Below are 114,356 nucleotides of genomic sequence, written 5' to 3'. Positions count from 1 at the left end.
ACCGGCTGGGGACCGAACCGTCCGCGTGGGGCACGGACAAGAGCGCCGAGCCGCCGTCCGTCAACGCGGCGGCCGGAGCCGACCGGCGCCGGCGCCTCGACGCGTCGCTGCGCACCGCCTCGGACGCGGTACCGACGAGCGACGCCGCGCAGACCGCGCATCTCGCGGTGGACGTCCTGGCCCAGTCGCCGGGCGATGTGCGGGTGTCCGTCGCGGCGAAGGCTCCGGCCGGGTGGGCCGTGAAGGCGCCCTCGTCCGTCACGCTCAAGTCCCGCCGGATGCCGGTGCAGACGACGGTCCCGCTCGCGGTGACAGTTCCGGCGGGCACCGCGGTCGGCTCGTACCCGGTCCGGGTGACGGCCGCGGCCGAGGGCATCCCGGCGGTCGTCCGTACGGCCACGGTGGAGGTGAAGGCCGCGGCGAGGTGCGCGGGCGGCAGCGGGACGGACGAATGCGCCGTGGACCTGGCGGGTGCCCTTAACCATGACGGCACAGCCACGAAGGACCGGTCCGGCGAAGGCGACTTCGACGGCATGGGCTGGAGTTACGACGCCGATCTGCTGCCGAAGGCCGGGGCCGTCACCTGGAACGGCGTCACGTACGACGTGCCCGACCCGGCGGGGACGGCGTCGAACTTCATCGAGGCCCGCGGCCAGGCGCTGCTTCTTCCCGCGGCCGCCCGCTCCTCCCTGCACCTGGTAGCCGCCTCCCACAACGGGCCGGTCACCACCACGCTGACCGTCCGCTACACGGACGGCAGCAGCGGGGACGTACCGGTCACGATCGGCGACTGGGCCGGTTCGACACCGTCCGGCAGCACAGTGGTCCTCGACATGCCGCACCGCATCAAGGACGGGCAGGGCATCGACGGTCCCTCGGTGCGGCTGTTCGGTGACACGGCGCAGCTCGACGCGGCGAAGACAGTGCGTTCCTTGACGCTGCCGGCCGACCCGCGAGTTGAGGTGTACGCGATCACGCTGAGGTGATGAACTCCTCCTAGTCGTCGGGGCCCGGCACCTCACGAGGCTCCAGGGGACGGGTGGCCGGGCCGTGCAGGACCGATCCGTCCGTGCCGAAGCGGGAACCGTGGCAGGGGCATTCCCAGGCCCGCTCGGCATCGTTGAACTGCACCAGGCAGCCGAGGTGCGTACAGCGTGCGGAGAGCGCAGTGGCGTATCCCGCCTCGTCGCGGTAGACGGCGCACCGCCGTCCCTCCAGCCGCACGACGGCTCCGCTGCCGGGCGGGATGTCGGTCACCGAGTCGACATGGCTGGTGTGCAGCCGGTCACCGACGAAGTGTTTGGCGACAGCGGTCTGGAACCGGGCGAGCTGGACTGTCTCACGCACCGGGGGCAGCCTTCGCGGGTCGTACAGGTCGGTCCACGCCGGCCGGCCGCCGCCCGCGATGTGGGCCGTGAGCAACCGGCCCGCCATCACGCCGTTGCTCATACCCCAGCCGCCGAAGCCCGTGGCCACAAAGACGTGTTGGGTCCCCGGATGGGCATGTCCGACGTACGGCAGATGGTCGCTCGAGTCGTTGTCCTGCGCCGCCCACCGATAGGCCATGTCCGCGTCGGAGAAGCCGGGCAGCCGCTGCCGCGCCCAGGCGTCGAGGCGCGCGAACCGTTCCTTCACCTCGCCCGCTCCCGGTTCGAACGACTCCCCGGTGACGATCAGCAGCCGCCGCGTTGCGTCGTAGGGCGCACTCCGCACGGACCGCACCGTGTCCTCCGGGCTGAAGTACATGCCGGTGGGGGCTGCTTCGGCCGGCACCGGTGCCGCGACCACCAGTTCGCGCCGGGGCTTGAGCCGGGTGAAGAGCATGGTGCGGTCGAAGACCGGATAGTGCGTCGCGATGACCGCGTCGCGCGCCTCCACCGACGCCCCGTTCTCGGTGGTCAAGCGGCAGCGGCTGCCGTCGTGGAGCTTGGTGACGCGGGTGCGCTCATGGATGCGGCCTCCCGCGTCCGTGATCCTCTCGGCCAGGGCCAGCAGGAACTTCCGCGGGTGGAACTGGAGTTGCCCCTCGACGCGCACCGCGGCCGCCACCGGGAAGGGCAGTTCCGTCTCGGTCACGTACGACGCGGCGAGCCCTGCCCGCCCGGCGGCCTCCGCCTCGGCCTTGATCTCGTCCGCTCGCCGCGGATCCTCCACATACGTGTGGGCGGGGGCGCGCTCCAGGTCGGCGTCGATGCCGAGGTCGGAGCAGAGGGCGGCTGTCCGGTCGACCGCGTCCTGCTGGGAGAGCGCGTACAGCGCGGCGTCGTCGGCGCCGTGCTTCGCCTCCAGCCGCGCATAGCCCAGCCCGTGCAGGGCGGTGAGCTTGGCCGTTGTGTAGCCGGTCACGCCTGCGGCGATCCGGTCGGCCTCCAGAACGACGACGTCCAGGCCTGCCCGGACCAGGTCCCAGGCGGTGCAGAGGCCGGCGATGCCCGCTCCGATGACGGCCACGTCCGCGGTCGCGTCCACGCCGAGGGGCGGATAGCCCGTGCCTGGTGTCGTGGTCATCCAGTACGACTCGTCAACAGTCGTGCGCTGTTCAGCCATGTCTCCTCGCCCTCCGGGGGGTCTGTCGTCAGGTGTCACCGCGAAGGCGGGGCAGGACGCCGGTGCGGTAGAAGTCGGGGTGGTGGTCCGAGATCGCGAGCACATCGAGCCCGGCCTGCTCGGCCCACCTCGCCTGTGACAACAGCTCGGCCGACGCGAACCCCTCGCTGGACAGGAAGTGTCCGTACGCGGTGGTCATCACGACCGCACTCCCCGCCCCCTGTCGTCGTACGGCCGGTGCAGCAGCGCCCCCAGGCCGCCGGCCGGGACGTCGTCGTGTCCCCGCGACGGCACCCGGAGTGCCTCCGCGCCGGTCACCGCCGCACAGCGCAGCAGCGCGTCGTCCGCGCGCGCCGACGAGGGGTGCGGTTCGCCCAGGTACTGCAGGTCCGCACGGCCTACCGCCAGTTGCTCGGGCTCTTTGCCCACCCAGACTTCGTGGTGCGCGTCCGAGCCCTCGGGCCGGATGAACAGCTCGGCGATCCGGTGCTCGCGTGCCGCGTCGACCAGAGCCGGTATGCCCTCGGCCGTGGCGGCGGGGGCGGCCCGGAAGCGATCCAGCTCCTCTTCGGTGCGCCGGTTCAGATGGTCCTGGCGGGACCGCTCCACATCCTCGTCGAGCAGCCGGGCGGGTGAGCCCTCGGCACGGCCGCCGTGGTCCGTTTCGACGACGCGTGGGCGCAGTGCGACGGGCAGGCGATTGTGGACGGCGCGCCGCTCGCGCAATCCGCCCGCCAGAACGACCAGGTCGGCACCGCAGTCCTCCTGGTTCGCTGCGATCGCCGCCGCGATCTCGTCCGCGTTGGGATCCCAGGTGTCCCAGGAACGCCAGGTGCGCTCCAGGCTGCGCTGGTGCCGGCCCGCGGACCAGTGGGAGATCGTGGTGCGGTGGATGGGCCACCGCTTGCCCTGGGCCTGCCCGACGGCCCGGCTGCCCAGTGGGCTGCGCAGCTCCAGGTCCGCGCCCGTGCGATCGATGTACGCGACGAGGCAGACCGGTTCCTGCACGGCGAGGTCCAGCAGCGGGGCGACGCGCGGAAGCGCCGACCATGAGACGTCCGAGGCGGCCGGCGGCCGATGGGCCAGTGGTGGATCGAGGACGACCTCGCCGCCCGTGGCGAAGACCGCCCGGCCGGACTCTCCCGGGTCGTGCGGCCACGCGGTGAGCGCCTCGTACACCGCGCGGCTGGTGGCCTCGTCGGCCCCTTGTACGGCCAGTTCCCGGCATGCCTCTGTCACCTGGAACTCACGGCGGGAAGGAGTGGACTCGTCGGTCCAGGCGGTGTCGAGGTGAACGCTGGCCCAGGGACCGGGACGCTCATAGAGAGGCGCGAGAAATGCGAGTTGCATGGATTCCTCCCGGAGTGGCCGGGTACTGCGTCCCTGCGGGTACCCGGAAGGTCATGAGTCACACAGCGCCTCCGCCGGAACGGAGAGAGGACAGCCCCATGTCAGCGACTGAAAACCCGGGTCAGGGAATCGACCCGACCCGTCTCGACGATCATGATTTGCTGCGCGAGCTCGAAACCATCCACCGGAGTCGGCACGACACGTTGCTGCACGGTTCGCCTGCCGCGCTCAGTGCCCACAACATCCGGATGGCCCAGTTGGAGGGTGAATATCTGCGCCGTCATCCGCAGCGTCCGGTGTCGCCGGGCAGGACGCGGGCGGGTGCCCGCGCGCGGGAGGAGGAGGAGTGAAGGGTGGCGGCCCGCCCGCCGTATCCCGTCCGACCCCGCCGTATCCCGTCCGACACAGATGGCCGGTCGCCGAGCCGTCAGCTCTTCGCGAACTCCGCGGTGAACGCCGCGTTGAACGCCTTGAGGTCGGCCGGCTTCCGGCTGGTGATCAGAACGTTCGGACCGGCATCGCAGATCCTCACCTGCTCGTCGACCCACTCGCCTCCGGCGTTGCGGATGTCGGTGCGCAGGCTGGGCCACGAGGTCAGCGTCCGGCCCCGCACCACATCCGCTTCGACGAGCGTCCAGGGAGCATGGCAGATCGCCGCCACCGGCTTGCCCGCCTCGAAAAACTCTCGTACGAACGCCACCGCCCGCTCGTCCATACGCAGCGCGTCGGGGTTGGCCACGCCGCCGGGCAGCACGAGGCCGCCGTACTCGTCCACGGTGGTGTCGGCGACCGTCAGGTCGACCGGGAAGGTGTCCGCCTTGTCGAGGTGCTTGAAGGCCTGCACCCGGCCGGACCCGGTCGAGATCAGCCGGGGCGTGTCTCCGGTGTCGGTGACCGCCTCCCACGGATCGGTGAGTTCGATCTGCTCCACGCCTTCGGGTGCCGTCAGAAATGCGACCAACATGCGATCACCCCTCATTGTTCGGGTTTGCGAGGCTGATCTCGGCGAGCGCCGAGTCCGGGTTCTCGGAGACAGCCAGATCTCCGATGCTGACCACGCCGACCGGTCGGCCGTCCTCCACCACAGGCAGCCGGCGCACCGCACGGCTGCGCATCAGTCTGGCCGCGGCCGCGATCCCGTCGTCGGGACTGACGCACACCGGGTCGCGCGTGCACACCGAGCCGACGCTGACGGTCAGCGGGTCGTTGCCGTCCGCGATCACCCGCACAGCGATGTCGCGGTCGGTGATCACTCCGACCAGCCGGTCTCCGTCGGCGACCAGTACGTCTCCGATGTCCTGGGCGCGCATCAGCCGGGCCGCTTCGACCAACGAAGCGTCGGGCCGTACCGCCACCACTCCGAACGTCATGACTTCCCTCACGAACTGTGCCATGGCTGCTCGCCCGCTCTCCCTGGCTTTCCGGCCCTTCGGTCGGAGACTGTGAGACCCCGCCTGAAGTACCCCGGGCAGGCTGTCCCATGCCTCCGGAAACAACAGAAGATCTCAAGGCTCCCGGTTTGAAAGCTCCGGGGCCGGGGACTCGATGAACCGGCCGAGCGGCCATGGGATGAAGCACAGAGCCTCGGGCGCGGACGGCGGTCCGCGCCCGAGGCGTTTGTGCGTGCGCACGAGGCTCGGTTCGTCGGGCCGTCCGTTTCCCCCGACGGCTGCGGGGCACCCGCCAGCTCCGTACGGAGCACGACACGAAGCACGACAGCACGACAGAAGGAGAAGAGCGGCATGACTGTTATGAAGAGCACCCTTCCCGAACCTGCACGTCAGGTCACCGGGGACGCGCTTCAGGGCACGCTCGTCGACCTGCTCGGGCTCTCGCTGATGGCCAAGCAGGCGCACTGGAACATCGTGGGACCGCGTTTCCGCAGCATCCACCTCCAGCTCGACGAAGTGGTCGCCACGGCACGCTCCTACGCGGACACCGTCGCGGAGCGCGCGTCGGCACTGGGCATCTCCCCGGACGGGCGCGTCGGGACGGTCGCAGAGACCGGTTCGGTGTCCGAGACCAAGGAGGGCTGGCTGCAGGACACCGAAGTGGTGTCTCTGCTGGTCGAGGCGTTGGGCGAAGCGGTCGTACGGCTGCGCCAGCGGATCGCCGCGACGGAGGAGTCCGACCTGGTGACCCAGGACCTGCTCATCCAGATCACGGCCTCGCTGGAGAAGCAGCGCTGGATGTTCCAGGCGGAGAACTCGCCGCTCTGACGAGCGTCAGCAGCCGCCGTCCGGAGGCTGCGAAGTCGCTCAGCCCCTTGAGGAAGGCGATCAGGTCCTTGGTGAAGGCCTGCTCGTAAGCAACGACGCCATTGAGGCGGAGGTGCTCGATCAGCTTGGGCCAGGTCGTCGGCTTAGGTGTCCATGTCGTTGCCCTGCCAGGGCTGACCGGAGCGGCCGTGTCCACGCCGGTCGTGGGCGATGGCGCGGAAGCCGTTCTCCGCGACGAGGCGCAGCTGGTTGTCCCAGGCATCGGCGTTCAGCGGCCGGCCGCTCTGTTCGCCCGCGTGCGCGACACTTGCGCCTCAGTGGTCGTCCCAGTGCCCTTCGTGGTCAGCGTGCCGGTGACCGTCGTGCACATAGTCGACGTGGTCCCCATGGGGCACCGCCACGTGTCCGCATCCCTCGCCGTGCTGGTGCGCGTGGTCGCCGTGAGTGGTGTGCCCGCCGGCCTCGCACTCGTCCACATGGTCGTCGTGGACCCGGTGGAGGTGCCCGTCGTGGGAGTAGTCCACGTGGTCCCCATGCGGGATCGCGACATGGCCGCAGCCCGCATTGTGCTGGTGCACGTGGTTGGGATGGGGGGCGTGTGCAGTAGTCATGAGATTCCCCGGTTGCCTTTCTGAGCCCAGCAGCGGACGTACGTTTTGCGCCATTGGCTCAATTCTCCTTGCCGGCGAGACGTGCCGCAGCGGCTAACACGCCAGGGATCACCCGGTCGTATGTTCGCGTCTCAGCGTGCCCGGTTCAGCTCGAAGTCCTGATTATCGTGATGCTCTGTCACGGACAACCGGAGCAGACATGCACAATACGGAAGAACTGACGGACCGACCGCAGAGCGAACAGACCGTTGCCCCGATCCGGCACTACGCGTATCACCGCCGTGGCCCCTCTGCCGTCGTCGCCTGCGCACTCTGCCTGCTTCTCCTCGTCGCGCTCGGCCTACTGTCCGGCGCCGACGAGTGGCTGACGCACCCCGGCTTCCGGGCGTGGCAGACGATCTGCGTGGCCATCGCCGTGCAGGCTCTGCCGTTCCTCTTGCTGGGCACGCTGATCTCCGGCGCCGTCAACGCGTTCGTACCGGCCCATGCGTTCAGCCGGATGCTGCCGCGCAACCCTGCGCTCGCGGTGCCGGTGGCGAGTGCGGCCGGTGTCGTGCTGCCGGGCTGCGAATGCGCGTCGGTGCCGGTCGCGGGGAGCCTGATCCGGCGCGGCGTCACACCGGCGGCCGCCTTCGCGTTCCTCCTCTCCGCGCCCGCCGTGAATCCGATCGTGCTGGCGTCCACGGCCGTGGCGTTCCCCGGCAGTCCGGAGATGGTCGCCGCCCGGCTGATCGCCTCGTTGGCCACGTCCGCCGCCATGGGCTGGCTGTGGCTGAAACTCGGGCGCTCGGACTGGCTGCGGATGCCGCCCCGGCATACCGGCCATCAGGCCGGGAACAGCCGGTTGGAGGAGTTCCGGCTGGGCTTCCAGCATGACTTCCTGCACGCCGGCGGGTTCCTGGTGCTCGGTGCCATGGCGGCTGCGACATTCAACGTCACCGTGCCGCGCTCGGTACTGGAGACCTTCTCCGGGTCGGCCTGGCTGTCCGTGCTCTTCCTCGCCGGGCTGGCCGTCGTCCTGGCCGTCTGCTCGGAGGCGGACGCTTTCGTGGCCGCCTCACTGACCGGCTTCTCCCCCACCGCCCGGCTGGCGTTCATGGTGGTGGGCCCCATGGTCGACCTCAAGTTGATCGCTCTGCAGGCGGGGACCTTCGGCCGGGCCTTCGCCGTACGGTTCTCAACGGCCACGGCCGTGACGGCAGTCGTGTGCAGCGCGCTCACCGGGTGGTGGCTACTGTGAAGCGGACCGTCCAGGCGGCGCTGCTCCTGCTCACGGGGGCAGGGGTGCTGCGCGTCTCCCTGTTCAGCGACATCTGTCTGCGCTACGTCAAGGAAGGTCTCCAGCCCTTTCTCATCGTCTCCGGCATCGCCCTGGTCGGTCTCGGCATTGTCGGCGCGGTACGCGACGGACTCCCGTTCCCCGAGAGGCGCCGCTCGGGCGACGCGCACCACAGCGAAGCCACGCACGTACAGGACGGGCGGGGACATGACGGGCACGGACACGATCACAGCCACGGTCCGCGCATCGCCTGGCTGTTACTCCTGCCCACGCTCGCCCTGCTGTTCTTCGCACCGCCGGCACTGGGCTCGTACACCGCCGCGCGCGACAACGCCAAAGTCGTCGAGGACTATTCACGTTTCGAACCCCTGCCGTCGCGCGATCCGGCGCCGCTCTCGCTGACGGAGTTCATCGCCCGGGCGCAGCAGGACCAGAGGCAGAGCCTCGAGGGGCGCAGCGTACTTCTTTCAGGCTTCGTCACACCCGGCACCAACGGCACATGGGATCTGACCCGGCTGCTGGTGGCCTGTTGCGCCGCGGACTCCCAGTCCCTGACGGTCACCATGCACGGCGTGAAGGCGCCTCCTGCCGACACCTGGGTGAAGGTCACCGGCACCTGGCACCCGGACGGCACGCTGGGCACACCCTCCGCGGGCCTCGCCCTCGACGTGACCTCTCTTCAGCGGACCCCACAGCCTCCCAACCCTTACCTGGACCGGGCTCCGCTCACCGACTCCGCTCAGTCACAGGCCGGTTGAGTGAACGGCAACGTCGAGCCCCACCGACCGCTCCCCCTGTTCGTGCTTCAGGCCGGGGCCGCCGGGGGCACGATGCCGCGAGCGATGCCCAGGTCCACGAGGTCCTGCGGGCGCAGGCGAAGCTGGTCGGCCGTCGCACGAGTCGCCTCGGGCCCGCGTTTGAGGATCGCGGCGGCCAGCTCCGGAGCGATGACGGAGAAGTAACTGTCCGGCGTGACCCAGGTGTTGTGGGGTGCCGCGAGCGCGAGTGCGCCGCCGGAGCCGCCCTCGCCGATCAGCAGGCTGGTGACCGGCACGCGGGCGGTGGCCACGGCGCCGAACAGGTCCGCTATGGCGGCGCCCGCTCCCGCGCGTTCCGCGTCGGCGTCATTGGCGGCGCCTGGTGTATCGATCAGGGTGAGCACCGGGACGGACAACCGGTCGGCGAGGCGGATCAACCGGGCCGCGGTGCGGTAGCCGGCCGGGAGTGTGGGGGTGCCGCACTGGGCGGCGTAGGCGATGGTCCGGCCCTCGCGCAGGCCGAAGCCGCAGAGCATCCCGCGGTCGGCGCCTCCGCAGCGGTCGCCGTTGATCGACTCGCGGGTCTCGAAGTACGCGTCGAGATAGGCGGCGGCATGGGGGCGGCCGGGGGAACGGGCCTGGAACACCGCGTCCCAGCCGGTGGCGGGGAGTCCGGCACGGCCCAGGGCCCGGGGCGGCGGCGCGGGCCGGAGGAAGTGGCCGGACTCGGCCGCGTCGGCCGCGGCCGACGGCCGCCCGGCGGCATCCGCGGCGGCGGGCAGCGGCGTCGAGGAGCCGCCCGCCAGCAGCCTCAGCCATCGTTCCAGCGTCCTGGGCAGCTCCTCCTGCCGCACCACCGCGTCGACATGGCCCGCCGCCCATTGCGCCTCGGTCGTGTAGGCGTATGGATCCGCGTCCGGCGGGCGTACGCGCGAGCCGGCGAAGCCGATCTGGGCGCCGGGCAGCGCAAGGATCACGTCCGCGCCCGCGCCCAGCGTGGCCCAGCCGCCGCCCGTGGTCGGGTCGCGCACCACGGCGACCTGCGCCAGCCCCGCCGCGCGGGTCAGTGCGGACTGCCGTGCCACGCGCTGGAGTTGGGTCAGGGCGCGCATCCCCTCCTGCATCCGGCTGCCGCCGGTGGCGATCAGCGAGACGACGGGCAGCCGTCGCTCTCGCGCATGCGTGTGCGCCGCCTCCAGCCGGTCGCCGGTCCGCTCGCCCAGCGATCCGCCCAGGAAGCCGAACTCGAAGGAGATCAGCACCGCTTCGGTGGCCCCGACCGGGCCGCTGCCGCAGACGACGGACTCGTGTTCGCCTGTGCGTTTCGCGGCGCGGGCACGCTGCTCGTCGTATCGCTGCCAGGCGATGGGGCCGTCGGGGGCGGACATGCCCTCGGGAACGGGAAGTTCGGTGAAGGCGGACGTCACCCGGGCTATGGCATCGCGGGCCGTGAGGGGGTCAGCCATGGAGGGCCCGCTTCATGACCTTACCCATGTCGTTGCGCGGCAGGGCGTCGAGAAAACGCACGTCGCGTGGGCGTTTGTGCGGGGCGAGCTGCGCTGCGACATGCGCGGACAACTCCTCGGGCGCGGGTGGCCCGGACGGGTCGGCCGGCACGATCCAGGCGACGATCCGCTCGCCCAGGTCCGCGTCCGGCTCCCCCGTCACCGCCGCCTCCCGTACGCCGGGGTGGTCGAGCAGCGCGTTCTCGATCTCGCCCGCGCCGATCTTGTAGCCGCCGCTCTTGATGAGGTCGGTGGCCTTTCGGCCGACGATCCGGACATACCCGTCGGCGTCGAGGCTCGCCATGTCCCCCGTACGGAACCAGCCCCCGTCGAAGGCCGCCGCGGTCGCGTCGGGCCGGTTCAGATACTCCGTGAAGAGGTTCGGTCCGCGCACCTGGATCTCGCCGATGCCGTCGCTCTCGTCGACCAGCCGCAGCTCAACTCCCTTGAGGGGCAGGCCGACCGTGCCGGGACGCGGCTCGCCGCCGGCCCGGACGGACTGCCGGGGGTCCGGGGGTGTCCACCGGGTCGAGCACAGCATGAGTGTCTCGGTCATGCCGTAACGCTCGATGACCGTGCGGCCGGTAGCCGCCGCGATCCGCTCGTGGTCGTGCACGGGCAGCGCGGCCGAGCCGGAGACCAGCAGCCGGGCTCCGGCCAGGGCCTTCGCGAGCCGCGGATCGCCGGGAAGCGCCTCGGCGATCCGGTGATACATCGTCGGCACGCCGAACAGCATCGTCGCGCCCGACTCCAGCTCGCGTGCCACGCCTTCCGTGCTGAACCGTCCCAGATGCCGCACCGAGCCGCCGCGGCGCAGCGGGCCGAGGATGCCGAGGATCAGTCCATGGACGTGGAAGAGCGGAAGGCCGTGGACGAGGACGTCGTCGGAGGTCCACTGCCAGGCGTCCTCGAGGGCGTCCAGGGTGGAGATGATCGCGCGGCGCGGCAGCACGGCACCCTTGGGCGGGCCCGTGGTGCCCGAGGTGTAGACGATGAGGGCGGGGGCATCGGCGGACGGCTCCGGCGGCAGCGATGCGCGCGCCGCGGTGGTCTCGATGTCCGTACGCGGCAAGGCGCTCAGAGCCGGGGGCAGTTCGGCCCCCGGCTCCGCCAGTACGAGTGACGGCGCACTGTCCCCGACGATGTGCGCCAGCTCGCGCTCGCCGGTCTTCGGGTTGAGCGGTACGGCGGGCACACCCGCAAGCAGCGCGGCCACCACGCCCACCGCCGTCTCCAGGGTGGGCGTCGCCCAGACCGCGACCCTGCGCGCATCGGTGATCCGGGCGGACAGCGAGCCTGCCGCCGCGGCCAGTTCGGCGTGGGTCAGAGACCGGTCGCCGAACCTGAGGGCGGGCAGCGGTGACCGGGCGGCGAGGGCGGGGAAGAAGAGGGACACGCGTCGTACTCCTTGCTGTCGGCGAGTCTGACCGGTCGTCCGAGGCCCGGCATCACGATGATCCCTCCGTACCCCGTCCGCTGGGTGAAAACCGGCTACGACGCCCGGTCGCCGGGTGCGTACCCGACCACGACCAGCGCCGGTCGTCCGACGTGCCCCCAGCCGTCGAACCAGGCGGGCAGCGGCGGCATGGCGAACCCGGCGTCGTCGGCGAGGAGTTTCCGCAGTGCCGGTACATGGGCCCGCTCCCAGCCCGTCCATCTTCCGGGCGCGCCGCAAGGCCGCTACGAAGGCGAGCTCCACGCTGTCCCGCCGCAAGTAGCGCAACTCCGGGTCTCCTCCAAGGCCGCCGGGTCACCTTGGCGGACCGCGGCCGGCAGTTCCGGCTCCGGGAGCACGTCCACGTCATCCATCGCGAGCACATCACGGTGGGGCGCGGCGTCCGCACCCCACCGCCTCTCAACCTGTGATCCGGAACGAGTCGATGTGATCAGTGCCTTCCGTGCGTGCGCGTCAGCGCATCGGGGAGATGCCCGCGTCACCGCGAGCGCCTGCGCGGGCCCGGACGCGACGGGGTGCGCCGACGTCCATGGCGGCCATGGCCAGGCCGAGCAGCAGAGCCACGGCGCCGACGATGATGTTGTTGACGATGGTCCGAGTCGTGTCGACGTTACCGACGACGACCCACGGAGAGATGATCGTCCATGCTCCGATGGCTATCGCGCACCAGGCCATGGCGTGTGTCCGCTCGTATGCCGAGCCGAACCCGCCCATGCACAGCACATAGGCGGCGCCGGTGATCAGGTTGCACACGGCCAGCGTGGTGAGGCCGTTGAAGCCGACTATCCACGGCGATGCTGCCAGGTACAGGCCGGTCAGCAGGGCCAGTGTCTCGATCGCCTGGGCACGGGGGGTGGTGGTCGCCCGTTCGAACCGGGAGCGCATCTCGGCCAGATCGGGGTGTTGCTCGATGCTCGGATGGGTGGTCATTGCGGGCCGCCTCCATTCAGAAGCCTTTATCTGCCCTTTAACTCTGATATAACGCTTCCTCCGGCACCCCAGTCAACCGGTGCGCACAAGCACATTTGGCCGGTGCTTCTCCGGCCGCTCCGCGGGTGCCCGGACCTGGCGGGAAGAGCACCATGGGGGCATGGACGGACGCATCGGTGACATCAGTGCACCAGGGCGCGTCGCGGCACGAGACGAGGGCATCGGCCTGGACGAACTGGCCCTCGCGGCCCGCAATCACGGGCTGCCGCTGGAGGCCATGCGCTATGACCTCACCCCTGCCGGACTGCACTACGTCCTGGTCCACTACGACATCCCCGCGGCCGACGCCGACGGGTGGGAACTGACCGTCAGCGGCCGGGTGCGCACTCCGCTGACGCTGGACATGGCGACGCTGCGGTCCTTCCCGGCGGCGACCCAGCGCGTGACGATGGAGTGCGCGGGCAACGGCCGGGCCCTGCTCTCGCCGCGCCCGGTGAGCCAGCCCTGGCTGGTCGAGGCGGTCGGCACGGCCGAGTGGACCGGGGTGCCGCTGCGCGCCCTGCTCGCCGAGGCCGGGGCGGGTGCGGATGCCGTCGAGGCGGTATTCAGCGGAGCCGACCACGGCGTCGAGCGCGGTGTCGAGCAGGACTACCGGCGCAGTCTGCCGTTGCCTCTGGCCATGAGCGACGATCCGGAGGTGCTGGTGGCCTACTCGATGAATGGAGGTCCCCTGCCGCCGCAGCACGGCAGTCCGCTGCGGCTGATCGTCCCCGGCTGGTACGGCATGGCGCACGTGAAGTGGCTGCGCGACATCGCCCTCACCGACACCCCGTTCACCGGCTTCCAGCAGAGGGTGGCTTACCGCTACCGGCAGCAGGCCGACGATCCCGGCGAGCCTGTCACCCGGATCGCGCCGCGAGCCCTGATGATCCCGCCCGGGTTCCCCGACTTCATGTCCCGGGCCCGCGTCGTACGCCCCGGTGAGGTGCCGCTGGAGGGCCGGGCCTGGTCCGGGCACGCCATGGTGACGAGGGTGGAGGTGAGCACCGACGGCGGCGGTTCCTGGAGCGAGGCCGAACTCGCCCCGCCGGACGGGCACCGTTGGGCCTGGCGGCGCTGGCAGTCCTCGTGGACCGCCGCGCCGGGCAGCCATGTGCTCAGCGTCCGCGCCACCGACGCCGATGGCCGTACTCAGCCCCTCACCCAGCCGTGGAACCGCGGCGGCTTCGCCAACAACCTGGTCCAGCGGATCTCCGTACTGTGTCTGGAGAACGACTAGCTCTTCACGACGGCGGCAGCGCCTGCTCGGCCCAGATCGTCTTGCCCTCGGTGGTGTGCCGCGAGCCCCACCGCATGGTCATCTGCGCGATGAGGAAGAGACCCCGGCCGCCTTCGTCGTCGCTGCCGGCGTGACGCAGATGGGGTGAGGTGGATCCTGTGTCGGAGACTTCGCAGATGAGCGTCTGGTCGCGGATGATCCGCAGCTGAATCGGGCCGGCGGCGTACCGCACGGCATTGGTGACGAGCTCGCTCACCACCAGCTCGGTGGTGAACACGAGTTCGTCGTCGAGGCCCCACTCTCCGACCTGCTCGGCGACCGCGGCTCGGGCCCGGCCGACCTCCTCCGGGTCGGGCGCCAGCTCCCACTCGGCCACCTGGTGACGGTCCAGCGTGCGCGTGCGTACGAGCAGCAGCGCGGCGTCGTCGTCCACGGAACCGGGCAGAAGCCTCTCAACAGCGCTGTCGCACAGTTCCTCCAGCGGGCGGCGGTGGTCGGTGAGGACGGCGCGGAGCCGGTCGAATTCGGTGTCGAAGTCCCGGCCGCGGCCGCGGACCAGGCCGTCGGTGAACAGGGCGACGAGGCTGCCTTCGGGCAGTTTCAGTTCCGCGCTCTCGAAGGGCAGGCCTCCGAGGCCGAGGGGCGGGCCCGCGGGCAGGTCGGGGAAGGTGACCGAGCCTGTTGCCGGGTCGACGACGGCAGGGAGGATATGGCCGGCGCGCCCCATTCTGCAGAGTCCGGACACCGGGTCGTAAACGGCGTAGAGGCACGTCACCCCGAGCCCGTCGTGGTCGGTCGCGCTGTCGCTGTCGATGAGGGCGGCGGCCTGCTCGTCGGCGGTCTGCCCGATCAGGTCGTCCAGGCGCGCGAGGAGCTCCTCGGGCGCGAGGTCGAGGCGGGCGAGCACACGTACGCTCGTGCGCAGCCGGCCCATGGTGGCCGCGGCGCGCAGACCGTGGCCGACCACATCGCCCACGACCAGACCGACCCGCGCGCCGGGCAGGGCGATGACATCGAACCAGTCGCCGCCGACGCCGGCCTTGCTGTCCGCGGGCAGATAGCGGTACGCCATTTCGAGGGCGGTGAGCTGCGGCAGCGTCTGCGGAAGCAGGCTGCGCTGAAGCATGAGGGCGGCGGCGTGCTCACGGGTGAAGCGGCGGGCGTTGTCGATGCATACGGCGGTCCGGGCGACCAGCTCGTCGGCGACCGCCAGCTCACCGGTGTCGAACGGGTCGGGGTGGCTGTCCCGCGCAAAGGTGACCACTCCCAGCGTGGCGCCCTCGGCACGCAGGGGCACGACCAGCAGCGAGCTCGGCGGCGGTCGCCCGGCACCTGCCTGTGTGAGCACCCGGCGTTCCACTACGGACCGTCCCGAGGCGAGGCTGCGGGCCTGGGGCGAGTCCGGCGGGAAGTCGATCCGCCGGGCGGTCCCGGCTTCGTTCGGGCCCGCCCGCTCCTCTCCCGGCGCCTCCTCTCCCGGCGCTCCCCACACCCGGACCACGCTTTTCGGCTCACTGCCCGACGTGGGCTGATCGCCGCCAAGGACTTCCTCCAGGAGGTCGACCGTGACCGCGTCGGCGAACTGCGGGACGGTGACAGCGGAGAGCTCCTGCGCCGTGCGGCCCATGTCCAGGGTGGTCCCCACCTGTCCGCCCGCCCGGACCAGCAGGTCCAGTCGCTGCTGCGCGAGATAGCGGGCGGTGATGTCCACCGTCTCCTCGCACACGCCCAGCGAGGAGGACCCGGCGTCCTGCAGCCGGTAGTAGGAGCACGACCAGACGTGGTCGTGGTCCGGGTCCACGGGCGGGCGGCCCCGGTAGTGGAGTTCGATGACGGGCTCGCCGGTGGTGAGCACCCGCCGCATGATCTCCTCCAGCGTCGCCGGATACCGCGGGGACAGGACCTCGCCGTGGGTCACCATGTCGTCCGGGCCCATGCCTTCGTACTGCGAGTTGCCCATCTCCTGGAGCAGGGCGAAGTTGGTCCACACCACCCGCAGCCGCGTGTCGTAGATGGCCAGGCCCACCGGTGACTGCGTGGCCAGGCCGCGGAGCATCGCCTGCAGGGCCTCCCACTGTTCGGTCTCGTCCGCGTCGGCCAGGCTGAGCAGCCGGGCGGGCCCGGCTCCCGTGTAGGCCAGCGGAAGCACCGCGGTGGCCACGCGGAGGGTACGGCCGTCCCGGTGCCGCATGGGCAGCACCTGCCGGCGGGAGAACGGGGCGCCCGGAAGGTCCGCGGCCGTGCTATGCCCGGCCGCGGGGTGCACCACCAGGGCGCCGATCGGGTGCCCGAGCACTTCATGCGGCGGGTAGCCCAGCAGTTCCTCGGCCGTGGGGCTCCAGCCGACGACGGTGCCGTGGGCGTCCAGCACGGCCGTGGCCGCTCTCGTGACGTCGAGGGGGCCGCGGAAGCCGCGATCCTCGGCTGCGTTCAGTGTGCTCATGGCACCCGCCTCGCTCCGGCCCGGGGCCCGTGTGCTCCTGAGGCCTCGGCCCAGCGGGCGGCGAGCAGCAGTGCGATGTCGTCGGGCCGGTCGGTGGCGTGCCGGGCCTCGCGGATGAGGCGGTCCGCCGTCTCGGCGAGAGGGGACGGGCCGGCTTCGGCGAGTGTGCTGCACAGCTGGTCGATGCCGAGGTCGATGTCGCTTCCCGGCTGCTCGACCAGTCCGTCGGTGTACAGCGCCAGAACCTCGCCCCGCGCGAGCCGCAGTTCGGCGACGGGGTACGCCGCGCCGGCGTCGACGCCGAGCACGACGCCGCCAGGGAGGTCCAGGACCTCGGTGCGGCCGTCGACGTGTCGCAGCAGGGGCTGTGGGTGCCCGGCCCGCACGGCGTGGGCCAAGCCGGATGCCGGGTCCAGGACGATGTAGCAGCAGCTGGCGAACTGGCCGGGATCGAGGTCGATGAGCAGCCGGTTGGTGCCGGTCATCACCTCCTGCGGATCATGCCCGCTGAGGGCGAAGGCGCGTACGGCACTGCGCAGTTGGCCCATGGTGGCGGCGGCGGCGACGCCGTGTCCCTGTACGTCTCCGATGGCCAGGGCCAGCCCCCGGCCGGTCTCGACGACGTCGTACCAGTCGCCTCCGACGTCCATGCCCTGGGTGCCGGGGAGGTACCGCCCGACGGTGTCCACGTGTTCGACCACGGGCAGCCGGTGCGGCAGCAGGGCGTCCTGCAGGCCGCGGGCGAGGGCGGCCTCGGTGTCGTAGCGCTGGGCTCGCTGGAGGGCCTGCGCGATGAGTCCGGCCAGCGCGGTGAGGACGGTGCGCTCTTCGGGGCTGAAGCCGCGCGGCTGGTCGAAGCCCAGGATGCAGGAGCCGACGGGGCGTCCGGATGCGATCAGCGGCAGGAAGGCCCTGGCGCCGACGTTGGCGTCCATGGGGATGCCGGGGTAGGCGGCGGCCAGGCTTTCCATGGACTCGAAGAAGATGGGGCGGCCGGAGGTGAGGGTCTCAACGCCGGGCAGCCGGGCGTCGAGCCCGACGCCGTCGAAGCGGTCGAGGAAGCCCTGCGGGAAACCGGTCTCCCAGGCGAGATAGAGATGTCGCTCGTTCAGGAGGTAGATCGCCAGCTGCCGGCCGCCGAACGCGGGCAGCAGTTCCTCCGTGACCACGGCGGACACCTGGCGGGCGGTGACGGCCTCGGTCAGCGCGATGGCCAGGGCGACCGGGCGGTACAGCGCGGAGGCGCGGTCGGCCGCGGAGCCGAGTCCCACGCCCGGCAGGACGGCGGACTCCGGCGTGGGCACGGGCTGTTCCTCCTCGGCGACAGTGAGGGTCACTCCGTCGTGGCCGGGGTAGAGCGCGACCGACATCCACTGCTTGGACGCGCTCTGGGCCATGAAGTGGACGGGCTCGTGGGAGATCAGTGCGGCTCGGAAGTGGTCCTCGTGGCCGGGGTGCCCGAACCACGGCAGCGCCTCCCACAGGACGCGCCCGGCCAGCGCGGACCGGGCGTGGCCGAGCAGGGTCTCCGCGCTTTGGTTGATGTGGACGATCCGGCCGAGACGGTCGAGCGAGAAGATGCATTTCGGGAGCCGGTCGGTGGCTTCGGCGGCGATCGGCCCGATGCCGAGGTCCACGAGGAAGCCGTTCAGATGGCTGCCGGGGCCGTCGGACTGCGGGAGCGCGCGGCCCGAGATCTCCAGCAGGTGCGGTCGGCCGTCGGGGCCTCGCAGCCGCATCCTGCGCGCCACCGGCCGACCCGACTCCACCGCCTGCCGGGCGATCGCCCACAGTCCGTACACGTCCTCCGGTGCCAGCCGCTCCGCAAGCACCTCAATGGTGCCGGGGAAGCCCGCGGGGTCGGTGCCCAGGATCGCGCACAGTTCCGCGTCGGCGGATACGGAGCCACTGTCGAGGTCCCAGTCGAAGTGACCGATGCGCACAGGCGGCGTGCTGCCCGCGGGCAGCTGGACAGAGACCGGTTCACCGTCCCACTCGATGAGCGGTCCGTCGGCGCCCAGCTCCGCGAGGATGCCGCCGAGCCGCCTTGCGGCGACTTTCAGCCGACGGCGGTCACTCTGGCTGACCGGTCTTCCGGGAGTGGCCCGGCGCAGCACGACGAGCACCCCGTACTTCTCGCGGTCGCCGACGACCGGCTCGTACAGGGAGCCGAAGGGGTACGGCATGCCCGCCATCAGCTGCGGGAAGCGGCGCATGGCTTCCTCTGCGTCGGCGAGATGGATGGCCTGGCCCGATCGGTGGGCCTCTGCCACCGGGAACGGACGGTTCACATGCATGCGCCACCAGGGACGGAAGAGCCGGGCGGGCAACCCGGCGAGCACGGCGAGGCGGAGCAGCCCCTGCGTCCGGGAGCGCAGATAGATGGCACCTGCGTACCCGCCGACCGATTCGATCGCGCTGACGGCGGCCTGTGCGAGCACCAGGGCCAGTTCGTCCGGAACTCGGCCGGTGGTGTTCGGTGTTCCGGGCGTCGGACCGCGCTCGCTCGGCGGTGCGTTCCCGGCCGCCCCGTACCAGTTCACACAGCCAGCATGCTCCCCCGCGGCCGTGCCGCGCATCTCTATGACCCGCCCGCACTGTCGGCCAGCGGTCCACCGAATGGGACATTTCGCCCGCCTGCCGAGTAAAATTGCATACAGGAAGTTTTCTCTTCAAATTTCCTGCGAGCGAGCCTGGAGGTAACAGTGGATGTCCTCGTGCTCATCGGCCGCATTCTCTTCTGCGTCCTGTTCCTCAACTCGGCGGTCGGCCACCTCACCAAGACGAAGGCCATGGCCGGTTACGCCGCCTCCCGTGGCGTTCCCGCCCCCGTGGCGGCGACCGCGGGCAGCGGAGTCCTTCTCCTCGCCGGCGGGCTGATGGTGCTGTTCGGGGTCTGGGCCGACCTGGGCGCGCTGCTGCTGGCGGTCTTCCTGGTCCCGACGGCGCTCCAGATGCACCCCTTCTGGAAGGAGACCGACGAACAGGCCAGGACGGTGGAGATGATCACCTTCTTCAAGGACCTGTCGCTGGCCGGTGCGGCGCTGATGCTGCTGGCCTTCTTCTCGTACGCGGGCCACGATCTGGGGCTCACTCTCACGGGTCCGCTCTTCCACATCAGCTGACGCACCCCTCTACGCAGGGGGTTTGAGCGGGTCGTGCCCGACCGACATCAGGCGGTGGCGCAGGCCCGGATCGCTGCCCCGCGGATCGCTGCCCCCCGGATCGTCGTCCCGCTGGGCGCCGACCGCGTCCACCACCTCGTACATCACGCTGATGTCGTCATTGGTGAGGTCGGCGCGGCGCTTGTGCAGAATGCCGAGCACATGCTGCCCGGTTGGACTGCCGTCGTGTTCCGGCAGCGGCTGTGCGCTCTCGTCCGCTTCGTACGCGGTCAGCCAGGCGCTCAGCTCCTGCGAGGTCATGTTGACCACACGGTGGAACTCCGCCCAGAGCGCGTCGAGTTCAAGGATGTCGATGTCGGCCACAGGTCCTCCCGGGGTGTGCGCGGCCTCATGGGACGGCGGTCTTTTCGGACAGCTGTCTTGTCGGACGGCGGTCTTCAGCTCGGACAGCGGTCTTCAGCGGCGGTCTCAGACCGTGGAGGAGAGGCCACGCAGCGTCTCGAGCACCTCTTGGTCGGAGACCTGGCCGAAGTCCGCATACCACTGCCCCACCGACTGGAAATTGTGCGGCTGGTGCAGGCACATGAGGTCGTCGGCCTCTTCCTTCAGTTCCACGGCGCTGCGCGAGGCGCAGACCGGTACGGCAAGGACCAGCCGTCCGGGGTTCTGGCGGCGCAGATGGCGCAGCGCGGCACGCGCGGTGATGCCGGTGGCGAGGCCGTCGTCGACCAGGATGACGGTTCGGCCCTGCACCTGGGGTTCGGGCCGCCCGCCGCGGTAGAGGTCGTCGCGACGGTGCAGTTCGAGTCGTTCCATGGCCACCTCCGCCGCGAACTCCGACTCGTCCAGGCCCAGGACTTCCAGCGCGAGGCGGTCGAAGACGGGCGGGTCCTCGCCGACGATCGCCCCGATGCCGACTTCAGGTGCGCCCGGGGCACCGATCTTGCGGACCACGAGGACGTCCATGGATACGCGCAGGGCCCGGGCGACCTCCGCGGCGACGGGCACACCGCCACGAGGCAGAGCGAGCACGATTGCTTCGGTGAGGTCACCGTCCGCCGCCCATTCCAGGAGCCTGACGCCGAGCTCCTGGCCGGCGTGCCGTCGATCGTCGAATCGCATGGCGTCCCTCCCTAGCGGCCGGCGTCCGACGAGCGTGCACCCGGTTCCGCCATCCTGCGGTGCGCAACCGCCTTCAGGCTGTCGGGGAGAACCCTGTTGGCGAGCCCCTGGACCTTGGTCCTGGCGGAGCCCGCGACGAGCTTCTTCCTCCCGGCCATGAGCGCCTCGAAACCCTGCCGCGCCACCAGCTCGGGATCGTCCTTCGGCTGCCGGCCGACCTTTGTGTCCTCCATGCCGGCCCGGTGGAAGAACTCCGTCTCCGTCGGGCCCGGCATGAGGGAAGTGATCGTCACACCCGTGTCCTTGAGTTCGTTCTGCAAGGCCTGCGCGAACGACTGGATGAAGGACTTCGAGGCGTTGTACACAGCCTGGAAGGAGCCGGGCACGGTCGAGGCGATGGAGGAGGTGAACAGCAGCCTGCCCTCGCCACGGGCGACCATGTCCGGCAGCAGACGCTTCGCCAGCTGCACGGTCGAGGTGATGTTGAGGTCGATGATGCGGATTTCGTCCGCGAGGTCGGTCTCGACGAACGCGCCGCCCTGGCCGACACCCGCGTTGAGCGCCGCGGCCGCGACCGGCCGGCCCGTGGCCGCGACGACCCGGTACAGCTCCTCGACGCCGCCCTGCGCGGCCAGATCGGCCTGGACCACCTGGACCCCCACGCCGACTCCGCTCGCCCGGACCTCGTCCGCCGCGAGGTACAGTTCGCCGTCCTCCGCGGCCAGTACGAGGTCGAATCCGTGCTCCGCGAACTGCTTGGCCAGTTCGAATCCGATGCCGCTCGATGCACCTGTGACGACGGCCAGTGGCTTGGTCTCGTTCATGCACCTCGGGTACCCGTCACGGCATACGCAAACGTTCTCCGGCCGGCTCGCCGCCCGAGGGGGTCACTCGCCGCCCGCGGGGGTCAGGTGTGTTCCAGCGGGCGGTCAGCGGCGCCTTATGGCTTCAGCAGCGTCTTGATCATGCCGTCCCGCTTCTCCTGGAACATCTCGTATGCCCTCGGTCCGTCCTCGAGCGGCATCCTGTGCGTCGCGAAGCCCTCCACGCCGAGCACGTCCTCGTCGTCGAGCAGCGGCAGGATGTCGCCCGCCCAGCGCTTGACGTTGGCCTGGCCCATCCGGAGCTGGATCTGCTTGTCGAACAGGGTCAGCAGCGGCAGCGGATCGGCCGCGCCGCCGTACACGCCGGACAGCGAAATCGTGCCGCCGCGCCGTACGACGTCGATCGCCGTGTAGAGCGCGCTCAGGCGGTCCACGCCGGCGTGTTCCATCACCCGTCCGGCGACGGCGTCCGGCAGCAGGCCGGTGATCCACTGGGCGGCCTTCACGACGGGCGCGCCATGCGCCTCCATTCCGACGGCGTCGATCACGGCGTCGGTCCCCCGCCCGTCGGTCAGATCGCGGATGGCGTCGCCGAGCCCCTTTCCATACCTGTGCAGGTCCATCGTCGTGATCCCGTGGTGTGCGGCCCTGGCGAGGCGGGTCGGCACCAGGTCGACGCCCACGACCAGGCGGGCGCCGCGGTGCAGGGCGACGCGGGCGGCCATCTCACCGATCGGTCCGAGCCCCAGGACGGTGACCGACCCGCCGGGCGGGATGTCGGCGTACTCGACCGCCTGCCACGCGGTGGGCAACACGTCGGACAGGTATACGAACCGCTCGTCGGGAGGCCCGTCCGGCACCTTGATCGGAAGGCTGTCGCCGAAGGGAACCCTCATGTACTCGGCCTGCCCTCCGGGCACCTGGCCGTACAGCTTGCTGTAGCCGAACAGCGCGGCCCCGGTGCCCCGCTCGCGGACCTGCGTGGTCTCGCACTGCGACTGCAGGCCCTGCTCACACATGAAGCAGTGCCCGCACGAAATGTTGAAGGGGATGACGACCCGGTCGCCGGCGGCCAGGGAGGTCACTTCCGGACCTGTCTCCTCGACTATGCCCATGGGTTCGTGCCCGAGGATGTCTCCGGGGTCCAGATACGGGCCCATCACCTCGTACAGATGCAGGTCCGATCCGCAGATTCCGGTGGATGTGACCCGCACAATGATGTCTCCCGGATCCTTGATGTGAGGGTCGGGCACGGTGTCCACCCGCACGTCCCGCTTTCCCTGCCATGTCAGCGCGCGCATGCCGTCCTCCTGTCACGGTGATGGTTCCGGCGCACTCCGGGTCCCCCGAGGGCGTCTCGCTACACACCGGTCGTCGTTTCATCCCTGCGCATCCGGACACCCGAACCCTCAGAGCAATGAATCTCCGAGCAATGAGTCAAGGTCTCAATCAAGGTGACGGAGTACGTCATGAGCCCGAACACAGGATTGCGAGTGGTGGTCACCGGGGCCACCGGCAACGTCGGCACGAGCGTGGTGAGGAGCCTGGCCGATCATCCGCAGATCGGCTCCGTCCTGGGGATCGCCCGCAGGATCCCCGAGCTGAGTGTCCCGAAGACCGAGTGGGCCGCCGTGGACCTCGCCCGACTGGAGGACACTCATCTGCTCTGGCAGCACTTCGCCGGCGCGGACGCGGTCGTCCATCTCGCCTGGCGGTTCCAGCCGACCCACGACCCGGTGGTGACCTGGGAGACGAACGTCCTCGGCTCGCTGGAGGTGTTCAACGCGGTCGCGTCCGCCGGTGTGCCGGCGCTGATCCACGCCTCGTCGGTCGGGGCTTACTCACCGGGGCCGAAGGAGGGCCGCGGCGTCGACGAGTCCTGGCCCACCCATGGCTGGCCGGACGCCGCGTACTGCCGCGAAAAGGCCTATCTCGAACGGGTTCTGGACACCTACGAGCGGGATCATCCCGAGGTCCGCGTCGTGCGGATGCGGCCCTGCTTCCTGTTCAAGGAAGGCGCCGCGAGCGAACAGCGCCGCATCTTCGCCGGCCGCTTCCTGCCCGGACCGCTGTTGCGACCCGAACTGCTGCCGTACGTACCGGACTTGAAGGGCCTGCGCTTCCAGGCGCTGCACACCGACGACGCCGCGGAGGCCTACCGTCAGGCTGTGCTGCGCGATGTGCGCGGAGCGTTCAATCTGGCCGCCGGACCGGTGGTCGACGCGCGGTCGCTGGGCGAACTCCTCGACGCGCGCGTGGTGCCCGTACCGCGGCAGGCAGTACGGGCGATGCTGGCCGCCGCATGGGGGCTGCATATGGCCCCGGCGTCACCGCACCTGTTCGACGCGGTGCTGCGGCTGCCGCTCCTGGACCCCTCGCGTGCGCGTGACGAGCTGGGCTGGACGCCGTCACACACCTCGCTCGAGGCAATCGCGGAATTCCTGCGTGGAGTTCGCCAGGGCAGTGGCGAACCCACGGCTCCGCTCGCGGGCCACAGGGCGCATTGAGTCGGACCGCGGCACGCGCTCCAGTTTTAGTTCAATATTTAATTACACGGAGACCCCCGCAAGGGAAACCGCCGACCCCCTCGGACGCGTAGACGTGCGGGGTCACGACGGCCATCGCAGGATGGTCCTGTCCAGGGCGTACTGACGCAGGCGGGGCCACCGGCTCCTGACGAGGGAGAACCGCGATGTCCCCATACCCGCCGATCGCAGACCACGGGATGATCGGGGACCTGCAGACCGTCGCCCTGGTGGCGGCCGACGGAGCGGTCGACTGGTTCTGCGCCCCGCGATTCGACTCCCCCAGTATCTTCGCCGCCCTCCTCGACCAGGAGCGTGGCGGCAGCTTCAGGATCACCGCCGACCATTCGGACGCCCGCGTCACCCAGCTCTACCTGCCCGACACCGCGGTCCTCGTCACCCGCTTCCTCACCGCCGAGGGGGTGGGCGAGGTCGTGGACTTCATGCCTCTGGACGCCCCCGAAATCGCGACGGACCGCCACCGGATGTTCCGGGTGATGCGCGTCGTACGCGGCAGCGTGCGCTTCACCCTGGAGTGCAGCCCTCGCTTCGACTACGGCCGCGCCAAGCACACGCTCACGCTGGCCGAGGCGGGCCACAGTGCCGTATTCACCGGCCCCGGCATCGACCTGCACCTGCAGAGCAGCGCACCGCTGTGGACCGACGACGACAATGACGTCCAGGCCTCCGTCACGCTCCAGGCCGGAGAGACCGCCGCGGCCGTGCTGACCACCTGCGCGACCGGCGCGGAGCCACCCGAGCCGCTCACCCGCGCAGCCGCGGAGGGCGCCTGGGGGGCGACCGTACAGTTCTGGCACCGGTGGCTGCGTACCTCCCGATACCGCGGCCGCTGGCGGCAGACCGTGAACCGCTCGGGCATCACGCTCAAGCTGCTCACCTACGCCCCCACGGGCGCCCCGATCGCCGCCGCCACCGCCGGACTGCCCGAGCAGATCGGCGGCGAGCGCAACTGGGACTACCGCTACACCTGGATCCGGGACGCCTCGCTGTCCCTGGGCGCGCTGATCGACCTGGGTTTCACCGAGGAGGCGAACGCCTTCCGTCAATGGCTCGGCGGGCGGCTGGCCGCGGGCGGGACCGTCTCCGGCGAGCCGCTGCAGATCATGTACCGGGTGGACGGCGACCCGAAACTCGAAGAGGAGGTCCTCGACCACCTGGAGGGCTACCGCAAATCCTTCCCCGTACGCATCGGGAACGGCGCCGCGGATCAGCTCCAGCTCGACATCTACGGCGAGGCGGCGTTCGCCATGATGGAGTCCGGCGGCATCGCAGAGAGCGGCGGCTTCGAGGGCTGGCAGGCGATCGCCCGGGTCCTGGACTGGCTGTCCGGCAACTGGGACCGGCCCGACGAGGGCATCTGGGAGACCCGCGGCGGCCGCAAGGACTTCACCTACAGTCGGCTGATGTCCTGGGTGGCCTTCGACCGCGGCATCCGTCTGGCCCGGCAGTACGCGCGCCCCGCCGACCTGCAGCGCTGGACCGCCACCCGCGACGAGATCTTCCTCCAGGTGATGGAGCGCGGCTGGAGCGAGAAGCGCCGGGCATTCGTCCAGCACTACGGCGGCGACGTCCTGGACGCCTCGCTGCTGCTCATGCCCCTCGTCGGGTTCGTCGCGCCGAAGGACCCTCGCTGGCTCGCCACTCTCGACGCCATGGACCGCGAGCTGGTCTCCGACAGCCTCGTCTACCGCTACGACCCGTCCGCGTCCCCCGACGGACTGCGCGGTTCCGAGGGCACGTTCACCTTGTGCACCTTCCACTACGTACAGGCGCTCGCCCTGGCGGGCCGGGTCGACGAGGCACGCTACGCCTTCGAGAAAATGCTCACCTACGCCAACCATGTGGGCCTCTTCGCCGAGGAGATCGGCCCGACGGGCGAGCAACTGGGCAACTTCCCGCAGGCGTTCACCCACCTGTCGCTCATCACGGCGGCGATGGCGCTGGACGACGCACTCGACAAGGCCGAAGCCCGGGAGCTGTAGCCCACTCGTGAGCTATGTTTCACGAGTGGGACGAGAAGGAGGCACACCGGTGCCATCAGGGCAGCAGGCACGTGCACAGGCGGCTGCGATCACGCCGGGACAGCAGGCTCCGGACGCCGAGGCGGCCCCCACGGACAGGGTCCTCGCACTGTTCGGCGGCCACCGGCTGTCCCCCGCGCAGCGGCGCATCGCCCAGTACCTGGTGGACCATCTCACCGAAGCGGCGTTCCTGTCGATCACGGAGCTCGCGGAGCGCGTGGGGGTGAGCCAGCCGTCGGTGACCCGCTTCGCCTCGTCCTTGGGTTTCAGCGGTTTCCCGGCCCTTCGCGAGGCGCTGCAGCCCATCGCGCTCAGCGCGGTCGCCGGTCACCCGGACACCCGCGAAGAGATCCGCCGCAACGAGCTGCAGGCCGCTGTCGACGCCGAGATCGAGAATCTGGAGAGCCTGCGGCGCCTGCTCGCCGACCCCAACCAGATCCTCGACGTCGGCCGCGAACTGGCCCGGTCGGCGCCGCTGACCATTCTGGGCCTGCGGATCTCGGTGTCCCTGGCGGAGTACTTCGCCTACGCGGCGAGGCGGATCCACCCCGATGTTCGTCTGGTGACCCGCGGCGGCAGCGTGGCCTACGACGCGCTGCTCCAGTCGCGGGAGGCGGGCGGCACTTGGATGCTCGCCTTCGCGATGCCGAGGCACGCGAACGAGACCTTGGCGGCGATGCGGGCCGCCCGCAGGACGGGGCTGCGCGTCGCGCTGATCACCGACCTGACACTCGGGCCGCTGGTGGACGAAGCCGATGTGGCGCTCACCGCGGGCACCGGATCCCGGCTCGTCTTCGACTCGTATGCGGCGCCGGGGGTGCTGTCCGCAGCCGTCCTGCAGGCGATGGCCGACGCGGATCCGGGGCGTACGCAGGTCCGGCTCGAGGGGTACGAGCAGGCTGCGGAACAGCACGACTTCTTCCTCGAGGACTGACGCGAACCGACGCGAACGGCGCGCATCGGGCGGGCCTCGGCAACACAGCCTGTGCATGAAATTTTTCATACTCTTGCTTACTCGACGGTATATATATTTACTGCACCTGGTGACCGCCCGGTCTGCCTCCGAGGTCGCGAGCCGGCCTCAGCCCTTCCCGAAGGAAATTCCGCAGGCCACATGACCGAACACCCAAGGGACGACGCTCCCTCCTCACGTCGCCCCCTGGTGTTCCACCCGGGCGATCCGCTTCCCGCGGACACCCGTGGCGGCCCCGGTCAACCCCTGGGCCGGGGCCGCCAGAAAGCTCCACTGTCATAGCCCGCACGCATCGCATCCGGAAGGGACGACGATGTCCTCCCAGATCTACACACCTCTCAGCCCGGACTGGCCTTGTCAGGTCAAGGCTCCCGGCAGTCACGACTGGGAGCGCACGGCGGCGCGCTGGCTGCGAGACCTCCTGCCGGCCCGTTACGCCGGCTACTCGACGCTCACCCGCCACCACGTCCTCCTCGCCCGCCATGCGCAGCTCCAGCTTCAGCACGAGGTCAGGGCCGTGCGGGCCGCGCTGCAGACCAGCAGGGCGGAGCTGCCCACCCTCGGGCTGTCCGACACGACCATCGAGAACACCATCAGGCTGTACGCCATCGAGCTGGAGCAGCTCAACCGGCTGGCCCGTGGCGTCCGGCTCATCACCGAAGCCCTCCTGGCGGGCACGGATGCTCAGCGCAGGCGGTCACACGCCTAGCGTCACCGTTTTCTGCGGATGAGGATGACCGTCAGGGCGGCGAGTGCGGCCGCCACAAGAAACACCGCCGCGCGCTTGGCGACCGGGACGCCCGCCATGCGCAGAAGGTCGATCGGCTCGGCCTCGTACCAGCCGGTGCGGCCGGACACGCCAGGCTCGGCACTGCCGGCCCCGGCCCGGCCGGGGCCGGTGGCTGCGCCCGTCGCGGCGCCGTCGCCGACGGGCGCGCTCGCCGACGGTTCCCCGCTCGCCAGCTGCCGCGACACGCAGTCGGCGAACTGGCCCACGAGCTTGTCGCCCACATCGGCCATGACTCCGCGGCCGAACTGGGCGGGCCGTCCGGTGATCGTCAGATCGGTGACGACCGTGACCGCCGTACCACCGTCGCCCTCGGCCCCGGCCTCGGCCAGGGTTCCGGTGACGGTGGCTCGCGCGGTGCCCTGCCCGCGAACTTCCTTGCCATGCGCGGTCAGGACGATCCGGTGTGCCGCCTCGTCCCTCTCCTCGAAGGTGGCGGTGCCGAAGTAGGTCACGGTGATCGGTCCCACCTTCACCTTCACCCTGCCCATGATGTGCTCGCCGTCGAAGCCCTCCACGGTGGCGCCCGGCATGCAGGGGGCGATCCGCTCGATGTCGAGCAGCACCCGCCACGCCTCGTCGACCGGGACAGGGACGGTGAACTGGTGTCGCAGCTCCATGGTCTTCTCCTCACACCGGCTTCAGACGGGCACGGTGGATCGCTCCGGCTGTTCGTGCCAGCGGGCTGCCGCTGCCGCCCCACCGCAACGCGACGATCTCCGCCGCGATCGATACCGCCACCTCCTCGGGAGTACGGGCGCCGAGGTCGAGGCCGATGGGCGAGCGCAACCGCTCCAGCTCGGCCGCGTCGACTCCGTTCGCCCGCAGGCGCGCCAGACGGTCCTCGTGCGTTCGGCGGCTGCCCATCACACCGATGTACGCGGCCGGGGAACGCAGGGCCACTTCGAGCAGCGGGACGTCGAACTTCGGGTCGTGGGTGAGCACGCAGATCACGGTCCTGTCGTCGACTTCGGTGCCCCCCAGATACCGGTGCGGCCAGTCGACCACCACCTCGACCCCGTCCGGGAAGCGCCGGGCGTCGGCGAAGACCGGGCGTGCGTCGCACACGGTGACCCGGTAGCCGAGGAACGCGCCGATCCGGGCCACCGCGGCGGCGAAGTCGATCGCGCCGAACACAAGCATCCGCGGCGGTGGGGCGAAGGACTGGAGGAACACGGTGACGTCGTCCTCGCGCCGTTCGCCGTGCGGGCCGTAGTGGCGCCGGCCTGTCGCCCCTTGCGCCAGCTCGCCGCGCGCGTCGTCGGTGACCGCGGCGTCGAGGCCTGCCGATCCCAGCGAGCCGGACACCGCGTCCGGCCAGACGGCGAGCACGGCGCCGCGCGGCGCGGGCCCGTCGATCACGGTCGCCACCACGACCGGGCGGTGCTCGGCGACCGACGCGGCGACCTCGCCGAACGAGCCGTCGACCGCCGCGGAGACGGAGCGTACGAGGACTGTGATCTCGCCGCCGCAGGTGAGCCCGACGGCGAACGCGTCGTCGTCGCTGTAGCCGAAAGTCTGCAGCTGCGCCCGGCCGGTCTCGACGACCTCCTTGGCGAGGTCGAACACCGCGCCCTCCACGCAGCCCCCGGAGACGCTGCCGACGACCTGGTCCTCCGGGCCCACAGCCATCGCCGCCCCCGGGCCGCGCGGCGCACTGCGGCTGACCGCGACGACGGTGGCGAGCCCGAACGGGCTTCCGGAGGCGTACCAGCGATTCAGCGCCGGGAGGATCTCACGCATCGGCCGCACCTCTCACCACTGCCGCCAGGCGCTCCAGCGCGCCCAGGCTGTGCCCTTCTACGAACGCGTCCACGTGGGGCAGCGCCGCGGCCATTCCGGCCGCCAGCGGCTCGTATCCCGGGCGCGCTTTGCGCGGATTGGCCCATACCACTCGGTGGGCCAGTCGGTGCAGCCGCCGCATCTGGGCCGCGAGCAGCGCCGGGTCCGATCGCTCCCACCCGTCGGACAGCACGACGACCACCGCTCCCCGGGCGGTCCCCCGCTGCCCCCACCGGTCGAGGAAGCCGCGGAGCGTCTCGCCGAGCCGGGTGCCTCCGCTCCAGTCGGGCACCGCCGACGCGACAGCGGCCAGTGCCGCGTCCGGATCGCGGTGCGCCATTTCGCGGGTCACGCAGGTCAGCCGGGTGCCGATGGTGAACACCTCGGTGCGCGTGCGGGCAGAGGTACCGGACGGCGAGCCGTGCGCCGCCGCATGCGCGAAGCGCAGCAGGGCGTCCGCGTACGGGTCCATCGAGCCGCTCACGTCCAGCAGCAGCACGACGCGGCGCGGCTTGGTGGCGGGGGCGCGGTGGCGCAGCCGCGCCGGCTCCCCGCCGCCGCGCAGCAACTCCCTTACGGTGCGCCGCGGATCGACGCCGCCGCGCCGGGCGGGTCGCAGCCGGGGAGTACGGCGCGGTTCGCCGCTGAGCGAGAACGCCGCGAGCAGCCGGCGCAGATGCGCGCGCTCGGCCGCGGACAACTCGGCCATGTCGCGGTGGCGCAGGACTTCCGCGGAGCTCGCGAGGGCGGCCGCGGGCGGCGCCCCGGCCTGTTCTTCCCCTGCTTCGAGAGGCGGGCGGGCCTCGGCGGCCGGCATGCGGAGCACCGCCCCCGGGGCCGGGACCCGGCGCACCCGGTCGGAGGGCCGCTGCTCCTGCGCGAAGTACGCCGCGAACACGCGCTCGTACCGCTCCAAGTCGTCCTGGCTGCCGCACAGGGTGAGCCGGCCCGTCCAGTAGACGTCCGAGCGGCGCCCGGCGTCGAGGAGGTCGAGCGCGCGCAGGAAGGTCTGCACGCGGTCGGGGCCCGTGGAGAGGCCGGCCTCGCGCAGTGCCCGGGCGAATCCCACGAGGACCGCCGTCGCGTCCACCGCCGGCGCCGCGGGCATGACGTCACGCTCCCCGCGCGGCGAGCACCGCGGTCAGGTCGAGGGACCGGGCCCGTTCCGCGTCCTCTCGGTACTTGAGCACCGAGCCGAGTGTCGCGACGGCCAGCTCCGCGTCGAGTTCTGTCGCGCCGAGCGCGTCGAGGGCCTCGGCCCAGTCGATGGTCTCGGCCACCCCGGGCGGCTTGAGCAGGTCCTGCGTGCGCAGTGTCTGCACGACGGCGGTCACCTGCGCGGCGAGCCGCTCGGTCACCTGGGGCTGGCGCCTGCGGACGATCGCGAGTTCGCGTTCGAAGCCCGGGTGGTCGAACCAGTGGTACAGGCAGCGCCGCTTCAGCGCGTCGTGGACCTCGCGCGTGCGGTTGGAGGTGAGTACGACGACGGGCGGCGACTGGGCCCGCAGGGTGCCCAGTTCGGGAACGGTGACGGTGTACTCGGAGAGCAGCTCGAGCAGAAAGGCCTCGAACTCGTCGTCGGCCCGGTCGACTTCGTCGACGAGCAGCACCGACGGCTGGGTCTCCAGCGCCTGCAGCAGCGGCCGCGCCATGAGGAACCGTCTGCTGTACAGCTCGCTCTCCAGCCGGTCCGCGTCGGTGATCCCGGCCGCTTCGGCAGCGCGCAGGTGCAGCAGCTGGCGCGGGAAGTCCCAGTCGTACAGGGCCTGGGAGGCGTCGATGCCCTCGTAGCACTGGAGGCGGATCAGGGGTGCGTCGAGAACCTGCGCGAGAGCGGAGGCGAGCGCCGTCTTGCCCACACCCGCATCGCCCTCGCAGAAGATCGGCCGGTGCAGTTTCAGGGCCAGGAAGCAGGCGATGGCGAGACCGTCGTCGACGAGATAGCCGGTCTTCTCCAGTCTCGCTCGCAACTCGTCCGGCCCGTCCGTCACACCTGTCACTCCATCCCGGCCGCGGCCAGTACCGCTCGCCGGGTGAGCACCCGGGCGAGGTGTTCGCGGTACTCGCGCGACGCCGACAGGTCGGACGCCGGACGGGTGCCTTCCGCCGCCGCTTCTGCGGCGCGTGCCACAGCTGCCGGGTCGGCGTCGGCCCCGGCGAGCGCCTCTTCGGTGGCGCTCGCCCGCAGGGGGGTCGCGCCCATGTTGGTCAGGCCGATACGGGACTCGGCGAGGCGGCCGTCGTCGCGCCGCACCAGCGCCGCCACGCCGACGACCGCCCAGGCCTGGGCGGACAGGTTGAACTTCTCGTAGTGGAATCCCCAGTTCTCCGTCTTCGGTACGCGGACCTCGACCAGCAGTTCGTCCGGCCGCAGCGCGCTCTGGAGGTAGTCGGTGAAGAACTCGGCGGCCGGGATGGTGCGCCGGCCCTGCGGCCCCGCGGCCACCAGCTCGCCGTCGAGGGCGAGCAGCACCGCCGGCAGATCACCGGCCGGGTCGGCGTGCGAGAGAGAGCCGCCGAGCGTGCCGCGGTGCCGTACTGCGGGGTCGGCGACCGTCTTCGCCGCCGCGGCCAGCAGCCCCGCGTGGCGGCGCACCAGCGGGTCGTGGATGACGTCGTGGTGGGTCGTCATGGCCCCGATCACGAGCGAACCGGAGGCGTCCTCGCGCACCCCGCGCAGTTCGGGGATCCGGCCGACGTCGACCAGCAGTTCGGGGAAGGCGAGCCGCAGACGCAGGATGGGGATCAGGCTCTGACCGCCGGCCAGGACCTTCGCCTCGTCGCCGCCGTCTGCCAGTGCGCGTACCGCGTCGTCGACCGTATGCGGCCGCGCGTAGTCGAATGCAGCGGGAATCATGCCGTCGCCTCCTCGGCCCTGGCCTGTCTGACGGCCTGCCAGATCCGTTCCGGCGTGCACGGCATCGCCACGTCGCTCACGCCGAGCGGCCGCAGTGCGTCCATGACCGCGTTGACCACGGCCGGGGTCGACGCGATGGTCCCGGCCTCGCCGACGCCTTTGACACCCAGGGCGTTGGACGTCGCCGGGGTCTCTGTGCGGTCGGTGACGAAGCTGGGCAGGTCGGGTGCGGAGGGCACCAGGTAGTCCGCCATGGTGCCGGAGACCAGGTTGCCCTCGGCGTCGTACACCGCCTCCTCGAAGAGCGCCTGGGCGATGCCCTGCGCGAGGCCGCCGTGGATCTGGCCCTGGACGATCATCGGGTTGATCACCTTGCCGACGTCGTCGACGCAGACGTAACTGCGAATGCGGGCCCGGCCCGTCTCGGTGTCGACCTCGATGGCGCACAGGTGGGTGCCGTGCGGATACGAGAAGTTGTCCGGGTCGACCAGGTGCTCGGCGTTGATCGTCGGTTCCATGCCGTCGGGCAGGGTGTGCGACGAGAACGTCTCGAAGGCAACCTCCTGAATGGTCTTCGTCGCCTCGGGCGAACCCTTCACCGAGAAGGTGCCGGCGGAGAATTCCAGGTCGGCCTCGTTCGCCTCCAGCAGGTGCGCGGCGACCTTGCGGGCCTTGGCGACCACCTTCTGCGCGGCGTGGTGGACGGCCACCCCGCCGACCACGAGCGAGCGGGAGCCGTAGGTGTCCATGCCCTGCGGAGCCGCCTTGGTGTCGCCGTGCACCACCTCGACGTCGTCGAACGGCACACCGAGCGCGTCGGCCGCGATCTGGCTCCAGCAGGTGGCGTGCCCCTGCCCGTGCGGGCTGGTGCCGGTGACCACTTCGACCTTGCCGGTGGGCAGCATACGGATGGAGGCCGCCTCCCAGCCGCCGGCCACATAGCGCAGGTCGCGCAGAATCCGGCTCGGCGCCAGGCCGCACATCTCGGTGTAGGTGGAGATGCCGATGCCGAGCCGGACCGGGTCGTTCCGCTCGTTCCGCACGCGCTGTTCGGCCCGCAGATCGTGGTAGCCGAAGAGGGCGAGCGCCCGGTCGGTGGCGGCCTCGTAGTTGCCGCTGTCGTAGGTGAGACCGGCGATCGAGGTGTAGGGGAACTCCTCGTGGCCGATCCAGTTGCGCCGGCGCAGCTCCATCGGGTCGAGGCCGAGCTCCGCGGCGAGCTCGTCCATGGTCCGCTCGATCGCGAACGTCGCCTCCGGACGGCCCGCGCCACGGTAGGCGTCGGTGGGGGTCTTGGTGGTGAAGACGCCGGTGCAGTTGAACGTGTACGCGTTCATCTTGTAGATCCCCGGGTACATGAACGCGCCCAGGAGCGGGGTGCCGGGCGTGATCAGCATCAGATACGCGCCCATGTCGACGAGCAGGTCGACCCGCATGCCGAGCACCTTGCCGTCCCGGGTCGCCGCGAGCTCGATGTCCTGCAGCTGGCCGCGGCCGTGGTGAGTGGCCTGATAGCCCTCCGACCGGGACTCGGTCCACTTGACCGGCCGGCCGAGACGCCTGGCCAGCACGAGGGCGAGTGCTTCCTCGCCGTACACCTGGAGCTTGGAGCCGAAGCCGCCGCCGACGTCCGGGGCGACCACCCGCAGCTGGTGCTCGGGGATTCCGGTCGCAATCGACAGCGTCACCCGTGCGATGTGCGGGACCTGCGTCGATGAGTACAGGGTGTATTCGTGGGACGCTGTGGGCGGCGTGGCGACCACGGCCCTCGGCTCCATCGCGTTCGGGATGAGGCGCTGCTGGGTGTAGCGGCGGTGAACCACGACGTCGGCCCGGGCCTTCTCCGCTTCGTAGTCGCCCGTGGCGAGGGGCCAGGTGTAGCAGCGGTTGGTGCCCTTGTCGCCGTGCACCAGCGGGGCGCCCTCGGCCAGCGCGTCCTCCAGGTCGAGCACGGGCGGCAGTGGCGTGTAGTCGACGTCGACGGCCTCCAGCGCGTCGGCCGCGGCGTACCGGTCACGGGCGATCACGACGGCCACCGGGTCGCCGGCGTACCGGACCTCGTCGACCGCCACCGCCGGATGGTCGGGCATCACGATGTCCTCGGTCACCGGCCACACGCAGGGCATGGAGCCCATCTCGCCGGCCAGGTCGCGGCCGCTGAAGGCGGCGATCACCCCCGGCCGCTCCAGCGCCGGCGTCACGTCGACGTGGCCGATCGTGGCGTGTGCCATGGGGCTGCGCAGGATCGCCATGTGCAGCAGACCCGGGAGGGCGATGTTGTCCGTCCAGGTGGTCCGGCCGGTGACGAGCCGGGCGTCTTCCTTGCGCGTGCGGGAACTGCCGACCTCGCGTTCGGCGAGCCGCTCGGTCATGTCGTCGCCTCCTGCCCGGCCGTGGCCGGGGCCTTGAGCGGCTCCGGCGCGGTCTGTGTCACGGCTCCGGGCGAGGGGGCGCGACGGCGCTGCTCCTCGGCGGCGGCCGCGAGGACGGCGCGCACGATGTTCTCGTAGCCGGTGCACCGGCAGAGGTTGCCTTCGAGGCCGTGGCGGATCTCCTCGGGCGTGGGGTCGGGGTTCTCCTTGAGCAGGTCCCGGGCGGCCATGATCATGCCCGGCGTGCAGTAGCCGCACTGAAGGGCGTGCTGCTGATGGAACGCCGTCTGCAGCGGATGCCACTCGGTGTCGGAGGCCAGGCCCTGGATGGTCGTCACCTCGCCCCCGTCGGCCTGGACGGCCAGCACCGTGCAGCTCTTGACGCTCTCACCGTCCAGATCGACGGTGCAGGTCCCGCAGTTGGACGTATCGCATCCGACAGGGGTGCCGGTGAGGCCGAGCCGGTCGCGCAGATAGTGGACGAGCAGCAGGCGGGGTTCCACCTCGTCCTCGTACGCCGTTCCGTCCACCTTGAGCGAGATGCGGGTCATATGCCCTCCCAGATGCACAGATGCACGAAAGAGATCAATCCGGCGTTCTGTACCGATATGTGCAACTGTAAGTGGCGGCCCTGGGACGCGCTAGCGTTCGGTCGGGCCGGGGCGCGGATGCCTCCAGGCCCATCTGGATGGAGGCTGGAGGCATGTCGGGACGCCCGCCGATCGTCGTGCACCGGATCTCCGCCTCCGGTGGCCGCCGGGTCACGGTCCGGGACCAGATCATGGGCCTCGCCCACTCCGACGCGCATCTGCTGGAGTTTCTCCGCCAGGCCGGACTGCCGAACGCCGCGGACCTTCTCGACGACCCCACCTGGATCGAGTGGGTCGGCGACCGGCCGCACGAGTACGACCCGCTGGAGATCATGCCGTGACGACCGCTGTTCCGCTTCAGCGGCGGCGCAGGGACTGCGCGAGCTTCACGCCCGCCTCGTCGGCGAGCTTCATCAGCCCACGTCACGTCACGTCCGTCATGGGATCTCGATCACGACCTTGCCCCGGATGTGCTTCCCGGCGAAGTCGGCGACGGCCTGTACGGCGTCGTCCGAGGAGTGAGGAGTAGCGTGCGCCGATCTCGACCCGCAGGCGTCCGTCCGCCGCCCGGGCGGCCAGGTCGTCCAGATCGCCGGGCTCGGCCTGGAACGTGCCGATGTAGACCGGGGAGACGTCGCCACCAAGGTCGTCGGGCCCGTAGAGCGGCGACGTCAGCCGGCCGCCCGGCCGGGCCGCCCGCGCCGTGTTCGTGAGCGAGTCGCCCGAGTTGACCAGGTCGACGACGACATCGACGCCGCCGGGCGCCAGGCGCAGGGCCTCCTCCACCACGTCGGCGGACTTGTAGTCGACGGTGTCCGCGGCGCCGAGGCCGCGCAGGTACTGCTCGTCATCCGCGGTCGCCGTGGCGATCACCCGGGCCCCGAGCGCGTGGGCCAGTTGCACGGCGTACAGCCCGATCCCACCGGTGGCCCCGATCACGAGCACGCTCTCGCCCGCCGCGAGCCGGACGGCGCGCAGCAGACAGACGGCGGTCAGCCCCGATTCGGGAATGCCCGCCGCGTGCGCGCTGTCCAGGCCCAGAGGCCGCCGGGCCAGCAGGGGGCCGGGCGATGCCACCGTGTACTGGGCAACGGCGCCCGCTTGCCCGACGAAGGCGAGTACCGGATCACCCGGCGCGTAGCCGGAAACGCCCTCCCCCCACCTCGGCCACGGTGCCCGCGGCGTCCATACCGATCACCAGCGGGTGGTCGGCCGGGAACATGTCCTTCACCGCGCCGGTGATCAACGCCAGGTCGAGCGGGTTGAGCGCCGCCGCCTCGACCTTGATCAGCACCTGGCCCGGTTGCGGGGCGGGAGTGGGGTGGTCGGTGACCTTGATCTGGTTCAGCGGCACGTAATCGGTGGCGACGAGGGCTTTCACGGACGGCTCCCGGACATGACGTGGGGAGGGCTCGAGGGCGCGGGGCGTGAGCCCACGCCTCTCTTCTACGCGGTCGGACCCGCCCAAGCGAGGAGCCCGACCGTACGAGCCGCCGAACGGGGACCGCGGATCACGGGACCCATGAGCGGCAGCTGCCACCGCGCCACCGCCGACTGAGCCGGGCGTGTCAGGCGGTGGTCGTGCTGAGGACGTGGTCGCGGGAGCCGCGTACCTCGGTGCGCAGCGTGTCGAGGTCCACCCCGAGCACCTGGCCGTGCCACTTGCGGGGTTCGCCGTTGATGAAGACGGCGCCGATGTTGCGGGCGTCGGCGCCCAGGACGACGGTGCCCACCGCGTCGCTGAGCGGCATGTTGTTCAGGTCCTCGGCCTGAATGACGAGGAGGTCGGCCTTCTTGCCGGGGGTGAGCGAACCGGTCACGGACTCGAGACCGTTGGTCCGGGCGCCCTGGAGTGTGGCGAAGTCCAGGACGTCGTGGGTGGTGATGCGCGACGGCTGCTGGTCGGTGCCGTAGGCGGCGTTGACCGCGCGCATCCGCTGGATCGCGTGCAGCGCGCGCATCTGCGTGAACATGTCGCTGGCCAGGGCGACTTCGACGTCGATGCTGAGACCCGGCCTGATGCCGACGGCGAGGGCCTCGTCAACGGCGGGGACGGCGGTTTCGAGGCCGATCTGTGCGTCGGAGGTCGGGGCGAGCGCCACGGTGGCTCCGGCGTCGCCCATCGCCTTCCACGCTTCGTCCGTGAGGCCGGTGCAGTGGATCAGGGTGACGTCCGGTCCCAGAATGCCGTCCTTTGCCCAGCGCAGCACCGCCCCGGACGAGGGAATGCCGAAGACCGCGTCCACGCTCACTGAGATGCCCAAGTCCTGGGCGACTCGGGCGAGTTCCGGGCCGTAGGCGAGGTCGGGTCCGGCGATCTCCTCGGTGGCCAAGGTCGCCATCCGCAGGGTGAGGAGCTGGTCGTCGCTGCGGAAGTACTGCTCCTTCAGTCGTGTGAGGTCGGCGGGCCACTGCTCGTCCCACTCGCCGAAGTGCGGCCGCATGGAGGCGTGGACACCGCGGATTCCGGTGTCGGCGAGAGCTTCGACGGCGGCGTCGGAGTGGGCGCGGGTGCGGGAGTTGTGGGAGAAGTCGAGCATCGTGGTGATGCCGCTGTCGATGGCGGTCAGCGCGGCGAGTTTCGTGCCCACGTACATGTCGTGGGGCCGGTAGGCCTTGGCGTAGCCGGCGAGCGTGGCCATCACATAGCCGCCCAGGTCGTCCACGTCGGGCATGATCCTGCGGAGCTGGGCCTCCCAGGCGTGCCGGTGGGTGTCCACGAAGCCCGGCGTGAGGATCGTGCCGGTGGCGTCGATGACGACGGCGTCGCTGGTACTCAGGTCGGGGCCGACCGCGGTGATCGTGTCGCCCTCGATGAGGAGGTCGCCGCGGTCCAGGACCCCCAGAGCCGGGTCCATGGTGACGATGGTGGCTCCGGTGAGCAGCACCCGGCGGCTCCGGCCCGCGGCGTGGCGCCGGAGTTGGTCCAGCACGGCGGGGCTGGTGGTGTCGTTGCGGTTCATGAGGTGTCCTTCTGTGCTCTTGGGCTCTTGGGCTCTTGTCGGACCACTGGGCGTGCGGGCTACTCGCCCTCGCGGTAGAGCACCAAGTGCTCGTGGTACAGAACTCCGTCTCGCACATCGCCGGTGGCGGTGAAGCCGGTGTCGTCGACGTAGTCGATATGGCTGCCGGTGACCGTGTAGCGGCCGGTGTAGGCGCTGCGCCGGTTTCCTCGGGCCTCGTCATAGCGGCCGTCCGGCAGCAGTTCCTGGCGTATGTGGCCGTCGGCCGTGACCCACATGCCGATGTAGGGGTGGGTGTCGATGCTGTTCATGTCTCTAGGGTCGGGTCAGCGGCCGGGGGCAACCAGGCCGCTGTTCCCCCGGGTGAGCCGTTCCTGGGTGTCGCCCACCCAGGCCCCCAGGCTCTCGGCCTACGGTGCTTCGTGGCCTACGGCAGCCGGTTCCTGACGCATCGAGCGCAGCACGGCGAAAGCCGCCGCCGTCCGGCTTGCGGGTTCCGCCTGGTAGACGACCAGCTGCTGGTGGGGGGCGCCGTTGACGGTGAAGGCGGAGAACGTGATCTCGAGGTCCCCGACCTGCGGGTGCTTGAGGTTCTTGACCTCCGCGGTCTTGCTCTTCACGTCGTGCCGGGACCACAGCTCGGCGAACTCGCTGCTCCGCGACGAGAGGGTCTCAACGACCTTGCTGATCCTCGGGGATTCGGGGTCGTGCCCGAACGCCGCCCGGATCTCGGCGACGCACGATTGCGCGGCGCGCTCCCAGTCCTGGTAGAAACCGCGGCCGGCCGGGTCGAGGAACACCATGCGGGCGAGGTTGTCGAATCGCTGGAAGCAGTCGTGCAGTGCCATGGCGGTGGCGTTTGCGGCCAGGACGTCCAGCGCGGGACCGACCACGAAGGCCGGGGTGTGGGGCCAGCTGTCCATGAGCTGGAGCAGTTGCGGGCTGACCTGGCCGTTGTCCGAGGGAGCGGTGCGACGTAGCGGGGTGCGGGCCAGTCTGCGCAGGTGGCCGGTGGCTTCGCCGTCCAGTTTCAGGGCCTGGGCGACGGCGTCGAGTACCTGCGGGGAGGGGCTGTTCTCCCGTCCCTGTTCGAGACGCATGTAGTAGTCGGCGCTCACTCCGGCCAGCATTGCGACCTCTTCGCGGCGCAGCCCAGGAGTACGGCGCCGCCCGGAGTCGGGCAGGCCCACGTCCTGCGGTTTCAGCGCCTCGCGCCGTGCTCTGAGGAACTCGCCCAGGGGCGTGCCGCCACTCATGTCACCAGGCTAGACGACGGGGCGGACCAGGTCGCCAGGAGCCGCAGAGCGGTCTGGGCGGGCGAGCCCGGCTCGGTGGTGTAGACGAACAGCGTGTGTTCGCCACGGCCGGGCAGTGCGAGCGCCTGATAGCTCACGGTGAGGTCGCCGACGGCGGGGTGGTGGTACGCCTTGGTGCCGTCCGTACGCTCGTGCACGCGGCGGTCCGCCCAGTGGCGGCGGAAGTGGTCGCTGCGCAGGGCGAGCTCCCCCACCAGGTCGCCCAGGCGCGGGTCGTCGGGGTGGCGGCCCGCGTCCATGCGCAGCATGGCCACAGTGTCCGCGGCGACGGCCTCCCAGTCCGCGTAGAGCCTGCGCGCGGCGGGATCGAGGAAGAGGAACCGCGCCTGGTTGCGATCGCGGGCCGGCATGGCTTCGAAGTCGGCGATCAGGGCTCTGGCGAGCGGGTTGGAGGCCACGACGTCGGTACGGCGGCCCAGGACGAATGCCGGGCAGCAGGCACGGTCGAGGCTGTCCAGCAGTTGGCGGGTGGCCTGGCTGACGCGTCCCGCCGGGGCGGGGCGGACTCGCCTGCGCTGTGACGGGCGGCGCCGGGCAAGGTCGAAGAGGTGGGCGCGTTCGGTGTCGTCCAGGCGCAGGGCCACGGCGAGGGCGTCGAGAGTCTCCGGGGACGCGGATCTACTGCGCCCCTGCTCGAGGCGGGCGTAGTAGTCGACGCTGACGCCTGCCAGTTGGGCCAGCTCCTCGCGGCGCAGGCCCGGCACCCGGCGCCGTGCGGTTTCGGGCATCCCCGCGTCCGCGGGAGTGATCCGGCCGCGCCGCGTACGGAGAAAGTCTCCCAACTCGAGGATGTGATCCATGAGATCAGTGTCGGGCGTGGTAGCCGCAGGCGGGAGGCATGGAGGTGGGTGCGGCGCTCCCAGGAAGAGCACGGCCTTCACCCCGGCAGCGAGACCGCCTCGCGCGCGCTTTCTCCCGGTCCAGGAAGGGACTCGTCCATACTGCTCAGCGTTGCCGGCTATCAGGAGGAGACCCATGGCCGTTCCTGTGATCCTCGACTGCGACCCCGGGCACGACGACGCGTTCAACATCATGCTGGCCGCCGCACATCCGGCGATCGAGCTGCTCGCCATCACCACGGTGGCCGGCAACCAGACACTGGAGAAGACCACGCTGAACGCCCGGCGGGTGTGCACCGTTGCCGGTATCGAGGGGGTGCCGATCGGGGCCGGACGGGACCGGCCGCTGCACGGGACGGCCTCGGTGGCCGTCGGCATCCATGGGGAGTCGGGCCTGGACGGGCCGGGGTTCGGGGAGCCCACCGTGCCGCTGGACCCGCGGGACGGGGTCACCCTGATCCGGGACACCCTGCTCGCGCATCAGGTGCCGGTGACGCTCGTGCCGACCGGACCGCTGACCAACGTGGCGGCGCTGCTGCTCGGCCATCCCCGGCTGGCCGAGCGCATCGAGCGCATCGTGCTGATGGGCGGTTCGACCGGCCGGGGCAACACCACGCCCGCCGCCGAGTTCAACATCGTCTGTGACCCGGAGGCCGCCGACATCGTGTTCTCCAGCGGTCTGCCGGTCACCATGATGGGGCTGAACGCCAGTCACCAGGTGCTCGCCACGGGCGATGTGATCGCGCGGATCGCCGCGCTCGGCACCCCGCTCAGCCGGCTCTGCACCGAGCTGCTCACCTTCTTCGCCGCCAGATACCGGGACGTCTTCGGCTTCGCGGCGCCGCCGCTGCACGACCCCTTGACCGCGGCGCACATCATCGATCCGCAGCTGGTCAGCCTGGTCGCCGCGTCGGTCGCGGTCGAGCTGACCGGCACGCACACCCGCGGCGCCACCGTGGTCGACCTGGACGGTGTCACCGGCCGTCCGGCGAACGCGCACGTGGGGATCGACGTGAACGTCCCCGCCTTCTGGGACCTGATCGTCGACGCGGTCCGCACCCTGGGCGACCACGCGCCTTCATGACCGGGAATCGGGCTCGGCGCGCGTGAAGGTGCCCAGGCCGTTCTGGTCCAGGTACTCGACGCGCGCCTTTGCCGCTGTTTCGCGGTCGCCGACGGTGAAGGTGACGCCGGTGAGACCGACCGCGTTCTCCCCCGTGGTGGCAAAGCTGAACGTGTCGCCGTCGTAGTGGGTGAGGCGGAACCGCATCGGTTCCGGCCCGAGTTGGAGGGTGAGCCCGCCCCGGCCGCCCGGGCCCGCCGTGACCACGAGCTTTCCGTAGTAGGCGTTCTCGTATGTGCCGATATACGCGCTGTCGGCGCGGGCGGCTTTGGCGTCGGCGGGCGGATCGGCGTAGTCGATCGTGGACTTGGCGGCCTGCTCCTGCTGCTCGTAGAGCCCGGCGACCAGGGGCAGCCAGTCGGCGGTGGGCTTGCCGTTCTGAGCGATGTCGAAGAAGTCGAGGGCGACGGCGTCGGCCATGCCGACCGGTTGGCCGTTGGTGAGGACGACGATGCCGAGCTTCTCGCCGGGCAGCAGCGTCACATTGGTGTTGGCGCCGAGCGCGAAGGCGCCGGAGTGGCTGAGGCGGAGCCTGCCACGGTCGTCGTAACTGACGTTCCAGCCCAGGCCGTAGAAGCCGGTGCGGCCGGCCGGGGCGGCAGGCGGCTGGGAGAGCGTCTCGGGCAGGTGGGTGTGCTCCAGGCTTTCGGCGTCGATGATCTGCCGGCCGTCGAGCTTCCCGTTCGCCAGCTGGAGCCGCAGCCACCGGGTCATGTCACCGGCGGTGGAACTGACGCCGCCGGCGGGTGCCTGGGCGTCCGCGTCCCGTACGAACTTCGCCTGCCAGCTGCCGTCGTCGGTCTTCACATGGGTGACGGCCTTGTCCGACGCCCTCTCGTAGTCGGTGAAGAGGGTACTGGTGGAGTCCATTTCGGCGGGCGTGAACAAGGTGTCGCCGCTGAGTTTCTCCCAACTGACGCCCTTGGCGCGGGCGACGGCCTCCGCGGCCGCGGTGAGGCCGAAGTTGGTGTACGCGTAGCTCGCGCGGAACGGGTCGAGCGGCTCGTACTTCAGATGGCTCAGGATGTACGTACGGTCGTAGCCGAGGTCCTCCAGCAGATCGCCGGCATGGTCGGGCAGCCCGCTGCGGTGCGAGAACAGATCCGCGACGGTGACATGGCTGGTCACCCAGGGGTCCTTGAGGGCGAAGCCGGGGAGATGGCCGGCCACCGGTTCGTCCCAGCTCACGACCTTTTCCCCGACAGCCCCGGCGACGACGGTGGAGGCGAGCGGCTTCGACAGCGACGCCAGCTGGAACACGGTGTCGGGCCCGACCTGCGCGGACTGGCCGATCCTCCGCTCACCGAAGCCCTTGAGGTAGACCACTTGGTCCCGGTAGACGACGCCGACGGCCGCTCCGGGCACGCCGGTGCGCTTCATCGCGTTCTCGACGACACCGTCGAGCTTGCCGATGGCGCCGTCCACCTCGGCCTTCGTGAGCTGGGGCGGGGGCTGGGGCGGGGGTGCCTGCGGAGCGGACGGCGAGGGAGAGGGCAAAGGCGACGGGCTCGGAGCGGCGACGCCGGAAGTCAGGGCCGTCGCCGCGGTCAGCAGCACGGCCAGGCCGGATACGGCGAGCGAACGGCTGCTGCACAGTCGTCCGCCCTTCGCGGCATGCATACATTCCATTGAACGCCCGCAATGGAACGTTGTCGCCCGCAGCCGCCCCGGAGTACCGCACGGCTGATCGGGCATTCGGTGAAGCCGAGTTCGGCCGGGGCAGGAAGCCGGCGTCAGCGCGACCCCGCGCGCGCCTTCGGCATGCGGTGGAGAGGCACCGATACGGTCGCCACAAACCACCGCCTGGAGACATCACTTCGCGGAGACGCCGATGCACATCGACCCGACCGACCCTGAGACGTTCGAAGCAGAGCCGGACGCCGACATCGCCCCTCACCACGACGGTCGCCTCTTCGATTCCGACCCGGACTCGGCGAATGAAGCCGACCGCGCGGAGCAGGCCCGTGTCGTCGAGCTGCATGACGACGAGTACAGATAGCGCTACGAGCCGGTGCGCAGCGACGACGCGTCGCTGCGCCAGGCGGCGAGTAGAGAGTCGGCGAGGCGGCTCTCGACGTGACCCGTCGCGTCGATGCCGAAGGCGATGTCGGCCTCCAGTTGGGGCTCCTCTTTCAGGAGGCCTGCGATGACCTCGTGCCGCACCACCTGCTCGTGCACCGCGTCGGCTTCGACGTGCTCGTTGTAGAAGAACTCCGCGGCGGGCCCGGCCCCGGTGCGGTTCATGGCCGCGGCCAGTCGCCTCGATCCGGGAGAGGAGGTGATTTCAACGGCGGCGAAGTGTCCGACCAGCGATCCGCGCAGGGCCCGGTGCAGACCGAACAGCGACATGAGGTTCACGGTGGCCAGCGCCTGTGCTGACCCGGCGTTCAGGTAGTGGCCGTACGTCGTGTCGAGGCCGAGATCGGTCATCAGATCGGCAAAGAGCTGAGCGTGCACTCGCTCCGCCCGACCTCCGCCGAATTCGTCGAATTCCACCGCGGCCATGCCGGCCTTGGCGCGACCCCACAGGCGCGGCAGCACCCAGGCGTGCGGATCGGCCTCCTTGAGGTGGTAGAGCGACCTTTGCGCCGCGTATTCGCGTATCTGCCACAGCTCGCCCTCGTCCTGGAGGAAATGCGAGACGCCGGTGCCGTTGACCGGTTCCACCAGCAGTTCCGCCAGTGCGTCGTCCACGGTTTCATGGCGGGTGGCGTCGGCGCGCAGGGCGTCAAGAAATCGGCCCTCGAGCAGGGAACGCACGCCCAGGAGCGCCGGGTCCCATTCGAGTGCTGCATCGGCACCTGCGAAGCCGCGGTAATGGAGCTCGTAGCTCACATAGAGAGCGAGCTGCAGATCGTCCCCGTACGGATCCGCCCTTTGCACGGCCCCGCTTGCGGGTAGCGTTGTCCCGCCGCGGAGGTAGCGGATGATCGCCGCTGAGAGTTCACCGCGCTCCCGCGGCAGCACAGGTCCCTGCTGTTCCGTGGCCATATCCCCCCGGTACCCCGTGATCGTCCCTTTATCGGGCGGATGCTCCACGCAGGTGGGTTCCTCCGCCCCGATCCGTCGCACACCCGCGCAAGGGGACAGGATGTGAGACGTGGAGCACCGCGAGCCGTGGATCATCTACGCCAACTTTCTGTCCGAGGTGGCCGTCGACTTGGCGTCCCACGAGGTGCTGGAGCAGTGGGCGGCACAGGCACCGCGCAAGATCTGGCTGGCCCGCCCCGGTGATGTGCTGGTCTCCCCCGTTCCGCTCAGCCGGGACTTCCGGCGTTACGCGGGGGAGCTGCTGGGCGTGCCGTACGACTCCGTGGCCGTGGTGACCGTACCGGCGACGCCCGGTGTGCCGATGGCGGAGGCGGTGCGCCGGGCCGGACTCATGGACGAGCTGCGGGCGCTGATCGCCGAGCGGGAGGGGGCCGGGTTGCTGCCCACCGCACTGGACGTCCCTTCGGTCGCACTCGCCGCGGAGCTCGAGGTGCCGGTGGTCCCCTACGGGCCCGGCGGAGTGGGCACGAGCGCGCTGGACGTGACGTCCCGGCTCAACACGAAGTCCGGCTTCCGCGCAGTCGCCCGTGACCTGGGGATGCGGCTGCCGCCCGGGCAGGTCTGCCGACGCGATCGGCTGACGCGGACGGTGGCTGAGCTGCTGGCGCGGCACGAGCGGGTGGTGGTCAAGCCCGACCGCTCCGCCGGTGGTCACGGGGTGCGGTTCGTGTCCCGTACGGAGCACGCAGAGGCGTCCTGGGAGCGGGACTGGCCGGCCGGCCTCGTCGGTGTCGACGGCGACTGGGTGGTCGAGCAGTGTCTTGACGTGGCCAGGTCGGTCAGCGTCCAGCTGGAGGCGTGCCCGGGCGGGCCCCGGCCCATGTTCAGCGGCGAGATGCGTACGTCCGGCGGCTCGTTCACCGGCTACGTATCACCTGTCGAAGACATGGCGGAGGATTCCGCGAAGGAGCTGGAGCAGTGGGGCCTGGCGCTCGGGCGCTACCTGGCTCGGCAGGGCTATGCCGGCCCGTACGGGCTTGACGCGGTCCTCGCTTCGGACGGCAGGCTGTATGCCACGGAGAGCAACGTCCGCCGGACGGCGACCACCACGCCGCACGCCATGGTCGGCCGCCTCGGCCGCGCCGCCGGGCTGAGCTCTCCCGCATGGCTGATCGCGAACGGGCAGTCCAGAGCCGCGCACGGATTCGCCGACGCCGTGCGACTCCTGCGGGCGGCAGGGCTGGACTGGAATCCGGCCCGCGGGGAGGGAGCGATCCTGTACGCGGACGCTCCCGTGGACGGCGTGTCATGGCGGTACGCGGTGATCGGCGCCGATCCGGCCAGGACAGCGGAGATCGAGGCGCGGCTGGCCAGGGAGTTGGAGCTGCTCCCGTAGCGAAGGGTTGATCACCGACACGTTCACCGACGTGTTCACCGACACGTCCATCGGCATGCTCATCGACAACCCTTGTCCCGGCGTCGGTGGCTGGTGTCGCACCAGGGGTACGACCGGCTGCGCCGGCAGGTGCACAGTGCCACGGTGAAGCGGTCCGACGTCGCGCTGCTCCCGTCCTCGAGCAGCACTTCGACGGGGCCTTCCACAAGCACAGGGCCGTCCTTCGTCACGGTGATGCGACGCGGCCGTTCACTGGGGTCGGCGGGCACGGATGATCACCAACTCTTCCTTGTCCTGGCCGGGGGCGATCAGTCCCTGGTCCTCCAGCCACTTCGCCCGGGAGCGCATGACCGGCCCGAGCGGTATCCAGCGCCGGTCGGTCACCGCGGTTTCGAGGCCGCCGAGCGCGAGGCGCTCCAGCGTGGGCCTCACACCGCACACGGCGGAGTGGACCAGCAGCAGCGTTCCGCCTGGCCGCAGCAGGTCGGCGGCACCGGCACATATCCGGTCCACCAGAGCCCGGCCGTCGCGGCCCGCGTCCCAGGCGCGTGCCGGTCCGCCGCGCGGCGGGTGGCCCACGGGGGCGGGCACGTAGGGCGGGTTCGTGACGATGAGGTCGAATCGGCGGCCTGCGGCGGGAGTCAGCAGATCGCCGTGCAGCACTTCGACGTCGAGGCGGGCGAGGGCCGCGTTGAGCCTGGTGGCCAGCACGGCCCGCCATGCCGTGTCGACGGCGGTCACCCGGGCCCCGCGGCGGGCGGCGGCAAGGGCGAGCGCTCCGCCGCCCGTCCCGACGTCGAGCACGGCGGCGCCGGGTCTGAGCTGTTCCCGGTCCAGGGCTTCGGCCAGCAGAAAGGTGTCTTCCTGCGGCGGGTACACGCCAGGCGGCATCACCAGCGGGCCGCCCTCATCGGTGTCACGAGACAGAGTCGTCATGAACCCCGGGTGCCCCGTGAGCCGGAAAGATCACAGGTGAAGGACATTTCGTTATCTACGCCGCGTATCGATACCCATGCCGCGCACCGATGGCCTGCCCTCGACGTGAGGGCAGGCCATCGGCAGGGCAATCAGTTACGCGGGAGGGAACTCGTCCCGGTCGCCGCCCGCGTCCTGCTGCTGGCTCTGCTCCTGCAGTCGCCGAGCCTTCTCCTGAAGCCTCTGCCGCTCCTGCGGGTCGCTCGCGCGCTCCGCGGCCTCGGACAGCTGCTGGGCCTTGTCGCGCATCTGCTGCGCTCGGCCGCGAGATTCGCCTGAGACGCTCATGGGTGACTCCTCTTTCGTAGGGAGAGCGGGCAGATTCAGCGAAACAGGGACCCGCCACGATCGCATGTCGAACCGTCACTGTGCGTAATGCCAACCCCCGACTTTGCGCGGTCCGGCCATCCCGAGCCGTTGACGCCAGAAAGCATGAGTGGTTAAGTACTCACATGCAGACCGAACGCCGCCGTCAACTGTCCACCGCCGAAGAGCGCCGCGACACGGTGCTGCGCACCGCCATCGGAGCCTTCGCGTCGCGGGGGTACTACGGCACGACGACCTCCGAGGTGGCCAGGGCGGCCGGCATCTCCCAGGCGTACGTCTACCGGCTCTTCCCGAGCAAGGAGGCCCTGTTCGTCGCGGTCGTCGAGCACTGCTTCGTCCGGGTGCGGGAGAGCCTCGAGGTCGGCGCCGCCGGCGCAAAGGGCGGTTCACCCGAGGCCGTCCTCTCCGCGATGGGCGATGCCTACGCCCACCTGATCAGCGACAACGACCTCCTGCTCGTGCAGATGCACGCCCAGGCGGCCGCGGTCTCAGAGGCGGCGGTCCGGGAGGCCGTGCGGGCGGGGTACGCCCGCTTGGTGGAGTACGTCCGCGGGGCTTCCGGGGGTGAGGACCGGCAGATCCAGGAATTCTTCGCCACCGGCATGCTCTGCCACCTGCTGGTGTCGATGGACGCGGAGAAGGTGGACGCCCCCTGGACGCGCACCCTCACGGCGGGCATCCGGCACTTCTGACAAGCACCACCAGGCGGGGCGTCGGCCCGCACTGCGCACGGACCGACGCCCCGCTTTTTTGTACCGAGAATGAGTGGTCAACCACACATAGAGGAGAACTCGATATGAACGCCGACATCACCGTCGACGAGGGAGCCCCCGTCGTCGTACGGCTCTCGAACACCGTCAACGCCCCGCTCGCCACCGTCTGGGCGGTCCACACGGACATCGACTCCTGGGCCGACTGGAATCCGGACGTCGAGCGGGCCCAGCTCGACGGCCCGCTCGCCCCCGGAGCCAGTTTCCGGTGGCTCACTCACGGCCTCGACATCACATCCACGGTCCACCAGGTCGTGCCCCGTCGACGCATCGTCTGGGGAGGCCCGTCGCAGGGCATCGAGGGTGTCCACGTATGGACCTTCAAGGAGACGGACGGCGTGGTGACCGTCCACACCGAGGAGTCCTGGAGCGGAGCTCCGGTCGATGCCCAGCCCGATCAGCTCCGGCAGGCGCTCGAACAGTCCCTCGTCTCGTGGCTGAGCCACCTGAAGACCGAGGCCGAGCGCCGCTAGCGGCGTCGCGGCGGCGGGGACCGCGCCGCCGGTGCCGCGTGGTGCCGTCCCGCTCCCCGTTGCCCTCCCCGCGAAGTCACCCACCGCTACCCGCTCACCCGAGTGAGCCCACCCACGGCACAACCCATTGGAGAGGTCACCAGCATGAGCACGAACAAGCCCTACCTGACCGGCCACTACACCCCCGTCGCCGACGAGATCACCGCGACCGTGCTCACGATCGAGGGCAGCCTGCCGCCAGAGCTGACCGGCCGGCTGATCCGCAACAGCCACAACCCCAAGCCCGGCATCACCCCCACCCACTGGTTCAAGGGCAGCGGCATGGTGCACGGCATCCGGCTGCGCGACGGCCGCGCCGAGTGGTACCGCAACCGCTGGGTGCACACCCCCGCCCTAGAGGGCGCCCCGTACATGACGGAGAAGGGTCCCGACCTGACGGTCAGCACCGCGGGCACGCATGTCATCGAACACGGCGGCCGGCTGCTCGCACTGTGCGAGTCGGCTCTCCCCTTCGAGCTGACCGCCGATCTGGAGACGGTGGGCGCCTTCGACTTCGGCGGCAAGCTGACCTCGGCCATGACCGCGCACCCCAAGGAGGACCCGGGCACCGGTGAGCTGCACTTCTTCTCGTCCTCGCCATTCCCGCCCTTCCTGGTCCACCACGTCTCGTCGCCGGACGGTCAGGTCCTGGAGAGTCAGGAGGTCCCTGGAGCCGGCGCCGCGCTCAAACACGACTTCGCCATCACCGAGCACTACGTCGTGTTCCTGGAGGGCTCGGTGACCTTCGACCCGGCCGAGCACTCGGGCATCCCGTACAGCTGGAGCGACGAGCAGCAGTCGCGCATCGGCGTCATGCCGCGCGGCGCCGGCGGCGCGAGCAGGATCCGCTGGTTCGAGATCGGTCAGGGGTACGGGATGCACTTCGCCAACGCCTACGAGGACGCGCACGGGCGCATCGTGGTCGAGGGCCCGACGGTGGGCCGCGAGAGCTGGCAGCGCTCCTGGAACTGGTGGGTCGGCGCCCCGGACCGCGGCGCCGAGCCCAACTCCGGCTCCCGCACCCGGCGCTGGACCGTCGACCTGGCAGCGGGCCGGGTCAAGGAGGAGCAGATCGACGACCTGACCGTGGAGTTCCCGACCATCAACGAGGCGTACACCGGCCGCGAGCACCGCTACCAGTACGCGCTCTCCTTCCCCGACGACCTCGGCATCGGCAACCACACCCTCGTCAAGTACGACCGCCGGACCGGGGGCCGTCAGCTGCTGCCCGTGGGCAACGGGCAACTCCCCAGCGAGGCCGTGTTCGTCCAGGCCGACGGCGCCACCGAGGAGGACGCCGGGTACCTGCTGACGGTGGTCAGCGACCTGAACGCCGACGCGTCGAAGATGCTCGTCCTGGACGCCTCCGACCTGACCGTCCCGCCGATCGCCACCATCCACCTGCCCCGCCGCGTGCCGGCCATGATCCACGGCTCATGGATCCCGGACGCCGCCTGACCGCGAGAACGGGGCCGGGTGCCGGGCACGGCGCCGACTGCCCGGCACCCGGCCGGAGTCGATGCCGCGCAGGGCGCCGCGGGGCCGCCTCGGCCGATCGGGTGTTCTGCCGGCCGGACCGGTGCCTCCCGCGCGCTTCCGGGTACAGCGGCGCACATGACCCGAATCGAGCTCACAAGCCCGGCGTTCAGCGACCACGAAACGATCCCCCGCCGCCACAGCGGCGAAGGGGACGATGTCTCACCTCCCCTGACCTGGTCCGGGGTGCCGGACGGGACGGCGGAGCTGGTTCTGCTCTGCGAGGACCCCGACGCCCCGAGTGGGACGTTCCTGCACTGGCTCGTCACCGGTATCGCCCCGGAGAGTTCCGGTGTGGAGGAGGGCGGGACGCCCCCCGGCGGCCGCGAGTGGCCCAACGGTTTCGGACGAGTGGGCTGGGGCGGGCCGATGCCTCCACCGGGTCATGGGGCGCACCGCTACTTCTTCCGGCTGTCCGCCGTTTCCGAGCCGCTGCCCCTGCACGGTCGAGTGTCGTCCGACTCGATCCACCAGGCCCTGGACGGGCGGGAGTTGGCGGCCGGCACACTGGTGGGCACATATCAGCGCTGACGCGTCCACGATGATGTGCGGCGGCCTCCTCGTTCAGACGGGCGCGGAGGTCTCCGCCTTGGCGATGAGCAGGTCGAGGAGCGAGAGCAGGGCGTCACGGGCGTCCTGGCGGGAGCGGGCGTCGAGCATGAGGATGGGCGTGTTCGGATCACGCAGGTGCAGCGCCGCCCCGATCTCCTCCGCGGTGTACGGCTGCTCGCCGTGGAAGCAGTTCGCGCCGACCACGAACGGAAGCCCTCGGTTCTCGAAGAAGTCGACGGCCGGGAAGCTGCGGTCCAGGCGTCGCGTGTCGACCAGCACGATCGCTCCGAGGGCCCCGTTCAGCAGGTCGTCCCACATGAACCAGAAGCGCTCCTGGCCAGGCGTACCGAACAGGTAGAGGACGACTCCGGCGTCGGTGAGGGTGATACGGCCGAAGTCCATCGCGACGGTGGTCACCGTCTTGGACTCGATGCCGTCGAGGTCGTCGACGCCGACGCCGGCGGCCGTCAGCCGCTCCTCCGTACGCAGCGGCTCGATCTCGGAGACGGTCTCGACCAGAGTGGTCTTGCCGACCCCGAATCCCCCGGCGATCAGGATCTTGACGGGGGCCGTTTCCCGGGCAGGGGATTCATATTCGGGCAAGGCTGTCCCTGATTCTCATGAGCAGGTGGACATTGGTGGTCTCGGCTTCCGCCAGGGGCGGCCGGTGGTGGATCAGCCCGCGATCCGCGAGTTCGCCCAGAAGGACCGTCATGGGAGTGAGGCGCATGTGCATCCGGGCCGCGATCTCGGCGACCGCCCGCCCGTCAGGCGCCGGGCACATGGAGAGGATGGCCTGCCACTCGGTGGGCAGGCCGCCGTGGGCGTCCGCGGCGACCGCCGCCGTGATCGTGGTGTCCATGGTCAGGACAGTGTGCGGAGCGGCTGTACGGCCATCGGTCAGGGCGTACAGCCGCGTCCGGCGGCGGCGTCCGTGCTGCGGATCGTCCGTCATTACGGCGTGGGCGCCTGGGTGCGCTCAGGTGTGCCCAGCCACTCACCGAGCGCCTGCGCGGTCCGCACCGCCTCGCCGCCCAGCTCCCCGAGCCGTGCCTTGCGGGAGGTCACGACGATGAGTGTGCTGCCCTCCCCGCACCCGACGATGCAGAGATACCTGTCGTCCATCTCGACCAGCTGGCGGATCACCCGGCCGCCGTCGACCTCCCTGGATATCGCCTTCATCGTGGCCGCGATTCCGGAGGACGCCGCGGCTATGCGCTCCGCCTGGGGCCGCTCCAGCAGGTAGGCGCTGAGCTTGATCCCGTCGTTGGACAGGAGCACGGCACCCTGGATGCCCGCGATCCTGCTCAGATTGTTGTCCAGGATGCTGTAGATCATGTCGTTCGATGTCGTCGTCATGGCTGATCCTGTCGGAGCTCTTCTTCCACTGTCTGGGTCCCGTGTTCGTAGTCCGCCCAGGCGTCGGCCACCTCTTCAGGCGTCGCCGTGTTCTGACGGACCGCTGGTTCCGGTGCGCGTGGCTCGCGGAGTTGCTCGGCGATATGGGTCTGCGGGACGCGCTCGGGCAGGGCCGGCCGGGAGTCGCCCTCCCGCGCGACGGGGCGCACCGGGAGCGCGCTCGCTTGCGATTGCTCGTGCGTCCGGCGGCTCGGCAGGCCGGACCGCGAATGCAGGACCAGTTCGGGCTTGCGCTGGTCGAGGATGCGCGGTGCGGGACTGGGGGGCTCCGGGACGGGCGGTGCGGGGGCCGACGGTGCCGACGCGCGCGCCGGCTCCCGTTCGGTGGACACGAGCACCTCCTTGGGAACGATGACGACGGCCGATGTCCCGCCGTACACCGAGCGGCGCAATGTGACCCTGGCCCGGAGCTGGTCGGCGAGGTGGCCGACCACGAAGAGACCCAGCCGGTGCGCGTTCTGTGCCAGGACGGCGTACGGCGGCGCCGAGTGCAGCCGCCCGTTCATCTCCTCGTAGCTCGCGGGGGTCACTCGCGGACCGCGGTCCTCGATCTCGACCGACAGCCCGTCAGCCACCAGCTCGGCCCGGATGACGACCTTCGACCTCGGCGGGGAGAATCGGGTGGCGTTGTCCAGCAGCTCTGCCAGGAGGTGGCTGATCTGGCTGATCACGCGCGGTTCCACGCTGATCTCGTCAAGGGCCTGCCGCTCGATCCGCCGGAAGTCCTCGACTTCCGATGCCGCCTCGCGCAGCAGGTCGGCGACGCGCATGGGCTCGGTGTGCGGGTCGGGGATCTCGCCGCCCGCCAGGATGAGCAGGTTCTCGATCTGCCGCCGCATGCCCACCGTCAGCTGGTCGGATCGCATCAACTGGGCAAGGAGCGCCTCGTCGTGGCCGAAGGTGTCCTGGAGGTCTTCGGTGAGGGTCAACTGGCGGCTGACCAGGTTTCCGGTTCGTGAGGCGATGCCTGCGGCGAACATACCGAAGCCCTGCCGTTCGTCCGCGAGCCGCCTGTGTCCGTCGACGGATACGGCGACGACCCGGGCGAACGCGTCGCTGATACGACCGACCTCGTCCTGATCCCCACGGGCCCTGGGCAGCGCGTCGGCGTCGACGGGCTGACCACGCTGCAGCCGGGCCACGACGTCCGGCAGCGTCTCCTCGGCGATGGTCACCGTGCGCTCGTGCAGACCGCGCAGGCGGCGGAACACCGTTCGCGTGGTGAACACGACGACGCCCGCGACGACCAGCAGTGCCCCGCCGCTCCCCGCGACCAGCCAGGCGACCTCCGCCTCGAGCTCTGCCGCCTTGGCGTCGGCATGTGCGAGCAGTCCCCGCGCCCGGTCGGCGTTCAGCGTGCCCCACTGCGCCGCCCACTTCTCCTGCGCGGCCCCCCAGCCGCTGACCTCTCTGGGCAGCTTCACACGCAGGCCGACGTCCGTGTGCTCGGACACGACCGCGTTCTCGATGCGGCTCTTGGTCTGCCACGCGTCCGAGCCGTTGATCTGCGCGTAGAGCTCGCTCCCCTCGCCGGACAGATACGGCACGATCCATATGTCGTACAGGTAGCTGTGGGCTCCGACGGCGTTGACGAAGTCGGCGAACCTGGAGGTGCTCAGCTCCCTGGACGGCCCGGCCTGCGCGAGGATCGTGTCCTCCTGCGCCAGGATCTCCGACGCCGAGAACATGGCGACGACCACGCGGCTCTCCTGGGCAAGCTCGCCGTCTTCGATGTGGCTGAACTCGTCCTGGTAGAAGCGGATCATCTGGGTGATCACGCTGGTGTAGTAGGCGATCGAACTGTCGGCGATACCGCTGCGGGCGTCCACGCGCTCGCGGTAGGCGTCCAGGTCGTCGAGGCCTTCCGCCACCTCCAGGAGGCGACGGTCCGCCTGCTCGGATCCCGCCGCAGCGGTGGCCGACGACCGGCGGAATTCGGCCGCGGCCCGGTCCGTTGCCGTGCGCCGGTTCCGCAGGTCCTTCTCGGACACCGAAGAGCCCGCCCACCGCGCGGCCGTCATCGACCGCTCTGCCTGCATCTCGACCATGAGTCTGTACAGCGGTACGCCGATCCGCTCACCGGTCGCCACATCGGCGCGCAGGCGCTCCGACTGCTCCAGCAACCGGTCCGCGGTCACGACGACTTGTGCACCCATCGCCACAGTGGGGACCACCGCCAGCCAGATGAGCAAGGTACGCAGACGCACGGTACGCCGCCGACGACTTCTCGATGGGCCTCGTGGGCCTTTGGGCGCTATGGGTGACATCAGTCCTCGGGGCGGGGAGAGCGGGGACGGGCCGTGAGGGATGCCGATCATATCCAGCCACGCAGAGAAATGGAGAGGGTTGTCTCAGTGATCAATGCGTGGTATTTGCGTCAGGGGGTGTTGCAGACCAGAGGCCGTATCGAAGTCCAACCGATACGCCGGGGCAATGCTCGGGCGCCCGCGCGGTGTCGGTCAGCCGACGGCGGGTGGCGGCAGGAGGGCGGCGACGGACACGATCAGGGGATCCAGCTCACCGTTGCCGGCCTCGGCGTCGGCGATGAGCCCGGCGCGCATACGCGGGTCCCAGAAGGTCCGGATGTGCGCGGCGATCTCCTCGGCCGCCGTGGCCGGATCGCGGTGCCGGAACTGCGCGGCGATCTCGTTGGCCAGTCGTACATGGGCGGAGGTCGGTGTATGGGTCATGGGCTCACTCCGCGCCGGCAGTGACGGCAGCCCCGGCTACGGGAGCGGAAGACACCGAGGCGGGCTGTTTCAGTGCCACCTGAACCGCAGTCACCTTGTACTCCGGGCAGTTGGTCGCCCAGTCCGAGTGCTCGGTCGTCACCACATTGGCCCCGGTGATGGGATGGTGGAAGGTCGTATAGACGACACCGACCGGCATCCGGTCGTCGATCCTCGCCCGCAGACTGGTCTCGCCGACCCGGCTGGCCAGCGCCACCGTGTCGCCGTCCCGGATTCCGCGCACCTCGGCGTCGTGCGGGTGCAGTTCCAGTACGTCCTCCGGATGCCAGACCACATTCCCGGTACGCCGGGTCTGAGCCCCGACGTTGTACTGGGACAGGATGCGGCCCGTGGTGAGGATCAGCGGGTACTTCCGGGTGCTGCGCTCCTCGGTCGGCACGTAGACGGTGTCCACGAACCGGCCCTTGCCCCGGACGAATCCGTCCACGTGCATGATCGGCGTGCCCTCGGGAGCCGCGTCGTTGCACGGCCACTGCACGCTGCCCACCCGGTCGAGCTTCTCGAACGAGACCCCGGCGAAGGTCGGCGTGGTCATCGCGATCTCGTCCATGATCTGCGCGGCGTTGTCGTACTTCATCGGGTACCCCATGGCCTGCGCGATCTCGCAGACGATCTGCCACTCGTGCTTGCCGGTCTTCGGCGCCATCACCGGCCGCACCCGGTTGATCCGGCGTTCGGCGTTGGTGAACGTGCCGTCCTTCTCGAGGAAGGACGTGCCCGGCAGGAAGACATGGGCGAACTTCGAGGTCTCGTTCAGGAACAGGTCCTGCACGACCACCAGTTCCAGCGCCGACAGCGCGGCCGTTACGTGCTTGGTGTTCGGGTCCGACTGGGCGATGTCCTCACCGTGCACGAACAGCGCGCGGAAGGAGCCGTCGATCGCCGAGTCGAACATGTTGGGAATGCGCAGGCCCGGCTCCGACTGCAGGGTCCTCCCCCACAGCGTCTCGAAGACCGTACGCACCGCGTCGTCCGACACATGCCGGTATCCCGGCAGTTCGTGCGGGAAGGAGCCCATGTCGCACGAGCCCTGCACATTGTTCTGCCCGCGCAGCGGGTTCACTCCGACACCGTCGCGTCCGATGTTGCCGGTGGCCATGGCGAGGTTGGCCATGCCCATCACCATCGTCGAGCCCTGGCTGTGCTCGGTGACCCCGAGTCCGTAGTAGATCGCCGCGTTGGGGGCGGTGGCGTACAGCCGAGCCGCGGACCGCAGTTCGTCGGCCGGGACACCGGTGATGTCGGCGACCGCCTCGGGGCTGTGCTCAGGGCGCGCGATGAACCGCTCCCATGTCTCGAAGTCCTCGCAGCGCTCCGCGACGAACTCGCGGTCCACCAGGCCCTCGGTGACCACGACGTGTGCGAGGGCGTTGACCAGCGCCACATTGGTGCCGGGCGCAAGCTGCAGGTGGTGCGCGGCCTCGATGTGCGGGGAGCGCACCAGGTCGATCCGGCGCGGGTCGGCGACGATGAGCCGGGCGCCCTGCCGCAGCCTGCGCTTCATCCGCGACGCGAACACCGGGTGCCCGTCGGTCGGGTTGGCGCCGATGACCAGGATGACGTCCGCCTTGGCGACGGACTTGAAGTCCTGGGTGCCGGCCGAGGTGCCGTAGGTCTGCTTGAGGCCGTAGCCGGTAGGCGAGTGGCAGACCCGGGCGCAGGTGTCCACGTTGTTGTTGCCGAAGGCCGCGCGGACCATCTTCTGGACGGCGTAGACCTCCTCGTTGGTGCACCGCGAGGACGTGATGCCGCCGATCGCGGCCGCGCCGTGCCGGGCCTGGATGTCGAGCATGCGCCGGGCGACATGGCCGATGGCCTCCTCCCACTCCACCTCCCGCCAGGGGTCGTTGATCCGCTCGCGCACCATCGGCCCCAGCTTGCGGTCGGGGTGGGAGGCGTAGCCGAAGGCGAACCTGCCCTTGACGCACGAGTGGCCCTCGTTGGCCCCGCCGTCCTTGTACGGGACCATCCGTACGACCTCGTCGCCGCGCATCTCCGCCTTGAAGGAGCAGCCCACACCGCAGTACGCGCAGGTGGTGATCACGCTGCGGTTCGGCATGCCCAGCTCGACCACGGAACGCTCCTGGAGCGTGGAGGTCGGGCAGGCTTGCACACACGCGCCGCAGGACACGCAGTCGGACTCCATGAAGCTGCCGCCCGCGCCCGCCGCGACCTTGGAGGCGAATCCCCGGCCCTCGATGGTCAGGGCGAAGGTGCCCTGCACCTCGCCGCAGGCCCGTACGCAGCGGGAGCAGGAGATGCACTTGCTCGCGTCGAAGTCGAAGTACGGGTTGGAGCTGTCGGTGGGCTCTTCGAGGTGGTTCTCGCCGTCGAAGCCGTAGCGGACCTCGCGCAGACCGACGACCCCGGCCATGTCCTGAAGTTCGCAGTCGCCGTTGGCGGGACACGTCAGACAGTCCAGCGGGTGGTCGGAGATGTACAGCTCCATGACGCCGCGGCGCAGCCCGGCCAGCTTGGGTGTCTGGGTGCGTACCTTCATGCCCGGCGCGACAGGCGTGGTGCACGACGCCGGGGTGCCTTTGCCGCCATCGATGTCCACCAGGCAGAGGCGGCAGGAACCGAAGGGTTCGAGGCTGTCGGTGGCGCACAGTTTGGGGATGTCGATACCGGCCTCTGCGGCGGCGCGCATCACCGAGGTGCCCTCCGGGACCAGCACCTCCTTGCCGTCGATCTCCACGGCCACGGCCGCCTCGCCCGGCCGCGCCGGCGTACCGTGGTCCGGCTCCTTGATCAGGCTCATCGCCTTGCCTCCGCAGTCGCTGCGAAGTCTGCGGGGAAGTGCTCCAGGGCGCTTTTCACCGGCATCGGAGTGAGCCCGCCCATCGCGCACAGCGAGCCCTCGGTCATCAAGTCGCACAGGTCGCCCAGGAGTACGAGGTTGGCCGACCGGTCCTCACCGGCGACGATCTTGTCGATGACCTCGACGCCGCGGACCGCGCCGACCCGGCAGGGGGTGCACTTGCCGCACGACTCGGCGGCGCAGAACTCCATGGCGAACCGGGCCTGTCCCGCCATGTCGACCGTCTCGTCGAAGACCACCACACCGCCGTGTCCGACCATCGCGCCCGCTGCCGCGAACGCCTCGTAGTCCATGGGCAGTTCGAACCACGAGGTGGGCAGATAGGCGCCGAGCGGCCCGCCGACCTGGACGGCGCGCACCGGCCGCCCGGACCGGGTCCCGCCGCCGTACCCCTCGACCAGTTCGCCGAGCGTCACACCGAAGGCGGTCTCGACGATGCCGCCCCGGGCGATGTTGCCGCCGAGCTGGAAGACCTGCGTGCCCCGGGAGCGGCCGGTGCCGAGGTCCGCGAAGGCTTTCGCGCCGTCGGCCAGGATCATCGGTACAGAGGCGAGAGTGAGAACGTTGTTGACCACGGTCGGCTTGCCGAACAGGCCTTCCAGCGCCGGGATCGGCGGCTTGGCGCGGACCGTGCCGCGCTTGCCCTCCAGGCTCTCGAGCATGGAGGTCTCCTCGCCGCAGATGTACGCGCCCGCGCCGACCCGTACGAACAGGTCGAAGCGGAGATCCGAGCCGAGGATGTCGCTGCCGAGCCAGCCGCGCTCGTACGCCGTAGCGATCGCCGCCCGCAGGGTGGCCACCGCGTCCGGGTACTCCGAGCGCACATAGATGTAGCCCTCACTGGCGCCGACCGCGAGGGCGGCGATGGTCATACCCTCAATGAGGGTGAACGGGTCGCCCTCCATCAGCATGCGGTCGGCGAACGTACCGCTGTCACCCTCATCGGCGTTGCAGCAGACGAACTTCAGTTCCGAGTCCGCCTGTTGGACCGTCTTCCACTTGATGCCGGCGGGGAAGCCGGCTCCCCCGCGCCCTCGCAGCCCGGACTCGGTGACCTCGGTGACGGTCTCCTCCGGGGTGAGTTCCAGGGCGCGCCGCACTCCTTCCAGGCCGCCGTGCGCGATGAAGTCCTCCGCGGAGAGCGGATCGACCACGCCCACGCGTGCGAAGGTGACCCGGGTCTGGTCGCGGAGCCAGCCGATGTCCTCGGTACGGCCGAGGCACAGCGGATGCCCGGCTCCGTCCAGCATCCCGGCGGCGACCAGGCCGTCGACGTCCTCGGGTGCCACGGGACCGTACGCGACGCGGCCGGCCGGGGTCGCCACCTCCACCAGCGGCTCCAGCCACAGCATCCCGCGCGAGCCGTTGCGGATCAGACGTACCGTACGTCCCGCGGCTGTGGCGGCCTCGCTGATCCGGTCGGCGACCTCGTCGGCGCCCACCGAGCGGGCCGCGGAGTCGCGGGGCACATAGACCGTCACAGGGGTGCTCATGCGTCCACCTCCAGCAGGGCGTCCAGCCGCTCCGGGCCGACCCGGCCGTACAGCCGCCCGTCGATCTCGACCGCGGGGCCGGTGGCGCAGTTGCCGAAGCAGAAGACCTGCTCCAGGGTGACCTCCCCGTCGGGGGTGGTCTCGCCGAAGGAGATCCCGAGCCGTTCGCGGGCGCGGTCGGCCACCGTCACCGCGCCCACCGCCTGGCACGCCTCGGCGCGGCAGATCCGTACGGTCCTGCGGCCCGGCGCGGTCTGGCGGAAGTCCTCGTAGAAGGTGACGACGCCGTACACGTCGGCCCTCGACAGGTTCAGTTCGGTGGCCAGGACCGGGATCACCGCCGGATCGACGTACCCCAGTTCTTCCTTGACGGTGTGGAGGACGGGCAACAGTGCACCGCGGTCGCCGCGATGCTCCGCGACGATCGAACGCACCCGGTGCTCCAACGACTGCTCCGGCAACGGCGCCATGACCCGCCCCTTCGATCGCGCGGCATGTAGCGGCATCTACAGGGGCACTGTCCTGCGGATTTGCGGGAGCGTCCAAACGTTCTTGGCTATGGCCTGTTAGGCGCCGTCTATCAACGGTGAACAGGCGGGTGCAGGTGCTTGCGCAGGATGTCGTCCAACGCGGCGCCCATGTCGACCCGGTGGGCCACGTCCACCAGCGCCCGTACCAGGCTCAGTCCCGGATCTCGGTCGGCCAGCACCAGGCCGATGTGGTGGTTGCGGGCGGGTCGCTCCATGGGCACCAGCCGCATCCCCTCGGGCACGCCGAACAGGCCGAGCCACGCGTGGGCGATGACGGTGGACCACCGCTGCGTCCCGAGGTGGGAGTAGAGGGCCGACACGGTGTCCGTCTCCACGGAAGGGCTGACGCTCACTCCGGCGTCGGCGAAGTTGCGGTCCAGGATCCGGCGGTTCTGCATCACCGGGGCGAGCAGGCACAGCGGGACGCCGGCCGCCTCGGCCCAGCCGACCCGCTCCCGGTCCGCCAGTTCGCAGTCCTGCGGTGTCAGCAGCAGATAGCGCTCGCGGTACAACGGAACCGTGCGTACGTCGCCGAGCGGCTCCCCGTCCACGTAACTCATCCCCACATCGAGGTCGAACTCGGCCAGCCGGTGCACCATCTCCCTGGACGACACCGATTCCAGCGAGATCCTGACCTGGCGGTGCTGGTCGAAGAACGGCGTGGTCAGCAGCTGGGCGGCGGTCAGCGCCGTCGGGATCGCGCCCACCCGCAGCACCCCGGTCAGCCCGCCGTCCATCGCCGCGAGGTCGTCGCGCAGGGCATCGCGCTCCGCCAGAATTCTGCGGGCCCACATCACCACCCGCTCGCCCTCGGGCGTGAAGCCCTCGAAGCGCCTGCCCCGTCGCACGATCATGACCTTGAGCTCGCGCTCCAGCGTCCGGATACCCGCGGAGAGCGACGGCTGGGACACATGGCAGGCCTCGGCGGCCCGCGCGAAGTGGCGTTCGCGTGCCAGCGCGGTCAGATATTCGAGTTGTCTCAGCAACACTGCCGGCTCCTACCCAGGCGAGTCGATCCGGTGCTCGCCTGGGTACAGGTTCAGGGACGTGCCGCGCGCTGTCGATGTTCCTGCCGCACAGGTCGGTCCGACCGATGCGCCGAACGGAAGCGGCGCCCTCACCGGTTTCGTGAGAACGGCCGCCACCGCATCACCCGGGTCACCACGGCGGCGTATGCGATGCCGGCGCCGAGTGAGACGATCATCGACACCACCGCGAACTGGTCGTCCAGGCGCGGGAAGACCTGCCAGTGAGTCACGTAGATGCAGAGCGAGCTGCCGGCCAGTACGCCCGCCACGCGGTTGACCGATCCCAGACTCGGCAGATTCCGCACCCACACCAGGAGCGCGAGGCCGGCGATGATGACCGCCTCGCGGGCGGGCTGCCCGAAGAAGCCAGGAACCGTCGCCACGGCTGCGGCCGTCACCAGCAGCCGCTGCCGCACAGTTGCCGCCTTTGCGGCGGCCCATCCCATGGCGAAGAGCCAGAAGACCGTGACGGCCAGCGGAATGTGGCCGCGGGCGTCGAGGCCGAGGAGGTCGTAGCGCCCGATCAGGCCGAGCGTCATCAGGGCCGTGGGAACGGCGAAGGGGAAGCGTCTCTCGGTGCGGTCCACGAGTGGTACGGCGAGCACGGCGGCGACGGCCGCCATGATGTAGACGAGGGCCTCGATGAACCAGAACCCGGTGTGCGGTCCGAGGAGGCTGGTGAGCAGCAGGACGTCGGTGAGCCGGTAGTCGTCGGTGACCAGCAGCATCAGTGCCAGCCAGGCCACGCTCGGCGCGGCGATCCGTGTGATGCTCCGCCCGAGGTTCCGCAGGCGCTCGCGGCGGTCGGCCGAAGTGAGGTGGAATCGGGCGAAATTGTACCCGGCGACTCCGAGCAGCACATGGGCGCCGCCCTTGACCATGAAGAGGTGGATGTGCGAGCCGACGATCAGCACGATGGCGACGGCGCGCAGGGCGACCCCGGTCTCCAGGGTGCGGCGGCGGGTCTTCGGCCGGTCCTCGGCCGGCTGCCCCGACGGCTGCCTGAGTTCACGGATCGGGAGCGTGTGCCAGTTGTCGGGCAGACGGCCGAGCACATCCTCCAGCCTCAGTGACATCTCGACGTAACTCAGCGAGTCGCCCCCCAGGCTGACGAAGCTGCTGTCCTCTGTGACCTGGTCGCGGTCGAGAATCTCCGCGTACAGCCGGCACAGGTCCACGGGGCCGGTGGGCGTCGTCCGCCGGCCCGGCACGGATATCGCCGCGTCTGCGGCGGCCTCGGGCCGGGTCAGTTCGCGTATGGCCCGGTAGTCGGGCTTTCCCGTGGCGAGCCGGGGCAGTTCGGGCAGGACACGGACCCGCACGGCGCGGGCCGGCAGGCCGCATTCGCCGGTCACCATCCGCCGCACGCGCGCCGCGTCGACAGTGTCCGGATCGCCCGCGACGGCCACCGCCAACTCGTCGTCGTCACCGGTGCAGCAGGAGGTGATGCCGTGTTTCTCGAGCGTCGCCTCGACCTGTTGCGGATCGATCCGCAGGCCGAGGATCTTCGCGAACCGGCTTCGCCGCCCGAGCAGTTCGTACAGCCCGTCGGGGGTGCGCCGGGCGATGTCACCGGTGTGCAGCTCGTCGACGGACCGGCCGAGCCCGAGGTCGTCAGGACTTTCTGCGTAGCCGAGCATGACGTTGGGGCCCGCGTACACCAGCTCGCCGGTGTCCTGGCCGGGCCAGTCCGGCAGCGGCTGCAACCGGAAGGAGCCGCCGGGGATCGCGATACCGGCCGCCTCGGGACGGGTGTGGGCGAGGTCCGGTGGCAGGTACGCCATGCGGGCCGTCGCCTCGGTCTGCCCGTACATGACGAACAGGTCCCAGCCGGCGGTGCGGCCCAGGGCCGCGTAGTGCGCTACCCGGTCGGGCGCCAGCCGTCCGCCCGCCTGGGTGACGTAACGCAGATGCGGCAGCTCCATCGTGGCGAAGCCGACCCGGTCGAGCAGGTCGAAGGTGTAGGGGACCCCGGCGAACGTCGAACCCCGGCCGGCCTTGAACAGCTCCCAGAAGCAGGCGTCGGCGACCGAGAGATCGGTGAGGATCAGGCCGGCGCCGCGCAGCAGATGGCTGTGGATGACGGACAGGCCGTAGCAGTAGTGCATGGGCAGGGTCGTGGCCGCGCGATCACTGTCGCGGATGCCCAGGTATTCCGCGATGGATTCGGCGTTGGCCTGCAGGTTCTCGTGCGACAGGCGGACGAGTTTGGGTGATCCCGTGGAGCCTGAGGTGCTGAGCAGCAGCGCGAGGTCCGGGTGCAGGGTGTGCGCGGAGACCGCACGCCGCTCGTCGAGCACCCATGCATCGCCGTCGGGGCGTGCCACGACATCCGGGTTGTACGCGTCGGTCAGCGACTGCACGGCTTCGGGGTGGTCGCCCGGCACCAGCAGGACGGGGTGCCCCGCGGCCAGCGCCGCCAGGTGGACGACGAGAGCGTCGACCGTGTTCGCGCCGACGAGGAGTAGCAGGCGCCGTTCCGGGCCGAGGCGGCGTGCGGTCTCGGCCACCCGTGCGGCGAGCTCACGGTAGGACACCGGGCCGTCGGCGGTGATGAGCGCCGTGCGGTCGCCGTGGGCCGCAAGACTGCGGGCGAACGGAACGGTCTTGGTGCCTGGGAGCAGGCCGGAAGGGGCAATCACGGACGCATCTTAGGAAAGCCTTACTTTCTTTGATAGTCACAGCGAAGTCACAGCCGATCCACTGAAGATCCACGGAACGGCCGCCGGTAGGGTCGGCTCCGCCGCCCTGTCGCCAAGACGGGGCTGTTGTGTACATCACTCTTGACGTTTAGGTTAGCTTTACCTTATTTATAGGGCGTTCAAAGGTTCCTCCGCGGCACCGTCACGCCGCTCGCTCCCTGACGACGCGACGCGCGGCGACGGAAGTGAGCCACGCAGGAAGGCTTCTCTCATGCGACGCCCCTTGGTCCGACGTCTGACCGCGCTCGTCGCGGCGGCTCTGCTGCTGCCCGCACTCGCAGGCTGCGGCAGCGACGAAGACGACGCCGGGCTCGTCATCTACTCCGGCCGGAACGAGAAGCTGGTCAAACCGCTGCTGGACGAGCTGGAGAAGGCTGTCGGCACCAAGGTCGCCGTCCGCTACGGCGACAGCGCCGAGCTGGCCGCCCAGATCCTGGAGGAGGGCGACAAGACGAAGGCCGGGCTGTTCTTCTCCCAGGACGCCGGAGCCCTTGGGGCCCTCTCCACGAAGGGCCGTCTGCAAAAGCTCCCGCAAGCGTCGCTGGACCAGGTCGACGCGGCGTTCCGCGGCGGCGCGGGCGACTGGGTCGGCACATCCGGGCGCGTGCGCGTCCTCGCGTACAACCCCGGCAAGGTCTCCAAGGTGCCGGACAGCGTCCACGAGCTGACCAAGCCGGAGTGGAAGGGCAAGATCGGGTACGTCCCGACCAACGCCTCCTTCCAGGCCTTCGTCACCGGCATGCGCGTCCTGGAGGGCGACGAAGCCACCCGTACCTGGCTCAAGGGCCTGAAGGCCAACGACCCGAAGGTGTACGAGAACAACCTCAAGGTGCTGGAGGCCGTCGGTGAGGGCAAGGTCTCCCTCGGCCTGGTCAACCACTACTACTGGTACGAGCAGGTCGCCGAGAAGGGCAAGGACAAAGTGGGAGCAAAGATCCACTTCCTGCCGGGCGGCGACCCGGGCGCGCTCGTGAACGCGGCCGGAGTCGGCATCCTCAAGGGCAGCGACCAGGCCCCCGTGGCCCAGAAGGCCGTCGACTTCCTGCTCTCGAAGAAGGCGCAGACGTACTTCGCCGACGAGACCAAGGAGTACCCGCTGGCCGCCGGTGTCACCAGCAAGGTCAAGGACCTGCCGCGGCTGGACTCCCTGGACGCCCCCAAGATCGACCTCGGCAAGCTCGAATCGCTTCAGGAGACCCTGAAGATGCTGCAGGACGCCGGGATGGTCTGAGCCGTCATGCACACCAAGGATCCCGTCGTGCGGACGGATCCCGCCGCTCGCCCGGCCGGCACTGCCGCGCCGGCCGGGCGGCTGAGTGGCGGGCGCCGGCCGTCGGCCGTCCTGCTGGTTCCGGCCGCCGTCGCCGCGGTGTTCGCGCTGCTGCCGCTCGGCTATCTCGCGGTGCGCGCGCTGGAACGCGGCCCCGGCCTCGCCTGGGACGTCGTCGCCACTGAGCGCACGGCCCAGCTGCTCGGCCGCAGTCTCACACTCGCCGCCGTCGTTGTGGCGGCCTGTCTGCTGCTGGGTGTCTCGCTGGCCTGGCTGACCGTGCGGACCTCGCTGCCCGGTGCCCGCGTCTGGTCGGTGCTGGTCACCCTGCCGCTGGCCGTGCCCAGCTATGTCGCGGCCTTCGCCTGGCTCTCCGCCTTCCCGGAACTGGCGGGCTTCACGGGAGCCGCGCTGGCGCTGACGCTGGTCAGCTTCCCGTACGTCTATCTGCCGGTCACCGCGGCCCTGCGCGGCACCGATCCTGCACAGGAAGAGGTGTCCCGCTCGCTCGGTCTCGGGCCGCTGCGGACCTTCCTGCGTGTCACGCTGCCCCAGATCCGCCCGGCGGCGGCGGGCGGCGCGGTGCTGGTCGCGCTCTACGTGCTGTCCGACTTCGGCGCGGTCTCCCTGATGCGCTACGACACCTTCACCCGCGGCATCTACACGTCCTACCGGGCCAGTTTCGACCGCACTCCGGCCGCCGCACTGAGCGTCGTGCTGGTGGTGATGACCGTGGCACTGGTCGCCCTCGAGGCACGTACGCGCGGACGTGCCGGGCACGCCAGGACCGGCAGCGGCACGGCACGCCGCGCCGCCCCCGCACCGCTGGGCCGGTGGCGGATGCCCGCGCTGGCCTGGTGCGCGGCGGTCACGGCCGTCGCCGTGGTCACTCCGCTGGCCACGCTCGGATACTGGCTGGCCGTCGGCAACTCCGCGACCTGGGACCCCGCCGGACTGCTCGACATCGCAGCCACGACGCTCGGCATCGCCGCCGCGGGCGCCGCGCTCACGACGCTGCTCGCGCTGCCCATCGGGGTGATCGCCGCCCGCCACCGGGGCAGGACCGCCCATCTGCTGGAACAGTCCGCCTACGCGGGCCACGCCCTGCCAGGCATCACCGTCGCGCTGTCCCTGGTCTTCTTCGCCGTCCGCTATGCCGAACCGCTCTACCAGGAACTCCCGTTGCTGGTCTGTGCGTACGCCGTGCTCTTCCTGCCGGTGGCGGTGGCCGCCACCCGCGCCGCCGTGCTCCAGGCCCCACCTGTCCTGGAGGACGTCGCACGCTCACTCGGCCGCAGCCCACTGCGCGTGCTGCGGGAGATCACCGTGCCGCTGGCCGCTCCCGGCGTCGCCGCAGGGGCGGCCCTGACCTTCGTGGTCTGCATGAAGGAACTGCCCGCCACCCTGCTGCTGCGCCCCACCGGCATGGACACCCTCGCCACCCGCCTGTGGACGGAGACCGGAACAGGATCGTTCGCCGCCGCCGCGCCGTACGCCGCCACCCTGATCCTGCTCGCCGCCGTCCCCTCCTACCTCCTCGGGAGGCACCGCACATGACCGCTCTGCAGATCATCGGAGTGTCCAAGGCCTACGGCCCGGACGCGGCCGTCCTCGACGGGCTGGACCTCACCGTCCCCGGCGGCGCGCTCGCTGCCGTGCTCGGCCCGTCCGGCTGCGGCAAGACCACCCTGCTCCGCATCATCGCCGGCTTCCTGCGCGCCGACTCGGGCACCGTCACGGTCGCCGGACGCACCCTGACCGCCCCCGGACTGAACGTGCCACCCGAGAGCCGCAGCGTCGGCATCGTGCCGCAGGAGGGCGCGCTCTTCCCGCACTTGAGCGTCGCCCGCAACGTCGCCTTCGGCCTGACCGGCACCGATCGCGGCAAGCGCCGCAGCCGGTCGGAGGAGATGCTCGAACTCGTCGGCCTGGGCGGATACGGCAACCGGATGCCCCACGAACTCTCCGGCGGTCAGCAGCAACGCGTCGCCCTGGCCCGGGCCCTGGCGCCAAAACCCGCGCTGGTCCTGCTCGACGAGCCGTTCAACGCCCTCGACAGCACCCTGCGCGCAGGAGTCCGGGCGGATGTCCGCGCCGCCCTGCACGCCACCGGCGCCACCGCCGTTCTGGTCACCCACGACCAACAGGAAGCCCTCTCCACGGCCGACCTCGTCGCCGTCGTACGAAACGGGAAGGTCGCGCAGTGCGACACGCCCCAGGAGGTCTACCAGCACCCCGCCGACCCCTGGGTGGCCCGGTTCGTCGGCGACGCCGTACTGCTGCCGGGAACCGCCACGAACGGCACAGCCACCACCGCGCTGGGCCGGCTGCCCCTCGCCCCACATGCCGGGGACAGCCGCACCGGGACCGTTCTTCTGCGGCCCGAGCAACTGCAACTCACCGAAACCTCAACGGCAGTCCAGGGCACCGTGACCGAGGTGAGCTTCTACGGCCACGACGCCATGGTCACCGTCGACGTCGACGGGCTGACGAGTCCGGTGGAGATCCGGGTCGCCGGACCCGTGCCCGTACGCCCCGGTCAGCGCACCGGCATCCACGTCACGGGCGAAGCGACCCTGCACTCCTGAGAAGCTGCGGGCCCCGGCGTACTGTCGGCCGGAGTGCCTGCGCCGGTCCCCCGGGCTGCCCGCTGCCCCGCCGCAGTGCGTCCCACCGGTCTTCGAGGTCTCCGGCCTGGAGTAGCGACGGCCCGCCTTGACTGTCGTGGCACGCATTTCTCGTTCCCGCATTCGTTAACCGGCGGGATTACCGCGCTCTCACCGCTGACTTCAGCGCGGATTGCACCAACCACACAGCTCTCCGGAGATTTCGTATCACTCATGTAACAGCCGGCGGCATTAGCGGTTGTGATGAGCCGGTATGGACCCAACGGGCCTCAGTCCGGCAGGAGTTGGCGGATTGAGCACCCTTGTCACTGCGGTCGCTCGTTCCGCATAATCGCAGGGCGCTTTGCGAACTCATCCCCCACTGGGTTCGGACGCCTTGCGGCGTGCTGCCGTTTTCCAACGCACTTCATTCGGCGGCGACTTCCGGTTCCTGGGGTGGCATGAGCTCGTCATTGAGCGAACCCCCCACGAGAGGAAGTCCATTGAAGAACTACCTGAAGCACCTGAGGACGACCACCGCGATCGGTGCCGTCGCCCTCGCCGCCGTCAGCCTCCAGCCCGGCGCAGCCAACGCCGCCTCCACACCGACCCCACGCGGTGAGATAGGCACGAAGGTCGTCGGCGGGACCAAGGCCGATCAGGGTGAATTCCCGTTCATGGTCCGCCTGTCCATGGGCTGTGGCGGCGCGCTGTACGCCAAGGACATCGTTCTGACCGCCGCCCACTGCGTCGACGGCAGCGGCCCGAACACCGGCATCACCGCGACGGCGGGCGTCGTCGACCTGGAGGACTCCAACGCGGTAAGCGCGAAGTCCACCGAGGTCCTCCAGGCGCCCGGCTACAACGGCAAGGGCAAGGACTGGGCGCTGATCAAGCTCGACAAGCCGCTCGATCTGCCGACGCTGCCGATCGCCGGCGACGACAAGTTCAACACCGGTGATTTCGACATCGCCGGCTGGGGCGCGGACAAGGAAGGCGGCGACCAGCAGCGCTACCTGCTCAAGGCCAAGGTCCCGGCCATCGACGACGCCACCTGCAAGACGGCGTACGGCGACCAGCTGACCCCCGGCGAAGAGCTCTGCGCCGGGATCCTGAACACCGGCGGCGTCGACACCTGCCAGGGCGACTCCGGCGGCCCCATGTTCCGCAAGGACGACGCGGGTGCCTGGATCCAGGTCGGCATCGTCAGCTGGGGCGAGGGCTGCGCGCGCCCGGGCAAGCCCGGTGTCTACACCGAGGTGAGCGCCTTCGCGGCGGACATCAAGAAGGCCGCCGACGGGCTGGGCGGCTGACGCCGGTCAGTACGCGTTGAGCAGTTGAGCACCATCGCGTCCCGGCGCCGGGCCTCTGACCGCACGGCGCCGGGACGCGGCTAGGGCTCTGGTCGGGCGAACCTCGCCGGCCAGAGCCCGAGCCGAAGTTGCTGTCGTAGGCCGCCGCCCGCTTCACGGCGTCGGTCAGCGCCTGCGGGTGACGCCCGCGCTGTCCGCCGCTGACTGGAGCGAACGCAGCGCGAGCAGCAGGAAGCCGATGTCGTCCAGGAGGACCGGGTCGGGCAGCAGGTCGACCGGGCTCGCCAGGTAGATCAGGGCGCCCCAGAAGTTCGCCTTGTTCTCGACGGGAATTCCGGCGTCCTTCAGGCGCCTGCGTGCCCTCACGAGTCTGAGCAGGAGCATGCCGGCCAGCACTACGGTGGTCACGATCAGGGCCGCGGCGACTGCCGCCACCACCCACAGTTCGGTACGCATCACTTCTCCCGTCTTCCAGGAGAACCAGTACCCCACAGCGGGGCACCGAAGTCGCCGGAGGCGCCCCGCCGGGTGACCATGGAGAACGAGTCACAGCACACGGCACAACCTGGCGCACACGCCAGGGGCAGGGGGCTCGGGTCGGTTCGCACAGGGGGCCTCTCGGCGGGAGATGCCAGTGGTAAGCACCGATGTACTGGTCGTGGGCGCCGGCCCCGTCGGGCTGACCGCGGCCGCGGAACTCCGGCGTCGCGGCGTCGACTGCCGCATCATCGACAAGCTCCCGGCCCGGCTGCCGTACGCGAAGGCCGTGGGAATCCAGCCCAGAACACTGGAGGTCTGGGACCGGATGGGCATGGTGCGCGCCGCCCTGGAGGCCGCTGTGCCGATGCGCGGGCAGTTCATCTACGTCAACGGCGCCGAACAGGCACGCATCGACCTCAGACTCCCGCCCGAGGTCCCCTACGGCTTCGCTGCCCTGCCCCAGTACGAGACCGAGCGCATCATCGAGGAACACCTCGCCCGCTTCGGCACCCGGATCGAGCGCGGCACCGAGCTGGTGTCGTTCACACAGGACGGCGACGGGGTCCGGAGCCGGCTCACCACCTCCTCCGGCGAGGAGCAGGAACTCCTGTCCCGCTACCTCATCGGCTGCGACGGAGCGCACAGCATCGTCCGCAAGACGCTCGGGCTCACCTTCGAAGGCGGCGCGTTCCCCGACGAGTACATGCTCGCGGACGTGGAGGTCGACTGGAGCCTGCCGCAGGGCTACGGCGTACGCGCCATGCATCAGGTCGACGGAGCCACCGACGACCTGCTGGTCTGCATCCCGCTGCCCGGACGCTCCCGCTACCGCGTGTCCATGCTGGTGCCGCCCGAGCTCTCCACCAAGGGACAGCCGGGCGACCGGGACGAGGTCAGCCACGGGCTGGAAGGCGGCCGCGCACCAGGACTCGAACACATCCAGGCGGTCCTCGACCGGCTCTCCCCGGAGCCGACCACCGCCTCAGCCATGCGCTGGTCCTCCGTCTTCCGCATCAGTCACCGCATTGTGAATCACTATGCGAACGGCCAGGCCTTCGTCGCCGGCGACGCCGCGCACATCCACCCGCCGACGGGTGCCCAGGGCATGAACACCGGCATCCAGGACGCCTACAACCTGGCCTGGAAGCTGGCCCTCGCCGTTGCGGACATCGCGCACCCCCGACTACTCGGCAGCTACGACGCCGAACGCCGCCCCGTCGGCCTGGAAGTCGTGGGACGCACCGTCCGGCACGCCGCCGCGGGCATCGAGGCCGACCCGGCCGCCCCCGAGACAATCATGCTGCGCGAAGCCCAGTTGCTCGTCGCCTACCGCGACAGCCCCATCGTGGGACCGGGCACGCTGGGGCAGGAGGGCCCCGACGCCGGCGACCGGGCGCCCGACTGCGGCGGCCTCACCGGCGCGATCGCCTCCTACCCCATGCGCCTGTACGACGTGCTCCGCGACCGCGGCCACCTGCTGCTGCTCTACGCGGACACGGATGGACCGATGTCCGGGTTCAACGAACTGGCCGCCACAGCCAGGGACATGACTCATGGTCAGGTCGATGCCTGTATCGTCCTCGCCGCCGGCGCCGGCGCAGGTGCCGACGGGGCGCAACTGCCGGTCTTCCGCGACAGCAGAGGAGAGTTCCGGCGCGCCTACCACGCCGAGGGCCCCACGGCCCTCCTGGTACGCCCCGACGGCTACCTTGGCGCTCGCCTCACCCCCGCGACCGCGCCCGAGCTGTCGGCCCACCTCGCGGGGGTCTTCCGCACCTGAGCCGTTGTCCGACCCCTGCGCTACGTTTCCACCAGACGGAATTCGTAGAAACCATGACAAAGAGGGCGTACGCTGACCAGAACGCCGTAATGCACCGCGGATGGGTGATGGAGGCGGCGTATGACCGACCCCCATGGCTTCCTCAAGACCCCCCGTCGACCCAGCCCGGCTCGCCCCGTCGAGGAACGGCTGAGCGACTGGAACGAGGTCCACACAGGACAGGCGCTGCTTCCGCTCGTCTCCGAGCAGGCGGGGCGGTGCATGGACTGCGGCATACCGTTCTGCCACGACGCCTGCCCGCTGGGAAACCTCATCCCGGAGTGGAACGCGTACGCGAGGCGGGGGGACTGGCGAGCCGCGGCCGAGCGGCTGCACGCGACCAACAACTTCCCCGAGTTTACCGGGCGACTGTGCCCGGCGCCGTGCGAGGACGCCTGCGTGCTCGCCATCAACGCCGATCCGGTGACGATCAAGAACGTCGAGCAGGCCATCGCCGACCAGGCCTGGGAGCAGGGGTACGCGCCGCCGCAGCCGCCGCAGCGGCTCAGCGGGAAGACCGTCGCCGTCATCGGCTCGGGGCCCGCTGGGCTGGCGGTGGCGCAACAGCTCACCCGCATCGGCCACACCGTCGCCGTCTACGAGCGCGCCGACCGTATCGGCGGGCTGCTGCGCTACGGCATCCCCGAGTTCAAGATGGAGAAGCGACACCTGAACCGCCGTATCGAGCAGATGAGGGCGGAGGGCACAAAGTTTCGCACCGGTGTGAAGGTCGGCAGCGATCTGGACGCCACCGAGCTCAGGAGGCGTTACGACGCGGTGGTCGTCGCTGTCGGAGCCACGGAGCGGCGGGAGCTCCCTGTGCCCGGACGCGAGCTCTGCGGCATCCATCAGGCAATGGACTACCTGACCCTCGCCAACCGGGTCACGGAGGGCGACTATGCATCACCCCCCGTCACCGCCGAGGGCAAGCATGTGGTGATCGTCGGCGGCGGGGACACCGGATCGGACTGTCTGGGCACCGTGCTGCGCCAGGGCGCGGCCTCCGTGGTGCAGCTGGACATCAACCCCGAGCCGGGCGACGCCCGGCCGGAGGCCGAGCCCTGGCCCACCACCCATCCGAAGGTCTACCGGATCTCCCATGCCCATGAAGAGGCCCGGGGGCGGGAGGGCACGGATCCGAGGCTCTTCTCCTCCGCCACCTTCCGCTTCGAGGGGAATCGGGCGGGCCACGTGCGCGCGGTGCACCTGACGGAAGTGGCGCCCGGGGCCAGAACGCCGCGACCGGGCACCGAGCGGATGATCCCGGCCGAGCTGGTGTTGCTCGCCCTCGGCTTCACCGGTCCCGAGCGGGGCAACGGCCTGATGGAGCAGCTCGGGCTCACGCTGGACGGGCGGGGAAACTTCGCGCGGAACGCCGCCTTCGCGGCCGCGTCGGCGGAGGCGAAGCAGACTGAGCGCGCCAAGGCGGAGGGCGTGTTCGTCGCGGGCGACTCGGGACGCGGCCAGTCACTGGTGGTGTGGGCCATCGCGGAGGGACGGGCCGCAGCGGCGGCCACCGACGTCTATCTGACCGGCTCCACCGTGCTCCCGGCCCCGATCGGCCCAACGGACCGGCCTCGGGCGGTGTGACCCGCCGACCGTTTCATTTCTGTGCGGAAAGTCGACCGTTTCATTCCTGTGCGGAATGTCGACAACGGAACGTCCAAGCCTGACCGACCCTCAACTCTCTGTACACAGAGATGCTTGGCCCGTAATCGGCGCAGTTGACGCCGGTAACCTGAAAATCCATTATCGCTCACCAGCTCTCGGGTATTGGGTGCCCGATCGAGTTCGAGTGGCATCCCGACGATGGACGGCGGAGACTACAGGTGACGGTTTTGTGACCGGATAAGAGCTCACGAGCTCGTGGCCTCCGGATTGCTCGCTCCCGCCATCGAAGGGAGCGCGAGGCACCGGGTGCCGGCCGCAGTGGCCCATCGTGATCGAAATTTCCTCGAGTAGAAATTTCTTCAAGGGGCTCGCATGGAAGATAAATCTGTCGAGGTTTTGACGCCCGGGCCGGATGAATCTGCAATCGTCAAACGCAGGTACACCGGCCCGACGGTCGAGACCGAGACCGAGAGGCAGTTCGCCGAGGTGCTGGCTGACGTTGTGTGCGTCGAGAGGGTGTCGGTCGACAGCCACTTCTTCGACGACCTCGGCGCTAACTCGTTGGTGATGGCTCATTTCTGTGCGCGAGTCAGGAAGCGGACGGACCTGCCATCAGCGTCGATGAAGGACATCTACCGGCACCCGACGATCCGAAGCCTGGCGACGGCGCTCGCGGACATCGAGCCCACCCCGGTCGAGTCGTCGGTCCCGGCGCCGACCGAGCCGTTGAAACCGGCCGGCACGCTGCAGTACGTCCTCTGCGGAACGCTGCAGTTCCTGATTTTCCTCGGATATTGCTTCGTCGCCGGACTTGTCACCGCCCGAGGCTACGAGTGGGTCTCCGCCGGCTCAGGTCTGACCGAGATCTACCTGCGGTCGGCCGTCTTCGGCGGCGCCGGCTTCGTCGGCCTGTGCACGTTCCCGATCGTGGCCAAATGGATCCTCATCGGCCGCTGGCAACCCCGCGAGTTCCCGGTCTGGGGGCTGACCTATCTGCGCTTCTGGACCGTCAAGGTGCTGGTCCACGCCAACCCGATGATCGTCTTCGTCGGAAATCCGCTGTACGTGCTGTACCTGCGGGCCCTCGGCGCGCGGATCGGCAAGGGTGTCACGATCCTCTCCCGCACCATTCCGGTCTGCACCGACCTGCTCACGGTCGGCGCCGGCACGGTGATCCGCAAGGAATCGTTCTTCCTCTGCTATCGGGCGCACACCGGGCGTATCCAGACCGGCCGGGTCACTCTCGGCCGGGACGTTTTCATCGGCGAGAAGACCGTGCTCGACATCGACACGTCGATGGGCGACGGAGCGCAGCTCGGCCACACGTCCGCGCTGCACAGCGACCAGGCGGTGCCGGCCGGCGAGCGGTGGCACGGGTCCCCCGCACAGCGCACCGAACTCGACTATGTGAGGGTCGCTCCGGCCGACTGCGGTGCGCTGCGCCGGGCGGGCTACGGCCTCGTCACCCTGCTCCAGCTGTTCCTCCTGTACGTACCGCTGACCATCGGCGGTACGTACATGCTGCTGACCGCGATTCCGTCGGTGGGCAGACTGCTGGCCCCGGGCACGGAGGAGTTCACGTCGTCGCAGCTCTACGTCGACGCGCTGGCCGTCTCCACCGTGCTGTTCGTCGGCTTTCTCGTCGTGGGCCTCGCCGTATTGTTCACCGTCCCGCGCCTGCTGAACCTGGTGGTCAAGCCGGACAAGGTCTATCCGCTGTACGGCTTCCACTACTCGGTGCACCGCGCGATCGCGCGTATGACCAACATCAAGTTCTTCAAATGGCTGTTCGGTGACAGCTCCTACATCGTCTACTACTTGCGCGGCCTTGGTTACGACCTGTCCCGAGTCGAACAGACCGGGTCGAACTTCGGTACGGAAGTGCAGCACGAGACCCCGTATCTGAGCTCTGTCGGCAGCGGAACCATGGTCGCCGACGGGCTCTCGATCGTGAATGCCGACTTCTCGAGCACGTCCTTCCGTGTGTCCCGGGCGTCGATCGGGGCACACAACTTCCTCGGGAACAACATCGCGTACCCCTCGGGGGCCAGGACAGGTGAGAACTGCCTCCTGGCGACGAAGGTGATGGTTCCTCTCGACGGAGAGGTCCGCGAGGGCGTGGGGCTGCTCGGCTCACCGTGCTTCGAGATTCCCAGGTCGGTGGAGCGCGACTCCCGGTTCGACCATCTCCGGGCCGCGGACGAGGTGCACCGCCACCTCGCCGCGAAGAACCGCTACAACATCCGCTCGATGATCTTCTTTCTGTTCGTGCGGTGGCTGTACGTCTTCGTGCTCACGGTGGTCGGCCTGGCGGCCGTCGATCTGTACGGCGTTCTCGGGCAACTGGTGATCGCCGGGTCCCTGGCGCTGACGCTCGGGTTCACCGCTCTCTTCCTCGCACTGGTGGAGCGTGGGATCGCGGCATTCCGCCCGCTGCGCCCTCAGTTGTGCTCCATCTACGACCCGTACTTCTGGTGGCACGAGCGCCTTTGGAAGGTGCCCGACGAGTACCTCAACGTCTTCAACGGCACCCCCTTCAAGAACGTGATCTGGCGGCTGCTGGGTGTTCGGATCGGCAAACGGGTCTTCGACGACGGCTGCTATCTGACGGAGCGGACGCTCACCACCATCGGGGACGACTGCACCCTGAACGCGGGGAGCAAGATCCAGTGCCACTCGCAGGAGGACGGCACCTTCAAGTCCGACCACAGCACGCTCGGCACAGGCTGCACTCTCGAGGTCGGCGCCCACGTCCACTACGGCGTGACGATGGGCGACGGCTCGGTGCTCGCCGCCGACTCCTTTCTCATGAAGGGCGAGGAAGTCCCGCAGCACGCTCGGTGGGGAGGAAATCCCGCCGCGGAGATGCGAGATGCCCACTATCAGCCCGCAGCGCGGCGACGGTGAGGGGAGGGGAGGGAGAATGGGAATGCACATGGAGGCCGGCCGGAAGTTCTGGCGGGGTGTGCTCGTCGCCGGTGGACGCACCGCGATCCCACGGTGGACGCTCAATCCGGTGACGGGAGCCGCCTCGCACAAGGCGACGATCCCGGACGACGTCGTGGAAGGTCTGTGCCGACTGGCCAAGGACTTGGCGGTGCCGCTCAGCTCGGTGCTGCTGGCCGCGCACGCCAAGGTCCTCGCCACGCTGTCCGGCGAGCACGAGGTGGCGACCGGCTACGTCGCCGTGGAGGACGGCCGGCCACTGCCCTGCCGACTGACGACCGAGCCCGACTCGTGGCGGGCGCTGCTGCTGAACACCCATCAAGCCGAGTCAGAACTGCTTTCGCACAAGGACTTTCCGGTCGATGATCTCAAGACAGAGCTGGGCCTGACCGAACCGTCGCCCGAGACCGTGTTCGATCCGACCGGTGTCGGCGGCGATCTCGCCGAAGGCACCGCGCTGTGGGTGGGATTCTCGCAACACGCAGGCCACCTCCTGCTCCGGCTGCGGTACCGGACCGACGTGCTCGACGCGGACAGTGCCGCCAGGATCGCCGGCTATCACCTCACCACGCTCGCGCTGATCGCGGCCGATCCGGATGCCGAGCACAGGCGGCAGAGCCTGCTCTCCGCCGGAGAACTCCAGTTCCAGCTCGAAGGGCTCGCCGGACCGCGCCGGGACCTGCCGGACCGCCGGTTCCACGAGCTGTTCGAGCAGCGGGTGAGGGCGCACCCGGACGCCGTCGCAGCCGTGCACGGCGATCGGCAGTGGACCTACCAGGAGCTCAACGTCCGTGCCAACCGGCTGGGACGAGCCCTGTTGGCGCGAGGGCTGCACCGCGAAGGTGTCGTCGCGGTGGTGACCGAGCGCAACCTGGACTGGATGGCCGCCGTCATCGCCGTCCTCAAGGCCGGTGGCGTCTACCTGCCCGTCGAACCGCACTTCCCGGCCGAGCGCATCGCGGCCACGCTTGCCCGTGCCGAGTGCGCCCTCGTGCTCACCGAATCCGGCAGCACCGCCACGCTGGACCAGGCCCTCAACTCACTGTCGGCGGCCGACGCCGGGTCCGGGTCGGGAATCCAGAAGCTCTACGTCGACGCGGCCTACGAGGAGGGGCATCCCGACGGTGATCTGGGCGTCGTTGTCGCGCCCGATCAGCTGGCGTACGTCTACTTCACCTCCGGCTCCACGGGTGAGCCCAAGGGAGCGATGTGCGAGCACGCGGGCATGCTCAACCATCTCTACGCCAAGATCGACGACTTGGAGATCGGCGAGGGTCAGGTGGTCGCCCAGACCGCGCCCCAGTGCTTCGACATCTCGCTGTGGCAGCTGGTCGCCGGGCTGCTGGTCGGCGGCCGGACCGTGCTGGTCGAGCAGGAAGTGATCCTCGACGTGCAGCGGTTCGTGGACAGGATCATCGACGGCCGGGTCGCGGTGCTCCAGGTCGTGCCGTCGTATCTCGAAGTCGTACTGTCCGAGCTGGAGCGGCACCCGCGCGAGCTGCCGGACCTGCGGTGTGTGTCGGTCACCGGAGAGGCCCTGAAGAAGGAGCTCACCGAGCGCTGGTTCGCGGCCGAGCCCAAGATCAGGCTGGTCAACGCGTACGGGCTGACCGAGACCTCGGACGACACCAACCACGAGGTCATGGACCGGGTTCCGGACTCCGATCGGGTCCCGCTCGGCCCGCCCGTGAACAACGTGCACGTCTACGTCGTCGACGAGCACCTGTCACCGGTGCCGCTCGGCGCCCCCGGCGAGATCGTCTTCTCCGGGGTCTGTGTCGGTCGCGGATACGTCAACGACCCCGAGCGCACCCGCCTGGCCTTCATGGCCGATCCGCACCACGAGGGCCGGCGGCTCTACCGGAGCGGCGACCACGGCCGCTGGCTGCCCGAGGGGAAGCTGGAGTTCCTCGGCCGCCGCGACTCCCAGGTCAAGATCCGCGGGTTCCGGATCGAGATCGGCGAAATCGAGAACACCCTGCTGCGGGTGCCCGGTGTCCGCGACGGCGCGGTGGTGGTCGCCGAGCGGGCCGGCCAGAGCAAGCACCTGGTGGCCTTCTACACCGGCCCGGGGCCACTCGAGACCGACGCCCTGCTGGACAAGCTGGGTGAATCGCTCCCCGAGTACATGGTCCCGTCGGCCTTCCACTGGCGGGAAAGTCTGCCGCTGACCGCCAACAGCAAAATCGACAAGAAGACACTGAAGGCGCTCGCCGGAGAGCTCGACACCGTCGACGACGACTACCGCGCACCGAGTACGCCGACCGAACAGCGGCTGGCGGCCGCATGGGCGACAGTGCTCGGCATCCCGCAGAACCAGATCGGACGGCGGGACCACTTCTTCGACCGGGGGGGCACGTCACTGTCGGCGGTGAAGCTGGCGATCACCCTGGACCGTGCGGTGTCCCTCAAGGACGTCACCCGTCACCCGGTCCTCGCCGATCTGGCCGGGCTCCTCGACGGCAGGTCCGAGCGGCGCTCCGGGCTGCTGCAGCCGCTGTCCGAGTCGCCCGGTGCGCAGGCCGGTGCTCTGGTGTGCTTCCCCTACGCAGGCGGCAACGCCGTGAACTTCCAGCCGATGGCCAGGGCACTGACGGCCGAAGGCCTGGCAGTCTACGCCGTCGAGCTGCCCGGTCACGACTTGGCCGCCGGGAGCGAGCCGTTCGCGCCGATCCCACAGGTGGTCGAACAGGTCATCGCCGAGGTCGCCCGGTGTGGCCTGACCAGGGTCATGCTGTGGGGCCACTCCTCGGGCGCCGCGTTGGCCGTGGAGACGGCCCGGAAGCTCCAGGAGCGTGGCGTGGACGTCCAGCGGGTGTTCCTTGGCGCGCAGTTGCTCGGTGACGCCACCGACCGGCGCGCCACCATCACCGAGCTGACCGGGCGGAGCAACGCCGAGATCGCCGCGGGGCTGAGCGCAGACAGCGGCTACACCGAGCTCAGTGAACTGGATGCGCGGCACGCCGAGCATGTCGGCGCCGCCTACCGGCACGACTGCGTGTCCGCACACCGCTATTTCGCCGACGCCCTGGACGCCCCGCCGGCGGTGAAGCTCTCCGCGCCCGTCACCGTGGTCGTTGCCGCCGACGACCCGAACACCGCGGAGTTCCCACGCCGGTACGGCGACTGGCGGCTCCTGGCCGAGCACGTCGACCTCCACGAGCTCGCCGACGGCGGCCACTACTTCCTGCGCACCCGTCCTACCGAGGCGGCACAGGCAGTGCTGCGCGCCGACGAATTGTTGGCCTCTTCGTGAGTCGCAACGGAAAGGAATCGAGATGTCGTCCTCATCCCCGGCGTCACTGCTCGACCTGGAGCTGCAACCAGGCAAACCTCCGATGCTGCAGGTCGACACCACCGGCGACGCGCTGAGCTGGGCGGCCGAGCACCGGGACGCGCTGCGCGCCGTCGTCACCGAGCACGGCGCGGTCCTCGCCCGCGGCCTCGGGCTGCGTGACGCGGCCGAGACCGGTGCCGTCTTCTCGAAACTGACCACCGGTCTGATGACTGAGAGGGAGGCCTTCGCGCCCCGGCAGACCTACGCCGACGGCGTGTACTCCTCATCGCAGTGGCCGCCGAACCAGCCGATGTGCATGCACCACGAACTGAGCTACACACTCGAGTTCCCCGGCCTGATGCTGTTCGCGTGCCTCAGTGCGCCCACCGAGGGCGGGGCGACCGCGGTGGCCGACTCACCGACCGTGCTCGACGCGCTGCCCACCGAGCTGACCCAGCGATTCGAGCGGGAGGGCTGGCTGCTCACCCGCAGCTACAACGACGAGATCGGGGCTTCGTTCGCCGAGGCGTTCGGCACCGAGGACCGGGACGCCGTCGAGAGCTACTGCCGCGCCAACGCGATCGAGTTCGAGTGGCAGCCCGACGGTGGACTGCGCACCAGGCAGCGCCGCAGCGCCGTGGTGCGACACCCGGTCACCGGGCAGCGCTGCTGGTTCAACCAGATCGCGTTCCTCAACGAGTGGACGCTGGCGCCGGAGGTGCGCGAGTACCTGGTGGACGTCTACGGCGCAGACGGACTGCCGTTCAACACCCGCTTCGGCGACGGCGACCCGATCGGCGAGGACGTCGTGCAGCTGCTCAACAAGGTCTACGAGGATCACACCGCACGCGAGCCGTGGCAGGCCGGCGACCTGATGCTCGTCGACAACATCCGCACCGCGCACAGCAGGGAGCCCTTCGAGGGACCGCGCGAAGTGCTCGTCGCGATGGCCGACGCGGTGCGCCTGGCCGACTGCTCGCCGACCGTCGAAGTGACCGCAGGATGACCACCATCCCCACCGCTTTGGAGTCCGCAATGTCCGAGCCGATCACTGTGCCACCGTTCGCGGTGGTCTCCGGTGCCCAGGTTCAGGGTGTGCTGCAGGGGCGCGAGAAGGAGATCGTGGAGTTGGTCGAGGCCACATACCGGCTGCACAGCGCCGGCCAGTCGGTGAACCCGCCGTCCTACTTCCTGCATCTCCCCGACCGCCCGTCCTCCCGGATCGTCGCGCTGCCCGCCTCGATCGGCGGGGAGGGTCGAGTGGACGGCCTGAAGTGGATCTCCAGCTTCCCGGAGAACGTGACGGCCGGCATTCCGAGGGCCTCGGCCGTGCTGATCCTCAACGACCATGACACCGGCTACCCGTTCGCCTGTCTGGAAAGCTCGATCATCAGCGCCACAAGGACGGCCGCGTCAGCGGCGTCGGCGGCCGAATGCCTCAGCCGCGGCCGCCCGCGGCCGACGCGCGTCGGGTTCTTCGGGACGGGCCTCATCGCCCGCTACATCCACACATTCCTGGCCGGCACCGGCTGGTCGTTCGACGAGATCGGCGTGCACGACCTGTCCATCGACAGCGCGGCCGGCTTCCGCTGTTACCTGGAGCAGTCGGGCACCGCCGGCCGGATCACCGTGCACGACAGCGCCGAGCAGCTGATCCGCCTCAGCGATCTGGTGGTCTTCGCCACCGTCGCCGGTCAGCCGCATGTCAGCGACCTGTCGTGGTTCGCACACAATCCATTGGTGCTGCACGTGTCGCTGCGCGACCTCTCGCCGCAGATCCTGCTCGCCTCGACCAACATCGTCGATGACATCGAGCACTGCCTGAAGGCCAACACCTCGCCGCATCTGGCCGAGCGGCTCGCGGGCAACCGGGACTTCCTGCTCGGCACGTTGGACGACGTGATGGCCGGGCGGGTGACGGTGCCGGCGGACCGGCCGGTGGTGTTCTCGCCCTTCGGACTCGGGGTGCTCGACCTCGCGGTCGGCAAGTACGTCTACGACGAGGTGGTCCGCTCTGGAGAGTTGCAGGTCATCGACGACTTCTTCCACGAACTGAGCCGGTACGGGTGAGCCGGCCAAGAGCCCAGGAGGCCTATGCAGAACTAGTCCCAGGAGACATCACCGGTCAAGTCGCCGCAGGTCAGGGCGCACGACACCGCGGCAGCTGATGCAGGGCCCTGTCTGGCTCGGTTGGACACAGGCTCCCGCCCGCACAAGCGAGAAGCCCGCCCACGGTCGGATGGACGCTCCGATAAGTGCTCTGCTGCAGATGAGGAGACCATCGTGCCCGTCATATCCGTTCCCTACGCCTTCAACGAAGAAGAGCTCTATGTCGACCTTGAGTCGATCTTCGGGCACTCCCTTTTCCTGAAGTGTGAGGGCTTCAACTTCGCCGGCTCGATCAAGCTGAAAGCCGCGACCGAGATGGTGGAGACCGCCGAGCGGGATGGAGTCCTGACGCCGGATTCGATACTGGTCGAGTCCTCCTCCGGAAACCTCGGCGTGGCGCTGAGCATGATCGCGGCGAGCAAGGGCTACCGGTTCCTGTGCGTGACGGACTCCCGATGCAACCTGTCGACGAGGTTGATGATGGAGGCGTTGGGCAGCCAGGTACACATCGTCGCCGGACAGGAGGCCAACGGCGGCTTCCTCGGCGCGCGGATCGACTACATCCGCGCGCTCTGCGCCTCCGATGACCGTTACGTGTGGCTCAGTCAGTACACCAATCCGGGCAACTGGAGGGCTCACTACCGCAAGACGGCGCCGGAGATCGCCCACCAGTTCCCGGGACTGGATGTGCTGTTCGTCGGAGCCGGCACCACCGGGACCCTGATGGGCTGCGCGCGCTACTTCCGCAAGTGGCACCGGCCGGTGCGGATCGTCGCACTGGACAGCGTGGGCTCTGTGGCCTTCGGCGGTGCACCGGGCCGCCGGATGATTCCCGGCCTGGGCATGAGCATCCGTCCGCCGCTGCTCGACGAGTCCTATGTGGATGAGGTGATACGCGTCGAGGAGGCGGACACCATACGTACCTGCCATTCTCTGGCCAGGCACGGATTCCTGTTCGGTGGCTCCACCGGCACGGTGGTCAGCGGCGCGATGGGCTGGCTGGCCGAGCATGACGCTCGTGAACTCACCGCGGTGGCCATTGCTCCGGATCTGGGCGATCGCTACCTCGACACCATCTACCAGGCCAACTGGCTGCAGGATCTTTACGGCGATGAGGTGCTCAACTCCGACGAGGTGTCCGCCGGTTCCTGGGCAGCCTCTCCCGCGCCGCGGACGCGGTCGGGCGGGCGTCCGTAGCCGCAGACCGGCGACCGCAGTGGCAACCGGCGCCATCAGCCCCGCCGTCACGGCCGTTCAAGGTCCGTCAGACGTACTCCGACACCGCATCCAGCAGCCAGTCCGCCATATACCCGGCGAAGGACGAACGGACCAGCACCCAGAACCCGGCCCGGACCTCGTCGCGTGCAACCAGCACGACCTGTGCGCGGGCCAGGGTGGTCTGGGCGCAGCGCCCGGGCCCGAAGGCACGCGGGTGCAGGTCCAGCGGGCAGCCGTGGGCCAGCGTGTCGCGGGCGCGAGGGCCCGCGACGAGCAGGGTGGTGCGCTGGGCGGAGACGTCCGTGACCGCTGCCGGCTCGTCGCCGGCGGCAGCCCGGATCTGGTGTTCCAGACCCGCCTGAGTGCCGGGCGGGCCGACGACGAGCCATTCGTCGGGGCCGAGCCAGAGTGCGTAGCGGTCACCGGCGCGTACGACGGTATTGGGTTCGAGGGGCAGTTGGAGACCCAGGGCGAGCCCGACGGCGTCGGCGGCCGGTCCCTTGGGGTCGAGCCGGACGTTGACCTGGGCGAGGAAAGGCAGTTCGGCCAGGCGCAGGTCGCCGCCCGAGGCGCGTGTGACCGCGGCGAAGCGGCCGGCGGCGTGCTCCAGGGGGCTGTGGCGGGTAGCGGTGTCAGCCATCGCGGCGGGCTCCCTCGGGGTCGTAGAGGACGGGACTTGCGACGGTCACCGGTACCAGGCGGTCGCCCACAGGTGCATACAGCCGCTCGCCGATGCGGTTCCGGCCGCCCTTGATCAGGGCGAGTGCGAAGGTCCGGCCGAGCGCAGCGCTGTGGTAGCTGGAGGTGACATGGCCGAGCATCGGCACCGGGGGCTCGGGGAGCACGCTGTCGGCGACCAGGTGGGTGCCCTCGGGGAGGAAGGAGTCCGGGTCTTCCGGTAGCAGGCCGACGAGGTGCTTGCGGTCGCCACGCGTGGTGTCGGCGCGTGCGTGGGAACGCTTGCCGACGAAATCGGGCTTCTTCTTGGACACCGCCCAGCTCATGCCGAGGTCCTGCGGGGTGACGGTGCCGTCGGTGTCCTGGCCGATGATCGGATAGCCCTTCTCGGCGCGCAGGACGTGCATGGTCTCGGTGCCGTACGGGGTGATGCCGAACGCGCTTCCGGCCGCGTACAGCGCCTCCCACAGCGCGCGGGCTTCCCACGGCGACACGTTGATCTCGTAGGCCAGTTCGCCGGAGAAGCTGATCCGGCAGACGCGGGCCGGGATTTCGGCGACGGTCGCGTCGCGCCACGCCATGAAGGGGAAGTCGTCGTTTGCGACGGGCAGTTCGGGGGCGAGGGCGGCCAGTACGTCGCGGGAACGGGGGCCGACGAGGGCGACGGTGGCCCACTGCTCGGTCACCGAGACGCAGTGGACGCGCAGTTCGGGCCACTCGGTCTGCAGCCACTCCTCCATCCAGTCCAGGACGGCGGCCGCGTTGCCCGTCGTCGTGGTGACGAGGAAACGGTCCTCGGCGAGCCGGATGACCGTGCCGTCGTCGAAGATCATGCCGTCGAGGCGGCACATGACGCCGTAGCGGATCATGCCGACTTTGAGAGTGCCCATCATGTTGGTGTAGAGCCGGTCGAGGAAGACGGCCGCGTCAGGCCCTTGCACATCGATCTTGCCGAGGGTGGAGGCGTCCATGAAGGCGACGCCCTCGCGGGCGGCGCGGCACTCACGGAGCACGGCGGACTTCATGTCCTCGCCGTCCTGCGGGTAGTACCAGGGCCGCTTCCACTGACCGACGTTCTCGAAGAGCGCGCCGTGGTCGACATGCCAGTCGTGCAAGGCGGTCACGCGCACAGGGTCATGGAGCGCGCCGCGGTCACGGCCCGCGAGGGTGGCAAAGGAGACCGGGGTGTAGGGAGGGCGAAACGTCGTCGTTCCGAGGGCGGAGATGTCCACGCCCAGAAGCTGGGCGACGGTGCCGCTGGCGAGGACGCCGGACGTCTTGCCCTGGTCGTTGGCGGTTCCGGCGGTGGTGTAGCGCTTGGTGTGCTCGACCGAGCGCATACCGGCGCTCGTCGCGCGCGCGAGGTCGTCGACGGTGACATCACGCTGAAGGTCGACGAAGCGGGGCGCGTCTTCGGTGCCGGGGACGACGCCTGGGACGACGAAGACCTGCATGGGCGGGGACTGCGGTTCGCCGGCCGCGGCCGGGAGCTCGGGTGCGACGGCCACATAGCCCTCGGCCTCGACCGCTCGCATGCCGGCCGCAGCGCCCTGAGCGAGGACGCCGGGCAGATCGAAGACACCGGCGCTGGAGCCTGCGACCTCGACCGCCTGACCGCAGGTGTCGGGGACGAACGTGCCGAGCGTCTCGTCGTAGCGCAGCTTTCCGCCCGCCTGGCTGAACAGATGCGCGACGGGGTTCCACCCACCGGAGACCAGCAGCAGGTCGGCGGCGAACTCGCAGTACCCCGCGGACTCTCCGTACGGGGCGACGGTCACCGCCGTGAGGCGCGCACCGCCCTCGGTACCCGTGACGGCATGCCCGGTGAGCACCTCGATCCCGGCGTCCTGGGCGCGGCGCCCCCACTCCCCCGGTTCGGTGCGGGTGTCGACGACCACCGCGATCTCCACGCCCGCCGCCGCCAGGTCGAGTGCAGCCGCGTAGGCGCTGTCGTTGGTGGTGAAGACAACGGCGCGACGGCCGGGCAGGACGCCGTAGCGATTGGCGTACGTACGGGCCGACGCCGCCAGCATGATGCCGGGGCGGTCGTTGTCGGCGAAGGCCAGCGACCGCTCGTGCGCTCCGGTGGCCAGGACGACGCGGCGGGCGCGGATGCGCCAGACGCGCTCGCGGGAGACGTGCTCGGGGGCTTCGCCGCCGAGGTGGTTGGTACGGCGCTCGACGGCGAGGACGTGATTGTCGTCGTAGTAGCCGAAGACAGTGGTGCGGCGCAGCACGCGCACCTCGGGCTCGGCAGCGAGCCGCTCACCCGACTCTCCTGCCCAGTCCAGGAGTTCTTGTCCTGCCCCGAGGAGGCTTCCGCCCAGCTCGGGCTGGTCGTCGGCGAGGATGACGCGCGCCCCGCTGCCGGCGGCGGCGGACGCGGCCGCGAGTCCGGCCGGTCCCGCGCCGACGACGAGCAGGTCGCAGTGGGCATGGACGGCGTCGTAGCGCGCGGGGTCGGGCTCGGTGGCGAGCCGTCCCTGGCCGGGGAGGCTGCTCGCGACGAGCCCGTCGTACAGCTCCACGGCCGTCGCGGGCAGCATGGGCTCGGGGAACGGCTCCTCGATCTGGACGACGGCGTTGGGCTCCTCGACTCCGGCGGAGAAGATGCCGCGCGGGCGGCCGAGCTTGATGCTGGTGCCGGCCTGGATGATGCCGTTGGCGAGGAGGGCGGAGGCGAGGGTGTCGCCGCGGAAGCCCTGGTATGTGGTGCCGTCGAAGGTGAAGGTGAGCGGTTCGTCGCGGGCTACGCGGCCGGTGGCGGGGAGCCGGAAGGGTTGGGTGCCGGTGCCTTCGGCCTCGGGTGCCTGAGCTTTCGTCGCCGGGTGCGCGCCGGTGGGCGGGGGCTTCTCCCCCGCCCCGCCCCACCCCGAAACCGGGGCTCCCGCCCCGGGCCCCGCGGGTTTCGTCGCTGGGTGCGGGCCGGTGGGTGGGTTGTGCCCACCCGTTCCGCCCTGCGGAACGGTTTGCCCACAACCGGGGCGCGGCTCGCCCGGTCGGTACACCGCCAGGACCTCGTTCGTGGCCGTGTTACGCACCGCGTTGAACCAACGGCGGCATCCGGCCGCATGGCTCCAGCGCTCCGCGAACGGGCCCCTGGGGTTGTCGCGGAAGAAGACGTAGCGGGCCCACTCCTCGTCGGTCAGGGCGGCGGGGTCCTCGGGGTAGGGCACGTGCGCCTGGCCGCCGTAGTGGAATTCCGCCTCGTCACGGGGCCCGCACCAGGGGCATGGGATGAGCAGCATCGAATCGGCTCCCTAGTGGGCCACCGCGGCCGCGCCGTGCTCGTCGACGAGCGCGCCGGTGGTGAATCGGTCGAGCGAGAAGGGGGCGTTGAGGTGGTGGGGGGTGTCGTGGGCAATCGTGTGGGCGTAGACCCAGCCGACGCCCGGGGTGGCTTTGAACCCGCCGGTCCCCCAGCCGCAGTTGAGGTAGAGGTTGTCGACAGGGCTGAGCCCGACGATCGGCGAGGCGTCGGGGCTGACGTCGACGATGCCGCCCCAGGTACGCAGCACATGGGCACGGGCGAAGACCGGAAACAGCTCCAGGGCGGCCGACATCTGGTGCTCGATGATGTGGAAGGCGCCGCGCTGTGTATAGGCGTTGTACGCGTCGATGCCCGCGCCCATCACCAGCTCGCCCTTGTGGGCCTGGCTGACGTACACATGCACCGCGTTGGACATCACGACCGTGGGGTGCACCGGCTCAAGGAGCTCGGAGACCAGCGCCTGCAGCGGGTGGCTCTGCAGCGGCAGCTCGAACCCCGCCATGGCGGCCAGCACCGAGGTGTGACCTGCCGAGCAGAGCGCCACCTTGCCGGCGGCGATGGGGCCGAGCGTGGTCTGCACGCCGACGACCCGACCGCCCTGGATGTCGATGCCGGTGACTTCGCAGTTCTGGATGATGTCGATGCCCGCGGCGTCGGCGGAACGCGCCAGCCCCCAGGCGACGTGATCGTGCTTGGCGATGCCGGCCCGCGGCTGGTAGGTGCCGCCCATCACCGGATACCGCACGTCGGGCGAGATGTTGACGATGGGACAGACCTCTTCGACCTGCCTGGGGTCCAGCCATTCGGCGTCGACGCCGTTGAGCCGGTTGGCCTCGACACGGCGCACGCTGTCGCGGACGTCCTGCAGGCTGTGGGCGAGGTTCAGCACACCGCGCTGGGAGAAGAGGATCGGGTAGTCGAGTTCGTCCGCCAGCCCCTCCCACAGCTTGAGGGAATGCTCGTAGATACCGGCGCTCTCGTCCCACAGATAGTTGGAACGGATGATCGTGGTGTTGCGGGCCATGTTGCCGCCCGCGAGCCAGCCCTTCTCCAGCACGGCCACATTGGTGATGCCGTGGTTCTTCGCCAGGTAGTGGGCGGTCGCGAGACCGTGTCCGCCGCCGCCCACGATCACCACGTCGTACGACCGCTTCGGCTCGGGCGTGCGCCACAGCCAGTCGGGGTGCTCGGGGAGGTCGGCGCCCGGGGTGCGGGGGCTCATCGTGCGTCTCCTGAAAGGTGCGGGTACAGCGGGTGCTTGGCTGCCAGCGCCTGCGTACGGGCGCGGAGCGCGGCGACGTCCGGCGCGGGCTGGAGAGCGAGCGCGATCACATCGGCCACTTCGCGAAAATCCTCGTCGGTGAAGCCGCGCGTGGCCAGAGCGGGGGTGCCGATGCGCAGCCCTGAAGTGACCATGGGCGGCCGGGGGTCGAAGGGGACGGCGTTGCGGTTGACCGTGATGCCGATGTCGTGGAGCTGGTCTTCCGCCTGCTTCCCGTCCAGTTCCGACTCCCTGAGGTCGACCAGGACCAGATGGACATCGGTGCCGCCGGTCAGGACGCTCACTCCGGCCGCGGCCGCGTCCGGTCGCGTCAGGCGTTCAGCGAGGATGCGGGACCCGGCGAGCGTGCGGGCCTGCCGCTCGGCGAACTCCGGCAACGCGGCCAGTCGGAACGACACCGCCTTCGCGGCGATGACATGCTCCAGCGGGCCGCCCTGCATTCCGGGGAACACCGCCGAGTTGATCTTCTTGGCCATGTCGGCGTCATTGGTGAGGATGACGCCACCGCGCGGGCCGCCGAGCGTCTTGTGGGTGGTCGTGGTGGTGACATGGGCGTGCGGTACGGGATTGGGGTGCAGCCGGGCGGCCACGAGGCCCGCGAAGTGGGCCATGTCGACCATCAGATACGCGCCCACCTCGTCGGCGATCCGCCGGAAGGCCGCGAAGTCCAGCCGGCGGGAATACGCCGACCAGCCCGCGATGATCATCTTGGGGTGGTGCTCCTTGGCGAGCTGCTCCACCTCGTCCATGTCGACCAGGTTGTCGGTCTCGTCCACGTGATAGGGCACGACATTGAGCATCTTGCCGCTGTAGTTGATGCGCATGCCGTGGGTGAGGTGCCCGCCGTGCGCGAGGTCGAGGCCGAGGATGGTGTCACCGGGCTTGAGCAGGGCAAAGAAGACAGCGGTGTTCGCCTGGGCACCCGAGTGCGGCTGCACATTGGCGAATCCGGCGCCGAAGAGGGACTTGACCCGCTCGATGGCCAGCCGCTCGGTCACGTCGACGTGTTCACAGCCGCCGTAGTAGCGACGGCCCGGGTACCCCTCGGCGTACTTGTTGGTCAGGACCGAACCCTGGGCCTCCATGACCGCCGCGGGGGCGAAGTTCTCCGAGGCGATCATTTCGAGGGTGGACTGCTGGCGGTCCAGCTCCGCCAGGACGGCGGCGTGGACCTCCGGGTCCAGCTCGGCGAGCGGCGCGTTCAGCGTGTTCATGCGGCGTTCCTCTCGGCGGCCTCAACGACGTTGGCGAGCAGCATCGCCCGCGTCATGGGTCCTACGCCGCCGGGCATGGGCGCGACCCATCCGGCGACCCTGGCGGCATCGGGGTGCACGTCTCCGATCAGCCCTTCGTCGGTGCGGGTGATTCCGACGTCGAGGACGACCGCACCGGGCCGGAGCATCTCGGGGGTGATCAGTCCGGGTGATCCGGCGGCCGCGATGACGATGTCCGCCTCGCGTACGTGCCAGGCCAGACCCTTGGTCCCGGTGTGGCACAGGGTCACTGTGGCGTTCTCGGACCTGCGGGTGAGCAACAGCCCCATAGGCCGCCCGACGGTGATGCCCCGCCCGATGACGCACACCCGCGCTCCGGCGAGGGGGACGTCGTGGCGGCGCAGCAGTTCCACGATGCCGCGCGGGGTGCAGGGCAGCGGGGCCTCGACGCCGAGCGCGAGGCGGCCGAGGCTGACGGGGTGCAGGCCGTCGGCGTCCTTGGCCGGGTCCATGCGCTCGAGTACCGCATTGGCGTCGAGGCCCCGCGGCAGCGGCAGTTGGACGATGTAGCCGGTGCAGGCGGGGTCGGCATTGAGCTCGTCGATGACGGCCTCCACCTGCTCCTGCGTCGCGTCTGCGGGCAGTTCGCGCCGGATGGAGGCGATTGCGGCCTGTTCGCAGTCGCGGTGCTTCCCCGCGACGTAGGCGCGGCTGCCGGGATCGTCGCCGACCAGTACGGTGCCGAGGCCCGGCGTGATGCCCCGCGCGGCCAGCTTGGCGACGCGCTCTGCGAGTTCGGTGCGGATCGCGGCGGCGGTGCGGCGTCCGTCGAGGACCTTTGCGCTCACGGTGCTCCTCTTCATACGGGGCTCAGCCGCGCAGGCGGGACATGGAGGGGTCGAACAGCGGCTCGTCGGCGACGACCGCTTCGACTCGCTGGTCGAAGTAGCCGATGTGCACCGTGCGGCCGGTCGTGGCGAGTTCGGCGGGCAGCCACGCGTAGGCGATGCCCTTGCCGATCGTGTAGCCGTACGCGGCGCTGGTGACGTAGCCGACGGGGCGGTCGCCGTCGTACACCGGCTCCTTGCCCATGACCACGGCATGCGGGTCGTCGATGGTCAGACAGGTGAGGCGGCGCCGCACATCCGCCTGGCGCCGCTCCAGCGCGGCCTTCCCGATGAAGTCGCCCTTGTCGAGCTTGACGGCGAAGCCGACGCCCGCCTCGTATGGGTCGTGTTCATAGGTCATGTCGGTGCCGAAGGAGCGGTAACCCTTCTCCAGGCGGAGGCTGTTGAAGGCGCCGCGGCCGGCGGCGATGCCGCCGAGGGGCTGGGCTGCCTGCCACAGGGTGTCCCACAGTTTCTGGCCCATGTCGGCGGTGGTGTACAGCTCCCAGCCGCGCTCGCCGACGTACGACAGGCGCATCGCGGTGACGGGGACGGAGCCGATGTGGGCGCGCTTGGCGCGGAAGTACTTCAGTCCGTCGTTGGAGAAGTCCGAGTCGGCGAGCGGCTGGAGGACCTCGCGGGCCAGCGGGCCCCACAGGCCGATGCAGCAGGTGCCGGCGGTGATGTCGCGCACCTGGACCGACCCGTCCGCCGGCAGATGCCGGCCGAACCAGTCGAGGTCCAGGTTGCCGTTGGCGCCGACCTGGAAGTGGTCGCGGCCCAGACGAGCGACGGTGATGTCGCTGCGGATACCGCCGTCTTCGTCGAGGAGAAGGGTGTACGTCACCGAGCCCACCGACTTGTCGACGTTGCCGGTGGACAGCCGCTGGAGGAAGGCGGCGGCCCCGCGACCGGTGACGTCCAGGCGCTTGAGCGCGGTCATGTCGTACATCGCGACGGCCTCGCGGGTGGTCTGCGCCTCTGCGCCGACGATGGGCGACCAGTAGCGCGCCGCCCAGTCGTTCGGGGTGGGAATGGAACGGCCCTCGACGAGCCGGGCGTTGGCCTCGTACCACTGGGGCCGCTCCCAGCCGGTGGCCTCCAGGAAGACGCCGCCGAGTGCCTGCTGGCGGGCGTAGAAGGGGCTGGTGCGCAGGGGCCGTGGCGCGCCGGCCGGCTGGAGGGGGTGCAGGATGTCGTAGACCTCGACGAAGTTCTGGCAGTCGCGGGCCAGGACGTACTGGGGGGAGAGCTGATGCGGCTCGAAGCGGTTGACGTCGCACTCGTGCAGATCGAAGGACGAGCAGTGGCCGTCCACGAGCCATTCGGCCACCGCGCGGGCGACGCCGGCGGAGTGCGTGACCCACACGGCCTCTGCGACCCAGAAGCCCTTGACGTCAGGTGATTCGCCCAGCAGCGGCAGGCCGTCGGTGGTGAAGGAGAAGAGGCCGTTGATGCCCTCTTCGATCTTGGCGTCGCGGGTGGCCGGCAGCAGTGCCTGAGTCTCGGCCCAGGCGTCGGCGAAGTCGTCCTCTGTGAACTTCAGGACCGAGGGCATCTGCTCGGCCTCGTCCACCGAGGCGATGTCCTCAGGGTCGACGGGCATGGGCCGGTGGCCGTAGTAGCCGATGCCGATGCGGTCGAAGCGGTCGCGGTAGTACAGGTCCGCGTCCTGGTGGCGCAGGATCGGCCGGACGGCCTCCTCGGCCTGGCCTTCCAGCGCGGGGACGGGGCCGGTCCAGGCGAGCTGGTGGGCGAGCGGGGTGAGCGGGAGGTTCATGCCGACCATGCGGGCGATCTTCGGGCCCCAGATGCCGGCACAGCACACGACGATGTCGGCGGGGATCTCTCCCTGGTCGGTGACGACTGCACTGACCTCGCCTTCGCTGTGCACGACGTCGAGGACTTCGTGGCGGGCGAGGAAGCGTACGCCGCGCTCGGTGGCCCGCCGGATCTGGGCTTCGACGGCGAGCACCGCCTTGGCCAGGCCGTCGGTGGGGACCAGGAGGCCGCCGAGGACGCGCTCGCGGTCCACCAGCGGGTGCAGTTCGATGCACTCCTCGGGGCTCAGCAGCCGGGACTCGATGCCCCAGGCGGTGACCCAGCCGTGGCGGCGGTGCAGCTCGGTGAGGCGTTCGGGGGTGGTGGCCACCTCGAGCCCGCCGACCTGCAGAAAGCACGGCTGTCCGTCGACGTCGAGGCTGCAGAGCTTCTCGACGGTGTAGCGGGCGAGCTCGGTCATGGTCTTCGAGGAGTTCGTCTGGAAGACCAGCCCCGGCGCATGGGACGACGACCCGCCGGTGGCGGGGAGGGGCCCCTGGTCGACGACCGTGATGTCGGTCCAGCCCGCGAAGGACAGTTCGTCGGCGAGCGCCGCTCCCACGACGCCCGCTCCGATGATGACCACTCGGGGTCCCGCCATCGCCGCACCTCCGCCTTTAGGCAGTTCAGTTGCTGTCAGCGCAACATGCTTCAGGTTGCGCAACTCACGATGCCGGTCGCCGAGGAGGGTGTCAAGGGGCCTTCGCGGCCGTAACCGGGGCAGAAAAAGAGCCGTGCCCGGCGGGCTGTCACGGCAGCCCGCCGGGCACGGCTGTGCTTCCCGGCCCTTCTTGTCGATCAGCTTTGGATCAGCCTTTGGCCGACTCGTGGATCAGCTCTGCTTGAGCCAGGCGTCGACCTTGGCGCGGTTGGCATCCACCCACTTCTTGGCCGCCGCCTCCGGCGTCATCTTGTCCTCGGCGATGTACTTCGCCACCAGGTTCTGGTCCTCATTGGTCCAGGTGAAGTTCTTCACGAGGTCATAGGCGGGGCTGCCCGAGTCGGCGAACTTCTTGCTGACGATCTTGTCCAGCTTGTATTCGGGGTAGTCGCAGGCGACCTTCTCCGCGTCGGCGTCGCAGCCGTCCTTGTACGCCGGCAGATTCACCTTCACCAGGTCGACCTCCGACAGGAACCACTGCGGCGCGTAGAAGTACCCGATCACCCAGGTCTTCTTGGCCTCGGCCTGCCGGAACGCCTGGATGAGCGCCGCCTCGCTGCCGCCGTAGACGACCTTGTAGTCCAGTTTCAGATTCTTCACCAGCGCGGCGTCGTTGGTGACGAACGACGGGTCGCCGTCGAGGAACTGGCCCTTGGCGCCCGACTCCGACGTCTTGAAGTTGGCGGCGTATTTATTGAGGTTCTTCCAGTCGGTGATGTCCGGGTGCTTCTCGGCGAGCCACGGCGGCACGAACCAGCCGATGACGCCCTTGTTGCCGGTCTCACCGGCCATCACGGCGGTCTTCTGGTCGGTGATGTACTTCTTCTTCAGGTCGTCGTGGCCCCAGTTCTCGACGACGGCGTCCACCTCGCCGGTCCCGAAGCCCTGCCAGGCGACCTCTTCCTTGAGGTCCTTCTTGGTCACCTGACACTTCAGGTCGTTCTCGGCGACGTACGCGATGACCGCCGCGTTGGCCTCGTAACCGACCCAGGGGTTGATCGCCAGGTTGAACGTGCCGCACTTGCCGGCGGCGCCCCCCGCCTTGTCCGGTCCCGCCTCGCCGACCTTGGCGCCACCACAGGCGGTGAGCGCGGCCAGACTCAGCGCCGCCAGCCCGGCCACCGCGGCCCGCCGTCTCGCGGGCCGTGACTGGGTAGTGAAGTTCCCGATCATGTACTGCCTCCTGTGCTTCTTCCTGTGGCCGCTGAGTTGTGGCCGGCCTAGCGGGCGCCGGGCGCTCTCGTTGTGCGCCGTGCCGCTGCCTGGGTTATCCGGTCGAACATGACCCCGAGCAGAACGATGGCAAGGCCCGCTGCCAGGCCCTTGCCGTACAACTGGCCCTGGGAGAAACCGGCTACGACGTCGTAGCCCAGGGCGCCCGCACCGACGAGACCGCCCACGACCACCATGGACAGGACGTAGATCAGGCCCTGGTTGGTCGCGAGTGTCAGGGCGCTGCGTGACATGGGGAGCTGCACCTTGGTGATGATCTGCCAGGTGCTGGAGCCGGCTGCCGTGGCGGCCTCCACCGTGACCTGGGGCACCGCTCGCACACCGTCCGCGATGATCTTGATCGTCACGGGGGCCGCGAAGACGACCGCGGCGATGATCGCCGTAAAACGAGTGGCGCCGAACAGCGCCAGGAAGGGCACCAGATACACGAACGAGGGCATGGTCTGGCCCGCGTCGAGGCTGGGTCTGATCAGCCGGTCGACCAGCGCACTGCGGCCCATCCAGACGCCGACCACGACGCCGAGCGACATCACGATCAGAGTCGCCACCGCAGTGGAGGCCAGCGTCGTCATGCCGTCCGACCACACCCCTGTAGCGACGAGCAGGGCCACACAGACCGCCGCCGTGACACCCGCGCGCCACCCGCCGAGCACCGCGCCGACGGCGACGAGGACCACGCCGACCAGCCACCAGGGGGACTCGGTGAGCAGCGTCTCGAAGGGGTTGAGCAGCGCTGTGGTGATCAGGTCCCTGGTTCCGTTGGTCAGTCCGCCGAAGGTGTCCTGCGTCCACAGCGTGACCGAGTCCGCCGTGCGCGCGATCGCGCCGCCGACCCCGGCGTCGCCGGGGAACTGCGCCGCCCACAGATAGGTGTGGGACAGCCACACGCACACCGCGGCCACCGCGCCGCCGGCCATCAGCAGGGGACGGCGCCACTTCGTGAAGCGGCCGGCGCCGCGCTTCCTCGCGGACTCCACGCTGTCACCCGCCGCGGTCGTCACCCGGTCCAGCACGATGGCCATGACGACTATCGCGAGGCCGGCGTTGAAAGCGACGCCGACGTCGAGGGTCTGCAGCGCCTTGACGACCGTCTTGCCCAGGCCGGGCGCGTCGATCAGGGCGGCGATGGTGACCATGGACAGCGCAGCCATGATGGTCTGGTTCACGCCCATCACGACGGTCCGCTTGGACATGGGCAGCAGCACCTTGGTGAGCGTCTGCCGCCGGGTGGATCCCAGCGACTCGGCGGCCTCGACCGTGGTGGCGGGCACCGATCGGATGGCGTGCGCGGTGATGCGGATGGCGGGAGGCGCCGCGTAGATGAGCGTGGCGATCGTGGCGGATGCCGGGCCGATGAGGAAGAACAGGGTGAGCGGGGCCAGGTAGACGAAGGTCGGCATCGTCTGCATGAAGTCCAGGAACGGCGTGATGGCGCGGTTCACCCGGTCGGAGAGCCCGGCCCAGATGCCTAGCGGGATCCCGATGAGCAGGGAGACGAAGACCGCCGACAGGGTCAGGGCCAGCGTGTCCATGCTCTCCTGCCAGAGTCCCTGCAGCCCGAGGAAGACGAACCCGGCCACGGCCAGGGCCGCGACGCGTATGTTGCCGAAGGCCCAGGAGACGTAGCCGGCGAGGGCGACGACGCCCAGCCAGCCGATGACGGGGAACGGACGCCCGCCCTGCGGCTGGGAGATCAGCGACTGGATGAAGGTGACGAGATTGTCGATGACCAGCCGGATCTCGTTGAAGAAGTAGAGGAAGAGCGGGTTGCTGTTGCGGCTTGCCCCGATGCTGTCGTTGACCGAGTTGAACCAGCGGTGCAGGTCCGTCAGGTCGGCCGCCGCGAGCGTCAGGGTCTGCTGCCCGCGCAGGGCTGCGAACAGCACCAGCCAGGCGATCAGGATCGCGGCCACCACGACGCGGCGGCTGACTCGGCGAGCGGCCTGGAGCGGGGCGGCGGTCCCGGCGGCGACAGCCATCACGCGCCGCCTTCCTGTCCGGCGACGACCGCGAGGATCTCCTCGTCGCCGACGATGCCCAGCAGCCGCCCGTTCTCGACGACCTTGACCGGCCTGTCGGCGGCGAGCACCGCCCGCGTCGCCTCGCGCACCACGACGTCCGGGCCCAGCTCCGGGCCGTCGAGGGCGTCGCCTGGTGTGGGGTCGCGCATGATCCAGCGCAGGGTCAGCACTTCGGCGCGGGAGACGTCCTTGACGAACTCGCGGACATAGTCGTCGGCGGGGGCGCCGACCAGTTCGTCACCCGTGCCGCACTGGACCATCTTGCCGTCGCGCATGATGAGGATGCGGTCGCCGAGCTTGAGCGCCTCTGACAGGTCGTGGGTGATGAACACCATGGTCTTGCCGACCTCGTGGTGCAGGCGGATGACCTCGTTCTGCATGTCGCGGCGGATCAGCGGATCGAGCGCCGAGAACGGCTCGTCGAAGAAGAGGACGTCCGGATCGCCGGCGAGCGCACGGGCCAGACCGACACGCTGCTGCATGCCGCCGGAGAGCTGGTCGGGGTAGGAGTTCTCGTATCCGGCCAGGCCGACCAGTTCGACTACCTCCATGGCCCGCTTGGCGCGCTCGGCCTTGCCCATGCCGCGGATCTCCAGGCCGTACGAGACGTTGTCGACGACCCTGCGGTGCGGCAGCAGCCCGAAGTGCTGGAAGACCATGGAGAACTTGCGGCGCCGCAGCTCACGCAGCCGCCTGGCGTCGGCGCCGCGGATGTCCTCGCCCTCGAAGTTGACTTCGCCCGCGGTGGGTTCGATCAGCCGGGTGAGACACCGCACCAGCGTGGACTTGCCGGAGCCGGACAGGCCCATGACGACGAAGACCTCGCCGGGCGACACGTCGAAGTTCACATCCCGTACGGCGGCGGTGCATCCGGTGCGGTCCATGAGCTCGCGGCGCGTGAGCCCGCACAGCTCCTCGGAATCCGGCACCTGGCCGGCCTTGGGCCCGAACACCTTCCACAGCCCGCGCACGGAGACGACCGGGGCTCTGTCCTGGTCCTGGGTCGTGCCGCGCCGCTGCGGCAGTTCAGTCTGCGTTGGGGTCACGGTCGACCTCTCTCTTCGGCGTTAGCCGCGGAACCAGTGCTGCGGCCGGGGTTGGATGTTCTGCCAGATGTGCTTGGGCTCGCGGTATTCCTCCAGGCCCGTCGGCCCCAGTTCCCGGCCCACGCCCGAGTGCCCGAAGCCACCCCATTCCGCCTGCGGTACATAGGGGTGGTAGTCGTTGATCCACACGGTGCCGTGGCGCAGCCGCCCGGCGACCCGCCGGGCCTTGCCGGCGTCCTGCGTCCATACGGCTCCGGCGAGTCCGTACTCGGTGTCATTGGCGATGCGTACGGCGTCGTCCTCGCCGCTGAAGCGCTCGACGGTCAGCACGGGGCCGAAGGACTCCTCATGCACCACCCGCATGTCCTGGCGGCACTCGTCGAGCACGGTCGGCGGGTAGTAGTAGCCGTGTCCGAGCGCGGGGTCCTCGGGGCGGGCGCCGCCGCAGCGCAGTACGGCGCCCTCGGCGATGCCCGCCGCGACATAGGCCTCGACCTTCTCCCGGTGCTGTGCGGAGACCAGCGGTCCCGTATCGGCCTCGGCGTCGAAGGGGCCGCCCAGACGGATTCGCCCGGCACGGCGCACGACCTCGTCGACGAAGGCGTCGTGGAGGGAGTCTTCGACGATCAGACGGGCGCCGGCCGAGCAGACCTGCCCGGAATGCAGGAAGACCGCCGTGAGAGCGAAGTCCACCGCGGTCTCGAAATCGGCGTCGGCGAAGACGACATTGGGGTTCTTGCCGCCCAGTTCGAGGGCGACCTTCTTCACGGTCGCGGCGGCCGTGGCCATGATCCTCCGGCCGGTGTCCAGGCCCCCGGTGAAGGAGATCATGTCGACGGCGGGGTCTTCGGAGAGCGGTGCACCCACCTCAGGACCCGCGCCGAGCACGAGGTTGGCAACGCCGGCCGGCAGACCGGCCTCCTCAAGTGCCCGCATCAGCAGGATCGTTGTGGAGGGAGTGAGCTCGCTCGGCTTCACAATGATCGCGTTGCCGGCCAGAAGAGCGGGGGCGACCTTCCACGACGCCTGGAGCAGCGGGTAGTTCCACGGGGTGATCAGCCCGCACACGCCGACCGGCTCGTACGTGACATGGCTGACGGCGTCGTCGCGCCCGGTGTCCACCACTCGGCCGGCGCTGGTGCCCGCGATCCCGCCGTAGTAGCGGAAGCAGGAGACCACATCGGCGATGTCGTACTCGCTCTCCACCAGCCGCTTGCCGGTGTCCAGCGATTCGGCGCGGGCGAACTCCTTGGCGTCGCGCTCGATCAGATCGGCGGTGCGCAGCAGCAGCGCGCCGCGCTCCCGCTCGGGGGTGCGCGGCCAGGGGCCTTCGTCGAAAGCCCGGCGGGCCGCGGCGATCGCGGCCTCACTGTCGGCCCGCGTCCCTTCGGACACGACCGCCGCAAGCGTGCCGTCTGCGGGGCAGAGGATCTCCCGGCGGCCTCCGGCCACCGAATCGCGCCATTCTCCGTCCACATACAGGTCTGCCACGAGCGGAGCCCTTCGACCGAAGTTCGTTGCGCATCATGCACCGCATTGCTTGTGGTGGAACACCCTGGCTGAACGTGTGACCCGCGTCAAGAGGGCGAGACGGGCGGATTCCCACCCCGACGGCCAGTTGCCCCGTTCCCCTTGACCACGGCCCACGAGGGACTGACCATGTTGCGTATCACTCACCGTGTTGTGCAATACGCACCATCGGAGGCCGCGAATGTCCCCTCGACCGCAACCCGGCCGCGAATACGTCCTCACCGTTTCGTGCCCGGACCAGCCCGGACTGGTGCACGCCGTGAGCGGCTACCTGGTCAGGAACTCCGGCAACATCCTGGAGAGCCAGCAATTCGACGACCGGCTTCAGGACCGCTTCTTCATGAGGGTCCACTTCGATGTGTCCGACCCCGACACCGACGTGAAACTTCTGCGTGACCGATTCGGTCCCGTCGCCGAGGCCTACCGGATCTCATGGACCCTGCGGGACGCCTCGACCCCGACCCGCACGCTCATCATGGTGTCGAAATTCGGCCACTGCCTGAACGACCTGCTCTTCCGCCGGCGCACCGGCGCGCTCAACATCGAAATCCCGGCCATCGTCTCCAACCACGAGGAGTTCAAGGAGCTGGCCGCGACCTACGGCATCCCCTTCCACCACATCCCGGTGACCAGAGACACCAAGGCCGACGCCGAGGCCCGTCTGCTGGAGCTGGTGCGTGAGCTGGACATCGACCTGGTGGTGCTCGCCCGCTATATGCAGATCCTCTCCGACGACCTGTGCAAGCAGCTCGAGGGCCGGGCCATCAACATCCACCATTCGTTCCTCCCCAGTTTCAAGGGCGCACGCCCGTACGGGCAGGCGTATGACCGCGGCGTGAAGCTCGTCGGCGCAACGGCGCACTATGTGACGCCGGACCTGGACGAGGGGCAGATCATCGAGCAGGACGTGGTTCGCGTGGATCACTCACTCGACCCGGACGAACTGGTCACGGTAGGGCGGGACGTCGAGGCGCAGGTGCTGGCGCATGCGGTGAAGTGGCACAGCGAGAGCCGCGTCATGGTCCACGGGAACCGTACGGTGGTCTTCCGCTGAACCGGGGCTCCGCGCCGGACCCGGGACGCCCTCTGGGGGTCCCCCCACGCCCGCAGGGCGTAGGGGGAGTGTCCTCAATCGCCGGACGGGCTGAACTTCAGCAGGTCGTAGGGGGAGGGCGGGGTGGGGGCTAACACTCGACGCGGTCCAGCATCGCCCGCCGCCAGCGCTCAGTCTCGGCGATCTGGTTGAACGTGAACACGTGCAGGCCCGCCACCGCTGCCGAGGGCGCGGTCAGCACGGGCGCACTGCGCCGCAGCAGCCGCTCCGGCGCATAACCGCCCGGCGCCGCGAAGCGCACGAACCAGGAGGCGTGCCGGGCCAGGAAGCGCGTCGACTCCCCCACACCGATCTTCGCCGCCATCGCCAGCAACTTCGTACGCTCGACGGGCCCGGCCACGCCCACATGCACCGGGAGCGTGACATCGCGCCGCCGCACCCGCGTCACCCACTCCTCCAGCACGCGCGGGTCGAAGCACAAGTTGCTGACTATGTACGTCGCGTGGGCATGCTTGTCCCACATCGCCTGGATGGTGACGTCGTCGTCGATGAGCGGATGTCTCTCCGGGTAGCCGGTGATGCCGACCCTGGCGAAGGGACTGCCCAGCTCGGCGAGGTGCCGTAGCAGCGGCAGCGCGCCCTCGTACGGGCCGGCGGGCGGATCGGCGTCCCCTGCCGGTACGAAGACGTCGTCCACGTCTGCCTCGCGCAGCCGGTGGACGACCTCCGCCACATGGGCACCGTCCCGCAGCAGCCGCGCGGGCACATGCGGCACGACGCGGTAGCCGTGCGCCGCCAGCCGGGCGGCAAGGTCCAGGGTCGGCTCAAGCCCCTTGACCGGCGACGCGGTGACGGTGACCACCACCTCGCGCGGGACATGGGCGAGGACCTTGTCCAGCGTCGCCTTCGCGGGAAGCACCTCGTAGCGGACACCGTCCAGCAGCGCCCGGAAGCGTTCGCTGTCCAACGTGGCCTACCCGGACTGCTTCTGGGCGTCGCCGTGCCGGTAGTACGCGGCCTTCGAGGGTGGCAGCGGGTCCTTGCCGAGGATGAGGTCGGCGGCCTTCTCGGCGATCATCATCACCGGCGCGTAGATGTTGCCGTTGGTGACGTAGGGCATCACGGAGGCGTCCACGACGCGCAGTCCCTCAAGTCCGTGCACGCGCATGCTGGCGGGATCGACGACGGCCATCTCATCGGTGCCCATCTTGCAGGTGCAGGAGGGGTGCAGGGCGGTCTCGCCCTCCTTCGCGACCCAGTCGAGGATCTCCTCGTCGCTCTGAACGGCCGGTCCGGGTGAGATCTCTCCGTCGTTGTACGGGGCGAGCGCGGGCTGGTTGAGGAGCTTGCGGGTCACCCGGATCGCCTCGACCCACTCGCGGCGGTCCTGCTCGGTGGACAGGTAGTTGAAGCGCAGGGCCGGGCGCTCGCTCGGATCCTGGCTCTTGACCTTGACCGAGCCGATGGCGTCGGAGTACATGGGCCCGACGTGCACTTGGTAGCCGTGCCCGCCCGACGGCGAGGAGCCGTCGTAGCGGACCGCGATGGGCAGGAAGTGGAACATCAGGTTGGGGTAGTCCACGTCCTCGTTGCTGCGGGCGAAGCCGCCGGCCTCGAAGTGATTGGTCGCGGCCGGGCCCTTGCGGAAGAGCCACTGCAGACCGATGAAGGGATAGCGGTACCACTTCATGTACGGCTGCATGGAGACCGGTTGCTTGCAGGCGTGCTGAACGTAGACCTCCAGGTGGTCCTGCAGGTTCTCACCGACCCCCGGCAGGTGGTGGACGACGTCGATGCCCAGGGGCTCGAGTTCCTCCGCGTTGCCGACGCCGGAAAGCTGCAGCAGCTGAGGGGAGTTGATCGCACCGCCGCAGAGGATGACCTCGCGGGCGCGGACCTGCTGGGGCTTGCCGCGGCCGCGCCGGTACTCGACACCGACGGCACGCTTGCCCTCGAAGATCACGCGGGTGACAAGGGCACGCGTCTTGACGTCAAGATTCGGCCGCCTCTTCACGGGCTTGAGATACGCCTTGGAGGCCGACAGGCGGCGCCCGCGGTGGACGTTGCGGTCGAACGGGGCGAAGCCTTCCTGCCGGTAGCCGTTGACGTCGTCGGTGCGGGGATAGCCGGCTTCCTGGACGGCCTGGAGGAAGGCAGGGAAGAGCGGGCTCGAGGCCGGGCCGCGTTCGAGGACGAGGGGGCCGTCGTGGCCGCGGAACTCGTCGTCGGGGTCGGCCGCCAGGCAGTTCTCCATCCGCTGGAAGTACGGCAGACAGTGTGCGTAGTCCCAGGTCTCCATGCCCGGGTCGGCCGCCCAGCGCTCATAGTCCATGGGGTTGCCGCGCTGGAAGATCATGCCGTTGATGCTGCTGGAACCGCCGAGCACCTTGCCGCGGGCGTGGTAGACGCGGCGACCGCCCATATGGGGCTCCGGCTCGGATTCGTACTTCCAGTCGTAGAAGCGGCTGCCGATGGGGAAGGTCAGCGCCGCGGGCATGTGGATGAAGACGTCCCACGGATAGTCGGACCGGCCGGCCTCCAGCACCAGAACGCTGTTGCCCGGATCAGCGGAGAGCCGGTTCGCCAGTGCGCTGCCGGCCGATCCGCCGCCGACGATGACGAAGTCGTACTGCAGGGGAGCCATGGCTGCCTCGTCTCGATCGCGCCGTTCGATACGCGGAGCATGCTAGTACGAGTACCGCTATACGCACTAGGTTGCGAGCCACGCAACTTAGCAGGACTCGCATCCTCGGTGCCGTCGTTGTTTACTGCGCGTATAGTTTCGTTGTGAGCAACTACAGTCCAGATATCGAAACGACCGGTTCGCAGCCCGGCGGGGTCCAGTCCGTCGACCGCGCCATCAGCGTGCTGGAAATCCTTGCCCAACACGGCGAAGCGGGCGTCAGTGACGTGGCAGCCGAGATCGACGTCCACAAATCCACCGCATTCCGCCTGCTCGGCGCACTGGAGGCGCGCGGTCTGGTGGAGCAGGCGGGTGAGCGCGGCAAGTACCGCCTCGGCTTCGGCATCGTACGACTGGCCGGCGCGGTCACCGGCCGCATCGACATCACGCAGCAGGGCCGCCCGGTCTGCGAGCGCCTCGCGGAGGAGCTCGGCGAGACCGTCAACGTCGCCGTCATGCAGGAGCACTACGCGATCAATCTCTTCCAGGTGCGCGGACCTGCGGCAGTGGCGGCGCACAACTGGGTCGGCCAGCTGACCCCGTTGCACGCCACCTCCAGCGGCAAGATCCTGCTCGCCTACATGCCCGCCAAGGAGCGTGCCGAGCTCCTGTCGCAGACAGGCCTGAAGAAGATGACCCCGCGCACCCTGACCGCGAAGACAAAGCTCGAGAAGAGCCTCGCCGAGGTCAGAGAACACGGCTACTCCTGGACCATGGAGGAATTGGAGCTCGGGCTGCACGCCATGGCCGCGCCGGTCCGCGACCGGGACGGAGTGGTCATCGCGGCGCTCAGCGCCTCGGGGCCCTCGTACCGGTTCACCGAGGAGCGCATGCGTGAAATCGCCCCGCTGCTGATCAAGGGGGCGGACGAGATCAGTCACCGGATGGGCTACCTGGGCTGACCCCGGGCGCGTCCAGCCGGATCCGCAGGAAGGGCGTGGGTCATCGCGGGGATACCCGGCGGCCCAGGTCTTCTCCTGCTGATCTCCGGATCGTCGTCGCCGGACCTCCGGCCGGCGCGCGCGTGCCCTCGTCGGTGCTACTCCGGCTGCCGGGTGCCGAGGCGCTCGTGGATCCAGTCGTGGAACGTACCGATGTGGTGCTCGCTCGGTACGAGTACCCCGCCCTTGGCGTACAGGCGGGAGCTCATCGCGGGCTGGCAGCGCTCACAGGCGTCGAAGTCCTGCCGGTTGACCCGGTCGAAGAGCTCCACGGACCGGCTGACGTCCCTGCCGCTGTCCACCACGTCCTTGAGGTAGAGCCAGTCGCACTCGACGATCGTGCGGTCGACGGCGACCGGATACATCCGGTGGAAGATCACGTGGTCGGGGACGAGATTGATGAAAACCTGCGGCGGGACTGTGATCGCGTAGTAGCGGCGGTCCTGGTCCTCGGCGACCCCCGGGATGCGGTCCAGGCCTTCGGAGCCGTCCACGGTGAAGCCCTTGATCGCCGCACCGAATTCGACGCCGTGGCCGACGTAGTACTGCGCGGCATAGCCGTCGGCGAACTCCGGCAGGACTTCGGTGAGTTCGGGGTGGATCGTGGCGCAGTGGTAGCACTCCATGAAGTTCTCGATGATGAGTTTCCAGTTCGCCTTCACGTCGTAGACGATCCGTCTGCCGACTTCGAGGCTTTCCATGTCGTAGCGCTCGATCGACTCCACGTCGCCGAGCCGTGCGACGACCTCACCGACGACCTGTTCCTCGAAGGACGGCGGGGTCTCCGCCAGACAGACCCAGACATAGCCCAGCCATTCGCGGGAGGCCACATTCGCCAGGCCGTATTCGACGCGGCCGACGTCGGGCATCTTCGTGAGGTTGGGCGCCGCGACGAGCTTGCCCGTCAGGTCGTACGTCCACGCGTGGTACGGGCACTGGAAGGCGCGCTTGACCTCGCCCGTCTCCTCCGTGCAGAGCTTGGCGCCGCGGTGCCGGCAGACATTGAAGAAGGCGCGGACGGAGTTGTCCCGGGCCCGGGTGACGAGGATGCTCTCGCGGCCCACGTCGACGGTCCGGAAGGCGCCGGGCCCGGCGAGGTCGGAGGAGCGCGCGACGCAGAACCACATCGCCTCGAAGATGCGCTCCTGCTCCTGGGCGAAGATCCCGGGATCGGTGTAATAGGAGCCGGGGAGCGTGGCGATCAGGCTGTCCGGCAGGCTGGTCGAGCTCATGGTGCACTCCTCGCGGGGTGACGTCGTCGATGGGTCGTCGCGCCGGGGACGAGGAAGTCCGAGCGGCGTTGAGCGGTATGCAAATGAGTGGCGTACTGAGCCGTAGCGTCGTGACGCCGCACGAGTGGCGTCAGAGCGTGGCGGCAGCGAGCTGTTTGCGCCAGCGGGTGAAAAGGCGCGGCTGGTTCATCCCGAGGACCGCGACCGGATGCCCCGACCGCCGGTAGACCGCCAGGAAGCTGCGGTCGTCCGGGAGCCCTTCCTCGACCGTCACGCTGTCGGCCCCGGCGGAATGCCCGGCGAACTGGATCCGTACGCCGTACTGGTCCGACCAGAAATACGGCGGCCTGGGCAACCCCGGCGTCGCCGCACCCCCTGACAGCATCGCCGCCACGGCCGCGTCGGGCCGTTCCCGCGCGCCGGTCCAGTGCTCGACGCGACGGTGGACCCCGGCGACGGGGTCGTACCAGGAGGCGCAGTCGCCGACCGCGACCACACCGGACAGACTTGTGCGGCCGTCCGCGCCGCACTTGACGCCGTCGTCCAGTACGACGCCACACCCGTCCAGCCACTCGACGCACGGGCGAGCGCCCACGCCGACGACGACCGTGTCGGCCGGGATGCTGCGGCCGTCCTCGAGCAGGACCGCCTCGACGCAGGCCGTCCCGCTGAGTCCTTTGACGCCCACGCCGCACAGCAGGCGTACGCCGTGGTCCGCATGGAGCGTGGAGACGACGCCTCCCATGACCTCGCCGAGCGGTCCGGCCAGCGGCGTCGGCGCGGCCTCGACTACCGTCACGTCGAGCCCCAGGCCGTACGCGGTCGAGGCGACCTCGGCGCCGATGAACCCGCCGCCGATCACCACCAGGCGCCCGCCGCGGGCCAGGTCGGCCCGCAGGGCACGGGCGTCGTCCAGGGTGCGCAGCGTGTGCACCCCTTCGAGGCCGTCGCTGCCCGGCAGGACGCGCGCGGTCGCACCCGTGGCGATGACGATCCCGTCGGCCCGGACGGACCTGCCGTCGGCGAGCCGCACTGCACGGTCACCGGGGTCGAATCCCGCGGCCCGCACGCCGAGCAGCCACTCCGCCTGCAGGTCCTCACCGTCCGCCTCCAGCGCGAGATCCGCTTCGCCGATCGTGCCGGCGAGGAACTCCTTGGACAACGGCGGCCTGTCGTACGGCCGGTGCGCCTCGTCACCGATCACGACCAGCCGTCCGTCGTAGCCCTGCTTCCGCAGGGAGCGAGCGGCCGACAGCCCGGCGAGCGAGGCGCCGACCACGGCCACGGTCCTCACGCGAGACCTCCGGCGAGCCGCGCCGCGATGCAGGGCGGAAGATTCGGAGCCGCCGTGGACGGCTGGACGTAGATCATGCCGTCCTCGATCAGGACCTCATGGGTGCGGACGGGGAGCTTGGCCGGCGGTGAGTCGACGGCCCCCGTCCTGAGGTCGAACTTCGAGGCATGCAGTGGGCATTCGACCTCGCGGCCCTCCAGCCAGCCGTCGGCGAGCGACGCGTCCTGGTGGGTGCAAGTGTCGTCGATGGCGAAGACCTCGCCGTCATCGGTGTGGAACACCGAGACGGGTGGATCGATGTCGAGCCGGTGGGCCTCGCCTCGCGGCAGATCCGCGAGACGGCACGCGGGAATCATCATGACACCTCGGGTCGCTCGGGTGCATATAGCGAAACGGATTGCGGTAAGCGCAACGCCAGTTTGAAGTCCCCAAAAGCCCGTGTCAAGGCGTTCCCCGGACCGGCCGACCCTGTGTTCCATGTTTCTTTTTACGCAACGCTGTGCGCAGTACACAACTACAGAGCCGGAAGAACGACGTGGCGATCGGCGCGTTCGACCTGTTCAAAGTGGGTATCGGCCCCTCCAGCTCGCACACCGTGGAGCCGATGAAGGCCGCCCGCTCCTCGTCACGGCACTGGACGAGGACTGTCGCTGTCCCGCGCCGTCTCCGTGCGGGCGGAGCTCTTCGGGTCCCTCGGCGCCACCGGCCACGGTCACGGCAGTGACAAGGCTCCTGGGCCTGGAGGGCGAGGCCCCCCCTCCCATCGAGACCGACACCGAGACCGACACCGTGGACGGCCGGGTCCGCCGGATCCGCGAGACGGGCCGGCTTGTCTGAGCTCTTCCAGCCCAATCCCGCAGCGGCTCTGACGCCGCCCGTCGATCTCGTCAGACACCCCTGGGGCCAGGACTTGCCGCTGCCGGCCGAAGGTGCGCGTCTCGGCGTTTCGGCCACCATCGCTTCGAGCCGCCCCCGCGCGCAGCAAGGGTCGGTGCATCCCACATGCTCCGCTTCTCGCTCTGCCATGCAGATTCCACTGCGTCTAAAACACATGCGTTCGAAAATCCCGCCCTGTCGTTGAGCTCCACGAGATGCCCAAGCGACCTTCCAGGAGGCTCAGTTGACCACGGCCGATACAGGAGAACACCAGCTCACCGCACCGCCTCCGCCGCCTCCGGCGGAGATCAGTTACAGCGGGCAGTACTCGGTCAACCCGCTCGCCGAGGTCTCCTTCCGGAGAATGTGCGGGCAGATCCCGACGGTGCTGCGCCGGATCGCCCGGCTGTCGTGGCAGATCGACCCCCGAGCGGTGCAGTTACTGGTCGCGTGCCAGGTGGTGACGGGCCTGTCCGCGGCCGTCCTCCTGGCAGCGACGGCCCGGGCGATGGAGCCCATTCTCGGCACCGGCGTCGTGGCCGAACGGCTGCGTGACTCCCTGCCGCCGCTCCTCCTCGTGGCCGTCGCGGCCGCCCTCGCGCGAGGAGCGGGCGCGGTGGCCACCTACGCCGAGCGGCGTATCACCCCAAGACTGACCACCGAGACGGACACTGCCCTGGTCGAGGCGGTCTGCCGGGTCGAGGCTGCGGCCTACTCGGAGGACGGGTTCGCAGACCGGCAGGAGGGCGCGGAGATGGGGGTGATGCGCACCCACGTGATGGTCACCGATGCCCAGCGGTTCATGTCCGCACTGATCCGCATGATCACCGCCAGCGGCGTCCTGTCGGTACTGAACCTGACGATACTGCCCCTGCTGCTCCTCGCCGTCCTGCCTGCCGGGATCGGAGCCGTGCTGACCGCTCGCGTGGACTACGAGATCCACTACGCCAACGTGTCCGACCGCAACGTGCGCGGGATGATGCGTTGGTGGTCCACCACGCCCAAGTACGGGGATGAGGTCCGCGCCAACGGAATGACCGACTACCTGCTGTTCTGGTACCGGTCTCTGTCTGAACGGTGCGACCGGCGAACCGTGGCCGCCGCCCCGCGCACCCTGAGGATCGCGCTGCTTTCCTCACTGGCCGGCGGTGCGTTCCTGGTCCTCACCTGGGCCGCACTGGCCTGGCTCGCCGTGACCGGCCGGATCGGGCTTGCGATTGCCGCGACCGCAGTCCTTGCCGTGCAGACGACGCTGGCCGCCCTGTCGCAGGTCGTCACCAACGGAGCTGCCGTCTTCCATACGAGCCTCTACCTGGGCGACATGCAGGCGTTCCTCGACGACGCCGCCGCGCGGGCGCCCAAGCGCGGACAACTCACTCTCCGCGGACCGGTCGATGAGATCCGGCTCGAGGAAGTCGTCTACCAGTACCCGGGCAAGGACGCACCGGCCGTCGCAGGAGTTTCCCTGACGCTGCGGCGCGGCCAGATCCTCGCGATCGTCGGAGCGAACGGCTCCGGCAAGTCGACTCTGACCCGGCTGCTCACTGGCATCAACCTGCCCGGCAAGGGCAAGGTGACCTGGAACGGAGCGGATCTCGCCGACGTCAACCCTGCCACCGTCTGGAATTGCACCGGTCTGGTCCCGCAGATCTTCGCCCAATGGCCTTTGCGGGTGCGAGAGAACATCACCCTCGGCCAGCCCCGCACCTTCGACGACGGGCCCGTGTGGGATGCCGTCGACGCGGTTGGGATGCGCGAAGCCGTCGAGGAGCTACCGGCCGGCCTGGACACCCTCCTCGCCCGCGAGATCTTCGGTGGAGCGGAGCTGTCCGGAGGACAGTGGCAGCGGCTGGCTTGTTCGCGGGCGCTGTACCGCCAGCCGCCGCTTCTGATCCTCGACGAGCCCACCTCGCAGATGGACCCGCGCGGCGAGCACGGCATTTTCGAGCAGATCAAGGCCATCGCCCGCGACCGCATCACTGTCGTGGTCACCCATCGGCTGGAGAACACCAAGATCGCCGACCACATCGTGGTGATGGAGCACGGCCGCATCACCGAACAGGGGCGGTACGACGACCTGATCCATGCCGGGGGCACCTTCGCCGAGCTCCTGGAACTCTCGCAGGACCGCTGAACCACCGCATCACCCATGGAGGGGCCGCGACTCCATGCGCGATGTCCACGCTCGATGCGCAGTGAATGCGGTCGGAGCCGGCGGTCAGAAGCCGCGGTCGATCCACTCCTGCAGATGCGGGGCCTCCGCGGCGATGGTGGTCGTGTCCCCGTGGCCGGTGTGCACGACGGTGTCGTCCGGCAGTGCCAGCAGCCGGTCCCGGATCGACTCGATGATGGTGCCGAAGTTGCTGTACGACCGACCCGTCGCCCCCGGCCCGCCCGCGAAGAGCGTGTCACCGCTGAAAAGGGCGTTCAGGGCCGGCGCGTACAGACACACCGCGCCGGGCGCATGGCCGGGCGTGTGCAGCACGGTCAGATCGGCTCCCGCCACCGTGACGATCTGGCCGTGGGCCAGTTCGCCGTCCGGGAGCCGCTCGGGATGGGTCTGCTTCCACAACGGCAGGTCGTCCGGGTGCAGCAGAATCGGCGCGCCGGTCCGGTCGGCGAGCGCCGGGGCGGCGTCGATGTGGTCGTTGTGGGCGTGCGTGCAGACGATCGCGCGTAGCTCCCGGCCTCCGAGCGCGGCCATGATGGCGTCCGCGTCGTGCGCCGCGTCGATGACGACCGCCTCCGTGTCGTCACCGACGATCCACACGTTGTTGTCCACGTCCCAGGTACCACCGTCCAGGGAGAACGTTCCTGACGTGACCAGTCGGTCGATGTTCGCGGACATCACAGCACCACCACCGAGCGCAGCACGTCACCGTGATGCATCCGCTCGAAGGCCTTCTCCACGTCGTCCAACGCGATCGTCTCGGTCACGAAGGCCTCCAGATCCAGGCGCCCCTGCAGATGAAGGTCGATCAGCATCGGGAAGTCGCGACTCGGGAGGCAGTCCCCGTACCAGGACGACTTGAGCGCTCCGCCGCGGCCGAAGACGTCCAGCAGCGGAAGCTCCAGCTTCATCTGCGGGGTCGGCACCCCTACCAGGACGACGGTCCCGGCCAGGTCGCGGGCGTAGAAGGCCTGTTCGTACGTCTCCGGGCGTCCGACGGCCTCGATGACGACGTCCGCACCGAAGCCCCCGGTCAGTTCACGGATCGCCTCCACAGGATCGGTCTCCTTGGAGTTGACGGTGTGGGTGGCGCCGATCCGCTTCGCCGTGGCCAGCTTCCGATCGTCGATGTCCACCGCGATGATCTTCGCCGCGCCCGCGAGCCGGGACCCTGCGATCGCCGCGTCGCCCACGCCGCCGCAGCCGATGACGGCGACGGAATCGCCACGCCCGACGGCGCCGGTGTTGATGGCTGCGCCGATGCCCGCCATCACGCCGCAGCCCAGGAGCCCTGCGACCGCGGCCGACGCCCGCTCGTCGACCTTCGTGCACTGTCCGGCGGCCACCAGCGTCTTCTCGGCGAAAGCGCCGATGCCCAGGGCCGGGGACAGCTCCGTGCCGTCCGTGAGGGTCATCTTCTGCTTGGCGTTGTGGGTGTTGAAGCAGTACCAGGGCCGTCCCCGCAGACAGGCCCGGCACTGACCGCAGACCGCACGCCAGTTCAGGATGACAAAGTCGCCGGGTGCGACCTCGGTGACGCCCTCGCCGACCGCCTCGACCCGGCCCGCCGCCTCATGGCCGAGCAGGAAGGGGAAGTCGTCGTTAATGCCGCCCTCGCGATAGTGCAGATCGGTGTGGCAGACCCCGCAGGCCTCGATGTTCACCAACGCCTCACCCGGGCCGGGGTCAGGAACGATGATCGTTTCCAGGCTGACGGGGGCGCCCTTGCCTCGCGCGACGACAGCACGGACCTGGTGAGTCATGGCCACTCCTCGACTGATACGCACATGGGGTGGTGTTGCTTATCGCGGCACGCATCTCACGTGTCGCAACAACAGCATCGTGGAGGCGCGATCCACGGTCAAGGACTCTGCGCATCGCGCACGGGCGGATACGGCGTCGAGCTCACCCGCCGAGTAGGGACCACGCGGCGTCATACATCTTCGCACCCGCGGTCACTCACAGGGCTCGCCACTCGGAGAGAAGGCAGATCCATGACCTGTGAGCGCCCGCACGGTGTGAGGCGGACACGAACTGTCCGGCGGGCAACGGCACCGCCTCGCGTGCGCCCGACGGCCGAGGGGCACTGATCGCAGGCGACCCACCGCCCTCGTGGGATGCTGGTGTACATGACCCTGGAGGACCTTGTACGGCTGCGCCGCGCCCGGGACGTGATGGACCGGGACTACGCGCGGCCGTTGGATGTTCCGGCGCTGGCGAAAGTCGCCCTCATGTCGACCGGGCACTTCTCCCGCAGCTTCCGCGCCGCCTTCGGGGAGACGCCCTACAGCTATCTGATGACCCGCCGTGTCGAGCGGGCGAAGGCGCTGCTGCGGCGGGGCGACATGAGCGTGACGGAGGTCTGCTTCGCGGTCGGATGCGCCTCGCTGGGGTCGTTCAGCTCGCGCTTCACCGAGCTGGTCGGCGAGAGCCCCAGCGCCTACCGGGCCCGCCGCCACGAGGCCGGCGCCGCGATCCCGGCGTGCGTCGCCAAGATCCTCACGCGACCGGTCAGGAATGGAGAAGCGGAATCCGCCGCCGCCTCGTAGCGTCGGAGGCATGAACATCAAGCTCTCACAGTGCTTCATCGCAGTCGACGACCATGACAAGGCGCTCGCCTTCTACCGCGACGTCCTCGGCCTGGAGGTACGCAACGACGTCGCGTTCGAGGGGATGCGCTGGGTGACCGTCGGCTCACCGGCGCAGCCGGACGTGGAGATCGTCCTCGAACCGCCGCTCGCCGACCCCAACGCCTCGGCGGACGACAAGAAGGCGATGGCGGAACTGCTGGCCAAGGGCATGCTGCGCGGCGTGATCTTCTCCACTGACGACTGCGACGCCACCTTCGAACGCATCCGGGTCGCCGGCGGGGAGGTGCTGCAGGAGCCGATCGACCAGCCGTACGGCGTCCGCGACTGCGCCTTCCGCGACCCGTCCGGCAACATGCTCCGCTTCAACCAGCCCCGCAAGCGGTAAGGACCGCCTGCGGTTGGGGGTCCCGGCCCATTGTTGTGGAGCGCTCCGACTCCTGGGCGGCGCAGGCGATCCGGCTCCTCCGGGCGGACGGCGGGGGGAACGCCCCGACCCCGCCGCACCGGATCGCTGCCCGCGTTACCCGGCTTCGAGGTGCACCTCAAGGACGAGTAGACGCACCCCACGGGCAGCGTGAAGCACCGCCTGGTCCCGCGACCGGGGCCGACGTCGGCGGCGATCGGGCGCCATCTGCGCCGCCCGCCCGACGGCGAGCTGATGCGCGCGGGCCGCTGGTTGGTCTGACGCGTCGGCCGGGCGCGCCGCGTGGCCGGGGCCCAGAGGCTCCACGGGCCGAAGCGGCGTGGATGCCTTGGTTCTTGTGCGCGCCCCCGGCCGGCGTCAGCCGGACAGGCGTCGCGCCACCCCGGCCGGCACCGCCGATCAGGCAGACAGCGGACCGTTGCCGCGACCGCGCCGACGAAGTAGAACCAGACGTACAGCGCGCAGCTGGTCAGATCGAGCCAGGCGACGCCGAGGGAGACCGCGAAGGCGGCCCCGCCCAACAGATGGAGACACGATAAGCATGGCCACGAGGACGGACACGCAGTCGCCTGCGCTGCACGATGCCGACAGCCACGATCTGATCCGCGTGCACGGCGCGCGCGTGAACAACCTCAAGGACGTCAGCATCGAGATCCCGAAGCGCCGGCTGACGGTGTTCACCGGCGTCTCCGGCTCGGGCAAGAGCTCGCTGGTGTTCGACACGATCGCCGCGGAGTCGCAGCGGATGATCAACGAGACCTACAGCGCCTTCGTGCAGGGCTTCATGCCGACGCTGGCGCGGCCCGAGGTCGACGTACTCGACGGGCTGACGACCGCGATCATCGTCGACCAGCAGCGGATGGGTGCCGACCCCCGCTCCACGGTCGGCACCGCCACCGACGCCAACGCGATGCTGCGCATCCTCTTCAGCCGGCTCGGGAAGCCGCACATCGGCCCGCCCAGCGCGTACTCCTTCAACACCGCCTCGGTCCGGGCGAGCGGTGCGATCACTGTCGAGCGCGGTGCCAAAAAGGCGGTGAAGGCGACCTTCAACCGCACCGGCGGCATGTGCACGCGCTGCGAGGGCCGGGGCACGGTCTCCGACATCGACCTCAGCCAGCTCTACGACGACTCCAAGTCGATCGCCGAGGGTGCGTTCACCATCCCCGGCTGGAAGTCGGACAGTTGGTGGACCGTGCGGACCTACGCCGAGTCGGGCTTCCTCGACCCGGACAAGCCGATCCGCCAGTTCACCAAGAAGGAGATGCAGGACTTCCTCTACCGGGAGCCGACCAAGGTGAAGGTCGAGGGCGTGAACCTCACCTACGAGGGGCTGATCCCCAAGATCCAGAAGTCGTTCCTGTCCAAGGACAAGGAGGCGATGCAGCCGCACATCCGTGCGTTCGTGGAGCGGGCGGTCACGTTCACCACCTGTCCCGAGTGCGACGGCACCCGGCTCAGCGAGGGGGCCCGGTCGTCGAGGATCAAGCGGATAAGCATCGCCGACGCCTGCGCGATGGAGATCCGTGACCTGACCGAATGGGTCCGCGGCCTCAAAGAGCCGTCGGTGGCGCCGCTGCTCGCCGCGCTGCAGCACACCCTCGAGTCATTCGTGGAGATCGGGCTCGGCTACCTCTCGCTCGAGCGGCCGTCGGGCACGCTGTCGGGCGGCGAGGCGCAGCGCGTCAAGATGATCCGCCACCTCGGCTCCTCGCTCACCGACGTCACCTACGTCTTCGACGAGCCCACCATCGGGCTGCACCCCCATGACATCCAGCGGATGAACGACCTGCTGCTGCGGCTGCGGGACAAGGGCAACACGGTGCTCGTCGTGGAGCACAAGCCGGAGGCGATCGCCATCGCCGACCACGTCGTCGACCTCGGCCCCGGCGCCGGTACGGCGGGCGGCACCGTCTGCTTCGAGGGCACCCTCGAGGGACTGCGGGGAAGCGGGACCGTCACCGGACGCCATCTCGACGACAGGGCCTCCCTCAAGGAGTCGGTGCGCAAAGCCACCGGCGCCCTGGAGATCCGCGGCGCGACGGCGAACAACCTGCGCGGCGTCGACGTCGACATCCCGCTCGGGGTGCTCGCGGTCGTCACCGGCGTCGCCGGCTCCGGCAAGAGCTCTCTCGTGCACGGGTCGCTGCCCGGGCAGCCGGGGGCCGCCGGTGAGGGTGTGGTGTCGGTCGATCAGACGCCGATCCGTGGCTCGCGGCGGAGCAACCCGGCGACGTACACCGGACTGCTCGACCCGATCCGCAAGGCATTCGCGAAGGCCAACGGCGTCAAGCCTGCGCTGTTCAGCGCCAACTCCGAGGGAGCCTGCCCCACTTGCAACGGCGCCGGCGTCATCTACACCGACCTGGCGATGATGGCAGGCGTCGCCAGCACCTGCGAAGACTGCGAAGGAAAGCGGTTCGATGCATCGGTGCTGGAGTACCACCTCGGCGGCCGCGACATCAGTGAGGTGCTCGCGATGTCGGTGATCGAGGCCGAGGAGTTCTTCGGGGCCGGCGAGGCGCACACGCCGGCCGCGCACAAGATCCTCGACCGGCTCGCCGACGTCGGGCTCGGCTACATCACCCTCGGCCAGCCGCTCACCACCCTGTCCGGCGGCGAGCGGCAGCGGCTCAAGCTGGCCACCCACATGGCCGACAAGGGCGGCGGCCGGTCCGTCTTCGTACTCGACGAGCCGACCACCGGCCTCCACCTCGCCGACGTCGAGCAGCTGCTCGGCCTGCTCGACCGGCTCGTCGACTCCGGCAAGTCGGTCATCGTCATCGAGCACCACCAGGCGGTCATGGCGCACGCCGACTGGATCATCGACCTCGGCCCCGGCGCCGGCCACGACGGCGGCCGGATCGTCTTCGAGGGCACACCCGCCGACCTCGTCGCCGCCCGCTCCACCCTCACCGGCGAGCACCTCGCGGCCTACGTCGGCGCCTGACCACTCAGTCGCCCCCGCCCCGGCGGGGGCGACGCCCTGGCGGGTCACTGCCGTGCGTGTCTGCGTCCTTGTGGGTAGCGGGGGCGAGGGCTGGTCACGTCGCCGGGAGTGACCCGGACGACGTGAAGGCCTCCCCCGCTGGACGGCGACTCGGCGGCTCCCAGGCGGAGGCTCCGCCTGGTGGCCGCGTGCCGGCGGACAGGGCTAGTAGGACTCCGTTAAGTCTGTCTGGATCTTGGTGCTTTGTTGGGCAGGGGTTGGTGGCAGGTGTTGCAGACGCCGGTCCAGCACCTCAGTACGTCCTGGAGGGCGTCGAGGACTTGGTAGAGGGTGAGACCGGTCCGGGCACTTTTGGGGCCAGGCGCTGTTCGGTGAGGAAGGCATGGGCGGCGGTCACGAGGGTGACGTGGTGGTGCCAGCCCGGCCAGG

General features: G+C 69.9%; 97 protein-coding genes and 3 pseudogenes (1 of these 100 running past the window's edge). 37 read left to right on the top strand and 63 right to left on the bottom strand.

All coding sequences use genetic code 11. From position 1 onward, the window contains the following. Positions 1-986 carry the final stretch of a GH92 family glycosyl hydrolase gene (locus ACFYWY_RS12815; protein ID WP_389184098.1) on the top strand. It extends 2,317 nt beyond the left edge of the window, so the window shows 986 of its 3,303 coding nt (coding positions 2,318-3,303); its start codon lies off the left edge, out of view; its stop codon occupies positions 984-986. A gap of 10 nt (positions 987-996) precedes the next feature. On the opposite strand, the gene ACFYWY_RS12810 is transcribed toward ACFYWY_RS12815, so the two are convergent. The 3 genes from ACFYWY_RS12810 to ACFYWY_RS12800 are packed head-to-tail and all read right to left on the bottom strand — an operon-like array spanning position 997 to position 3,897. Next, positions 997-2,547, bottom strand: a complete 1,551-nt coding sequence (locus ACFYWY_RS12810; RefSeq protein ID WP_389184095.1) for an FAD-dependent oxidoreductase — start codon at positions 2,545-2,547, stop codon at positions 997-999. Between the two features lie 28 nt (positions 2,548-2,575). Continuing rightward, on the bottom strand, positions 2,576-2,749 hold the full coding sequence (locus tag ACFYWY_RS12805) for a hypothetical protein (protein WP_389184093.1): 174 nt from the start codon (positions 2,747-2,749) through the stop codon (positions 2,576-2,578). Continuing rightward, positions 2,746-3,897 carry a hypothetical protein gene (locus tag ACFYWY_RS12800; protein ID WP_389184090.1) on the bottom strand — a complete coding sequence of 384 codons (1,152 nt, stop codon included), beginning with the start codon at positions 3,895-3,897 and terminating at the stop codon, positions 2,746-2,748. The genes ACFYWY_RS12805 and ACFYWY_RS12800 overlap by 4 nt, the downstream gene beginning before the upstream one ends. Positions 3,898-3,995: 98 nt before the next feature. On the opposite strand from ACFYWY_RS12800, the gene ACFYWY_RS12795 reads away from it, so the two are divergent. After that, positions 3,996-4,247, top strand: coding sequence for a DUF6158 family protein (locus ACFYWY_RS12795; RefSeq protein WP_389184087.1), 252 nt, complete (start codon positions 3,996-3,998; stop codon positions 4,245-4,247). 77 nt (positions 4,248-4,324) lie between these two features. Here ACFYWY_RS12795 and ACFYWY_RS12790 read toward each other — a convergent pair whose 3' ends face one another. After that, the gene (locus tag ACFYWY_RS12790; RefSeq protein ID WP_389184084.1) at positions 4,325-4,861 is read right to left on the bottom strand and encodes a type 1 glutamine amidotransferase domain-containing protein; all 537 of its coding nucleotides are present in this window, start codon (positions 4,859-4,861) and stop codon (positions 4,325-4,327) included. Between the two features lie 4 nt (positions 4,862-4,865). Continuing rightward, positions 4,866-5,291: a CBS domain-containing protein gene (locus ACFYWY_RS12785; RefSeq protein WP_389184081.1), complete on the bottom strand. Its 426-nt coding sequence runs from the start codon at positions 5,289-5,291 to the stop codon at positions 4,866-4,868. Positions 5,292-5,639: 348 nt separating this feature from the next. Here ACFYWY_RS12785 and ACFYWY_RS12780 point away from each other — a divergent pair, with 348 nt between their 5' ends. After that, entirely contained in the window at positions 5,640-6,116 is a 477-nt protein-coding gene (locus tag ACFYWY_RS12780) for a Dps family protein (RefSeq protein WP_389184078.1), read from the top strand. A 146-nt stretch (positions 6,117-6,262) separates the two neighbouring features. Here the strand turns inward: ACFYWY_RS12780 and ACFYWY_RS12775 are convergent. Together ACFYWY_RS12775 and ACFYWY_RS12770 are read right to left on the bottom strand one after the other, a co-directional pair. Further along, a pseudogene (locus ACFYWY_RS12775) lies at positions 6,263-6,397 on the bottom strand (alpha/beta fold hydrolase); the annotation flags it as partial. A 33-nt stretch (positions 6,398-6,430) separates the two neighbouring features. Continuing rightward, positions 6,431-6,727 carry a hypothetical protein gene (locus ACFYWY_RS12770; RefSeq protein WP_389184075.1) on the bottom strand — a complete coding sequence of 99 codons (297 nt, stop codon included), beginning with the start codon at positions 6,725-6,727 and terminating at the stop codon, positions 6,431-6,433. 199 nt (positions 6,728-6,926) lie between these two features. Between ACFYWY_RS12770 and ACFYWY_RS12765 the strand changes: the two genes are divergently transcribed. After that, positions 6,927-7,967 (top strand): permease, encoded by a 1,041-nt coding sequence (locus ACFYWY_RS12765; protein WP_389184072.1) that lies wholly within the window; start codon positions 6,927-6,929, stop codon positions 7,965-7,967. Beyond that, entirely contained in the window at positions 7,964-8,764 is an 801-nt protein-coding gene (locus ACFYWY_RS12760; protein ID WP_389184069.1) for a TIGR03943 family putative permease subunit, read from the top strand. Before ACFYWY_RS12765 ends, ACFYWY_RS12760 begins: the two co-directional genes overlap by 4 nt. Positions 8,765-8,811: 47 nt before the next feature. On the opposite strand, the gene ACFYWY_RS12755 is transcribed toward ACFYWY_RS12760, so the two are convergent. The 3 genes from ACFYWY_RS12755 to ACFYWY_RS12745 form a co-directional block, all read right to left on the bottom strand. Continuing rightward, on the bottom strand, positions 8,812-10,230 hold the full coding sequence (locus ACFYWY_RS12755; protein ID WP_389184067.1) for a carboxyl transferase domain-containing protein: 1,419 nt from the start codon (positions 10,228-10,230) through the stop codon (positions 8,812-8,814). Next, positions 10,223-11,665 (bottom strand): acyl-CoA synthetase, encoded by a 1,443-nt coding sequence (locus ACFYWY_RS12750; protein ID WP_389184064.1) that lies wholly within the window; start codon positions 11,663-11,665, stop codon positions 10,223-10,225. The genes ACFYWY_RS12755 and ACFYWY_RS12750 overlap by 8 nt, the downstream gene beginning before the upstream one ends. A 513-nt stretch (positions 11,666-12,178) precedes the next feature. Beyond that, positions 12,179-12,655 carry an SPW repeat protein gene (locus ACFYWY_RS12745; RefSeq protein ID WP_389184061.1) on the bottom strand — a complete coding sequence of 159 codons (477 nt, stop codon included), beginning with the start codon at positions 12,653-12,655 and terminating at the stop codon, positions 12,179-12,181. Positions 12,656-12,815: 160 nt separating this feature from the next. Here ACFYWY_RS12745 and ACFYWY_RS12740 point away from each other — a divergent pair, with 160 nt between their 5' ends. Then, the gene (locus ACFYWY_RS12740; protein WP_389184058.1) at positions 12,816-13,934 is read left to right on the top strand and encodes a sulfite oxidase; all 1,119 of its coding nucleotides are present in this window, start codon (positions 12,816-12,818) and stop codon (positions 13,932-13,934) included. Between the two features lie 4 nt (positions 13,935-13,938). Here the strand turns inward: ACFYWY_RS12740 and ACFYWY_RS12735 are convergent, their stop codons facing one another. Together ACFYWY_RS12735 and ACFYWY_RS12730 are read right to left on the bottom strand one after the other, a co-directional pair. Beyond that, a complete protein-coding gene (locus ACFYWY_RS12735) occupies positions 13,939-16,377 on the bottom strand; it encodes a SpoIIE family protein phosphatase (protein WP_389184056.1) in 2,439 nt (812 codons plus the stop codon). Next, positions 16,374-18,956: a SpoIIE family protein phosphatase gene (locus ACFYWY_RS12730; RefSeq protein ID WP_389184054.1), complete on the bottom strand. Its 2,583-nt coding sequence runs from the start codon at positions 18,954-18,956 to the stop codon at positions 16,374-16,376. Before ACFYWY_RS12730 ends, ACFYWY_RS12735 begins: the two co-directional genes overlap by 4 nt. Before the next feature lie 126 nt (positions 18,957-19,082). Here ACFYWY_RS12730 and ACFYWY_RS12725 point away from each other — a divergent pair, with 126 nt between their 5' ends. Then, positions 19,083-19,502, top strand: coding sequence for a DoxX family protein (locus ACFYWY_RS12725; protein ID WP_389184051.1), 420 nt, complete (start codon positions 19,083-19,085; stop codon positions 19,500-19,502). A 9-nt stretch (positions 19,503-19,511) separates the two neighbouring features. Here the strand turns inward: ACFYWY_RS12725 and ACFYWY_RS12720 are convergent, their stop codons facing one another. From ACFYWY_RS12720 to ACFYWY_RS12705, 4 genes are all read right to left on the bottom strand, one after another. Further along, a complete protein-coding gene (locus ACFYWY_RS12720; RefSeq protein WP_389184049.1) occupies positions 19,512-19,865 on the bottom strand; it encodes a DUF3140 domain-containing protein in 354 nt (117 codons plus the stop codon). A 105-nt stretch (positions 19,866-19,970) separates the two neighbouring features. After that, entirely contained in the window at positions 19,971-20,624 is a 654-nt protein-coding gene (locus tag ACFYWY_RS12715; protein ID WP_389184046.1) for a phosphoribosyltransferase, read from the bottom strand. 11 nt (positions 20,625-20,635) lie between these two features. Continuing rightward, positions 20,636-21,448: an SDR family NAD(P)-dependent oxidoreductase gene (locus ACFYWY_RS12710; RefSeq protein WP_389184043.1), complete on the bottom strand. Its 813-nt coding sequence runs from the start codon at positions 21,446-21,448 to the stop codon at positions 20,636-20,638. A 116-nt stretch (positions 21,449-21,564) separates the two neighbouring features. Beyond that, on the bottom strand, positions 21,565-22,749 hold the full coding sequence (locus ACFYWY_RS12705) for a zinc-dependent alcohol dehydrogenase (protein WP_389184040.1): 1,185 nt from the start codon (positions 22,747-22,749) through the stop codon (positions 21,565-21,567). Positions 22,750-22,917: 168 nt separating this feature from the next. On the opposite strand from ACFYWY_RS12705, the gene ACFYWY_RS12700 reads away from it, so the two are divergent. The 4 genes from ACFYWY_RS12700 (at position 22,918) to ACFYWY_RS12685 (ending at position 27,697) form a co-directional block, all read left to right on the top strand. Next, on the top strand, positions 22,918-23,955 hold the full coding sequence (locus ACFYWY_RS12700) for an SDR family oxidoreductase (RefSeq protein ID WP_389184037.1): 1,038 nt from the start codon (positions 22,918-22,920) through the stop codon (positions 23,953-23,955). A gap of 185 nt (positions 23,956-24,140) precedes the next feature. Beyond that, complete coding sequence (locus tag ACFYWY_RS12695) at positions 24,141-25,976, top strand: glycoside hydrolase family 15 protein (RefSeq protein WP_389184034.1); 1,836 nt, start codon at positions 24,141-24,143, stop codon at positions 25,974-25,976. Positions 25,977-26,025: 49 nt separating this feature from the next. Continuing rightward, the gene (locus tag ACFYWY_RS12690; RefSeq protein ID WP_389184031.1) at positions 26,026-26,949 is read left to right on the top strand and encodes a MurR/RpiR family transcriptional regulator; all 924 of its coding nucleotides are present in this window, start codon (positions 26,026-26,028) and stop codon (positions 26,947-26,949) included. Between the two features lie 352 nt (positions 26,950-27,301). After that, the gene (locus ACFYWY_RS12685; RefSeq protein WP_389184028.1) at positions 27,302-27,697 is read left to right on the top strand and encodes a hypothetical protein; all 396 of its coding nucleotides are present in this window, start codon (positions 27,302-27,304) and stop codon (positions 27,695-27,697) included. A 2-nt stretch (positions 27,698-27,699) separates the two neighbouring features. Here ACFYWY_RS12685 and ACFYWY_RS12680 read toward each other — a convergent pair whose 3' ends face one another. From ACFYWY_RS12680 to ACFYWY_RS12650, 7 genes are read right to left on the bottom strand one after another with little or no spacing between them, the layout of a single operon-like run. Further along, complete coding sequence (locus ACFYWY_RS12680) at positions 27,700-28,395, bottom strand: SRPBCC family protein (RefSeq protein ID WP_389184025.1); 696 nt, start codon at positions 28,393-28,395, stop codon at positions 27,700-27,702. Positions 28,396-28,405: 10 nt separating this feature from the next. Continuing rightward, a complete protein-coding gene (locus ACFYWY_RS12675; RefSeq protein WP_389184022.1) occupies positions 28,406-29,518 on the bottom strand; it encodes an XdhC family protein in 1,113 nt (370 codons plus the stop codon). Then, positions 29,511-30,665 carry a VWA domain-containing protein gene (locus tag ACFYWY_RS12670; RefSeq protein ID WP_389184019.1) on the bottom strand — a complete coding sequence of 385 codons (1,155 nt, stop codon included), beginning with the start codon at positions 30,663-30,665 and terminating at the stop codon, positions 29,511-29,513. The genes ACFYWY_RS12675 and ACFYWY_RS12670 overlap by 8 nt, the downstream gene beginning before the upstream one ends. Before the next feature lie 4 nt (positions 30,666-30,669). Beyond that, positions 30,670-31,557 carry an AAA family ATPase gene (locus ACFYWY_RS12665; protein ID WP_389184016.1) on the bottom strand — a complete coding sequence of 296 codons (888 nt, stop codon included), beginning with the start codon at positions 31,555-31,557 and terminating at the stop codon, positions 30,670-30,672. Beyond that, positions 31,554-32,414: an FAD binding domain-containing protein gene (locus tag ACFYWY_RS12660; RefSeq protein WP_389184013.1), complete on the bottom strand. Its 861-nt coding sequence runs from the start codon at positions 32,412-32,414 to the stop codon at positions 31,554-31,556. The genes ACFYWY_RS12665 and ACFYWY_RS12660 overlap by 4 nt, the downstream gene beginning before the upstream one ends. Next, positions 32,411-34,786, bottom strand: a complete 2,376-nt coding sequence (locus ACFYWY_RS12655) for a xanthine dehydrogenase family protein molybdopterin-binding subunit (RefSeq protein ID WP_389184010.1) — start codon at positions 34,784-34,786, stop codon at positions 32,411-32,413. Before ACFYWY_RS12655 ends, ACFYWY_RS12660 begins: the two co-directional genes overlap by 4 nt. After that, a complete protein-coding gene (locus ACFYWY_RS12650) occupies positions 34,783-35,337 on the bottom strand; it encodes a (2Fe-2S)-binding protein (RefSeq protein WP_389184007.1) in 555 nt (184 codons plus the stop codon). Before ACFYWY_RS12650 ends, ACFYWY_RS12655 begins: the two co-directional genes overlap by 4 nt. 152 nt (positions 35,338-35,489) lie before the next feature. On the opposite strand from ACFYWY_RS12650, the gene ACFYWY_RS12645 reads away from it, so the two are divergent. Continuing rightward, complete coding sequence (locus ACFYWY_RS12645) at positions 35,490-35,717, top strand: hypothetical protein (RefSeq protein WP_389184004.1); 228 nt, start codon at positions 35,490-35,492, stop codon at positions 35,715-35,717. An 82-nt stretch (positions 35,718-35,799) separates the two neighbouring features. On the opposite strand, the gene ACFYWY_RS12640 is transcribed toward ACFYWY_RS12645, so the two are convergent. The 6 genes from ACFYWY_RS12640 to ACFYWY_RS12615 all read right to left on the bottom strand — a co-directional run bounded on the left by ACFYWY_RS12640 (position 35,800) and on the right by ACFYWY_RS12615 (position 40,455). Next, a complete protein-coding gene (locus ACFYWY_RS12640) occupies positions 35,800-36,453 on the bottom strand; it encodes a zinc-binding dehydrogenase (RefSeq protein WP_389184001.1) in 654 nt (217 codons plus the stop codon). A gap of 49 nt (positions 36,454-36,502) precedes the next feature. Continuing rightward, entirely contained in the window at positions 36,503-36,757 is a 255-nt protein-coding gene (locus tag ACFYWY_RS12635; RefSeq protein WP_389183998.1) for an alcohol dehydrogenase catalytic domain-containing protein, read from the bottom strand. 187 nt (positions 36,758-36,944) lie between these two features. Further along, positions 36,945-38,339 (bottom strand): amidohydrolase family protein, encoded by a 1,395-nt coding sequence (locus ACFYWY_RS12630; RefSeq protein WP_389183995.1) that lies wholly within the window; start codon positions 38,337-38,339, stop codon positions 36,945-36,947. Between the two features lie 59 nt (positions 38,340-38,398). Next, positions 38,399-38,650 (bottom strand): Atu4866 domain-containing protein, encoded by a 252-nt coding sequence (locus tag ACFYWY_RS12625; protein WP_389183992.1) that lies wholly within the window; start codon positions 38,648-38,650, stop codon positions 38,399-38,401. Positions 38,651-38,749: 99 nt separating this feature from the next. Continuing rightward, complete coding sequence (locus tag ACFYWY_RS12620) at positions 38,750-39,595, bottom strand: helix-turn-helix transcriptional regulator (protein ID WP_389183989.1); 846 nt, start codon at positions 39,593-39,595, stop codon at positions 38,750-38,752. Next, positions 39,592-40,455, bottom strand: a complete 864-nt coding sequence (locus ACFYWY_RS12615; protein ID WP_389183986.1) for a helix-turn-helix transcriptional regulator — start codon at positions 40,453-40,455, stop codon at positions 39,592-39,594. Before ACFYWY_RS12615 ends, ACFYWY_RS12620 begins: the two co-directional genes overlap by 4 nt. A 175-nt stretch (positions 40,456-40,630) precedes the next feature. Between ACFYWY_RS12615 and ACFYWY_RS12610 the strand changes: the two genes are divergently transcribed. Beyond that, complete coding sequence (locus tag ACFYWY_RS12610) at positions 40,631-41,578, top strand: nucleoside hydrolase (RefSeq protein WP_389183982.1); 948 nt, start codon at positions 40,631-40,633, stop codon at positions 41,576-41,578. Here ACFYWY_RS12610 and ACFYWY_RS12605 read toward each other — a convergent pair. Continuing rightward, complete coding sequence (locus tag ACFYWY_RS12605; protein WP_389183979.1) at positions 41,573-43,237, bottom strand: serine hydrolase; 1,665 nt, start codon at positions 43,235-43,237, stop codon at positions 41,573-41,575. The genes ACFYWY_RS12610 and ACFYWY_RS12605 overlap by 6 nt on opposite strands. A gap of 211 nt (positions 43,238-43,448) precedes the next feature. Between ACFYWY_RS12605 and ACFYWY_RS12600 the strand changes: the two genes are divergently transcribed. Next, the gene (locus tag ACFYWY_RS12600; protein WP_389183976.1) at positions 43,449-43,616 is read left to right on the top strand and encodes a hypothetical protein; all 168 of its coding nucleotides are present in this window, start codon (positions 43,449-43,451) and stop codon (positions 43,614-43,616) included. 2 nt (positions 43,617-43,618) lie between these two features. Here the strand turns inward: ACFYWY_RS12600 and ACFYWY_RS12595 are convergent, their stop codons facing one another. Continuing rightward, complete coding sequence (locus ACFYWY_RS12595; RefSeq protein WP_389183973.1) at positions 43,619-44,608, bottom strand: iron-containing redox enzyme family protein; 990 nt, start codon at positions 44,606-44,608, stop codon at positions 43,619-43,621. 109 nt (positions 44,609-44,717) lie between these two features. Between ACFYWY_RS12595 and ACFYWY_RS12590 the strand changes: the two genes are divergently transcribed. After that, positions 44,718-46,004: a peptide ligase PGM1-related protein gene (locus ACFYWY_RS12590; RefSeq protein ID WP_389183970.1), complete on the top strand. Its 1,287-nt coding sequence runs from the start codon at positions 44,718-44,720 to the stop codon at positions 46,002-46,004. Positions 46,005-46,063: 59 nt separating this feature from the next. Here the strand turns inward: ACFYWY_RS12590 and ACFYWY_RS12585 are convergent, their stop codons facing one another. From ACFYWY_RS12585 to ACFYWY_RS12575, 3 genes are all read right to left on the bottom strand, one after another. Further along, positions 46,064-46,273: a CDGSH iron-sulfur domain-containing protein gene (locus tag ACFYWY_RS12585; RefSeq protein WP_389183967.1), complete on the bottom strand. Its 210-nt coding sequence runs from the start codon at positions 46,271-46,273 to the stop codon at positions 46,064-46,066. After that, positions 46,254-46,940: a HemK2/MTQ2 family protein methyltransferase gene (locus ACFYWY_RS12580; protein ID WP_389183964.1), complete on the bottom strand. Its 687-nt coding sequence runs from the start codon at positions 46,938-46,940 to the stop codon at positions 46,254-46,256. Before ACFYWY_RS12580 ends, ACFYWY_RS12585 begins: the two co-directional genes overlap by 20 nt. A gap of 135 nt (positions 46,941-47,075) precedes the next feature. After that, a complete protein-coding gene (locus tag ACFYWY_RS12575) occupies positions 47,076-47,267 on the bottom strand; it encodes a DUF6381 family protein (protein WP_389183961.1) in 192 nt (63 codons plus the stop codon). Between the two features lie 164 nt (positions 47,268-47,431). Between ACFYWY_RS12575 and ACFYWY_RS12570 the strand changes: the two genes are divergently transcribed. The 4 genes from ACFYWY_RS12570 to ACFYWY_RS12555 all read left to right on the top strand — a co-directional run bounded on the left by ACFYWY_RS12570 (position 47,432) and on the right by ACFYWY_RS12555 (position 50,655). Beyond that, a complete protein-coding gene (locus tag ACFYWY_RS12570; protein WP_389183958.1) occupies positions 47,432-47,998 on the top strand; it encodes a TetR/AcrR family transcriptional regulator in 567 nt (188 codons plus the stop codon). 104 nt (positions 47,999-48,102) lie between these two features. Continuing rightward, complete coding sequence (locus ACFYWY_RS12565; RefSeq protein ID WP_389183955.1) at positions 48,103-48,549, top strand: SRPBCC family protein; 447 nt, start codon at positions 48,103-48,105, stop codon at positions 48,547-48,549. Positions 48,550-48,693: 144 nt separating this feature from the next. After that, on the top strand, positions 48,694-50,046 hold the full coding sequence (locus ACFYWY_RS12560; protein WP_389183952.1) for a carotenoid oxygenase family protein: 1,353 nt from the start codon (positions 48,694-48,696) through the stop codon (positions 50,044-50,046). 156 nt (positions 50,047-50,202) lie between these two features. Continuing rightward, positions 50,203-50,655, top strand: a complete 453-nt coding sequence (locus tag ACFYWY_RS12555) for a YbhB/YbcL family Raf kinase inhibitor-like protein (protein ID WP_389183949.1) — start codon at positions 50,203-50,205, stop codon at positions 50,653-50,655. 33 nt (positions 50,656-50,688) lie between these two features. Here ACFYWY_RS12555 and ACFYWY_RS12550 read toward each other — a convergent pair whose 3' ends face one another. From ACFYWY_RS12550 to ACFYWY_RS12505, 10 genes are all read right to left on the bottom strand, one after another. Beyond that, positions 50,689-51,279 carry an ATP/GTP-binding protein gene (locus ACFYWY_RS12550; RefSeq protein ID WP_389183946.1) on the bottom strand — a complete coding sequence of 197 codons (591 nt, stop codon included), beginning with the start codon at positions 51,277-51,279 and terminating at the stop codon, positions 50,689-50,691. Beyond that, positions 51,266-51,631: a DUF742 domain-containing protein gene (locus ACFYWY_RS12545; RefSeq protein WP_389183943.1), complete on the bottom strand. Its 366-nt coding sequence runs from the start codon at positions 51,629-51,631 to the stop codon at positions 51,266-51,268. Before ACFYWY_RS12545 ends, ACFYWY_RS12550 begins: the two co-directional genes overlap by 14 nt. Further along, complete coding sequence (locus ACFYWY_RS12540; protein WP_389183941.1) at positions 51,631-52,035, bottom strand: roadblock/LC7 domain-containing protein; 405 nt, start codon at positions 52,033-52,035, stop codon at positions 51,631-51,633. The genes ACFYWY_RS12545 and ACFYWY_RS12540 overlap by 1 nt, the downstream gene beginning before the upstream one ends. Beyond that, the gene (locus tag ACFYWY_RS12535) at positions 52,032-54,302 is read right to left on the bottom strand and encodes a nitrate- and nitrite sensing domain-containing protein (RefSeq protein WP_389183938.1); all 2,271 of its coding nucleotides are present in this window, start codon (positions 54,300-54,302) and stop codon (positions 52,032-52,034) included. The genes ACFYWY_RS12540 and ACFYWY_RS12535 overlap by 4 nt, the downstream gene beginning before the upstream one ends. Positions 54,303-54,554: 252 nt before the next feature. Continuing rightward, complete coding sequence (locus ACFYWY_RS12530; RefSeq protein WP_389183935.1) at positions 54,555-54,785, bottom strand: formate dehydrogenase subunit delta; 231 nt, start codon at positions 54,783-54,785, stop codon at positions 54,555-54,557. A gap of 4 nt (positions 54,786-54,789) precedes the next feature. Then, the gene (gene fdhF / locus ACFYWY_RS12525) at positions 54,790-57,606 is read right to left on the bottom strand and encodes a formate dehydrogenase subunit alpha (protein ID WP_389183933.1); all 2,817 of its coding nucleotides are present in this window, start codon (positions 57,604-57,606) and stop codon (positions 54,790-54,792) included. After that, positions 57,603-59,159, bottom strand: a complete 1,557-nt coding sequence (locus ACFYWY_RS12520; protein ID WP_389183930.1) for a formate dehydrogenase beta subunit — start codon at positions 59,157-59,159, stop codon at positions 57,603-57,605. The genes fdhF and ACFYWY_RS12520 overlap by 4 nt, the downstream gene beginning before the upstream one ends. Continuing rightward, entirely contained in the window at positions 59,156-59,629 is a 474-nt protein-coding gene (locus ACFYWY_RS12515) for a formate dehydrogenase subunit gamma (protein ID WP_389183927.1), read from the bottom strand. The genes ACFYWY_RS12520 and ACFYWY_RS12515 overlap by 4 nt, the downstream gene beginning before the upstream one ends. 110 nt (positions 59,630-59,739) lie before the next feature. Then, positions 59,740-60,678 (bottom strand): LysR substrate-binding domain-containing protein, encoded by a 939-nt coding sequence (locus ACFYWY_RS12510; protein WP_389183924.1) that lies wholly within the window; start codon positions 60,676-60,678, stop codon positions 59,740-59,742. A 128-nt stretch (positions 60,679-60,806) separates the two neighbouring features. Next, a complete protein-coding gene (locus ACFYWY_RS12505) occupies positions 60,807-63,359 on the bottom strand; it encodes an AMP-binding protein (RefSeq protein ID WP_389183921.1) in 2,553 nt (850 codons plus the stop codon). Between the two features lie 271 nt (positions 63,360-63,630). Here ACFYWY_RS12505 and ACFYWY_RS12500 point away from each other — a divergent pair, with 271 nt between their 5' ends. From ACFYWY_RS12500 to ACFYWY_RS12485, 4 genes are all read left to right on the top strand, one after another. After that, positions 63,631-64,650: an iron ABC transporter substrate-binding protein gene (locus tag ACFYWY_RS12500; protein ID WP_389183918.1), complete on the top strand. Its 1,020-nt coding sequence runs from the start codon at positions 63,631-63,633 to the stop codon at positions 64,648-64,650. A 6-nt stretch (positions 64,651-64,656) separates the two neighbouring features. Continuing rightward, positions 64,657-66,246 (top strand): ABC transporter permease, encoded by a 1,590-nt coding sequence (locus ACFYWY_RS12495; protein WP_389183915.1) that lies wholly within the window; start codon positions 64,657-64,659, stop codon positions 66,244-66,246. After that, positions 66,243-67,277 (top strand): ABC transporter ATP-binding protein, encoded by a 1,035-nt coding sequence (locus ACFYWY_RS12490; RefSeq protein ID WP_389183912.1) that lies wholly within the window; start codon positions 66,243-66,245, stop codon positions 67,275-67,277. Before ACFYWY_RS12495 ends, ACFYWY_RS12490 begins: the two co-directional genes overlap by 4 nt. A gap of 521 nt (positions 67,278-67,798) precedes the next feature. After that, a complete protein-coding gene (locus ACFYWY_RS12485) occupies positions 67,799-68,608 on the top strand; it encodes a S1 family peptidase (RefSeq protein ID WP_389183909.1) in 810 nt (269 codons plus the stop codon). Positions 68,609-68,773: 165 nt separating this feature from the next. Here the strand turns inward: ACFYWY_RS12485 and ACFYWY_RS12480 are convergent, their stop codons facing one another. After that, positions 68,774-69,064: a hypothetical protein gene (locus tag ACFYWY_RS12480; protein ID WP_389183907.1), complete on the bottom strand. Its 291-nt coding sequence runs from the start codon at positions 69,062-69,064 to the stop codon at positions 68,774-68,776. Between the two features lie 172 nt (positions 69,065-69,236). On the opposite strand from ACFYWY_RS12480, the gene ACFYWY_RS12475 reads away from it, so the two are divergent. The 7 genes from ACFYWY_RS12475 (at position 69,237) to sbnA (ending at position 82,047) form a co-directional block, all read left to right on the top strand. Beyond that, positions 69,237-70,868 (top strand): FAD-dependent monooxygenase, encoded by a 1,632-nt coding sequence (locus ACFYWY_RS12475; RefSeq protein WP_389183904.1) that lies wholly within the window; start codon positions 69,237-69,239, stop codon positions 70,866-70,868. 120 nt (positions 70,869-70,988) lie between these two features. After that, a complete protein-coding gene (locus tag ACFYWY_RS12470; protein ID WP_389183901.1) occupies positions 70,989-72,497 on the top strand; it encodes a glutamate synthase subunit beta in 1,509 nt (502 codons plus the stop codon). Between the two features lie 393 nt (positions 72,498-72,890). Continuing rightward, the gene (locus tag ACFYWY_RS12465) at positions 72,891-75,425 is read left to right on the top strand and encodes a Pls/PosA family non-ribosomal peptide synthetase (RefSeq protein WP_389183898.1); all 2,535 of its coding nucleotides are present in this window, start codon (positions 72,891-72,893) and stop codon (positions 75,423-75,425) included. Between the two features lie 16 nt (positions 75,426-75,441). After that, entirely contained in the window at positions 75,442-78,720 is a 3,279-nt protein-coding gene (locus ACFYWY_RS12460) for an amino acid adenylation domain-containing protein (RefSeq protein ID WP_389183895.1), read from the top strand. Positions 78,721-78,742: 22 nt separating this feature from the next. Continuing rightward, positions 78,743-79,747: a TauD/TfdA family dioxygenase gene (locus ACFYWY_RS12455; RefSeq protein ID WP_389183892.1), complete on the top strand. Its 1,005-nt coding sequence runs from the start codon at positions 78,743-78,745 to the stop codon at positions 79,745-79,747. Between the two features lie 29 nt (positions 79,748-79,776). Continuing rightward, positions 79,777-80,811 carry a 2,3-diaminopropionate biosynthesis protein SbnB gene (sbnB, locus tag ACFYWY_RS12450; RefSeq protein WP_389183889.1) on the top strand — a complete coding sequence of 345 codons (1,035 nt, stop codon included), beginning with the start codon at positions 79,777-79,779 and terminating at the stop codon, positions 80,809-80,811. A 213-nt stretch (positions 80,812-81,024) separates the two neighbouring features. Beyond that, complete coding sequence (gene sbnA / locus ACFYWY_RS12445; protein ID WP_389184439.1) at positions 81,025-82,047, top strand: 2,3-diaminopropionate biosynthesis protein SbnA; 1,023 nt, start codon at positions 81,025-81,027, stop codon at positions 82,045-82,047. Positions 82,048-82,114: 67 nt separating this feature from the next. Here sbnA and ACFYWY_RS12440 read toward each other — a convergent pair whose 3' ends face one another. From ACFYWY_RS12440 to ACFYWY_RS12395, 10 genes are all read right to left on the bottom strand, one after another. Beyond that, a complete protein-coding gene (locus tag ACFYWY_RS12440) occupies positions 82,115-82,708 on the bottom strand; it encodes a sarcosine oxidase subunit gamma (protein WP_389183886.1) in 594 nt (197 codons plus the stop codon). After that, entirely contained in the window at positions 82,701-85,994 is a 3,294-nt protein-coding gene (locus ACFYWY_RS12435; protein ID WP_389183883.1) for a sarcosine oxidase subunit delta family protein, read from the bottom strand. Before ACFYWY_RS12435 ends, ACFYWY_RS12440 begins: the two co-directional genes overlap by 8 nt. Positions 85,995-86,006: 12 nt before the next feature. Further along, the gene (locus ACFYWY_RS12430) at positions 86,007-87,239 is read right to left on the bottom strand and encodes a sarcosine oxidase subunit beta family protein (RefSeq protein WP_389183880.1); all 1,233 of its coding nucleotides are present in this window, start codon (positions 87,237-87,239) and stop codon (positions 86,007-86,009) included. Then, positions 87,236-88,513 carry a serine hydroxymethyltransferase gene (glyA, locus tag ACFYWY_RS12425; RefSeq protein WP_389183877.1) on the bottom strand — a complete coding sequence of 426 codons (1,278 nt, stop codon included), beginning with the start codon at positions 88,511-88,513 and terminating at the stop codon, positions 87,236-87,238. The genes ACFYWY_RS12430 and glyA overlap by 4 nt, the downstream gene beginning before the upstream one ends. Continuing rightward, a complete protein-coding gene (locus ACFYWY_RS12420; RefSeq protein ID WP_389183874.1) occupies positions 88,510-89,361 on the bottom strand; it encodes a bifunctional methylenetetrahydrofolate dehydrogenase/methenyltetrahydrofolate cyclohydrolase in 852 nt (283 codons plus the stop codon). Before ACFYWY_RS12420 ends, glyA begins: the two co-directional genes overlap by 4 nt. Positions 89,362-89,383: 22 nt before the next feature. Beyond that, positions 89,384-91,822, bottom strand: a complete 2,439-nt coding sequence (locus ACFYWY_RS12415; protein WP_389183871.1) for an FAD-dependent oxidoreductase — start codon at positions 91,820-91,822, stop codon at positions 89,384-89,386. Between the two features lie 231 nt (positions 91,823-92,053). Continuing rightward, on the bottom strand, positions 92,054-93,055 hold the full coding sequence (locus ACFYWY_RS12410) for an ABC transporter substrate-binding protein (protein WP_389183868.1): 1,002 nt from the start codon (positions 93,053-93,055) through the stop codon (positions 92,054-92,056). A 47-nt stretch (positions 93,056-93,102) separates the two neighbouring features. Further along, the gene (locus tag ACFYWY_RS12405) at positions 93,103-95,094 is read right to left on the bottom strand and encodes an ABC transporter permease (RefSeq protein ID WP_389183865.1); all 1,992 of its coding nucleotides are present in this window, start codon (positions 95,092-95,094) and stop codon (positions 93,103-93,105) included. After that, complete coding sequence (locus ACFYWY_RS12400) at positions 95,094-96,182, bottom strand: glycine betaine/L-proline ABC transporter ATP-binding protein (RefSeq protein WP_389183862.1); 1,089 nt, start codon at positions 96,180-96,182, stop codon at positions 95,094-95,096. Before ACFYWY_RS12400 ends, ACFYWY_RS12405 begins: the two co-directional genes overlap by 1 nt. A gap of 21 nt (positions 96,183-96,203) precedes the next feature. Then, positions 96,204-97,673 carry an aldehyde dehydrogenase family protein gene (locus ACFYWY_RS12395; protein ID WP_389183859.1) on the bottom strand — a complete coding sequence of 490 codons (1,470 nt, stop codon included), beginning with the start codon at positions 97,671-97,673 and terminating at the stop codon, positions 96,204-96,206. A 220-nt stretch (positions 97,674-97,893) separates the two neighbouring features. Between ACFYWY_RS12395 and purU the strand changes: the two genes are divergently transcribed. After that, positions 97,894-98,766, top strand: coding sequence for a formyltetrahydrofolate deformylase (gene purU / locus ACFYWY_RS12390; RefSeq protein ID WP_389183856.1), 873 nt, complete (start codon positions 97,894-97,896; stop codon positions 98,764-98,766). A gap of 130 nt (positions 98,767-98,896) precedes the next feature. On the opposite strand, the gene ACFYWY_RS12385 is transcribed toward purU, so the two are convergent. Together ACFYWY_RS12385 and betA are read right to left on the bottom strand one after the other, a co-directional pair. Then, positions 98,897-99,733: a 5,10-methylenetetrahydrofolate reductase gene (locus ACFYWY_RS12385; protein WP_389183853.1), complete on the bottom strand. Its 837-nt coding sequence runs from the start codon at positions 99,731-99,733 to the stop codon at positions 98,897-98,899. Positions 99,734-99,739: 6 nt separating this feature from the next. Then, the gene (gene betA / locus ACFYWY_RS12380; RefSeq protein WP_389183850.1) at positions 99,740-101,410 is read right to left on the bottom strand and encodes a choline dehydrogenase; all 1,671 of its coding nucleotides are present in this window, start codon (positions 101,408-101,410) and stop codon (positions 99,740-99,742) included. 143 nt (positions 101,411-101,553) lie between these two features. Here betA and ACFYWY_RS12375 point away from each other — a divergent pair, with 143 nt between their 5' ends. Further along, the gene (locus tag ACFYWY_RS12375) at positions 101,554-102,351 is read left to right on the top strand and encodes an IclR family transcriptional regulator (protein ID WP_389183847.1); all 798 of its coding nucleotides are present in this window, start codon (positions 101,554-101,556) and stop codon (positions 102,349-102,351) included. A gap of 137 nt (positions 102,352-102,488) precedes the next feature. On the opposite strand, the gene ACFYWY_RS12370 is transcribed toward ACFYWY_RS12375, so the two are convergent. From ACFYWY_RS12370 to ACFYWY_RS12360, 3 genes are all read right to left on the bottom strand, one after another. Then, the gene (locus ACFYWY_RS12370) at positions 102,489-103,622 is read right to left on the bottom strand and encodes an aromatic ring-hydroxylating dioxygenase subunit alpha (protein WP_389183843.1); all 1,134 of its coding nucleotides are present in this window, start codon (positions 103,620-103,622) and stop codon (positions 102,489-102,491) included. A gap of 130 nt (positions 103,623-103,752) precedes the next feature. After that, positions 103,753-104,916 carry an NAD(P)/FAD-dependent oxidoreductase gene (locus ACFYWY_RS12365; RefSeq protein WP_389183840.1) on the bottom strand — a complete coding sequence of 388 codons (1,164 nt, stop codon included), beginning with the start codon at positions 104,914-104,916 and terminating at the stop codon, positions 103,753-103,755. After that, positions 104,913-105,275, bottom strand: coding sequence for a bifunctional 3-phenylpropionate/cinnamic acid dioxygenase ferredoxin subunit (locus ACFYWY_RS12360; RefSeq protein ID WP_389183837.1), 363 nt, complete (start codon positions 105,273-105,275; stop codon positions 104,913-104,915). Before ACFYWY_RS12360 ends, ACFYWY_RS12365 begins: the two co-directional genes overlap by 4 nt. A gap of 176 nt (positions 105,276-105,451) precedes the next feature. Between ACFYWY_RS12360 and ACFYWY_RS12355 the strand changes: the two are divergent. Together ACFYWY_RS12355 and ACFYWY_RS12350 are read left to right on the top strand one after the other, a co-directional pair. Beyond that, positions 105,452-105,747 (top strand): annotated as a pseudogene (locus tag ACFYWY_RS12355) (serine dehydratase beta chain); the annotation flags it as partial. 289 nt (positions 105,748-106,036) lie between these two features. Next, positions 106,037-107,926, top strand: a complete 1,890-nt coding sequence (locus tag ACFYWY_RS12350) for an ATP-binding cassette domain-containing protein (protein ID WP_389183835.1) — start codon at positions 106,037-106,039, stop codon at positions 107,924-107,926. An 84-nt stretch (positions 107,927-108,010) separates the two neighbouring features. Here ACFYWY_RS12350 and ACFYWY_RS12345 read toward each other — a convergent pair whose 3' ends face one another. Next, positions 108,011-108,640: an MBL fold metallo-hydrolase gene (locus ACFYWY_RS12345; RefSeq protein ID WP_389183832.1), complete on the bottom strand. Its 630-nt coding sequence runs from the start codon at positions 108,638-108,640 to the stop codon at positions 108,011-108,013. Next, positions 108,640-109,725 carry an S-(hydroxymethyl)mycothiol dehydrogenase gene (locus tag ACFYWY_RS12340; protein ID WP_389183829.1) on the bottom strand — a complete coding sequence of 362 codons (1,086 nt, stop codon included), beginning with the start codon at positions 109,723-109,725 and terminating at the stop codon, positions 108,640-108,642. The genes ACFYWY_RS12345 and ACFYWY_RS12340 overlap by 1 nt, the downstream gene beginning before the upstream one ends. 366 nt (positions 109,726-110,091) lie before the next feature. Here ACFYWY_RS12340 and ACFYWY_RS12335 point away from each other — a divergent pair, with 366 nt between their 5' ends. From ACFYWY_RS12335 to ACFYWY_RS12325, 3 genes are all read left to right on the top strand, one after another. Beyond that, on the top strand, positions 110,092-110,511 hold the full coding sequence (locus tag ACFYWY_RS12335) for a helix-turn-helix domain-containing protein (RefSeq protein ID WP_389183826.1): 420 nt from the start codon (positions 110,092-110,094) through the stop codon (positions 110,509-110,511). Between the two features lie 10 nt (positions 110,512-110,521). Further along, positions 110,522-110,938 carry a VOC family protein gene (locus ACFYWY_RS12330; protein ID WP_389183823.1) on the top strand — a complete coding sequence of 139 codons (417 nt, stop codon included), beginning with the start codon at positions 110,522-110,524 and terminating at the stop codon, positions 110,936-110,938. A gap of 574 nt (positions 110,939-111,512) precedes the next feature. Further along, a complete protein-coding gene (locus ACFYWY_RS12325; protein WP_389184436.1) occupies positions 111,513-113,927 on the top strand; it encodes an ATP-binding cassette domain-containing protein in 2,415 nt (804 codons plus the stop codon). Between the two features lie 292 nt (positions 113,928-114,219). Here the strand turns inward: ACFYWY_RS12325 and ACFYWY_RS12320 are convergent. Beyond that, positions 114,220-114,356 (bottom strand): annotated as a pseudogene (locus tag ACFYWY_RS12320) (IS701 family transposase); the annotation flags it as partial.

It is taken from the genome of Streptomyces sp. NPDC002870 (genome assembly GCF_042888505.1).
Taxonomy (GTDB): domain Bacteria; phylum Actinomycetota; class Actinomycetes; order Streptomycetales; family Streptomycetaceae; genus Streptomyces.
This window is presented reverse-complemented; position numbering and strand designations above follow the sequence as displayed.

Coding starts and splice junctions, on each gene's coding strand:
- ACFYWY_RS12810 (WP_389184095.1), bottom strand. CDS start 2,547: ATGGCTGAACAGCGCACGACTGTTGACGAGTCGTACTGGATGACCACG.
- ACFYWY_RS12800 (WP_389184090.1), bottom strand. CDS start 3,897: ATGCAACTCGCATTTCTCGCGCCTCTCTATGAGCGTCCCGGTCCCTGG.
- ACFYWY_RS12795 (WP_389184087.1), top strand. CDS start 3,996: ATGTCAGCGACTGAAAACCCGGGTCAGGGAATCGACCCGACCCGTCTC.
- ACFYWY_RS12790 (WP_389184084.1), bottom strand. CDS start 4,861: ATGTTGGTCGCATTTCTGACGGCACCCGAAGGCGTGGAGCAGATCGAA.
- ACFYWY_RS12785 (WP_389184081.1), bottom strand. CDS start 5,291: ATGGCACAGTTCGTGAGGGAAGTCATGACGTTCGGAGTGGTGGCGGTA.
- ACFYWY_RS12780 (WP_389184078.1), top strand. CDS start 5,640: ATGACTGTTATGAAGAGCACCCTTCCCGAACCTGCACGTCAGGTCACC.
- ACFYWY_RS12770 (WP_389184075.1), bottom strand. CDS start 6,727: ATGACTACTGCACACGCCCCCCATCCCAACCACGTGCACCAGCACAAT.
- ACFYWY_RS12765 (WP_389184072.1), top strand. CDS start 6,927: ATGCACAATACGGAAGAACTGACGGACCGACCGCAGAGCGAACAGACC.
- ACFYWY_RS12755 (WP_389184067.1), bottom strand. CDS start 10,230: ATGGCTGACCCCCTCACGGCCCGCGATGCCATAGCCCGGGTGACGTCC.
- ACFYWY_RS12745 (WP_389184061.1), bottom strand. CDS start 12,655: ATGACCACCCATCCGAGCATCGAGCAACACCCCGATCTGGCCGAGATG.
- ACFYWY_RS12740 (WP_389184058.1), top strand. CDS start 12,816: ATGGACGGACGCATCGGTGACATCAGTGCACCAGGGCGCGTCGCGGCA.
- ACFYWY_RS12735 (WP_389184056.1), bottom strand. CDS start 16,377: ATGAGCACACTGAACGCAGCCGAGGATCGCGGCTTCCGCGGCCCCCTC.
- ACFYWY_RS12730 (WP_389184054.1), bottom strand. CDS start 18,956: ATGCGCGGCACGGCCGCGGGGGAGCATGCTGGCTGTGTGAACTGGTAC.
- ACFYWY_RS12715 (WP_389184046.1), bottom strand. CDS start 20,624: ATGCGATTCGACGATCGACGGCACGCCGGCCAGGAGCTCGGCGTCAGG.
- ACFYWY_RS12710 (WP_389184043.1), bottom strand. CDS start 21,448: ATGAACGAGACCAAGCCACTGGCCGTCGTCACAGGTGCATCGAGCGGC.
- ACFYWY_RS12705 (WP_389184040.1), bottom strand. CDS start 22,749: ATGCGCGCGCTGACATGGCAGGGAAAGCGGGACGTGCGGGTGGACACC.
- ACFYWY_RS12700 (WP_389184037.1), top strand. CDS start 22,918: ATGAGCCCGAACACAGGATTGCGAGTGGTGGTCACCGGGGCCACCGGC.
- ACFYWY_RS12695 (WP_389184034.1), top strand. CDS start 24,141: ATGTCCCCATACCCGCCGATCGCAGACCACGGGATGATCGGGGACCTG.
- ACFYWY_RS12685 (WP_389184028.1), top strand. CDS start 27,302: ATGTCCTCCCAGATCTACACACCTCTCAGCCCGGACTGGCCTTGTCAG.
- ACFYWY_RS12680 (WP_389184025.1), bottom strand. CDS start 28,395: ATGGAGCTGCGACACCAGTTCACCGTCCCTGTCCCGGTCGACGAGGCG.
- ACFYWY_RS12675 (WP_389184022.1), bottom strand. CDS start 29,518: ATGCGTGAGATCCTCCCGGCGCTGAATCGCTGGTACGCCTCCGGAAGC.
- ACFYWY_RS12670 (WP_389184019.1), bottom strand. CDS start 30,665: ATGCCCGCGGCGCCGGCGGTGGACGCGACGGCGGTCCTCGTGGGATTC.
- ACFYWY_RS12660 (WP_389184013.1), bottom strand. CDS start 32,414: ATGATTCCCGCTGCATTCGACTACGCGCGGCCGCATACGGTCGACGAC.
- ACFYWY_RS12655 (WP_389184010.1), bottom strand. CDS start 34,786: ATGACCGAGCGGCTCGCCGAACGCGAGGTCGGCAGTTCCCGCACGCGC.
- ACFYWY_RS12650 (WP_389184007.1), bottom strand. CDS start 35,337: ATGACCCGCATCTCGCTCAAGGTGGACGGAACGGCGTACGAGGACGAG.
- ACFYWY_RS12645 (WP_389184004.1), top strand. CDS start 35,490: ATGTCGGGACGCCCGCCGATCGTCGTGCACCGGATCTCCGCCTCCGGT.
- ACFYWY_RS12630 (WP_389183995.1), bottom strand. CDS start 38,339: ATGAACCGCAACGACACCACCAGCCCCGCCGTGCTGGACCAACTCCGG.
- ACFYWY_RS12625 (WP_389183992.1), bottom strand. CDS start 38,650: ATGAACAGCATCGACACCCACCCCTACATCGGCATGTGGGTCACGGCC.
- ACFYWY_RS12620 (WP_389183989.1), bottom strand. CDS start 39,595: ATGAGTGGCGGCACGCCCCTGGGCGAGTTCCTCAGAGCACGGCGCGAG.
- ACFYWY_RS12615 (WP_389183986.1), bottom strand. CDS start 40,455: ATGGATCACATCCTCGAGTTGGGAGACTTTCTCCGTACGCGGCGCGGC.
- ACFYWY_RS12610 (WP_389183982.1), top strand. CDS start 40,631: ATGGCCGTTCCTGTGATCCTCGACTGCGACCCCGGGCACGACGACGCG.
- ACFYWY_RS12605 (WP_389183979.1), bottom strand. CDS start 43,237: ATGCATGCCGCGAAGGGCGGACGACTGTGCAGCAGCCGTTCGCTCGCC.
- ACFYWY_RS12600 (WP_389183976.1), top strand. CDS start 43,449: ATGCACATCGACCCGACCGACCCTGAGACGTTCGAAGCAGAGCCGGAC.
- ACFYWY_RS12595 (WP_389183973.1), bottom strand. CDS start 44,608: ATGGCCACGGAACAGCAGGGACCTGTGCTGCCGCGGGAGCGCGGTGAA.
- ACFYWY_RS12580 (WP_389183964.1), bottom strand. CDS start 46,940: ATGACGACTCTGTCTCGTGACACCGATGAGGGCGGCCCGCTGGTGATG.
- ACFYWY_RS12575 (WP_389183961.1), bottom strand. CDS start 47,267: ATGAGCGTCTCAGGCGAATCTCGCGGCCGAGCGCAGCAGATGCGCGAC.
- ACFYWY_RS12570 (WP_389183958.1), top strand. CDS start 47,432: ATGCAGACCGAACGCCGCCGTCAACTGTCCACCGCCGAAGAGCGCCGC.
- ACFYWY_RS12565 (WP_389183955.1), top strand. CDS start 48,103: ATGAACGCCGACATCACCGTCGACGAGGGAGCCCCCGTCGTCGTACGG.
- ACFYWY_RS12560 (WP_389183952.1), top strand. CDS start 48,694: ATGAGCACGAACAAGCCCTACCTGACCGGCCACTACACCCCCGTCGCC.
- ACFYWY_RS12555 (WP_389183949.1), top strand. CDS start 50,203: ATGACCCGAATCGAGCTCACAAGCCCGGCGTTCAGCGACCACGAAACG.
- ACFYWY_RS12545 (WP_389183943.1), bottom strand. CDS start 51,631: ATGACGGACGATCCGCAGCACGGACGCCGCCGCCGGACGCGGCTGTAC.
- ACFYWY_RS12540 (WP_389183941.1), bottom strand. CDS start 52,035: ATGACGACGACATCGAACGACATGATCTACAGCATCCTGGACAACAAT.
- ACFYWY_RS12530 (WP_389183935.1), bottom strand. CDS start 54,785: ATGACCCATACACCGACCTCCGCCCATGTACGACTGGCCAACGAGATC.
- fdhF (WP_389183933.1), bottom strand. CDS start 57,606: ATGAGCCTGATCAAGGAGCCGGACCACGGTACGCCGGCGCGGCCGGGC.
- ACFYWY_RS12520 (WP_389183930.1), bottom strand. CDS start 59,159: ATGAGCACCCCTGTGACGGTCTATGTGCCCCGCGACTCCGCGGCCCGC.
- ACFYWY_RS12515 (WP_389183927.1), bottom strand. CDS start 59,629: ATGGCGCCGTTGCCGGAGCAGTCGTTGGAGCACCGGGTGCGTTCGATC.
- ACFYWY_RS12500 (WP_389183918.1), top strand. CDS start 63,631: ATGCGACGCCCCTTGGTCCGACGTCTGACCGCGCTCGTCGCGGCGGCT.
- ACFYWY_RS12495 (WP_389183915.1), top strand. CDS start 64,657: ATGCACACCAAGGATCCCGTCGTGCGGACGGATCCCGCCGCTCGCCCG.
- ACFYWY_RS12490 (WP_389183912.1), top strand. CDS start 66,243: ATGACCGCTCTGCAGATCATCGGAGTGTCCAAGGCCTACGGCCCGGAC.
- ACFYWY_RS12480 (WP_389183907.1), bottom strand. CDS start 69,064: ATGCGTACCGAACTGTGGGTGGTGGCGGCAGTCGCCGCGGCCCTGATC.
- ACFYWY_RS12475 (WP_389183904.1), top strand. CDS start 69,237: ATGCCAGTGGTAAGCACCGATGTACTGGTCGTGGGCGCCGGCCCCGTC.
- ACFYWY_RS12470 (WP_389183901.1), top strand. CDS start 70,989: ATGACCGACCCCCATGGCTTCCTCAAGACCCCCCGTCGACCCAGCCCG.
- ACFYWY_RS12465 (WP_389183898.1), top strand. CDS start 72,891: ATGGAAGATAAATCTGTCGAGGTTTTGACGCCCGGGCCGGATGAATCT.
- ACFYWY_RS12460 (WP_389183895.1), top strand. CDS start 75,442: ATGGGAATGCACATGGAGGCCGGCCGGAAGTTCTGGCGGGGTGTGCTC.
- ACFYWY_RS12455 (WP_389183892.1), top strand. CDS start 78,743: ATGTCGTCCTCATCCCCGGCGTCACTGCTCGACCTGGAGCTGCAACCA.
- sbnB (WP_389183889.1), top strand. CDS start 79,777: ATGTCCGAGCCGATCACTGTGCCACCGTTCGCGGTGGTCTCCGGTGCC.
- ACFYWY_RS12440 (WP_389183886.1), bottom strand. CDS start 82,708: ATGGCTGACACCGCTACCCGCCACAGCCCCCTGGAGCACGCCGCCGGC.
- ACFYWY_RS12435 (WP_389183883.1), bottom strand. CDS start 85,994: ATGCTGCTCATCCCATGCCCCTGGTGCGGGCCCCGTGACGAGGCGGAA.
- ACFYWY_RS12430 (WP_389183880.1), bottom strand. CDS start 87,239: ATGAGCCCCCGCACCCCGGGCGCCGACCTCCCCGAGCACCCCGACTGG.
- glyA (WP_389183877.1), bottom strand. CDS start 88,513: ATGAACACGCTGAACGCGCCGCTCGCCGAGCTGGACCCGGAGGTCCAC.
- ACFYWY_RS12415 (WP_389183871.1), bottom strand. CDS start 91,822: ATGGCGGGACCCCGAGTGGTCATCATCGGAGCGGGCGTCGTGGGAGCG.
- ACFYWY_RS12410 (WP_389183868.1), bottom strand. CDS start 93,055: ATGATCGGGAACTTCACTACCCAGTCACGGCCCGCGAGACGGCGGGCC.
- ACFYWY_RS12405 (WP_389183865.1), bottom strand. CDS start 95,094: ATGGCTGTCGCCGCCGGGACCGCCGCCCCGCTCCAGGCCGCTCGCCGA.
- purU (WP_389183856.1), top strand. CDS start 97,894: ATGTCCCCTCGACCGCAACCCGGCCGCGAATACGTCCTCACCGTTTCG.
- betA (WP_389183850.1), bottom strand. CDS start 101,410: ATGGCTCCCCTGCAGTACGACTTCGTCATCGTCGGCGGCGGATCGGCC.
- ACFYWY_RS12370 (WP_389183843.1), bottom strand. CDS start 103,622: ATGAGCTCGACCAGCCTGCCGGACAGCCTGATCGCCACGCTCCCCGGC.
- ACFYWY_RS12360 (WP_389183837.1), bottom strand. CDS start 105,275: ATGATGATTCCCGCGTGCCGTCTCGCGGATCTGCCGCGAGGCGAGGCC.
- ACFYWY_RS12345 (WP_389183832.1), bottom strand. CDS start 108,640: ATGTCCGCGAACATCGACCGACTGGTCACGTCAGGAACGTTCTCCCTG.
- ACFYWY_RS12340 (WP_389183829.1), bottom strand. CDS start 109,725: ATGACTCACCAGGTCCGTGCTGTCGTCGCGCGAGGCAAGGGCGCCCCC.
- ACFYWY_RS12335 (WP_389183826.1), top strand. CDS start 110,092: ATGACCCTGGAGGACCTTGTACGGCTGCGCCGCGCCCGGGACGTGATG.
- ACFYWY_RS12330 (WP_389183823.1), top strand. CDS start 110,522: ATGAACATCAAGCTCTCACAGTGCTTCATCGCAGTCGACGACCATGAC.